This is a genomic window from Spongiactinospora rosea (assembly GCF_003315795.1).
Classification (GTDB): Bacteria; Actinomycetota; Actinomycetes; order Streptosporangiales; family Streptosporangiaceae; genus Spongiactinospora; species Spongiactinospora rosea.
Map to the genome: position 1 here is coordinate 1 of NZ_QMEY01000003.1, position 113,165 is coordinate 113,165.

Sequence of the window (113,165 nt, forward strand, 5' to 3'; positions counted from 1 at the left end):
ACCGGCCGGCACCGGCAAGTCCCACAGCCTGATCGCGCTGGGGGTCGCCGCCGTCCAGGCCGGACACAAGGTCCGCTACTTCACCGCCGCCGACCTGGTCGAAACCCTCTATCGGGGCTTGGCGGACAACTCGGTCGGCCGGGTGATCGAGAACCTGCTGCGCGCCGATCTGGTCATCATCGACGAAGTGGGGTTGGCCCCGCTGGATGACACCGGCGCCCAGTTGCTGTTCCGGTTCGTCGCCGCCGCTTATGAGCGGCGCGCGTTGGGAATCGGCTCGCACTGGCCCTTTGACCAGTGGGGACGCTTCCTGCCCGAGCACACCACCGCGGTCAGTCTGCTGGACCGGCTGCTGCACCACGGCATCGTGGTGGTCACCGAAGGTGAGTCCTTCCGGATGAAACAGGCACGAACCAGGACACCAGCACGCTTGATCAAGAAGTAGTCAACTACGAAGAGGTGGGGACTTCTACATGGCCACCAGCGGCGACACGCACTTGGCCGTTGACAGAATGGAGGCGGGAGCTGACAGCGCACGCCCCAAGCCGCCCCTCCTTGTCGCTGAGTTTTGGCAGCAGTCCGCGCGGGGCCGGGAACTGGACGGACGGCGGCCGGTTGCTCCCGGCGCTGTCGGTTCTCGCCAACGTTCCGCCGAGTCGAAGATCGCCGAGTGCTGCCAGAACTCGCGAACATCCGCTGCTACTCCGCACTGACATAGCCACCCATCGCTCGCGCGGGGTCCTGCCGTGCCTGCCTTGCATACAGGGGTGGCCGTGCCCGCCCTGTGTACGGCGTCCTGATCGTGCCCACGTTGGCGCGCGCGATTTCCCCGTCCGCGCTGTCCTCGGCATTTGAGCGTCCCCATCGCTGGCGCGGGGTCCTGCCGTGCCTGCCTTGCCTCCAGGTCCGGAGGTGCCCGCCCCATGTATGAGCTCTGGCCGTGCCCGTCTTGTGTACGGCATCTTGATCGTGCCCACCTTGGCGCGCGAGATCTCCCTGCCGCGCTGTCCTCAAGATCTGAGTGCGCCCATCGCTCGCGCGGGGGCTGACCGTGTCGTCTACGCGCGTGAAGACGGGCTTGCCTGCCCTGCGTATGGAATCTGACCTGTGCTTCACCTGGCATGCAAGATCTTCCCGCCCAGACCGCGCACAACGCCTGAGTCTGACCCGCGGCCATGCAAGGTCTGGCCCGTGCCCGCCCGCGCAAGAGATCTGATCGTGTCCATCCCTGCTCACAACGTCTGACCTGGGCTGTCCCGTGCGCGAGGTCTGATTCGCCCTCGCCGGACACGGACCGGCCTCTGCCGCGAACCTACGTGCGGGCGGCGTGTGCTTCCCGCCCATGCCTTCCTTCCGCGCCAGCGATTGACAAACTTGGTTTTTACATAAAGACTCTCTTTATCAATCGAGACGAGGAAGGACGGCCATGACCGAGCCGCTGACGATGACCGCCCGGGTGGAAGCGCCGATCGCGGAGGTGCGCCGGGCGCTGACCGACCCCGCCGCCCTGCGGGTGTGGCTCGCTGAGCACGCGGAGGTCGATCTGCCGCACCGTTACGCGTTCTGGGGTCGGCACACGCCGGAGGGCGACGCGCCGCACCAGAGTCTGTCCTACGCCGACGAGCGGGGGCTGCGGTTCACGTGGCTGCTCGACGGCGAGGAGACCACCGTAGAGATCGACCTGGTCCCGGAGAGCGAGAAGGTCACCCTGATCACGCTCTCTCAGACCCACTTCGACTACCAGGACGTGATCACCGGTAAGAGCATCCGTGGCGTGCTCCAGACCTTCTGGGCATTGGCCATCGCCAATCTGGTCGATCACCTGGAGGGGCGCGAGCCCACTCCGAAGCCCGACTTCACCTCCACTACGCCGGAGCTGCGGGCGAGTGTGGAGATCGACTCCCCGATGGAGGAGGTGTTCGACTCGCTGATCGATTCGGAGAAGGCGTCCGCGTGGTTCGGCATGCCGATCGGCATCGAGCCGCGCGTGGGCGGCCGCTTCGCGATGGGCGGACTGGACGTCGATCCCCAGCCGGCCAAGATCCTTGACCTGGTGCCCGGCGAGCGACTGTCCGTCGACTGGGGGACTGGGACGGGGGTCGGTACCTGGGAGCTGGCGGGATCCGGCGGGAAGACCAGCCTCACCATCGTGCAGAGTGGCTTCGACACGGCCCGCCCTCCCTACCCGGCCTGGACCGGCATCCTCAGCGGCATGGCCGAGCTGCGCCGCTTCCACGAGCTTTCCGACTGGCGCCCCATCTGGGTCCAAGAGGAGGCCGCCTGATCACTTACTCCTCTCGCGTCGACCGAGGCGGTGGGTCATCTGCGAGGGTGTGCCGGGCGGCTAATGGAGGCTCCGGACGGGGGCTGCCCGGTTGCCCGGTGCTCTCCCGGATACGTGCTCTGCGCCCCGTCCATCTGCTGGATGGCGTCCCACCTAGTGGTGTAAAAGTCCAGTGATCACGGTCATACCTCGTGGACCGGCAAGAACGGCCGTGGTCCGCCGGATCATGACCGCCCGGCCGCACCACCAAGGGCGCCGCAACGGCGAGACGCACTACAGCGGTGCCCGGCGCCCGCCAACGGCGGTGCGCCGGAACCCGGTGCCAGGCGGCATTTCCACCACTCGTAGGGACGCCATCATCTGCTGCTTCAGGGTGCCCGTCTGGGGCCGAGGGAGGCTGCCTGAGCACTTGCTCATCTGCCGTCGCGGGGGGTGGTGGGTCATCTGCGAGGGTGTGCGGGCGGTCGATGGAGGTTCCGGGGGGAGGCTGCCCGGTTGTTCGGTCATCTCCCGGATACGTGCTCTGTGACCCGTCCATAAGCTGCTTTTTGTGGCACGTCTGGGGCTGTGGGAGGTCGCCTGAGCACCTGCTTCTCTGCTGTCGGCCCGGGTGGGGGCATCTGCGAGGGCGCGCGGGGTTCCGGAGGGAGGCTGCCTGGTTCCCCGGTCCTCTCCGGCATATGCACTCTGCGCCCCGTCCATCAATTGCTTCAGGACCGCCCGTTTGGGGCCGAAGGAGGTTGCTTGATCGCTTGAGGCTTTTCCTGCGTGCTGATCATCCGGCTCGCTGGGGCGCTGGCCTGTCGGGGGGGGGGGGGGGGGGGGGGGGGGGGCAGGCGGCCGATCTGTGCTCAGGAGAGATTGCCGGATCGCGTAGTTCCGATGGCCGCCTCCGGGGCGGTAGTGGGTCACCGGGGTGCGGATGGCTTCGACGTGGGCGGACCTGGCGTCCCATAGCGCCCGATAGCCCGCCCGCACCTGCTCCTGGCCGTTGTACCTCGCGGGTGGGCCTGAGGAGGCGAAGGGGGACTCAGGTACGGCGTCCTCGGGTGTAGAGGTCGGGGGAGGCGTGCCGCATGGCGTCGTGGTAGCGGGCGATGAGATCGGAGATATGCGTGGTCATATGCCTTTTCAAGGGTTTGCTTCAACAGGCGTTGCATCCCATCTTGTGATGGATGAACGGTCAACGCCTGTAGAGTGAGCGGCGTGAGCACGACCCGAGCCGAGCGGCGGCGCCGTACCGAGGAGCGCATCCTGGATGCGGCACGTGCGCTGTTCGCCGAACGCGGCTTCGAGCGCACCACGATCCGCGCGGTCGCCACTGCGGCAAGTGTCGATCCGGCGCTGGTCATGCAGTACTTCGGGAGCAAAAGGGAACTGTTCGGCCAGGCCGCGCTGGCCCTTCCGGCGCGGTCCGGCGGCGATGAGGCGGGCGGCCCGGCCCGGGGTGACGAGGGCGTGATCGAGGGGGTGCTCGACACGCTCGGCGTCAGGTTGGGCGGGCTACCGGCGGTCTCGCTCGCGATGATGCGCTCGATGCTCACCCACCCGGAGGCGGCCGAGTCGGCCCGCGCGATGCTACGCGCGCAGATCGACCAGATCAGCGCCGCGCTCCCCGGTCAGGGCGGTGGTGGGGACTCCCGGCTGCGTGCTGCCCTGCTGACCTCGATCATGGTGGGTGTCACCGTGGGCCATCAGCTTCTCGGCATTGACGACCTGCGTGACACACCGGCCGAGGAGATCGCTCGCGTACTGCGTCCGGCCCTCAGCGCGCTGATCGAGTCACCACGCTCCTGATCAAAACGCTGCTGAGGGCCCTCGGTGGCGGCGATGGGTCAGCTGGAATCTGCGCGCTCGGTGTGATCGCCGGGTTCTTCGGCGGCGGCTCGGGATTTGTGCGCTGCGATGTGTGGGGCTGCTGCCCTGCTCTTGGGGGCCAGGTCAGCCGAGGAGGAGGGTGGTGAGGGCGGCGACGGCCTGGCCGAGGGTGGTGATGGCGGTGACCCGGCGGGACATTCGTTCCAGGGTGTCGGACAGTACGTCGGCGTCGGGGTCGGCCTCGGCGAGTTCGTCTTCGATGCGGTCGGCCTCGCGGAGTACCGGCCGGGCCTGGTCGCCGAGTTCGTCGCGGTGCCGTTCGACCAGGTCACGGATTTCGGCCAGCAGTCGTTCCGCGGCAGCGGGCGGGGCGGCCGGGCCGCCGATGTGCTGTACGGCTCGCGCCCCCGTACCGACCGCCATCGGCCCCTGGACGTTACCGCCGCTGATCTGGATGCCCTTGTTGACCTCGCTCAATTGACGCTCCCCGGCTGCCCCTGCTGCGGTTGATGTTGCTGCTGCCTGGCCTGGGCGTGTGCTCCCGCCGCGACCGGGCCTGTCACCGTGCCGCCGGTGATGATGGCGCCGTTGTTGATCACGGTCGCCGCCTGCTGCCGGTAGGCGGTGGTGTCGATGTCGCGGACCTCCAGATAGTCGAGCACCGCCTCGGTCAGCCGCTGCTCGATCAGTTTGGTGTACTTGTCCGCGTCGAGCACATGGGTGAACCGGTCCACGTCGATCGCCGCGCCCAACTCGCGCACGCTCTCCCGCGCCCCGAACGGATAGACCAGGTAGCGGGCGGGATTGCGCTGCCGGATGCCGCGGCGGATGTTCTGGACGGCCGTGCGTACCAGCCGCCCCGGCGCGAACACCACGTCGGCCACCAGGTCGTTCCGCCCGGACAGCGCCGCCCGCCAGACCACGATCGGCTTGGGCAGGGCCGGTAGCTTGTCGATCTCGTGGAACTGCGCCGCGACCGGCGGCAGCACCGTCACCACGAGCTGGGTGTAGAGCATGCGGCCCTCCACCGCGAGGTGGATGAACGCCGAGACGACGATCCCTCGGTCCTCCGCCGGGGCGAGCAGCAGCCCGTCGGTGTTCCTGATCTCCTGGCCGTCCACGTTGACGGTGACCCGCTGGTAGTGGCGTACGCCGCCTTGCGGATGCCGGCTCACCGCGTCGATGGTGTCCTTGCGGGCCGCGTAGTGCGGCATCCCGGAGGCGGGGTCGATCAGCGGGTGGCTGTTGTGGGGGCCGTGCCAGGTGCGGGCGCGGGCGTCCGGCCAGTCGCGGCGGGTGAACGTGCCGCGTACGGCGAGGTGGTCGGTGATGTGCAGGCCCGCGATCACCTGCGCGGGGTCGCGTACGGCGTCGCGCATCTGGAGCAGCCGGGAGCGTACGAAGTCGTGCAGATCGACGACGTCGATCTCGACCTGCCGCTCTCTGACCGGATCGTCGCGGCCCGGGGAACGGCCGGGCGGCCGGCGGAGGCGGTCAAGTTCGACGGCGATCGACCAGGACCGGTGGATGTCTCCGGCGCCGACGAACGGATTTTCCGCACCGTACAGGGTGATGTTGCCCCACTGGGCCCGCGCGATGTAATCCAGCCGCTCGCGGTGGGCCGCGGTCCCGTCGTCGGAGAGCACGTCGTGGAAGCCGGGCTTGAGGCGTTCGGACAGGGTCAGGTACCACATCACGCGGTAGCCGATCGCGAGGGCGAAGGGCAGCGCGGCGATGAGGAGCGGGCCGAGCAGACCGGCGCGCGAGAGTGCCCCGGTCACCGGGTCGAACTCCTGGCCGAGGCCGCCCATGATGATCAGATAGCCCAGCGCGGCGAGCAACAGGCCGGTCCACGCCAGCAGTGCGGCCTTGGACGTGATCGGCCCGCGGCGTACGGCGGGCACCGACAACAGCACGAGCGGCAGCAAGGGCAGGATGAACAGCACGGCGGGCCAGACCAGCAGGGACACGATGAGGAGCACCGTGATGAAGGCGTCGCGCAGCACGGTGAGGCGTTCGGCGCGCAGGCAATGGGCCAGCACCGGGATCAGGTCGACGCCGCCGAAGGAGGGCGCGACGGCGCGGTACCGGTCGTCGAGCAGTTCGCGTAGCACCCGGTCGCGGAACCGGCCGCTCAGGTAGGCCCCGGCGCACAGGTAGCGGGTGGCGTTCTGGAGAGGGGCAAGTGGCGCGGCCTGTTGCGGCTGTGGCGCGGGCTCGGCCGGTCCTGCGGCTTGGGGAATCGGCGGCCCGGGGGGCAGGCCTTGCGTTTGTGCGGCCCCTGCGTATGTCTCAGCGGGCCCCGGTGGCGCGGAGGGCGCTCCCTGGGCGGGCGGGAGCCCGGAGTACGGGCCGGATGGGGGCGCCTGTGCGGGAGGCGCTGACGGCTCGGGGGGCGGCTCCTGTGCCGTCGTAGGCGTCGGTGGCGGCGTCGTGAAGGGTGGCGCCCCGTGCGCGGGTGCGTCCCCGGGCGGCGGTGCCCCCGGCGCGCCCGATGCCCCCGAGGGGGTTGCTGATTCCGGAGGTGGCGCGTGCGGGTCGGGAGGTGGGCCGTCCGCACTGTGGATGTCGTCCATCGGCGCTCCGTAAGGGGGTCTTCACAGCATATCCCGGGACAAGGAACACCGAGAGTAGCGATCCGGTAACCCCGCTTACCGCATCTCCGGACGCTGGAGCCCCAGACTCTTGATGGCCGGTGCATGCTCCCGGCGGCGGCAGACTGAAGGGGTGCCTGCCATCCTTCCCGACGGTGAAGCCGTCCCGGCGTCGGGCGAGCTGCCCGCGAGCGCGTTCGACGGCTTCGGCGCGCGGCCGTTCGGTTTCTATGTGCATGTGCCGTTCTGCGTGACCCGCTGCGGCTACTGCGACTTCAACACCTACACCAGCAGCGAGCTCGGCCCGGGAGCCTCCCCCCGCGACTACGCCGACACCGCCATCGAGGAGGTACGCCTGGCCCGGCGGGTGCTGGAGCGGGACACCGGGGCGGTGCCGCGCGTCGAGACCGTGTTCGTCGGCGGCGGGACGCCCACCCTGCTGCCCCCGGCCGACCTGGTGCGCGTCCTGCGGGCGATCGACGAGGAGTTCGGGCTGGCCCCCGGGGCCGAGGTCACCACCGAGGCCAATCCCGAGTCGGTGGACGCCGCCGCGCTGGCCGTACTGCGCGAGGGCGGGTTCACCCGGATGAGCTTCGGCATGCAGAGCGCCAGCGAGCACGTCCTGCGGGTGCTGGACCGGCGGCACACCCCGGGCCGCGCCGCCGAGGCCGTACGGCAGGCCAAGGCGGCCGGCTTCGAGCACGTCAACCTGGACCTCATCTACGGCACGCCGGGCGAGTCCGACGCCGACTGGCGCGCCTCGCTCACCGCCGCGCTCGCCGCGGGCCCCGACCACGTGTCGGCCTACTCGCTCATCGTCGAGGACGGCACCCGGCTGGCCGCCAGGATCGGCCGCGGCGAGCTGTCGATGCCCGACGACGACGTGGCCGCCGACCGCTACCTGATCGCCGACGAACTGCTCACCGCGGCCGGTTTCTCCTGGTACGAGGTGTCCAACTGGGCCACCTCCGAGGCCGCCCGCTGCCGGCACAACCTGCTGTACTGGACCGGCGGCGACTGGTGGGGCGTCGGCCCGGGCGCGCACAGCCACGTCGGCGGCACCCGCTGGTGGAACGTCAAGCACCCCGCCGCCTACTCCGCCCGCCTGGCGCAGGGCGTCTCGCCCGCGCACGCACGGGAGGTGCTGGACACCTCGGACCAGGCCGTGGAGCGCCTGATGCTCCAGCTCAGGCTCTCCTCGGGGCACCCGCTGTCGGAGGTGGCCCCGGCCGCCCGCCCGGTGGTGGACCGGGCCAGGGCCGAGGGGCTGCTGGACGAGGACGCGCTGGCGAAGGGCGACCGGATCGTCCTGACCCTGCCCGGACGGCTGCTCGCCGACGCCCTGATCCGCGACCTGATCGTGTGAGCCGCCCGGCCGCGCCCGAGAGGGACTCGGATCAGTCGTCGCCCGGAGCCGCCGTCACGAAGTCGATCAGCTCCTCCACCCGGCCGAGCAGTTCGGGCTCCAGGTCGGCGTAGCTGCCGACCGACCCCAGGATGCGCCGCCACGCCTCGGAGGGGTCCAGCCGCCACCCCAGGGCCGCGATGACCCCTTCCTTCCACGGCGTGCCCCGGGGCACCGCGGGCCAGGCCGGGATGCCCACGGCCGCGGGCTTGACGGCCTGCCAGACGTCCACGTACGGGTGACCCACCACGAGCACGTCCGGCGACTCGATCGCGGCGGCGATCCGGCTCTCCTTGGAGCCGGCCACCAGGTGGTCGACCAGGACCCCGAGGCGCCTGCCCGGCTCCGGGCCGAACTCCGCGACGATCGCGGGCAGGTCGTCCACCCCCTCCAGGTACTCCACGACCACGCCCTCCACCCGCAGGTCGTGCCCCCAGATCTTCTCCACCAGGGCCGCGTCGTGCACGCCCTCGACGTATATCCGGCTCTCCCTGGCGACGCGGGCGCGCAGCCCCTGGACCGCGATGGACCCCGACGCGCTGCGCGCCGGTCCGCCGCCCGTGGGCGACGCCGCGGGCCGTACGAGGGTCACCGGCCTGCCGTCCAGCAGGAACCCCGCAGGGGTCAGCGGGAACACCCGCCGCCGCCCGAAGCGGTCCTCCAGGGTGACCGCCTCCTTGTCGCAGGCCACCACCGCGCCGCAGAACCCGCTGTCGGGATCTTCCACCACCAGGTCCCGCTCGGCGGGCACCTGAGGGATCTGTCCCTTTTTCGGCCGTCGCCAGTTTCCGGCGAGCACGTCACGCCCGTACATGTCCGCCGACGCTAGCAAAGACGATCGCAAAAGCGGCGTCCGACGGCTCGGCGACCGCGTCCCAGGCCCTCGCCCCGGCCTTTTCCGGCCGGGGCGGGGGATCTTACCGGCCCGTGTTATCGCACCCCGCGCACGGTGGCCGTACACTTGGCACTCGGGAACACAGAGTGCCAGCGCCGGCGTTCCCGAGTGGGACCGACGCGGATGGCAGGGAGGTGAGCACGTTGGTCGACGACCGAAAGCTCGCGGTCCTCCGCGCCATCGTCGAAGACTACGTCTCGACCAACGAACCGGTCGGATCGAAGTCCTTGACCGAGCGGCACAACCTCGGAGTCTCCCCGGCCACCGTGCGCAACGACATGGCGGCCCTGGAGGAGCTGGGTTACATCACCCAGCCGCACACGAGTGCGGGCCGGGTGCCGACCGACAAGGGCTACCGGCTGTTCGTCGATCGTCTGTCGCAGGTCAAGCCGCTGTCCGCGGCCGAGCGCCGGGCGATCGAGACCTTCCTGGCAGGCGCGGTCGACCTCGACGACGTGGTCACCCGCACCGTCCGGCTGCTGGCGCAGCTCACCCGGCAGGTCGCGGTGGTCCAGTACCCGGCGCTGAGCCAGTCCACGGTCCGGCACATCGAGCTGGTGCCGCTGACCGAGCGCCGGGTGATGATGGTCCTGATCACCAACACCGGGCGGGTCGAGCAGCGGGTCATCGAGCTGCCCGACATGGTCGACGATTCGCGGATCGCGCACATGCGGGCCCTGCTCAACGCCTGCCTCGACGGGTGCGGCCTGGCCCAGGTGCCCGACACCGTGGCCGACCTGCCCGACCGGGTGCCCGGCGAAGACCGTTCGAGCATGGTGACCATCCTTTCGGTGCTGCTGGAGACGCTGGTGGAGCGGCACGACGAGAGGCTGGTCATCGCCGGTGCCGCCAACCTCGCGGCGGCCGACTTCACCATCGGCCTGCGCGAGGTCCTGGAGGCGCTGGAAGAGCAGGTGGTGCTGATCCGCCTGCTCGGTGAGACCACCGACACCTCCGCGATCACCGTGCGGATCGGTTCGGAAAACCCCTACACCGGCCTGCGCGGCACGTCGATCGTGGCGGCCGGGTACGGCTCGGGAGACAAGCAGCTCGCCCGGCTCGGCGTGCTCGGGCCGACCCGTATGGACTACCCGGTGACCATGGGCGCGGTTCGCGCGGTGGCACGCTATGTCAGCCAGATCCTGACTGCATCATAAGAGGCCGAAGAGGTTCGATAAGTGGCTAAGAGCGACTACTACGGCACCCTAGGGGTTCGCCGTGACGCCAGTGCGGAGGAGATCAAGAAGGCCTACCGCAGGCTGGCCCGCGAGCTGCACCCGGACGTGAACCCCGACCCGGCCACCCAGGAGCGGTTCAAAGAGGTCACCCAGGCCTACGAGGTCCTGTCCGATCCGAGCAAGCGGCAGATGTACGACCTGGGCGCCGACCCCTACGCCGCCGCGGGCGCGGGAGCCGGCGCCGGTTTCGGCGCGGGGTTCCCGTTCAGCGACATCATGGACGCCTTCTTCGGCTCCGCGGGCGGCGCCCGGGCGCCGCGGTCGCGGGCCAGGCGCGGGCGCAACGCGACCATCCGCGTCGAGCTGGACCTCCGCGAGGCGTGTTTCGGCACGACCCGCGAGCTGATGGTCGACACGGCCGTGCTCTGCGAGGTGTGCCAGGGGGCGGGCGCGTCCGCGGGCACCCACCCCGACACCTGCGACATGTGCCAGGGCCGCGGTGAGGTCTCCCAGGTCACCAGGTCCTTCCTGGGCCAGGTCATGACCTCGCGGCCGTGCCCGCAGTGCGGCGGCTACGGCACGATCATCCGGCACCCCTGCCAGGAGTGCTCGGGCGACGGGCGCGTCCGCACCCGCCGTACGATCAAGGTCCGCATCCCCGCGGGCGTCGAGGACGGCACGCACATCCAGCTCGCGGGCGAGGGCGAGGTCGGGCCCGGCGGCGGCCCGCCCGGCGACCTGTTCCTGGAGATCGTCGAGAAGCCGCACGAGATCTTCGAGCGGCGCGGCGACGACCTGCACTGCACCGTGCAGATCCCGATGACCGCGGCCTCTCTCGGCACGGTGCTCACCGTCGAGACCCTCGACGGCAAAGAGGACATCGACGTCCGCCCCGGCACGCAGTCCGGGCAGGTCATCCCCCTGTACGGCAAGGGCGTCCAGCGCCTCAACGAGACCGGCCGCGGCGATCTGCTGATCCACTTCAACGTCGAGACGCCCAGCCGCCTCGACCCCGAGCAGGAAGACCTGATGCGCGAGCTGGCCAGGCTGCGTGGTGAGGAGCGTCCGCCGGGCAAGTTCGCCCCCGGGCAGCAGAGCTTCTTCTCCCGGCTGCGCGACGCCTTCAACGGCCGCTGAGCCGGGCGCGGCCATGACGGTTCCGGTCTTCCTGGCCGAGACGCAGGGGCTCGCCTCGGACACCATCGACCTCGGCGGCCAGGAGGGCCGCCACGCGGCCACCGTGCGCCGGCTGCGCGCCGGCGAGCGGGTCGATCTCACCGACGGCCTCGGCCTGGTCGCCGAGTGCGTGGTGACCGACGTCCACAAGGACGCCCTGCGCCTGGCCGTACAGCGGCGCTACGAAGTGCCGGCGGCCGAGCCGCGCCTGGTGGTCGTCCAGGGCCTGCCCAAGGGCGACCGGGGCGAGCTGGCCGTGGAGATGATGACCGAGGCGGGCGTCGACGTCATCGTGCCGTGGGCGGCGGCCCGGTCGGTCACCCGCTGGAAGGGCGAGCGCGCGGCCAAGGGCACGGCCCGCTGGCGGGCCACCGCCAGGGAGGCGGGCAAGCAGGCCCGCCGGTTCCGCCTTCCCGAGGTGACCGAGCAGGCCGAGACGCCCGAGGTGGTGGCCCTGCTGGCCGGGGCCGCGCTGGGCGTGGTGCTGCACGAGGAGGCGGCGGTGCCGCTTTCCGGCATGAGCCCGCCCGCCAAGGGCGACATCGTCGTCGTGGTCGGGCCGGAGGGCGGGATCACCGACGAGGAGATCGCCGGCTTCCGCGCCGCCGGGGCGGTGCCCGCCCTGCTCGGGCCCACCGTGCTGCGCACCTCGACGGCCGGGGTCGTGGCCGCGGCGCTGCTCTCGGCCCGCACCGGACGCTGGTGACCCGGCTGGTGACCAGGCCCGGCCAGTAGTCGATCGGGTCAGTAGTCGACCGCGGTGTTGGTGCCGAATCCGCTGGACAGCGGGCTGGCCACCTCGGTGGGGCTCGGCTCGGGATCGGACGGCGGGCACTCCTCCGGCGGGCACGGGCCGCTCGGCGAGGGCTCGCTCTCGGTCGGCGTCGGCGCGGAAGTGGGGGCGGTCGTCGGCGTCGGGCTCACCTTGGAGGGGCAGTTGGCGCCCTTGCCGGACGTCTTGGGCCGCGGCGGCTCGGGCCGGACGGCCGTCGGGTCGCCGTTGGGCGTCGGGCAGGTCTCCTTGTCCGACGGGGTCGGCGTCGGCGACTTGGAGCGATCCGGGGTCTTGGTGGTCGCCGGGGCCGCACTGATCCGCGTCGGGCTCGGGGGCGCCGGCGGCACGCTCGTGGCCTGCGGCGGAGCCTTGGGACCGCGCGAGGTGGCGTTGATCGCCGGCGGGGTCTGGGTCGCCTCGGTCAGGCCGACCGACTCTTTCTGGGGGCCGCCGCCGCGCAACTGCGGCACGGCGATCACGACCGTGGCGGCCACCAGTACCGCGCCGGCCACCGAGGCGGCGGCGCGCCACCACATCAGACGCCCGTGCCCGCGCTTCTGCTCGATGCGGGCGCGGATGATCTCCAAGCCGTCGGGGGAGGGAACGACCTCGTCCGCCTCCGCGCGAAGCACACGACGAAAGAGATCGTCGTACTCGTCGGGGGACTCGGTCATGACAATTGCTCCAACACGGTACGTAAGGCGGCCATGCCGCGGGCCGTATGGCTCTTCACCGCGCCCTTGCTGATGCCCATCGCATTGGCGATCTCAGCTTCGGACAGGTCACCGTAATACCGTAGAACCAGGGCCTCTCGCTGGCGGGTGGGCAGACTTTTCAGCGCTTCGATGACCGCGCTCCGCTCCAGTTCGCCGATCGCGCCGTTCTCCGCGCTCGGCGCGTCGGGCAGCCCCTTGGGCGCGTACTTCTCCACGACCGCGCGGTGGCGCAGCACGGATCGCGATCTGTTGACGACCGATTGGCGCAGGTAGGCGAGGGCCTTGTCGGTGTCGCGGAGTCTGCGCCAGGCGCCGTGCAAAGCCACGAAGGCGTCCTGAACCACTTCTTCCGCGGTGGCGTTGTCGCGGACCAGCAACACGGCGAGACGCACCAGCGACCGATAATGCGCGCTGTACAGCGCGGTCACGGCCATGTCGGCGTCCCACCCGACGGGCACTGCCCCGAGCGACCTGTCGGCCACGAGGGTCTCGGTGGTCACATCATTAGGACGCGTGGCCTTCGCGGAGGGTTTACTACGCTCATCCGGTTCGTTTGGGGGCATGACCCAGTCGTGTCCTCGCCGGTGGCCTCGCCCGATGTGTTTCTTACGCAGAAGTGTTGCACAGACACAATATCCGGCAGGATCTTTGCTTGCAGCCCGCCACGGGTTACCGATTGGCAACGGCGGCTGCCGCTAGGGTATGGGCCGTGGAGACCGACTGCCTGTTCTGCAAGATCGTGGCCAAGGAGATCCCAGCGGAGATCGTCCATGAGACCGGCCGCACGCTGGCGTTCCGCGACATCAACCCCCAGGCCCCGACACACGTGCTGGTGATCACCAAGGACCACCACGCCGACGCCGGGGCGGTGGCCGACGCCGACGAGGGGCTGGCCGACGAGATGCTCAAGGCCGCCCGCGCGATCGCGCGCGAGGAGGGCGTGGCCGAGGCGGGCTACCGGCTGGTGTTCAACACCGGGGCCGGCGCCGGACAGACGGTCTTCCACGCGCACCTGCACGTGCTGGGCGGGCGCGATCTCCGCTGGCCGCCGGGCTGAGCCCGGCGCTCACCCCTGGAGCGGGCGGGCGAAAAACGGCTGAGCGCGAGCAGGGTCTTCCGGGCTACCATTACGGATGAGAACGCTGTCCGAACCGGGAGGCGATCAGGCCGCGAGCCTGCCCATGTCCGAGCTTAACGAATCACGATCAAAGAGCCCCGCACCGGCCTTGGCCAAGACCCAGGCCAAGGTGGTCATCCCCGACGACTATGCGATGGTCGGCCTTCTGGGGTCGCGGGACGAGTTGCTCAAGGTCATCGAGGGCGCCTTCCGCGCCGACATTCATGTCCGCGGCAACGAGATAACCATCACCGGCAGCCCCGAGGAGAGCGGCGCCGTGGTGCGCCTGTTCGAGGAGCTGATCGAGCTGCTGCGCGGCGGCACCCCGCTCACCGTCGATGCGGTGGAGCGGAGCATCGCCATGCTGCGAATGAGTTCCGACCGCCCCGCCGAGGTGCTGTCCCTGGACATCCTGTCCTCCCGCGGGCGCACCATCCGGCCCAAGACCGTCAACCAGAAGCGCTACGTCGACGCGATCGACAAGCACACGATCGTGTTCGGCATCGGCCCCGCCGGGACCGGCAAGACCTATCTGGCGATGGCCAAGGCCGTGAAGGCGCTCCAGAACAAGGACGTCAACCGGATCATCCTCACCCGCCCCGCGGTGGAGGCCGGTGAACGGCTCGGCTTCCTGCCGGGCACCCTCTACGAGAAGATCGACCCCTACCTGCGCCCCCTGTACGACGCGCTGCACGACATGCTCGACCCCGATTCGATCCCCCGGCTGATGGCGGCGGGCACGATCGAGGTCGCCCCGCTCGCGTACATGCGCGGCCGCACTCTGAACGACGCCTTCATCATCCTGGACGAGGCCCAGAACACCTCGCCCGAGCAGATGAAGATGTTCCTCACCCGGCTGGGCTTCGCCTCCAAGATCGTGGTGACCGGTGACGTCACCCAGATCGACCTGCCGGGCGGCACGGAGAGCGGCCTGAAGGTGGTCAGGGAGATCCTCGACGGCATCACCGACATCCATTTCAGCACGCTGACCAGCGCCGACGTGGTCCGTCACCGGCTGGTGAGCGACATCGTGGACGCCTACGGCCGCTACGACGCCGCCGTGCGCCAGGGCGAGCCCACGGCGATCAAGGGCGCCAAGCGCCCACGGGGGCGATCATGAGCATCGAGGTGGCCAACGAGTCCGGCGTCGAGATCGACGAGTCCGCGCTCGTCGGCCTGGCCGGTCACGTCCTGACGCGGATGGGCATCCATCCGCTGGCCGAGCTGTCGCTGGTCGTCGTCGACGAGCCGGCGATGGCCCAGCTCCACGAGCAGTGGATGGGCGAGCCCGGCCCGACCGACGTGCTGGCGTTCCCGATGGACGAGCTGCGCCCCGGGTCCGGCGGCGGGCGTCGCGACGACGACGCCGCCACCGACCCGGCGCTGCTCGGAGACGTGGTGCTGTGCCCGCAGGTGGCCGCCAAGCAGGCGGCCGAGGCCGGGCACAGCGCGAAGGAGGAGCTCGAACTCCTGTGCACGCACGGCATCCTGCACCTGCTCGGCTACGATCATGCCGAGCCGGAGGAGCACGCGGAGATGTTCGGCTTACAGGATGAGCTGCTCAAGTCGTGGCGGGAGGTGCGGCCGGAACGGTGAGTGCCGCCAACGGGTGGTTGCTCTCGGCCGTCGTCCTGGTGGTGATCGGCGGCCTGATCGCAAGCGCAGAGACCGCGCTCGCGCGGATCTCCCGGGTGCGGGCGGACGAGTTCGTCCGTGACTCCCGGCGTGGTTCGGCGCGCCTGCGGGCCATCGTCGCCGACCCACCGCGCTACCTCAACCTGCTGCTCCTGCTCCGGCTGAGCTGCGAGCTGGGGTCCACCGTGATCGCCACACTGATCTTCATCGACCTGCTCGGCGACGAGGGCGGCGCCTACGCCGTCGCGGCGGCCACCATGATCCTGGTCAGCTACGTGATCGTCGGCGTCTCGCCGCGTACGCTGGGCCGCCAGCACGCCGAGCCCATCGCGCTGGCCTCCGCGCCCATCGTGTACGGCCTGACCCGGATCTTCGGCCCGTTGCCGCAGCTGCTCATCCTGCTCGGCAACGCGCTCACTCCGGGCAAGGGCTTCCGCGAGGGGCCGTTCACCTCCGAGGCCGAGTTGCGCGACCTGGTCGACCTGGCCGAGGAGCGCAGGGTCATCGAGCCCGACGAGCGCCAGATGATCCACTCGGTCTTCGAGCTGGGCGACACCCTCGTCCGCGAGGTCATGGTCCCGCGCACCGACATGGTCTTCATCGAGCGCGGCAAGACCCTCGACCAGGCCCTCTCCCTGGCCCTGCGGAGCGGCTTCTCGCGCATCCCGGTGGTCGGCGAGAACGAGGACGACGTGATCGGCATCGCCTACCTCAAGGACATCGTCCGCCGGGTCCACGAGGCGGGCGAGGCCGGGGGCAGGCAGCGGATCGACTCGCTGATGCGGTCGGCGACCTACGTCCCGGAGAGCAAGCCGATCGACGAGCTGATGCGCGAGATGCAGGCCAGGCAGATCCACCTGGCCATCGTCATCGACGAGTACGGCGGGACGGCCGGGCTCGTCACCATCGAGGACGTGCTGGAGGAGATCGTCGGGGAGATCACCGACGAGTACGACCAGGAGGCCCCGCGGGTCGAGCCGCTGCCCGACGGGTCGGTCCGCGTGACCGCGCGGCTGCCGGTCAGCGACCTCGGCGACCTGTTCGGCCGCGAGATCGACGTGGACGACGTCGAGACCGTGGGCGGGCTGCTGGCGCACGCGCTCGGCCGGGTGCCGATCGCGGGCTCGGAGGCGGAGGTCGCCGGGCTGCGCCTGACGGCCGAGAGCCTGGCCGGGCGGCGCAACCGGATCAGCACGGTGGTGGTGCGCAGGGTCAGCCCGTCGAACCAGGATCGGGTCGGCGCGGGGGCCGAGAAAGACTGAAATCTCTGCCTTTGGGGCGCGAAGTGCCTGCTTACGCGGCAGATGCCGTGATCGGCGACGAAGACGGCAAGTCTTTTTCAAGTGTTCTGCAAGCCGGGTGGGTCACTCTGATTGCACGACGCCCGCCACGGTGGGCGGCAAGGGGATCCGGATCGCCGGAAGGGGTTCGCGGCGTCAGGGTTCCGGGGGGTACAGGGACGCGTCGCGGCCGCCGGCGGCCGTGACGCGGCTCGATGTAAAGGGTGTTCTCGCCCGCGACGGCGCGGGTGAGAACACCCTTTAATGCTTTGTGGGGGCTTGGCGCGGTATCCGGGGAAGGTCGCGCTGCCCGGCGATTGCCGTCATTGTCGCGTGGGAAGGACAGCGGCGGGGGAGTCCGGGGGGTGCGCTGTGGGCGTCAAATGGGGCTTTGGGTGGATCGGCGCCCAGGGGCAGGCGGCCGCCGTGGCCATGATCGCGTGCGCGGCACTGGCCGGGTGCGGGGCCAGGACGGCGATCTACGCCGACGTGTCGGTGGCCAGGGAACAGGCCAGGATCCGCGAGCTGCTGCGCGACCTGCCCGGGCTGCCCGAGGGGTTCTCCGCGCGGCCGAGTGAGGGGTGGAGCCCGCCCTTCCGGCTCGGCGACACCGACTGCAAGGCCCTGCTGGACGCCGTCGCCGGACGTCCGCCCTCCGCCGGCGAACTGCGCACCCACGCCGAGGCCACCTACTACGGCGACCGCGTCGGCGAACTCGCAGGCGCGAGCGTGGCCAGCTACGCCGCGGGCGCGAGCGCGACCTTCGACGCGCTCGGCGACGCCCTGGACGGCTGCGCCCGGATGGTCCGCCGCAACCCGGCCGCCGGTACCACCCTGGCCCTCGCCGACCAGCCCTCCGCGGTCGACGAACTCGAACTCGGCGACGGCACCGCGGGCACCCGCCTGTCCGGCAGGCTGAACGGCTACCCCTACGACATGCACGTCGTCTTCGTCCAGTCCGGCCAGACGCTGATCTCGATTGTGCACGCCGCGATGGGAAGGGCCGACCCCGACCGCACGGAGGCTCTGGCCCGTGCGGTGACGGCCAGGATGACCGGCGAGGCTGAGTAACCTAGAGCACGTGACTGAGGCGACGCTCGACCCCGAAGACTCCAAGATCATCACGTTGGCCCGTGCCGCCCGTGCGCGCACGGGGGCAGCGCAGGGCGCCGCCGTACGCGACGAGACCGGCCGCACCTACTCCGCCACCAACGTGGCGCTGCCCTCGCTGACCCTGTCGGCCCTGCAGGTCGCGGTGGCGATGGCCGTCTCCAGCGGGGCCGCCGCCCTGGAGGCCGCCGCCCTGGTGACCGCGGACGGCGGGCCGAGCGAGGCCGACCGCGCCGCGGTCGCCGACCTCGGCGCGGCCACCCTGCTCACCGCCGGCCCGGACGGCACGCTTCGATGAGCGGGGCCGAGTCCGACTTCCGCTCCGGCTTCGCCTGCTTCGCCGGACGTCCCAACGTCGGCAAGTCCACCCTGATGAACGCCCTGGTCGGCACCAAGGTCGCGATCACCTCTGCCAAGCCGCAGACCACCCGCAGGGCCATCCGCGGCATCGTGCACCGCCCCGCCGCCCAGCTCGTCATCGTCGACACCCCGGGGCTGCACCGGCCCCGCACCCTGCTCGGCGAGCGGCTGGACAGTCTGGTGCTGTCCACGCTCACCGAGGTCGACGTGATCGGGTTCTGCATCCCGGCCACCGATCCGGTGGGCAAGGGCGACCGCTTCATCGCCGAGAAACTGGCCGCCGTCAAGAAGACCCCGGTGGTCGCGGTGGTCACCAAGTGCGACCTTGCCTCCCGCGAGCAGATCGCCAAGCAGTTGCTCGCCGTCTCGGAGCTGGCGGATTTCGCGGAGATCGTCCCGGTCTCAGCGGTGTCGGGCGAACAACTCGACACGGTCACCGACATCCTGGTGGGTCACCTCCCCGAGGGCCCGCCCCTGTACGCGGGCGGCGAGCTGACCGACGAGCCCGAGCAGGTCCTGGTCGCGGAGCTGATCCGTGAGGCCGCCCTTGAGGGCGTCCGCGACGAGCTCCCGCACTCGATCGCCGTCGTGGTCGAGGAGATGCGCCCCCGCGAGGGCCGCGACGACCTGCTCGACGTCTTCGCCGAAATGTACGTCGAACGCCCGTCCCAGAAGGCCATCGTGATCGGCCACCGCGGCGAACGCCTCAAGGACGTGGGCACTCGCGCCCGCAAACAGATCGAGGCCCTGCTGGGCACCCGCGTCTACCTCGACCTGCACATCAAGATCGCCAAAGACTGGCAACGCGACCCGAAACAACTCCGCCGCCTGGGCTTCTACGACTGACCCTCCACGAAGCCGCCCCCCGCCCCCATCACCTCCGACCCGGGGGCGGCGGGTCGCCTTCTCCACGGCAATCCGGCTCCATCGGCCCGCCGTCACGGGTCACGGTGTGATGCCCGGCGCCTCACGGGCGCCGCGGGCGCCCGCCGTCCCGGCACCGGCCGCCAGGCACCCTTCGCTCACCTGCTCTGTACGCGAGTGGGGAAAAAGGCGACACTCTACTCGGAACCGGGCAGCCATCTACACCCCGACCTCCGAGGACGATGACGAGATGGAAAGCCGAAGGCGCCAACGGGCGGACGCCCGCTCCTTGGCGGCCCGGGCACCTCCCCGAGGCTGAGCGAGGGGGCCGGGTCCGCGGCCCATGCCGATGCATGCGGCCTGCCGTATGTGCGAGTGCAGCCGAGCGCGGCGCAATCGCAATTCCGCGGACTATCAGTATAACTTCATCAACCTTGCAAATTTCATGAATGTGTCGATAGCGCCCATTCTGCGCCGAAGGTTGGTTATCTGGACAGATGGCCATCGGCTGGCCGGGTGCGGCTTCGGTATTTTCTGAATCGCGGCCATAAGGTGGGGAGTTCCTTGTGAAGTGATGCCCTGCCGCAGGTATGATCGAACTCTGCATGGTGTCGCGCATTATGCTGTGGCTGCTGCGATATATTGACCATTCCGGCGGGAGAGCGTAATATTCGCTCTTGATTGGATGTTCGCCGAGCCGGTGAAGATCCGAGGGCAACCGGTGTGGAATGAGGGCTCCTTATGGTGGGAAAATGGGAGGCCGATCCGGCGGTGGGCTTCAAGCGTCGCCTCGGAAAGTCGGCTCACGAACTGGGCACCACCGGAGGCAATGCGAGCTGCCCCGATATCTGGGAGCTGGACAACGGGGATGTCGCGGTGATCGGTACCGAGCTTTCCGCGGCATATCGCGACCGGCTCCCCAAAGGGGTTTCCGTGGACCCGGGGGAGAGTCTGGTGGTCATTCCGCGTAGTACGATTATGGCCGCAAAGGCGGACATCCCAGATGCATGACCTGCTGAACGGCGCCACCGGCCGGCGGATGGCCCTCGCGGAGTATTACTCCGACTTCGAGCACAACTTCGCGACGGCGAAGGAGTTCTGGAAGCTGGAGCGCGGCCAGGCGTTCGCCGAGCCCGGTGACGCAAGCTGGGAGGCGTTCGATCGAGGCGACTGGGCCGAATCGATACGCCTGCTAGAGGAGCGACGGACCGATCTGATCGCTTATCACCGCGAAGTCGCCGCGGCCGGGACGCGGACGTATCGCATCCGGATCGTCGAGCTGCCGCTCACCCCTTACCTGCAGTGGGAGCTCAACCTCCTTAACATCCGCGATCAGACGGGCGGTCCCATCCGTGTGCTCCGGGCGGACGACCTGGGATATCTAGAGGCGCAGGACCCGCTCCCCGAGATCTATACGATGGATGAAAAGGTGATGTATCAGGCGGTCTACGATGAACACGGTGTGCTGGAGAGTGCTCGCCGGTTCGACGAGGTCGAATTGATCCGCCGTTGCCGGTCCTTTATCGTGGATCTGTACAAGCATGGCGAGCCGATCGGCGACTTCTTTCGCCGCGAGGTCTCCCACCTTCCGCCGGCGCGCCCGGCGCGCCGGTCCATCGCCGATGATTATCTTCAGATCACGGGGCGGCCGGGCCCGATCCGTTCGTGAGGGACGACAGTGGCGGACGAACATGAGAATCGGGCCGACCTGAGCGACGTCAGCGGGGCCATCATCCAGGCCCGCAACGTCACCGGTGGAATCCGCATTTATCGCGACGGCCCTGGCGAGCAAGAGAACAACGTGCCCCGGCAGCTTCCCGGCGATGTCTCGCATTTCGTCAATCGCGCCGATGAGCTGGGCGCACTGACGGCCCTTCTGGACACGCAGGACGACACCGATCAAGGTGCGGCGAAGGTCATTGTGATCTCGGGCTCTCCCGGCGTGGGCAAGACCGCGTTGGCCCTCCGCCTCGCGCACTCGATCCGGGCACGGTTCACCGCGGGCGATCTGTACGTCAACCTGCGTGGCTACGATGACGGGCCGCCGCTTTCCCCCTCCTCGGTATTGGACCGGATGCTCCGCGCACTGGGCGTGCCCGGCGGGGAGATTCCCGCCGACGTCGAGGACCGATCCGCCGCACTCCGGAGCGTCACGGCGAATCGGAAGATCCTCATTCTGCTCGACAACGCTGTCTCAAGCACTCAGGTACGGCCGCTGTTGCCCGGTTCGGCGGGTCCGCTCGTCATCATCACGAGTCGCAGCGCGTTGCCCGCGTTGGCGGTCAGGGACGGTGCAAAGCGCATCCACCTGGACATCTTCCAAGAGCGTGACGCCTTGGCCCTCCTCAAGGCCATAAGTCACGGCTGGAGAGAGGACGGCGAGGCGGATCTCTTAGAACTCGTGAATCTGTGCGCGCGGTTGCCGCTCGCCCTGCGGATCGCCGCGGAGCGGGCCGTGTCCCGGCCGATGATGCTGCTCACCGAACTCATCGACGATCTCAAGGACGACTCACTCCTGTGGGAGACGCTGAGTCTGAGTGACGACTCGTCGTCCGAGGCCGTCCGCACGGTGTTCGCATGGTCCTACCGGGCACTCTCCGAGGACGCCGCCCGGACCTTCCGGCTGCTCGGTGTGAATCCCGGCGCGGACATCGGCCTCACCGCGGCGGCGGCGCTCGCCGGGGCGCCGGTCCGGGTGACGCGTCGCGCCCTCGACCTCCTGGTCGGCGCCTTCATGGTCGAAGTGCCGACGCCTGGCAGGTTCCGGTTGCACGACCTGTTGAAGGCCTACGCCGTCGCGGAGGCGCAGGCCACCGACCCGCAGGCCACGACGAGTGCGGCGATTCGCCGGTTGGCCGCATGGTACGCGCTGACGCTCGAACAGGCGGTGAAGTGGCTGGCACCGGGGGATGAGATCCGGCTTCACGTTCAGGAAGCCGAAGTCCCCGTGCCGCTGCAGTTCGCGAACTCCCTCACGGCCTACGAGTGGTTCGAGATCGAGCGGGGCAACATCGTCGCGACCGCCATGGCGGCACTGGAGCGGGAGGAGTTCGACAGCGCGTGGTGTCTCGCCATGGCGGCGAGTCCCATCCATATGTACTACTTCACCTTCGACGACTGGGCGCTCCTGAGCGAGGTGGCGGTCACCGCCGCGCGCGCCCTCGGCGATCCCGCCCGGCACGCGAACGCGCTGACCAACCGAGGCCGTTACCTGCTCAGGAGGCGATCACTCGCCGAGGCACATGAGGAGTTCCGCAACGCCCTTGTGATCAGAGAGGAACTGGGAGACGTCCGCGCGGTGTGCGAATCGCTGAACCTGCTCGGACTGGTGTGCCTGCGTACCAGAGAACTCGACGACGCGGCCTCGTACTTCGAGCGGGCCGCGGCGGGCTTTTCGGAACTGGCGGATCTACGGTGGGAGTCCCTGGCGCTCTCCAACCTCGCCGAAGCACACCTGGAGGCCGACGCCGCCGAACGCGCCCTGGGCATCCTCATCCCGCTTCCAGAGGTCTTCGCCCGGTTCAACGACTCCGCCATGCGGGGGAACTCGCTGTGGCTGATCGGCTGGGCCCAGCGGTTGAGCGGCGACCTCGCCGCGGCCGCGAGCGCCATAAACGATGCTCTCGTGATCGCCGAGGAGGACGGCAACCGCGTGCAGGAAGGCTTCTGGCAGATCGAGGCGGCCCGCATCCACCTGGCCTCCGGGGCATTTGAACAGGCGATGGAGTGCTGTGTGGTGGCGGCGTCGTTGCAGCGGCAGATCGGTGACACCAGCCGTGAGGCGATGGCCCTGGACTGTACCGGCGAAGTCCATCAGGCCCTGCGGAACTTCGAGGAGGCAGCGGCGTTCCACCTCCAGGCGCTTCGCATGCACGAGACGGTGGGCGACAAGTGGCTCGCCGCGCTGGCGTTGCGCAACCTCGTGGACTGCGAGATCGGCTTGGGCCGTTCCACGGAGGCCCGGTCCCTCGCGGTGCACGGGCTCGAACTCCTGGCCGCCTTCACCGGCCCCCGCGCCGCTGAGGCGCGAAGGCACTTCGAGTCGCTGGCGGCGACGTGAATTCAGGCGGGCGCGTGATCGCTGATCCAGAGGGGGCCGTCCGCGCACTGGACGACAGGTCCACGCCGCTCGCTCAGGCTGGTCCGGAGAATCTGGATCCGCCGTCCGTCCAGCTCTACCACCGGGCCGGCCGATCCGTGCAGGAAGCGGAAGACGCGGATCTGGTTGTGCGCGTCCCACCGGCTCTGATTCCAGGAGATCTCATTCCATTCGGCAGGTGGGAATGGCGCATCGCTCACCGCTTCTTCACTCTGCGGGATGCCCTCGTCTCCTTCCAGCGCCCGGGAGATCGCATCACCGAGAAGCGCTGGGAGACCGGATTGCATCATGCGCCAGGTATCGGCATGGGAAACGACCTCCGGGAGGTCGCCCACCGATGCCTGAGTGAGAATCGGGCCCCCGTCCATCGTTTCGGTCATGCGATGGATCGTCACCCCCAGCTCCTTGTCGCCATTGCGAATCGCCCAGGGAATGGGGGACGGGCCACGATAGCGGGGCAATAGGGAGGGGTGAATGTTCAGTGTGCCGTGTCGCGGTGCGAAGATCACGTCATCTGGGATGCGCCAGTTGAACCCGAAGACGACCAGCAGGTCGACGGCGAAGCCGCTCATCATCGGGTACAGGTCCGCGGGGCCGCTGGGCAGGAGTAGTCCTATTCCGGCGGGTATAGCGGAGATCGTCGCGGCTATTCCGTCGAAGACATCGGGTTCCGGCGGAGTGTTCGGCCGCATTGACCGACTCATGAGGTAGACGGTTGGTTCGTGACCGAATGCGGCGAGGGTGGTAGAAATCAGGGCGAACTGATTTGGGCCATACGATGCTATGGCCACGCGCAGTCTCGCACTCATGTCGCGATCCTAGCGCGGGCATGTTGTTTTGCAAGCCCCGCGTATCATCCTAAATAGGTCATGTCCCTTAGATATCCCGCCAGAGGCATGGCATCATTAATGAACGGCCAATATAGGTGGAATACTGGTGTGAGCCGGAAATTCCCGGTGGAGACCGGACGGTGGGCGTGGAGCCGTCCGGTCGTGGTGCCCGGGGCAGGTGGAGTTCACCGTACCGGGGCCGGCCACGCGGAGGGCGTGTCACCCTCGCCATCTGGTGGCGGCTGGTGCCGGTACGTCTGGCCGGGGCGGGGCGTGGGCGGCTTGCTGGGGGGCCAAAACCCGGCTGGCTTCGTATACATCCCAAACACCTCAGAAGGCCCATGTGATGTGGCGTGCCTGACAGGTCACGGTATTTCGAGTTAGATGGTGGAATTCATCTGTAACCAGTGAACGCTCACACGAGCGGCCGGTACGACGTAACCTGCCGGGAAACGACTCGGGGATCCGGGGGACCGGCGAATCCAGGGGAGCGCGCCGTGCGACGCTACACACCATGGGGGAAGGGGCGGGCCGGGGACGGGGGGTTACCGCCTGTCGTGCCGGCTGAAGGGCCGCCAGAGCCCGGGGCGGGGGCTGCTGAGGCGGCGGCGGAGGTGGAACGTGCCGCCGAGGAGGAGGCGCGGGTCAGGCGGCGGCGCAGGGCGCGGAGGTTCCGGCTGTACGGCTGGCTGGTGGCCCTCACCGCCGCGCTGGTGGCGGGCGGCTGGATCGTGTGGAACACCGGGCCGCCGACCGAGGCAGAGCTGCGCGAGCTGGCCAAGCTGACCAGCAAGCAGACGTTGCGGATCGGCGTGAAGGACGACACTCCGGGCATCGCGCTGCGCGATCCGGAGACCGGCACCTACTCGGGCTTCGACATCGACATCGCGCTGATGATCGCCGAAGACCTCGGGTTCGGGAAGAACCAGGTGGAGTTCCTGGCCATCGAGACCGAGGACCGGGCCAGGAAGCGGGCCAAGAACGAGCGGGGCGAGTTCGTCGATGTGGACCTGGTGGTGGCGAGCTTCAGCATCACGCCGACGCGGGAGAAGGACCCCACGGTCGGGTTCTCCTCCCCCTACCTGCTCACCGAGCAGTCCGTGGTGACCAGGGACGACTACGAGGGCGAGGTCACCTCGCTGTCGCAGCTCGCCGGCAAGAAGGTGTGCACGCTCGGCACCTCCACCTCCGAGGGCGCGTTACAGAGCGCGCTGGAGCGCACCGGCGCGAAGGTGACCGGCGTGAACCGGATCAAGCAGTGCATGGACGAGCTCCTCGCCGGAGAGTACGAGGCGGTGAGCACGGATGCGGCGATCATGGCGGGGTTCGTCACGCGGTCCGGCGGGCGGCTGCGCCACCATGACGTCGGCCTGGAGGCGAACGAGCGCTGGGCGATCAACAGCGGCACGAACACCGCCCTGCGCACGCTGGTGGACCTGGCGCTCTACCGTTCGCTCGCCGACCCCGGCAACCGCCGCTGGGAGGACGCCTACGACCGGCACATCCGGCCGATGATGCGGACCAACCCGGGCATCGACATCGCCGGTGACCGCCCGCCGTGCCCGAAGAGGCCGGAGGTACGCCGCTGGCCCTGGGAGCGCGACACCTCGGCCCAGGTGTGCTGACCGGGGGAGCGGCGGGGCGCAAGCCGGTCTACCGGCGCCCGCGGAACCAGGAGTGGCTGCTGGCGGTGCTGCCGGCGTTTCCGGTGGCGCTGCTCGTGCTGCGCCTGTGGTGGGCCGGTCGGCAGGACACGCAGACGTTGCTGCTCCTCGTCCAGCACGTCAGCCCGCTCGGGATGCTCAGCGTCGTGCTGCTGACCACCGTGTGGGTGGTCCCGGTCGTGGTCCTGGCCGGGCGGGTGCTCGGCCTGCTGTACCGGGTCAGCACCGGGCGCTCGTCCTGGCTGGTGCGGATCGCCGACCGGCTGCCGGACTGGGTGGTGGTGCTCGCCGCCCTGGTGGCCATGCTCGGCTGGCAGCTGCGGTTCCTGCCGGCGCTCGCCCTGCTGGCGCTCTCGGCGGCCGGGCTGACCGTCCGCGACCGCCACCCGGCGCGCGGCACGCTGGTCCACGCGGTGTGCGTGGTCGTTCCGATCATGGCGGCGGTGCTCGTGTACGTCGCCATGTCACCGGCCATCGCGATGGCCTGGGCGGAGCGCGACGTGCCGACGTTCATCCTGCTGGCGGTGCCGCCGGGGATCGCGCCGCTGCTGACCGGGCCGGTGCCGCGCCTGTCGGCCGGGCTGATCGCGCACGGGGCCGCCATCGCGCTGGCCGTACTGCTGCCGCTGGTCGCGGGCGTCGTGGTGCTCCGGGTGCCGATCCTGCCGCTGAGCGCGATGGAGTTCACCGTGCCGGCCGCGCCCGAGGCGGACCGGCCCGCGGGGCGCGAGGTCGTGGTCGGCTACGTGATCGTTAACGACGAGCAGATGACGAGCGTGCTGGAGCGTTCTGGGGCCGTTCGTTTCTTCGGCAACGACCTGCTGGTCTCCCGGGTCCTGTGCCCGGAGCCCGGAGACGTTCCCCGCAGCCGAGTCCATCTGCACCACTGGTACGTCGAGCAGAGCATGATCTCGTGGCTCGCGCCCGATCCGCTCAAGGTGGCGCCGGACCCGCGCTGCGAAGGCCGTCCGCCCGCCGCCCCGTGACCCCAGGCGGGTACGGCGGGCGGCGGAGGATCAGCGGAACCGGGTCACGCGCGCGCCCACAGAGCGGGCACGTTCGGCGGCTCCCAGCCCGGCAGCGCGGTGTGCGCCTGCAGGCAGCGGTACGACGAGCCGTTGTAGGTGACCGTGGCGCCCGCGGTGTAGGAGGTGCCGGCCGCCCACGTCGTGGGACCGCCGGTGGGACCACCGGTGGGGCTTCCCGTCGGGCTGCCGGTCGGGCTCCCCGTCGGGCTCTGGGTGGGCTGACCGGCGATGTTCAGCACGAAGTCGAACGTCGCGGTTCCCGGCTGCACGTTCATCAGCAGGCGCGGGTCGAAGATCGTGTCCGTGTTGTTGCGCGGCTCACCCGGGAAGTAGAGCTGGGTGGTCAGGACCGGGCGGTTGGGGGCCTGGACCTTGACGTGGATGTGCCGGGTACGGCCCGGGTACAGGCCAGGGATGATCGTGGTCAGGTTGTAGTAACCCTGGGCGTTCGTGAACTGGTGGCCACGGAAGGTGTACCCGACGTTGTCGTAGTTGCCGTTGTTGTCGGCCTGCCAGAAGTCCAGCAGCACGTTGGCCAGTGGCTGACAGGCCAGGTTGAAGACATAGCCGCTGACGACCAGGCGGGTGCCGCTGCCCGGCAGCGTGCTGCGCTGCGGGGAGTTGGGCTTGAAGTACGGGCCCTCGGTCTGCGCGGGGGTGCGGTCCTCGGGTTCCTGGCAGTACGGCGTGGGCTCCAGGCTCTGCCCGGGGGCCATGCTGCGGGCCAGTGCGGGAATCTGGGGAACCAGGAGGGGGATAGGCGCGGCCATGACGGCGGCCCTCAGCAGGGTCTTCCGCGAGATGACCCTGCCGTCCTTCCCGCTCGGCTCCCTCTCAGCGCCGGTGTGCTCGGCGTCCACTGTGATCTCCTTGGCTTTGGGGGGCGGCATGCCCGGAGCCGGCCCGATATCGAGGCCGGTGGACCGGGTCACTGTCCCAAAAACTGACATCGCGCCCCTGAAAGCGAGTACCCCACAGTTTTCCATAACGTCGCGATATAGACGGATGCACATAACGGTGTAATAGGTTCCAACTGATAGGGCCGCTCCTCGTGTCTTGACCGTTACGTTAACGGCGCACCCCCCGACACAAGGAGAGATACATGCTCCGCAGTAATGCCGTGACGGCGGGCATCACGCTCGCTCTCACGTTGGTGGCCGCTCCGGCCATCGCCTTCGCCGCGGCCGGCGGCGCGGGCGCACCGGAGCCCGCCCCCGCCCCGGCCGCTCCGGCGTCCGTTTATGCCCAGGTCAAGGCGGCCGCCGCGGCGGCCTCTGATCCATCCCCCCAATACATCGAACAGACCAAGAAGGACCTCGGCCTCACCACGCAGCAGGCTGAGCTGCGCATCGCCAACGAACTGGCGGCGGGGCAGCTCGAACCCCTGCTCCGCGGCCGACTCGGTGGCGCCTATGCCGGTACCTGGGTCACCGGCCCGCTCGCCTCCCTCGTGGTGGCGACCACCGACGCCGCCCAGGCCCCCGTCATCCGCGAGGCCGGCGCCGAGCCGAAGGTCGTCCAGCACTCCCTGGCGACGCTGGACGCCGCCAAGGTCTCCCTGGACCGGGCGCTGAGCAACAACGCCGAGGTCGCCACCTCGTGGGGCACCGACATCCAGACCAACAGGGTCGTCGTGCGCACCCCGAACCCGGCCAAGGCCAAGGCCAAGATCAAGGCCGCCGGCGTGGACGCGAGCCTCGTCGACGTGGTCAAGTCCAGCGAGCGGCCCGCCCTGTACGCCGACGTACGCGGCGGCGACGCCTACTACATCGGTTCCGGCAGCCGCTGCTCCGTCGGCTTCTCGGTCACCAAGGCGGGCTCGCAGGGCGGCTTCGTGACCGCGGGCCACTGCGGCAACACGGGCGCGACCACGACGGGCTCCAACCGTCAGGCGCAGGGCACCTTCCGCGGCTCCTCCTTCCCCGGCAACGACTACGCCTGGGTCGAGGTCAACAGCCAGTGGGTGCCGCGCGGCATCGTCAACGCCTACAACGCCGGCATCGTGACGATCAACGGCTCGACCGTCGCGCAGCCCGGTACGCGGATCTGCCGCTCCGGCTCGACCACCCAGAACCACTGCAACAGCGTCCAGCAGCTCAACACCAGCGTGACCTACTCGCAGGGCACCGTCTCCGGCGTCACCCGCACCAACGTGTGCGCCGAGCCCGGTGACTCCGGCGGTTCGTTCTACTCCGGTGACCAGGCGCAGGGCATGACCTCCGGTGGTTCGGGCAACTGCAGCAGCGGTGGCACCACCTACTTCCAGCCGGTCGGCGAGGCCCTGCAGGTCTACGGCCTTCAGCTCGCCGGCAGCGACGGCCCCGGCCCGACGGGCAGCCCGACCGGTGGCCCGACCGACCCGCCCGGCGGCACCTGGAAGACCTACACCTCCTACACCGCGGGCGCCACGGTCACCTACGGCGGCCAGAACTACCGCTGCCTCCAGGCGCACACGTCGCTCCCCGGCTGGGAGCCGCCGAACGTGCCGGCTCTGTGGGCCGCGTCCTGACGGTGAGAACCTGAGAGATCGAGAGTGGCCCAGGGCCGGAGGCCGCCCCTCCAGTGCCCCGGCCAGGGCCCCTTCAATGCCGGTTCCTGCCCGGCCACCGCCCGTGGCCCGTTGACCGGCACCCCTCGTGGGGCGGGACTACCACACCTCTCCCGCCCCACGAGGGCATATTCATGTCCCGGGCCGGTCGGCTCAGATCGCCTTCTGCCACTCGTGCCAGGTGTCGAGCGGGCGGAACCCCAGCAGATCGTTGATGGCCCGCATGTGCGTGTTCGAGGCGGCGTTCCAGGTGATCACCCGGTGCACCGCGGGCTCCTCGTCCAGCAGGGTCAGCGCGTTGGTCGTCTTCAGCAGCATGCCGAGCCGGTGGCCGCGGTGCGGGCGCAGCACCACGGTGTCGCTCTGCCGGCCCCATCCGTCCGCGCCGTCGTCGTCGAAGAAGACCCGGGTGAGGGCCGCGGGCGCGCCGGTGGCGGTGTGCCTGGCGATGATGGCCCTGCCATTGGCCCCCGCCTCGTGCAGCCGCAGCTCCCGCTCGCCCGTCCGGGCGGCGTCCCACACCTCGTCCTCGATGTCGAGGCCGCCGGTCGGCGCGTCGTTCATGCCGGCGTGCAGCAGGGCGAGGTCGGCGTGCAGGCGTTCGGGGGCCGTGCCTCGCCAGGCCTCCAGTTCGTAGCCGTCCGCCTGGCGGGCCGCGAGGTCGCGTGCGCCCTCGAAGGCGGCCCGGTCGGCCGTACGCAGGTCGAGGACCTGGCGGACCTCGGTGGTGGCGGCGGTGTACCCGTGGGCCTGCGCGAACGTGGCCCCCGGGCCGCCCACCGCCGCGGCCTCGGCGACCAGCGTCCGCCTGCCCGCGGCGCGGGCCCGTTCGACGGCGTGCGCGAGCAGCGCCGAACCGATGCCCTGGCGGCGGCTCTCCGGGGCGACGACCAACTTCGGGATCAGCGCCAGGTGCGCGTTGTCCCGTTCGGGCAGCTCCAGTGTGTATCCGCCGGTCACGACGCCATCGCGGACGTGGACGTACGCCTCGGCGTTGTCCTCCCAGCCGATCAGCGCCCATATGCGGAAAAACCGGGACGAGGACAGCGGACCGGGATCGTCGATCTCGTGCGCCGCCCGATACACCGAGTAGTAGCCGTCGGCGAGTGCGGCGCCCGCGCGATCGACATGCAGAATCGACATGGAGTACAGGCAATCCCACATGCCCGCGGCGGCGCCAACCGTTTTGTGGCCCCCCGAAGCCGACCGCGATCGCCGAGCCGCTACTGCTGGTAGGAGTCGACCTCGTCGATCGGCGGGGGCGCGGCGTCGTACGGGTCCTCACCGAACTCCCGCCGGGCGCGACGCCGGCGCAGCAGGTCCCAGCACTGGTCGAGCGCGCGCTCCAGCGACACGATCCGGTCGTTCTCCTCCTCGGAGGAGACCTCGCCCTGGGCCAGCCTGGCGCGCAGCTCGTGCTCCTCGGCGATCAGGCCGTTGATGCGGGTCAGGATGTCGTCGTCTTGCATGACCGCCCCCTGTTCCTCGTCTCTTCGGACTCTAGCCCGCCGACCGGCACGGCTTCACCGGCGCATCTGCTAACCTCCATAACGTGCTGCGTGGCCTGCTCCTTATGTGCCGCGGCGGGGGCCTTTCCTAGGCCGGCTCCCTCGCCGCGGAGCGTGTCATGCGCGTCGGCCGTTTCGACGAGGCCCCGACGAAGAGCACAAGGAGCACACGACCGTGAGCGATTATCCGCGGCAACAACCCAGTCGCATGCCGGTGGGCCGGTACGAGCCCTACCAGCCGGTACGCCTGACCGACCGCACCTGGCCCGACCAGGTCATCACCGAGGCCCCCCGCTGGTGCGCCGTCGATCTCCGCGACGGCAACCAGGCGCTGATCGACCCCATGGACGCCCACCGCAAGGTCAAGATGTTCGACCTGCTGGTCCGCATGGGGTTCAAGGAGATCGAGGTCGGCTTCCCGGCCGCCTCCCAGACCGACTTCGACTTCGTCCGGCAGATCATCGAAGAGGACATGATCCCCGATGACGTCGTGATCCAGGTCCTGACCCAGGCCAGGCCCGAGCTGATCGAGCGTACCTTCGAGTCGCTGCGCGGGGCCGGGCAGGCGATCGTCCACCTGTACAACTCGACCTCCACGCTGCAGCGCCGGGTGGTCTTCGGCCAGGACCGCGAGGGCATCACCGCCATCGCCGTCGAGGGCGCGAAGCTGTGCAAGAAGCTCGCCGAGGCGATGACCGACACGACGATCTTCTTCCAGTACTCTCCCGAGTCCTTCACCGGCACCGAGCTGGACTACGCCGTCGAGGTCTGCAACGCGGTCAACGAGGTGTGGCAGCCCACCCCCGACCACAAGGTCATCATCAACCTCCCCGCCACCGTCGAGATGGCCACCCCCAACGTCTACGCCGACCAGATCGAGTGGATGAACCGCCGTCTGGCTTTCCGTGACTCGGTGGTGCTGTCGCTGCACCCGCACAACGACCGGGGCACCGCCGTGGCCGCCGCCGAGCTGGGCTACCTGGCCGGGGCCGACCGCATCGAGGGCTGCCTGTTCGGCAACGGCGAGCGCACCGGCAACGTCTGCCTGGTCACCCTGGGAATGAACCTCTTCTCCCAGGGCATCGACCCCGAGCTGGACTTCTCCGACATCGACGAGATCCGCCGGGTGGTCGAGTACTGCAACCAGCTCCCCGTCCACCCGCGCCACCCGTGGGGCGGCGAGCTGGTCTACACCGCCTTCTCCGGCTCCCACCAGGACGCCATCAAGAAGGGCTTCGAGCACCTCGCGATCGACGCGGCGGCGGCCGGGGTGCCGGTGGACGACTTCCGCTGGGCGGTGCCCTACCTGCCGATCGACCCCAAGGACATCGGCCGCAGCTACGAGGCGGTCATCCGGGTGAACAGCCAGTCGGGCAAGGGCGGCGTGGCCTACATCATGAAGGCCGACCATCAGCTCGACCTGCCGCGCAAGCTGCAGATGGAGTTCTCCAAGGTGATCCAGGCCCGCACCGACGCGCAAGGCGGCGAGGTGACGCCCGCGCAGATGTGGGAGGCCTTCACCGACGAGTACCTCCCCAACCCGGCCGACCCGTGGGGCAGGCTGGGCCTGCTGGCCCACCGCACCGACTCCCAGGTCGAGGACAAGGACCGCATCGGCGCCGACCTGCGCATCGACGGTGAGATCCGCGAGGTCGAGGGCGTGGGCAACGGCCCGATCTCGGCCTTCTGCGACGCCCTGGCCGTTGTCGGGGTGCAGGTGCGGGTGCTCGACTACACCGAGCACGCGCTGAGCGCGGGCACCGACGCCAAGGCCGCGTCCTACGTGGAGTGCGACGTGGACGGCAAGGTGCTGTGGGGCGTCGGCATCGACGCCAACACCACCACCGCCGCGCTGAAGGCCCTGATCTCCGCGGTCAACCGCGCCGCTCGCTGACCCGCTCCGCGGCACGGCGGGCGGCCCGCGCCCGCCGTGCCGTCATTCCGGCAGGCCGATGAAGCGGGCCATGCAGGTCATGTTGTGGTAAAAGATCTCCGCCGGATCGAGGATCGCGTTGGCGAACTGGCCGAACACCTCCAGGCTGACCGCCCCGAACAGCGCCGTCCAGGCCGCGATGGCACGGGCGATCACCTCGTCGGAGAGGCCGGGCATGAAGTGGCGCAGGCGTTCGGCGTCGGCGGGCCAGGCGTCCCGGGGAGGGGCGGGAAAGCCCGGGGGCGGGCGCAGCCGGCCGGCCTCGTGCGCGGCGGCCAGGATGGCGCCGTAGACGGTGACGTCGCGGACGGCGGGCGCGATGGTGTCCTGGGGGGCCTGGTAGCCGGGCACCGGCGAGCCGTACAGCAGGGCGTACTCATGCGGGTGATCCAGCGCCCACCCGCGCACCGCGCGGCAGACCGCCAGCCACCGGCCGGTGTGGTCGCCCGCCGGGCAGGCCCGGTCCGCCGCCTCGACCGCGTCTCCGATCGCGTTGTAGCCGTCGATGATCAGGGCTGTGAGCAGGTCGTCCCGGCTCGGGAAATAGCGGTAGATGGCGGAGGAGACCATCCCCATCTCCCGCGCGACCGCGCGCAGCGACAGCCCGGCGGCCCCCTGGGTGGCCAGGTGCCTGCGGGCGATGTCGGTGATCTCCCTGGTCAGCTCGGCACGGACTCTCTCACGTGCGGTACGCCCGGCGTTCATGGGCCCACCTTAGCAGAGCACCCGAAGGATACGAGAGCACTGCTCTTGACAACGCCGCACCTTCTGGAGAGCATTGCTCTCGTAACGGTCCGCCGATCCAGGCAGATCCCGAGATGAAGGACAGGTCGCCATGGGCAAGCACGTCGTCGTAGGAGCGGGTCAGGTCGGCAGCGAGCTGGTCCGGCAACTGGCCGGGCTCGGGCACGAGGTCGTCGTGGTGAGCAGGTCGGGTTCGGGTCCGGAGCTGCCCGGCGTACGGCGGGCCGCCGTCGACGCCGCCGACCAGGCCGCGCTCACCGACCTCACCCGGGGCGCGACCACCCTCTACAACTGCGTCAACCCGCCCTACCACCGCTGGGCCACCGACTGGCCGCCGATCGCCGAGTCGCTGCTCGGCGCGGCCGAGGCCACCGGCGCGGACTACGTCATGCTCGGCAACCTGTACGTCTACGCCCCGCCGACCGGCCCGATGACCGAGGACCTGCCGCTGCGGCCGGAGAGCGTCAAGGCCCAGGTACGCGTCCGCATGTGGGAGCAGGCCCTCGCCGCACACCGGGCCGGCCGGATCCGCTGCACCGAGGTACGCGGCTCGGACTTCTTCGGTCCCGGCGCGCTCGACCAGTCCCACCTCGGCGAGCGATTCGTACCCAGGCTGCTGGCCGGCAAGGCGCTCAAGCACGTCGCCGACCCCGACCAGCCGCACAGCTGGACCTACATCCCCGACGCTGCCGCCGCCCTGGCCCTCGCGGGCACCGGCGAGCGGTCCTGGGGCCGCGCCTGGCACATCCCCACGGCCCCGCCGATGAGCTACCGCCAGGTGGCCGAGCGGACGAGCGCCCTGGCCGGGGTCGCCATGCCCAAGGTCGGCTCCTACCCGGCGTGGATGATCGACGCCCTCGGCCTCGCCAACCCGATGCTCGGCGAGATCAAGCACGTCCGCTACCAGTTCGCCCGGCCGTTCGTGGTGGACTCCTCGGCCTTCCAGAACACGTTCGGCGTCGCCCCCACCCCGATCGGCGAGGCGCTGTCGGCCACCGTCGCCTGGTGGCGCGAGCGCGCCGCGGCGGCGGCGTAGGCGGCCATGCCGCGCTCGGCCACGGCCAGCAGGCCCTGTGCCCGCCGCGGCGACAGCCGCGCGATCAGCGAGAAGCCGTCCGGATCATGGTAGGGCGAGGACGAGGTGGCCACTCCCACCACCGCCCTGCCCGAGATCGCCGGACCGCCGCTGTGCCCCCTGACGATCTGGCAGTTGCGCGTCATCAGCATCCCCGGCCACGGGGTCCGCGCCTCGGCGGCCCGCCCCGAGCAGCGGTACATCGCATCGCCCGGATAGCCCAGCTCGGACGGATAGCCCGGCAGGGTCACCGCCCTCACCCGGCCGTCGCCCCTGCGCGTGGACACCGGACGCAGCCCGGGTCCGGTGACATCCTCCAGCCGCCTGCCGGACGCGTCCGGCTCGACGCCCACCACCCCCACGTCGTGCGGGATCACCTCGGTGGAGTAGGAACGGGTGCGCCAGGGGCGCGTCACCCACGTACGGACGGCCCGCCATACCCCGAGCGGAGCGCCGCCCGCGCCGGAACCGCTGTAGGCGGGCACGAACGTCACCTGGTCGTACCAGCGCCGCGCCTGCCCGTCGTTGTCGAACAGGCAGTGCGCCGCGGTGAGCACCAGGCTGCGGCTCTCGGAGGCGACCACCGCCGCCCCGCAGCGGCGCTCGGCGCCGGTCAGCGGGTCGTGGCTGACCAGCAGCCCGGTGACCCGCTCCGGGAGGGCCCGGGTGTACGGCCGGGCCACCGGCGCGTAGCCGAAGCGGTCGCCGCCCGGCGTGCGGACGAGTCGTCGCGGGACCTCCTCCGGAGCGGCGGCGTACGCCACCGCCCCGGGGAGTGTGGAAACAAGGAGAACCAGCATCGAACCTAGCCGCTTGATCACACATCTCCGGTTACCCTACGTGACCAGCGGCAACCCGGGTGAGTGGTAAAGCCCCCCTCTATCAGGGATAAAGGCCCCTGAGCCGGTGCGCCTCGGCGACCCGGGAGACGCCGATCGCGTGCGCGGCCCGCCGCAGGGTGAGCCCTTCGGCCGCGGCCAGCGCGCCGACCTCCGCGTACGCCTGCTCCATCAGGTCGCGCAGCTTGACCTCGACCTCGCCCGCGCTCCAGGTGTAGGCCTGCATGTTCTGGACCCACTCCAGGTAGGACACGATCACGCCGCCCGCGTTGGCCAGGATGTCGGGGACCACGGTGACCCCCGCGTCGGCCAGGACGTCGTCGGCCGCCGGAGTGGTCGGCCCGTTGGCGCCCTCGACGACGAGCCGGGCCCTGACCTCGGGCGCCGTCTCGGCGGTCAGCACGCCTTCCAGGGCGGCCGGCACCAGCACGCTCACATCGAGCGCCAGCAGGTCGGCATGGCTCAGCGCGTCGGCGAGCGGGTATCCGGCGACGCCGCCCGCCTCGGCGACGTGCGCGCGCACCGCCGCCACGTCGAGCCCGGCGCGGTCGATGATCGCCCCGGTGGCGTCGGAGACGGCCACCACGCGGCATCCGGCGTCGGCCAGGTACTGGGCGGCGGGCGCGCCGACCTTGCCGAAGCCCTGCACGGCCACGGTGACCCCGGCGGGATCGCGGTCGCCGAGCGCGGCCATCGTGGCGATCTGCACGCCGCGGGCGGTGGCCCCCGCCCGGCCCAGCGAGCCGCCCAGGATGGTCGGCTTGCCGGTGACCACGCCGGGCACCGAGTAGCCCGCGTTCACCGAGTAGGTGTCCATGATCCAGGCCATGGTCTGCTCGTCGGTGCCCACGTCGGGGGCCGGGATGTCCTGGTCGGGGCCGATCAGCGGCAGGATCTCGTTGACGTAGCGGCGGGTGACCCGCTCCAGTTCGCGGGTGGTCAGCGTGGCCGGATCGACGCCGACGCCGCCCTTGGCGCCGCCGTACGGGATGCCGACCAGCGCGCACTTCCACGTCATCCACATGGCGAGCGCGGTGACCTCGGACAGGTCGGTGTCCGGGTGGAAGCGGATGCCGCCCTTGGCCGGGCCGCGGGAGACGTTGTGCTGGACGCGGTAGCCCTGGACGACGTCCATCCGGCCGTCCTCACGGCGGACCGGGACCGAGACGGTCAGCGAACGCCGCGGGGTCGCGAGCATCCGGTGCAGGCCGTCGTCGAGGCCGAGGTGCTCGGCGGCCTGGCCGAGCTGGAAGAGCGCGGTGTCGAGGGCCTGGCGGCCGGCGGATCCGGCCGCGGGATCCGCGCCGGTACTGGGAGTGGTGGTTGCCGACGCCGTTGGCGGCACCATGACGGTCATGAAGACCTCCGGTTGGGCGGGGCGCACGCGCCCCGTGAGTCGGGTCGTCCGGGCGGAGGCGGGGCGCCGTTGCCCCGCCGCCGATATCCCATCTTGATCCAACAACGTGATCGTGTTCATGGGAACGTGCCAGTATGACAGGCTTCGACGCGGGAAATGTGCCGTTGTGTCGCATCGGAAGGGCAGGTGACCCGTGACGGAACTCTTGGTCGGACCCATGCTCCGCTACGCCGACGCCACCAGCGCGAGCGTGTGGGTGGAGACCGCGCGGCCCGGGCGGGTCGCGGTGGAGGCGGGCGATGTACGTGTGGAGACCGCGACGTTCACCGTGCACGGTCACCACTACGCCATCGCCGACCTGATCTGGCCGCAGCCCCCGGCGGCGGAGGGCGGCGTGCCGTACACGGTGGAGGTGGACGGCGAGCGGGTCTGGCCGCCCGCCGATGGCCCGGCGGTCCCGCCCAGCCGGATCCGGCTGCCGTCGGCGGACCGGCCGCTGCGGGTGCTGTTCGGCTCCTGCCGTACCAGCGTGCCGCACGACGCTGTGCACCTGCTCTCGCACGGCGTGGACACGCTGCGCGAGTACGGCACGCGGCTGCGCGAGACCCCCGACGCCGAGTGGCCCGACCTGCTGCTGCTCCTCGGCGACCAGGTCTACGCCGACGCCCCCGGCGGCGAGGTGCTGGAGGCCGTCCGCGCCAGGGGCGGCGAGCCGGCCGGGGAGATCGCCGACTTCGGGGAGTACGCCGCGCTGTACCGGCAGGCGTGGGCCGAGCCGGAGATCCGCTGGCTGCTCGCCACCGTCCCCTCCGCGATGATCTTCGATGACCACGACCTGCGGGACGACTGGAACACCTCCGCGGCCTGGCGCGAGAAGATGGCCGCGCTGCCCTGGTGGCGGCGCAGGCTGGTCGCCGGGCTCGGCGCGTACTGGGTCTACCAGCACCTCGGCAACCTGTCGCCGGGGGAGCGGGCCGCCGACCCGCTGCTGGCCCGGCTGCGCGCGCACGAGGGCGACGGCGGCGACCTGCTCGACGCGTTCGCCGCCCAGGCCGACGAGGACCCCGCGCTCAACCGCTGGAGCTACGCCCGTGACCTCGGGGACACCCGCCTGATCATGCTGGACACCCGCTGCGCCAGGCGGCTCACCCCCGGCGACCGGCGGATGCTCGACGACGGCGAGTGGGAGTGGTTCACCCGGCAGATGGACGCGGGCGACCGCCGCGTGGTGATCGGCTCCTCCATCCCGGTGCTGCTGCCCAGCGGCATCCACCACGTGGAGAGCTGGAACGAGGCGGTGTGCGACGGGGCCTGGGGCCGCCGCGCGGCCCGCTGGGCGGAGGTCCTGCGGCAGGCGGTCGACCTGGAGCACTGGGCGGCCTTCCGGCGGTCGTTCACCGAGATGTGCCGGCTGCTGGCCGCCGCCGGCGGGACGGTGATCGTGCTGTCCGGCGACGTCCACTTCTCCTACCTCGCCAAGCTGGACGGGCTGCCGGTGTACCAGGCGGTGTGCTCGCCGATCCGCAACCCGCTGAGCCGGGTGCTGCGGGTGGCCAACGTGGTGGCGTCGATGGCGGTGGCGGGCCTGGCCGGTGGGCGGCTGGCCAGGCTCGCGGGCGTGCCGCGCCCGGTGCTGCGCTGGCGGATGCGCCGGGGGCCGTGGTTCGGCAACACGGTGGCCACCCTCACCCTCGGCGAGGTGCCCTCCGTGTACTGGCACGGCCCCGGGCGCGGGGAGCGGCTGACCGCTAACGGAGGTCGCTGAGCGCCTCCGCCAGCCGGTCCACCGCCCAGTGCAGGTCCTCCTCGGAGATCACCAGCGGCGGGCCGATCCTGATCGTGCTGCCGTGGGTGTCCTTCACCAGGACGCCCCGGGCCAGTAGCGCCTCGCTGATCTGCCTGCCGGTGGCCAGCGCCGGATCGATGTCCACCCCGGCCCAGAGGCCGCGCCCCCGGACCGCCGTGACGCCCTGCCCGGCCAGGCCGCGCAGCCGTTCGTGCAGCACCGCGCCCAGCTCCCTGGCGCGGCGCTGGAACTCCCCGGTGCTGAGCAGGTCCACCACGGCGATGCCGACCGCGCAGGCCAGCGGGTTGCCGCCGAAGGTGGAGCCGTGCTGGCCGGGCTTGAGCACGCCGAGCACGCCCGCGTCGGCCGCGATCGCCGAGACCGGTACCACGCCGCCGCCCAGCGCCTTGCCCAGGATGTACACGTCCGGTACGACGCCCTCGTGGTCGCAGGCGAAGGTGTCGCCGGTACGCCCGAGCCCCGACTGGATCTCATCGGCCATCATCAGCACACCGCGCTGCGAGCAGATCTCCCTGACCTGGGTCAGGTAGCCGTCCGGCGGCACCAGCACCCCGGCCTCGCCCTGGATGGGCTCGATCAGCACGGCCACCGTGGTGTCGTCGATCGCGTCCCTGATCGCGTCGGCCGAGCCGTACTTGACCACCCGGAACCCCGGCGCGAACGGGCCGAAGCCGCCCCGGGCGTCCGGGTCGGTGGAAAAGCCCACGATCGTGGTCGTCCGGCCGTGGAAGTTGTTCTCGGCCACCAGGATCGTGGCCATGTCGGCGGGCACGCCCTTGACCTCGTAGCCCCACTTGCGGGCCACCTTGATCGCGCTTTCGACGGCCTCGGCGCCGGTGTTCATCGGCAGGACCATGTCCTTGCCGGTGAGGTCGCCGAGCGCGGCGCAGAAATCGGCGAACCGGTCGTGCAGGAACGCGCGGCTGGTCAGCGTGAGCCGGTCGAGCTGCTCGCGGGCGGCGGCCAGGATCGCCGGGTTGCCGTGCCCGAAGTTCAGTGACGAGTAGCCCGCCAGGCAGTCGAGCAGACGCCGGCCGTCGACGTCGGTGACCCACGCCCCCTCGGCGCGCTCCACCACGACGGGCAGCGGGTGGTAGTTGTGCGCGCTCCTCCGCTCGCTCCGCTCGACGTACTCCGCGGTCTTCGGCAAAAAAGTCATTTCCGGATCTCCAGGGTGCAGCACTTGGGTCCGCCGCCCGCCTTGCGAAGCTCTGACGTGTGCACCGGGATCACCTCGTAACCCCGGCGCTTCAGTTCGAGCTGCAGGTCGGCGGCCTCATGGTTGATGATCACGTGCTTTCCGTCGCAGACCGAGTTGAGCCCGAAGGCCGCCGCGTCGGCCGGTGTGGCGATCAGCGCGTCCGGGAACAGCCGTTCGAGGACCGCGCGGCCGCCCGGGGTGAACGCCTGCGGCAGGTAGGCGATGTCCCGGCCGCCGAGCGGGCACAAGGCGGTGTCAAGGTGGTAGTACCGCGGGTCGGCGAGCCCTAACGTGATCACCGGGTGGCCGGTGAACTCCTGGACCTCCCGGTGCGCCGCCACGTCGGTGCGAAACCCGGTGCCCGCGAGCACGAGGTCGTCCACCACCAGCAGGTCGCCTTCGCCCTCGTTGGTGAACGACGGGGCCTTGACCTCGGTGAAGCCGTGCTCGGTGAACCACCGCAGGTAGGCCCCGGCCTCCTCGGCCCGCTCGGGGTGGGCGAACCGCGCGCCGTACACCCGGCTGTCCACGACCAGGGCGCCGTTGGCGGCGAAGACCATGTCCGGCAGGCCCGCCACCGGCTCGATGACCTCCACCGTGTGGCCCAGGTCCTCATAGACGGACTTCAGGTCCTCCCACTGCCGCAGCGCGAGGTCGCGGTCGGCGCCCCGGGAGGGGTCCATCCAGGGATTGATCCGGTATTCGACCGCGAAGTAGTCGGGCCGGCACATTAGGTAATGCCTGCGTGGCACGCTCATACCAGGCTCCATGGAAGCTGAGGGGCCGCCGTGCGGACACATCGCCGTGCGGAAGGGCCAGATCAGCATAAGAACGCGCGTTTGCGCAGGCCAAGTGCGGTGTGTTGCGCGTGTGCGCGGATCGGTTGCGTTGTTCAGCCGATCAGCGGCGATCCGTTGACGAGCCGGGTGAGCACGACCGCGCTCTTGGTGCGCACCACGAACGGCTCGGCCGCGATCCGCTCGATGACCTGCTCGACGTGCCGCATGTCGGAGGCCCTGATGTGCAGCAGCGCGTCGGCCTCGCCGGTCACCGTGCAGGCCGAGACGACCTCCGGGTGGCGGGCCACGGCCACCCCGATCTCGGCGGGCGAGGTCTTGCCCCGGCAGTACAGCTCGACGTACGCCTCGGTGGTCCAGCCCAGGGCGCGCGGCGCGACCCTCGCGGAGAACCCGGTTATCGCCCCGATCCCGCGCAGCCGATCGACCCTCCGCTTGACGGCGGAGGCGGACAATCCGACCTCGTGCCCGATCTCGGCATAGGTCGCCCTCGCGTCATCGACGAGGGCCTTGATGATGGCACGATCCAGCCCGTCCAACTCCACAGTGCATGTCATAGCCGAAAAGGGGGCCGCGTGGGAAACGCGGCCCCCTCGGGCGTACGGAACGGCGGTGGGGTCAGCCGCGCTCGGCGTCGCCGGTGGCCTGCTCCTGCACCTCTTCGGGCGACGCCTCAAGGTCGTCGGACTCCGCCGCCCGCGACGCCGACGCCTTGTCCAGGCGCACCCAGCTCGTCACGCTCTCCACGGCGAACAGCACGCCCAGATAGAGCGTCAGCACGGCGACCACCCAGGTCGCCACGCCGAGCGCGGCGCCCGCGCCGATCAGCAGGAGGCGCACCTCCCACCCCAGACCGGCCTGGAAGACCCACGCGGGCGGCCAGATGCTCTGCCGGGTGCGGTACACCGTGTCGTAGGTGTGGTAGCCCACGACGTAGACCAGCACGAACAGGAGCCACTTGGGGACGTCCGCGGTGATGCCGGTGAGCAGCACCGCCAGGAACTCCCCGCCCCTGATCAGCGGCGGCACCAGCCAGTCGAAGCGCCCCAGGTGGTCGCGGGTGGCCGTGGGGCCGACCAGGACCACCATGACGAGCGCGGGGACCAGCAGCATCGGCCCCGGCTCCAGCATCCCGGCCGCGCCGATCGCGGCCACCGCCACCAGCGACGCCAGGGCGGCGGGCACCGGCGGCAGACCGGCCTTGGTGACCCGGCGCAGCCCGGCGAGCAGCGGGCCGTCGTCGCGGTAGGCGAGCAGCCGCGCGGTCTGGATACGGCGGCGCTCCTCGTCGGGGTCGGGCTGGGCGACGGGGGTGTGCTGAGGGTGGGTGATCATGCGAGCGACCTAACGAGACGTCCGGTGAGCGTGTACGCGGCGGCGATGGAGCCCCAGATGACCAGGGTCAGGAAGGTGATCCTCGGCTCGAAGAAGGCGGCGGTGATCGCGATGGCGGCGAACCGCTCGCCGATCGGGAAGACGATCATCTTGCGGGCCCAGTGGACGGCGCGGACGCGCCCGGCCCGCGACCACATGCGCAGCAGCCCGCGCACGCCGGTCTGGCGGGACAGCTTGCGCTCGGCCAGCTTCTGGCGCAGCGCGGTGTCCGCGCTGACCGCCAGGTCGAGCGTGGGCAGCAGGGACGGCGGCTTGCGGCGGCTCGCCGCGCCGTAGGAGAAGTCGAGCAGGTGGCGCACCGACTGCACGGCCAGCGCCACGAGCGCCAGCGTCCACACGTCGCCCTGACCCGCCACCGCGGCCCCGATGGCCAGCCCGGCGAAGACGACGTACTCCTTGAACCGGTCGAAGGTGGCGTCCAGCCACGCGCCGAGCACCCCGAACTTGCGGGCGTACCGGGCGACCTGGCCGTCCACGCAGTCGAAGACGAACGCGAAGTAGATGAGCACCGCGCCCGCAACCGACCCCGCGCGCGTCCCGGTGGCGAAGCCGGCCGCCGCCGCGACCCCCAGGAAGATGGAGATCAGCGTCACCTGGTTGGGGGTCAGCCCGCGCCGGGCCGCCCAGCGGGCGATGAAGCGGGAGTAGGTGCTGACGAAGTAGGTCGTGAAGAAGCCGTCGGCGCCCTTGACCGCGTTGTTGAGCCGGGCGCGGTCCTCGTCGAAGCCGGCCATCTCGGCGACCGCCTCGTCGGCGGCCTCCTGGCCGGAGACCCGGCGGAAGAACAGGTCACGGCGCCCCCGGATGCCGACGGACACGCCCCGGCGTACCAGGCACAGCACCAGCAACTGGATGACGTCGTCTTCCGGGCCGAGCAGATGGGCCATCCCGGCCAGCTCGCGGGCCGCCTCGGCCAGCGTGACCGCGTGCTTGTGGTGCAGGTGCAGCGGGCCCAGCAGGACCGCGTTGGGGCGGGTCACCGCGTGGAAGGCGGAGCCGACCGAGATCACCCTGGACTTGCCCACCCGGGCGCGGACCGGCAGCCCCTCGTAGACGCGGTCGGAGATCTCCGGCTCGGCCTCGTCGATGGGCACCCGGTCGTCGTCGCCCTCGCCGTTGTCGTCGGCGTCGCCGTTCTCGCCCGCCAGACCCTCGCGCAGCTCGCGCGGCTCCTTGGCGACCAGCGCCAGCGCGCCGCGCTTGGACTTGGTGATCTGGTAGATCAGCTCGTCGTGGATCAGCGAGTCGGCGGGCAGGATGAGCAGGCTCTCCTGGGCGTCCTCGACCGCGTCGGCCAGCGCCCGCAGATCGCCGGCCAGATCGGAGGTCGTGACCAGGGTGCCGGGGTAGCCCTCATGATCGCGGGCGCGGTCGGCGCGGACGATCGTGACGGGGTGGGGATCGAGCGACGCGAGCTGGCCGTGCAGCCGGCCGGTGACCGTGGGGGAGCCCGGCAGCGCGGCGAGGAGCGGCCGGTGGGCGGGCGGATTCGGGCCGGGGGATGAACCCAGCAGGACCACGCGGGTCATGACACCCTTTCAGGCAGCGTGCAGTTGCGGGTAAAGATGGCGCGAGAGAGGTCGCCAGACGGCAAAGTCTAGTGACCTATCGGTCAAGAGGGTCCATCCGAGGTTTACCTGTGATTCATCCGCGACGCTCGATCCTAGACTGGGCGGGTGAGTCTTTACCGTGACGAAGGCGTCGTGCTGCGCACGCACAAGCTGGGCGAGGCCGACCGGATCGTCACGATCTTGACCAGGCGCACCGGCAAGGTGCGCGCCGTCGCCAAGGGCGTGCGCCGCACCACCTCCAGGTTCGGCGCGCGGCTGGAGCCGTTCACCCACGTTGACGTGCAGTTCCACACCGGGCGCACGCTCGACGTGGTCACCCAGGCCGAGACCCTGCGGCCGTACGGCGAGCGGCTGGCCGCCGACTACCCCCGCTACACCGCGGGCAGCGCGATGCTGGAGACGGCCGACAAGCTCACCGTCGCCGAGAAGGAACCGGCGCTGCGCCACTTCCTGCTGCTGGTCGGCGGCCTGCGCGCGCTGGCCGACGGCGAGCACGAGCCCCGCCTGGTGCTCGACGCCTACTTCCTGCGCTCCCTGGCCGTGGCCGGGTACGCCCCCGCCCTGGAGACCTGCGCGCGCTGCTCGGCGGAGTCGGTGCGCGCGTTCGCCATCGTGGCGGGCGGCGTGGTGTGCGCCGAGTGCCGCCCGGCGGGGGCGTCGGTCCCGGCCACCGAGACGGTCGCGCTCATGCTCGCCCTGCTGCGCGGCGACTGGGCGTCCGCGGACGCCTCCCAGGCCCGCCATCGCACCGAATGCAGCGGCCTGGTCGCCGCATATCTGCAATGGCACCTGGAGCACGGCATACGCTCTCTTCGGCATGTAGAGCGCGTATGACCGGCGCAGAAGGAGCAACAGGTGAACGTCCGTCCCCCGTCCCAGCATCCGTCGGGGGCGATCCCGCCCCCCATCCCGCGTGACCTGGTCCCCAGGCACGTGGCGATCGTGATGGACGGCAACGGCAGGTGGGCCAAGGCGCGGAACCTCCCTCGCACCGAGGGCCACAAGGCCGGCGAGGCATCACTGTTCGACGTGATCGAGGGCGCGCTCGAACTGGGGGTCCCCTACCTCTCGGCCTACGCCTTCTCGACCGAGAACTGGCGCAGGTCGCCGGACGAGGTGCGGTTCCTGATGGGCTTCAACCGCGACGTGATCCGCCGCCGCCGCGACGAGCTGCACGCGATGGGCGTGCGGGTCCGCTGGGCCGGGCGGCCGGGGCGGCTGTGGAAGAGCGTCATCAAGGAGCTGCAGGACGCCGAGGAGATGACCCGTGGCAACCGGGCTCTCACCCTGCAGTTCTGTGTCAACTACGGCGGCCGCGCGGAGATCCTGGACGCGGTCGTCAAACTGGCCCAGGACATCGCCGACGGGCGGGTCCGGCCAGGGAAGGTCACCGAACGCACCTTCCACCGCTATCTCGACGAACCGGACATCCCCGACGTCGATCTGTTCGTGCGCTCCTCCGGCGAGCAGCGCACGTCCAACTTCCTGCTGTGGCAGTCGGCCTATGCCGAAATGGTCTTCCTGAACCGGCTGTGGCCCGACTTCGACCGCCGCGACCTGTGGGAGGCGTGCGAGATGTACGCCAAGCGCGACCGCAGGTACGGCGGCGCGGTGCCCAACGACACCGCCTGACCCTCGGGGCGGGCGTGCCCGCCGGGGCACGCCCGCGGGGGCCTCAGGCCCTCCTGCGCGCCCGGTAGGCCGCCACGTGCATGCGGTTGCCGCAGGTGCGGCTGTCGCAGTAGACCCGCGACCGGTTGCGCGACTCGTCGAAGAACACCCGGTCGCAGTCAGGGGCGGCGCAGGTGCGCAGCCGCTCCCACTCGCCCTCCACCAGCAGGTGCGCCAGCGCGATGCCGCAGTCGGCGGCCAGGTGCTCGGCGACCGAGGCCCCCGGCGCGAAGTAGTGGACGTGCACCGGGTGACCGTCGTGCTCGGTCAGCCGGGGCGTCATGCGGGTCTCGCCCAGCAGGGTGTTCAGCCGGATCACGGCGGCGGCCTGGTCGGGCGCGGTGAACACCCGGTGAAAGGCGTCGCGCAGCGCGCGGACCTGGGCGAGGTCGCCAGGCCCCAGCTCGTCCACGCCGCTCACCTGCCAGCGTTCGACGAGCTCGCCGAGCTGGCCGAGGTCGGACAGGCACTCCTCGCCATCAGCCGCGGGGGAGGTGTTGATCAAATCCACCACGGTGCTGAGCGAGTGCACCATGTCGTGGCCGAATGGCATGGTCGCTCCTTCGGGGCCGGGTTCTCGCGTGTCGAGAAGCGTATAACCCCCGTGGCGCCATCAGCCTATCTCTTCGTGGCCGATGTCTGACGCAATCACGCCACGGGCCGGTTACGGACGCCCGTCAGCCCGCTTTCCGCCCCGCCGCACAGGAGGAACAGGTGCCGAAGACCTCGACGGTGTGGGTGATGTCGCTGAACCCGTGCTCCCTGCCGACGGTCTCGGCCCAGCGCTCGACCGCCGGTCCGGCCACCTCCACGGTACGCCCGCAGCGGCGGCACACCAGGTGGTGGTGGTGCGTGCCGCTGGCGCAGGCGCGGTAGACGGACTCACCGTCGTCGGTGCGCAGCACATCGACGTCGCCGTTGTCGGCGAGCGCCTGCAACGCCCGGTAGACAGTGGTGAGCCCGATCTTGGCGCCTTCCGCGCGCATCTCGGCGTAGACGTCCTGGGCGCTGCGAAAACCCTCGCTGTGGCGGAGGATGTCGAATACGGCATCGCGGCGGCTGGTCATCGTCTGGACTCCCCGGTTCGGTTCCGGCGTATGAATGTACCGACACCGAGAGCCAGGGCGAATCCCAAGAGGGCGAGCAGGACGATCCCCGCCCCCGGCGCGACGTTGATGTAGTACGTGTATCCGAGTCCGCCGACCGTCGCCACCACCCCGAAGGCCATCGCCAGCAGCAGGGTCGTCCGAAATCCCCGGGTGAGCTGCTGGCTCGCCGCCACCGGGACCACCATGAGCGCGCTGACCAGCAGCAGCCCGACAACGCGCATCGCGATCACCACGGTGAGCGCGGCGGTCACGGCCAGCAGCAGGCTGAGGAACCGCACCGGCAGGCCGCTGGCCTTGGCGACCTCCGGGTCCTGGCAGAGCAGGAACAGCTCGCGGCCGAAGACCAGCACCACGCCGAGCACCCCCGCGGCCAGCGCGCAGATCACCAGGACGTCGCCCTGGGTGACGGTGCTGACCGACCCGAACAGGTAGGACATCAGCGTGGCGTTGCTGCCCTCATCGGAGAGCCCGATGAGCAGCACGCCGCCCGCGATGCCGCCGTAGAACAGCAGCGCGAGCGCCACGTCGCCGCCGGTCCGGCCGCGCTCGCGTACCAGCTCGATGGCCACCGCGCCGAGCACCGCCACCAGCACGGCGGTCAGCGTCGGGGCGGTGCCGGTCAGGAAGCCGAGGGCCACGCCGGTCAGCGCGACGTGGCCGATGCCGTCGCCCAGCAGCGCCAGCCTGCGCTGCACGATGAAGGTGCCCACGGCGGGCGCGGACAGGCCGACCAGCAGCCCGGCGACGAGCGCGCGCTGCATGATCTGGGACTGGAACAGCTCAAGCACCGTGGGCCTCCCTGCCGGGCGCGTTCGGAAAGGTCACTCGCCGGTCGTCGCCGTGCCGGGCGACAGGGTGAGCGGCCCGCCCTCGGCGGGCTCGGCGTGCGGATGGAGGTGGTCGTGGCCGGGCAGCGCGTGCGCGCCGACCGCGCTCGGCGGCTCGCCGTCGTGCGCGACGCGGCCGTTCTTGATCACCACCGCGCGGCTGATCAGCGGCTCCAGCGGGCCCAGCTCGTGGGCCACCAGGACCACCGTACGGCCGCTCGCCACCAGCTTGGACAGCGTGTCGGCCAGGTTGGCCTGGCTCGCCGCGTCGACTCCGGCGGTGGGCTCGTCCATCACGAAGGTCTCGGGCTCACCGGCCAGCGCCCGGGCGATCAGCACCCGCTGCTGCTGGCCGCCGGACAGGGCGGCCACCGGGTCGCCGGCGCGGTCGGCCAGGCCGACCGCGGTGAGCGCGCGGGCGATGGCCGCGCGGTCGGCGGCGCTGGACGGGCGCAGCCGCCGCTGGCGGGCGATCCTGCCGGAGGCGACGACCTCGCGGATGGTCGAGGGCACGCCGCCGCCCGCCAGCAGGCGCTGTGGCACGTAACCGACCCGCTTCCAGTCGCGGAAGCGGGCGGGGGGCACGCCGTACAGCTCGGTACGTCCGGCGCTGAGGGGCACCAGGCCGAGCAGGGCGCGGATCAGGGTGGACTTGCCGGAGCCGTTCGCGCCGAGCACGGCCACCACCTCGCCGGCACGGATCTGCAGGTCCACGCCGCGCAGGACGGCGCGGCCGTCCAGGCTGACGTGGCCGCCGGTCATGGCGAACACCGTCTGTTGGCTCATCGGGTTGCGCGGGGCGAGTCCCGGGGCGTGCGCCGAGGGAGAGTGACCGCGTCTCCTTTCGGTTACTTCAGGTGAGTGTAGTGGGGACGGCCGTATCGATCATGATCAGGTGCAGGTGAGCGCGGTGCGCAGCGTCGCCAGGTTGGCGCGCATGGCGGTGAGGTAGTCGCCCGTGGCGGGCTTGCTCTCCAGTGGGTCGAGCACCGCGGTCTTGGCGCCGACCTGCTCGGCCAGCACCTCGGCGACCTTGGGGCTGACCAGCGCCTCGGTGAAGATCGTGGTGACCTTCTCCCGCTTGGCGACCTGTTCGACCTCGGCCAGGCGGGCGAGGGAGGGCTCGGCCTCGGGGTCGATGCCGCTGATGCCGACCTGCTCCAGTCCGTAGCGACCGGCCAGGTAGCCGAAGGCGGCGTGGCTGGTGACGAGCGCGTGCCCGGCGCAGGAGCCGAGGCCGCGCTTCATGTCGGCGTCGAGCTTGGTCAGCTCGGCGGCCACGGCGGCGGCGCGGTCCTTGTGGCCTTTGGCGTGCGCCGGGTCGGCGGCGGCGAGGCGGTCGCCCAGTTTGGCCGCCACGATGGCGAACCTGGACGGGTCGAGCCACAGGTGCGGGTCGTAGGAGACCTCCGCGTGCGCGGCCTCGCCCTGCTCGGCGGCGTGACCGGCCTGGCCGGCCTCCCCCTCGTGCTCGTGGTCGTGGGCGTCGCCGGTGGCGGGCAGCTTCGGTACGACTGCGGCCGCGTCGAAGCCCTTGTCCTTGGCGTTCTGCTCGACGGCCTCGTCCAGCGCGGGCTGCACGCCCTTGATGTAGACCGTCAGATCGGCTTCGGCCAGGCCGACGACCTGGCGCGGGGTGAGTTCGAGGTCGTGCGGCTCGACGCCGGGCTTGGTGAGCGGGACGACGCTCACGTCGCCGCCGCCGACCCGCTCGGCGAGCCACTGCAGTGGATAGAAGGCGGCCATCACCTGGGGCTTGGCGTCGCCGCCCGCCCCCTTGGCCTGTCCCGCGCCGCAGGCGGCGGTGGCGGCCAGCAGTACGGCCCCGGCGGTGAGACCGGCGGTGCGGCCCCATGGACCGGAGAAGTAGGACATCACATAACAAGTATGGCCCGGAATGAAAACCGTTGTCAAAACTGGCGACATCGGGGTGAAGTTCGCGAACCGCCTCTACCCGACAAATCCCGACATGTCGGCAGGTCAGAGTGGGTCAGAACAGTCCGAACCGGTCGGCGGCCAGCAGTGCCAGGAACGTCAGCAAGGCCACCCGCATCAGCCGCCCCCCCACTCGAAGCGATGGCCACGACATATAGGCCAGCCACCCCACGAACCCGGCCACCGGCAGCACGGCCACCGCGCCACGCCAGTCCGGCACCGCGAACCCGACCAGCAGCAGGACCACCATCACGACCGGGATCACCCAGCGGGGAAGCTGGAACAGGAAGACCAGCGGGGCGGCGCTGCGCTCCTCGACGGCCTTGCGAAAGCCGGTCGCGCCCGGGGTGAAGAACTGCTCGCCCTGGGGCAGCGGCCGGCGGGCCTTGCGCCCGCCCGGCGGGCCGCCCTTCCCCGCGCCGGGTCCCCCGGCGCGCCTGGCGAGCGGATGGGACGGCACGCGCCGACCCTCGGAGCTTGGATCACGCTGTTCGGCCACCCGCCGAGCCTATCCCCGCAGGGGCCTCCCGGTGCGTTCCACCTGCTCGGATCTGGCATGCTTGGCGGATGCTCGCGATCATCCGTTACTCGGTGCCCGACGCGCGGACCGGCGAGTTCGCCGAGCAGGCCCGCGAGATCCTCGACCTGCTGGCGAGCCAGCCCGGCTACGTGCGCGGCCGGCTCGGGCGTTCGGTCGACGAGCCCGGCCTGTGGGCGCTGGTCTGCGAGTGGGAGGGCGCGGGCTTCTACCGGCGCGCGCTGTCGGCGGCCAGGCTCGTGATGTATCCGCTGATGACGATGATGCTGAACGAACCCAGCGCCTTCGAGGACGTGGACCCTCCCGTGTCCCCTAAGCTGGGATCTCGTTGAATTCCTCGCCGACCTCCAGCCGGATGGAGACTTACCCAATGGCACGACGTACCGACGTGATGGACACCATCGTCAGCCTCGCCAAGCGCCGCGGGCTCGTATACCCGTCGAGCGAGATTTACGGCGGGCTGCGGGCGTCGTGGGACTACGGACCGCTCGGCGTGGAGCTGAAGAACAACGTCAAGCGCGAGTGGTGGAAGGCCGTCGTCCAGGGCCGCGACGACGTGGTCGGCCTCGACTCCTGCGTGATCCTGGCCCGTGAGGTCTGGGAGGCCAGCGGCCACGTCGACACCTTCAAGGACCCGCTGACCGAGTGTCAGTCCTGCCACAAGCGCTTCCGCGCCGACCACCTGGAGGAGGCGTTCGAGGCCAAGCACGGCCGCGCCCCCTCGGGCCTGTCCGAGGTCACCTGCCCCAACTGCGGCAACAAGGGCGCCTTCACCGACGTCAGGCAGTTCAGCGGCCTGCTGAAGACCTACCTCGGCCCGGTCGAGGACGAGTCCGGCCTGGCCTACCTGCGCCCGGAGACCGCCCAGGGCATCTTCATCAACTACCTCAACGTGCAGCAGTCCGCGCGCCGGAAGATCCCGTTCGGCATCGGCCAGATCGGCAAGTCCTTCCGCAACGAGATCACCCCGGGCAACTTCATCTTCCGCACCCGCGAGTTCGAGCAGATGGAGATGGAGTTCTTCGTCAAGCCGGGCAGCGACGAGGAGTGGCACCAGTACTGGATCGACGAGCGCTACCGCTGGTACACCGACCTCGGCATCAAGGAGGACAACCTCCGGCTCTTCGAGCACCCCGAGGAGAAGCTGGCCCACTACGCCAAGCGGACCGTCGACATCGAGTACCGCTTCGGCTTCAGCGGCGGCGAGTGGGGCGAGCTTGAGGGCATCGCCAACCGCACCGACTTCGACCTGACCTCGCACGGCAAGGCGTCGGGCACCGACCTGTCGTTCTTCGAACAGGACTCGGGCGAGCGCTACGTCCCCTACGTGATCGAGCCGGCCGCCGGCGTCGACCGCTGCGTGCTGACCTTCCTGCTCGACGCGTACGCCGAGGACGAGGCCCCCAACGCCAAGGGCGTGCTGGAGAAGCGCACGGTGCTGCGGATCGACCACCGGCTCGCCCCGGTCAAGGTCGCGGTGCTGCCGCTGTCCCGCAACACCGACCTGTCGCCCAAGGCCCGCGACCTCGCCGCCGCGCTGCGCCGCCGCTGGAACGTCGAGTTCGACGACGCGGGCGCGATCGGCCGCCGCTACCGCCGCCAGGACGAGATCGGCACGCCGTTCTGCGTCACGGTCGACTTCGACACCCTCCAGGACGACGCGGTCACCATCCGGGAGCGCGACACGATGGGGCAGCAGCGGATCGGCATCGACCAGGTCGACGCCTACCTGCGCCGGCACCTCAACGACTGAGCGAGTAGACCCGCCGGCAACGGCCCGGACGCGAACGCGTCCGGGCCGTTCTCATGCCCGCCTTACACCGGTTTTCGGCGTCCTCTGATGACATGGGCACTGTCGAGAAGTGACGAGGATGACGAAAGATACGGAGATTCGGTGATGGCACGCACGACACGCTTGAGGTCCGCCGTGTGGGTCCTGGCACTGAGCGGCGGCGCGTTCCTGGCGACCGGGAGCGCCGCCGTGCCCGACCCCACCGCGACCGCCCAGATGCACCTGCGGCTCGTCGTGGACGACTGCCCCTACCCGGTGGTGGCCGAGCCGTGACCGGCGAGGCGTCGGCCGCCGACCGGCTGGAGCGGGCGCTGTTCGAGGTCAAACGCGTCATCGTCGGCCAGGACCACATGGTCGAACGGCTCCTCGTGGCGGTACTGGCCAGGGGGCACTGCCTCCTGGAAGGCGTCCCCGGGATCGCCAAGACGCTCGCCGCCGAGACCCTGGCCACGGTCCTCGGCGGGACGTTCTCCCGGGTGCAGTTCACTCCCGACCTGGTGCCCGCCGACATCGTCGGCACCCGGATCTACCGGCCCTCGGCGGAGCGCTTCGACATCGAGCTGGGCCCGATCATGTCCAACGTGGTGCTGGCCGACGAGATCAACCGCGCCCCCGCCAAGGTGCAGTCGGCCCTGCTGGAGGTCATGGCCGAGCGGCAGGTCAGCATCGGCGGCCGGACCCACCCGGTGCCCGCGCCGTTCCTGGTGCTCGCCACCCAGAACCCGATCGAGTCCGAGGGCGTCTACCACCTGCCGGAGGCGCAGCGCGACCGGTTCCTGATGAAGATCGACGTCGGGTATCCGACGGAGTCGGAGGAACTCGCGATCCTGTACCGGATGAGCGCGGACGGGCCTCGGGCCGCGCGGATCCTGGACCCGGACCGGCTGGTGGACCTCCAGCGGGCCGCCGCCCAGGTGTTCGTCCACCACGCGGTGGCCGAGTACATCGTGCGCCTGGTCTACGCGACCAGGGAGCCGGAGCGGTTCGGGCTGGCGGGGCTGGGCGCGGTGCTGGCGTTCGGGGCCGGTCCGCGCGCCACGCTCGGGCTGGTGGCCGCCGCGCGGGCGCTGGCGCTCCTGCGCGGGCGGGAGTACGTGCTGCCGGAGGACGTACGCGACCTGGCCGCCGACGTGATGGCCCACCGGCTGGTGCTGTCCTTCGAGGGCCTGGCCGAGGGGGTGCGGCCCAGGGACATCGTGGACGGCATCGTCGCGGCGATCCCCGCGCCGGTCGTCGCGCCGCACCGCAGGGAGGCGGTGGCCTGATGCGGCACCTGCCCGCCGGGCTGCGCCGCCTGGAGCTGACCGTCACCCGCCGCCTGGACGGCCTGCTGCAGGGCGACCACCTCGGGCTGGTCCCCGGGCCGGGCTCGGAGGCGGCGGAGGCCCGGCCGTACCTGGTGGGCGACGACGTGCGGCGGATGGACTGGAACGTCACCGCCAGGGTCGCCGAGCCGCATGTGCGCGACCTCATCGCGGACCGTGAGCTGGAGACCTGGGTGCTGCTCGACGCGAGCGCCAGCATGGACTTCGGCACCGGTGACATGGAAAAACGGGACCTGGCGCTGGCCGCGGTGGCCGCCGTCGGCTTCCTCACCGAACGCGCGGGCAACCGCATCGGCGCCCACATCCTGCACGGCGGCGGTTCGGCGGGTGGGGCCCGGGTGGTCCCCGCCCGCGGAGGCAGGGCGCATCTGATGGCACTGCTGCACGCGATCTCCGCGCTGCCCAGGGCCGTGCCGGGGGAGCGCGGGCGGCCCCTCGGCGGGCACGCCGAACGGCTCGCCGCGATGCTGCGCAGGCGCGGCCTGGTCGTGGTGGTCTCCGACTTCCTCGACGACCCCGGCACCTGGGAACGCCCGCTGCGCCGGCTGGCCGCCCGCCACCAGCTCCTGGCCGTGGAGGTGATCGACCCGCGCGAGCTGACCCTGCCCGACGTGGGCGTGCTCACCCTCGTGGACCCCGAGACCGGCAGGCGCAGGGAGGTCTCCACGGCGAGCGCCCGGCTGCGCGAGCGATACGCCGCCGCAGCCGCCGCCCAGCGCGGGGCCGTCGAAGCGGCGCTGCGCCGTACCGGGGCGGCCCACCTGCGGCTGCGCACCGACCGGGACTGGGTCATGGACCTGATCCGGCACGTCGTCGCCCAGCGCCGGGCGGGTGGGCCCGGATGAGCTTCCTTTCGCCCGTCTGGCTCTTGCTTCTCCTGCCCGCGCTCGGCCTCGGGGGCGTCTATGTGGTCATGTATCTACGGCGCAGCCGTTACGCCGTCCGGTTCACCAACCTGGACCTGCTCGACAAGGTCGTCCCCCGGCGGGCCGGGTGGCGCAGGCACGTACCGGCCGCGCTGTTCGGGCTCATGCTGGTCGCGCTCGTCGCCGGCTTCGCCCGGCCCACGGCCGAGGTCCAGGTGCCCAGGGAGCGGGCCACCATCATGGTCGCCTTCGACGTGTCGGCCTCGATGCGGGCCACCGACGTCGCCCCCGACCGGTTCAGCGCCGCGCAGCAGGCCGCCCGCCGGTTCGTCGAGGGGCTGCCCCCTCGTTTCAACCTCGGTCTGGTGGCGTTCTCCGGCAGTGCGTCGATAGCCGTGCCGCCCACCACCGACCGGCAGGCCGTGCTGACCGCCATCGGGCGGCTCACCACCGGTTCGGGCACGGCCATCGGGGAGGCGGTCTTCTCCTCGCTGGACGCGATCCGCTCCCTGGACGCCGAGGCCGGTGACACGCCGCCGCCCGCGCACGTCGTGCTGCTCTCGGACGGTTCGAGCACCACCGGCCGGCCCGTGGACGCGGCGATCCAGGCGGCCACCTCGCGCGGCGTACCGGTCACCACCATCGCGTACGGCACGCCCGAGGGCGTGGTGGACCTCAACGGCGAGTCCGTGCCCGTCCCGGTGGACGGCCCCGCGCTGCGCGGCGTGGCGGAGGCGACGGGCGGGGGCTTCCACGAGGCGGCGTCGGGGGATGAGCTGCGGGCCGTCTACGACACGATCGGCACCTCCGTCGGGTATCGGCTGGAACGGCAGGAGATCTGGATGTGGTTCGTCGGGTTCGCGCTGATCTGCGCGGTACTGGCGGCGGGGACGTCCATGTTCTGGTTCTCCCGGATGATCTGACGGCACGGAAAGGATCCTGATGCGCGACCAGCCGGACCTCCTCGGCCTCGGCAGTCCCCGCGGCCCCGACTTCCTCCCGGAGCCGTTCCGGCCTGACGTGCCGAGCCGGCCGCCCACGCCGCTCGACGCCCCCTCTCCAGGTCCGGCTCCGGCGCGGGTCGTAGTCGTCGCCGCCCTGGTGGCGGCGCTGGTGGGCGGCGCGTCCGGGGTCGCCGCGGCGTTGCTCAACGGCGAGGCCGTAGCGCCGCCGCGCCCCGCGGCGGGCCCTGCGGCCTCCGGCTGGGCCGAGATCGCCGCGCGGGTGCTGCCCAGCGTGGTCTCGGTGGAGACCGGCCGGGGCAACGGCTCGGGCTTCGTGATCGACGCCGCCGGGCACATCCTCACCAACGCGCACGTGGTGTCCGGCAGGAGCAGGGTCACGGTGGTCTTCAACGACGGCGGCCGGGCCGCCGCCCGGGTGGTCGGCTCCGACGCCGCCGACGACCTGGCCGTGCTCGCCGTGGACGGCGGGCGTTCCCCGGCCCCCGCCACGCTCGGCCGTTCCGCCGGCGTCGCGGTGGGCGACGACGTACTCGCCGTGGGCTCGCCGCTCGGCCTGGCCGGCACGGTGACCTCGGGCATCGTCAGCGCGGTGGACCGTGAGGTACCGTTCGGCGAGGGCGGTGGCACGACCACGGCGCTGCAGACCGACGCCTCCATCAACCCCGGCAACTCCGGCGGCCCGCTGGCCGATGCCCGGGGCGCGGTGATCGGCGTCAACACGGCGATCCTGTCCGCGGGCGACGGCGGTTCCATCGGCATCGGGTTCGCCATCCCCATCGACCGCGCCGCGCGGGTCGCGGCGCGAATCATCCGGAATTAGGTTCGTGACATGCGCCTTCTTGTGGTCGAGGACGAAGAGGACCTGGTCGGGGCACTGCGGGTCGGCCTGGTCCGGGCCGGATACGCGGTGGACGTCGCCTACGACTTCGCCGAGGCCGAAGAGAAGATCCAGGTCAACGCGTACGACCTGGTCCTGCTCGACCTGAACCTGCCGAGCGGCGACGGGTTCGAGCTGTGCCGTGCCATCCGGGCCGGTGAGCACGGCCAGAGCGTGCGGATCATCATGGTGACCGCCCGCGACCGGCTGGACGACCGGGTCAGGGGGCTCGACGAGGGCGCGGACGACTACCTGGTCAAACCGTTCGCCTTCCCCGAACTGCTGGCGCGGGTGCGCGCCCTGCTGCGCAGGGACGGGTCGGCCGGCCGTACGGCGGTACTGGAGGTGGGCGGCCTGCGGCTGGACACCGCCCGCGTGGAGGCGTTCCACGGCGAACGCCGCCTGCCGCTCACGCCCAAGGAGTTCGGGGTGCTGCACTACCTGATGACCCGCCCCGGGCACGTCGTCTCCAGCGAGGAACTGCTGGAACACGTCTGGGACGAGCACACCGACCCGTTCACCAACACGGTCCGGGTCACCGTCGGCAATCTTCGCCGCAAGCTGGGCGCCGAGGGCGTCATCGAGACCGTGATCAGCCGCGGCTACCGGCTGAAGGAACTGGGGTGAGGCACCTGCCCGCCTTCATGCAGACGATCCGCTTCCGGCTGACCGTCCTGTACTCCGGGCTGCTCTTCCTCCTGGCCGCCACCGTGCTGGGCGCGCTCTACTACGGCGTGGCCTCCTCCACCGAGGAACGCCCGGTGTCGAAGGAGTACGCCGAGGTCGTCAGCCGGTCCGGGACGGTGCTGGGGCACGAGCCCGTCGTACGGGTACGGGAGTGGGAGAACCTGATCAACCTCAAGACCCTCGCCACGCTGCGCCGCTACGCGCTCGTGGCGCTCGGCGGGCTGCTGCTGGCCAGCCTGGGGATCGGGTGGATGCTGTCCGGGCGGGTACTCCGGCCGGTGCGGTCGATCACCCGCGCGGCGGCGGAGATCCAGGCCACCGACCTGTCCCGGCGGATCCGGCTGAGCGGGCCCAAGGACGAACTGCGCGACCTGGCCGACACGGTGGACACCATGCTGGACCGGCTGGAGGCGGGCTTTCGCGCGCAACGGCAGCTCATCGACGACGCCTCGCACGAGCTGCGCAGCCCGCTCGCCATCATCCGGGCCAACGTGGACACGGTACTGACCTCGCCGGACAGCACCGAGGACGAACGCGTCCGGGCCTCGGCGATCGTGGACCGGGCCACCACCCGGATGACCCGGCTCGTGGAGGACCTGCTGGCCACGGCCCGGCGTACGGCTCCCGCGCTCGCCGACACCGACGTGGACGTCGGCACGGTCGCCGCCGAGGCGTGCGACGACTTCGAGACCCTGGCGGCGGGGCGCGGCATGCGGCTCATCCGCGCCGCCCCGGCCGGGCTGGTCGCCATCGGCGACCACGACGCGCTGCGCCGCGCGGTGGGCAACCTGCTGTCCAACGCGGTACGCCTGGCCCCGCCCGGCAGCCACATCCGCGTGGCGGCGGGGCGGTCGTCCGGCTGGATCTGGGTGGCGGTCCGCGACGCCGGGCCGGGGCTGTCGGAGGACGACAGCGAGCGGGTGTTCGACCGGTTCTGGCGGGGTGGGGGCGAACGGCGCGAACGCGACCGGCACACGGGGCTCGGGCTGGCCATCGTCCGCCAGATCGTGGAGTCACACGGCGGCCACGTACGCCTGTTCACCCGGCTGGGCCAGGGCAGCACCTTCATCCTCTGGCTCCCAGCCCGAGGCACCGACGCCCGCGGCACCCCCGCCCCCACCCACAACCCCCTCTAACGCATTCCACCCCCCAACCGCCTTCCCTCTACTCAGTCGCGCGGTATGCCCCTCCGCCTCGGCCGGACCGCCCGCGCTCAAGCGCACAATCGCCTTCGCTTCGCTCAGCCGCGCTCTTCCATGTCGGGCTCCGCCCGACGCGCCGCTACCGGTCCTGCGCTTCTGAACAGCCAAAAGGCCCCATGGGCTTGCTCCGGTTTGACCGACACCTGTAATCAGGGGTTACCCCCGGAGGATGTCCATGATGGCGAACATGGCGAAGAAGAAGCCGCGCCCGCGGCGGTCGTTCACACCGGAGTTCAAGGCAGAGATCACTGAGTTGTGCCGCGCCGAGCATGGCAGAGTGCTCTATGGCGTCTGCCGGAGACTGGCCCGCGCGCCTACGTTCATCAGGGCACGTTGGTCGAACGCCTTCAGCGATGAGTCCCTCAGCGGAGTACCTCCATGCGCTGGGTGCCGATGACCGACAGCAGGCGCAGTGACTGCTCGGACGGCGAGCCGGGAGCGGCGGTGTAGATCACGGCCTGCTGGTCCCGGTCGGTGATGTCGAGCGTGTCGCAGTTGACGGTGACCGGGCCGACCTGCGGGTGGTGGAAGGTCTTGCACAGGGTGGGCTCGGCGGCCACGTCGTGGGAGGCCCACAGGCGCGCGAACTCCTCGCTGCCCGCGAGGAGTTCCCGCACCAGCGCGGCCACCTCGGGATCGTCGGGGTAGCGGGCGGCGGTGGCGCGCAGCCGGTGGGCCGAGAAGCGGGCGAAGTCATCGGCGTCGGACAGCCCGTACAGCACCTGCCCGTTCGCGTGGGGTCCGAGGAAGACGCGGCGCGCGAGGTTGCGGTCGCGCCGGGTCAGGGCGGAGAAGTCCTCCATGAGCGCGGCCGCCAGGTCGTTCCAGGCGATCACCTCGAACGTCGCGGACGTCACGATCGCGGCGGTCTGCGGCAGCCGCCGCAGCAGGTCGAGGATGCTCTGCCGGACCTCGCGGGATGGCCCGGGGGCGGGGCCGGGCGGCGCCCCGGCAAGGTGGTGGAGGTGGTCGCGCTCGACGTCCGACAGTCGCAGCGCGCGGGTGATCCCGGACAGCACCTCGCTCGACGGGCGCGGGCCGCGGGCCTGTTCCAGCCGGGTGTAGTACTCCGTCGAGATGTACGCCAGCCGGGCCACCTCCTCCCGGCGCAGCCCCGGGGTACGGCGGCGCGGCCCGGCGGGCAGGCCCACGTCGGCGGGGCTGATCCGCTCGCGCCTGCTGCGCAGGAATCCGGCCAGTTCTTGTCTGTCCACTCCTTCAGTGTGCAGAAATGTGCACCTCCCAGCCAGGTACTGCCGCTGCCTGGTTACGCCGGTCGGATGGGCGTCAGGCTCGGAGCATGACCCAGATCGATGACACCCTGCAGGCCATCGCCGACGGCTTCCGTACGTCACTGCGCTCGCCGATCATGCACCGGCCGGACGAGCAGGGCCTCGCGTACGAGGACGTCACCTTTCCCTCTGAGGACGGCGTGCCGCTGGAAGGCTGGTACATCCCGGCCCCCGGATCCGACAAGATCGTCATCGCCAACCACCCGCGCTGGTTCAGCCGGGCCGGGCTGCCCGCGCACCTTGAGCCGTGGAGGTCGCTCGGCGGCGCGACCGGCAACGACTTCGAGGTGAACTTCATCCCGGACTACAAGATCCTGCACGATGCCGGCTACCACGTGCTCGCCTACGACCTGCGGAACTTCGGCCACAGCGGCGCGGCCAACGGCGGCATCTTCACCGTCGGCCGATATGAGTCCCGCGACGTCATCGGCTCGCTGGACTACGTGCGCGGTCGCGCGGACACCCGGGACCTGACCATCGGCCTCTTCAGCCGCTGCCTCGGCGGCAACGCGACCATGTTCGCCATGACCAGGCGCCCGGAGGCCTTCGAGGGAGTCCGCTGCATGGTCTCGCCGCAGCCGCTGTCTCCCCGCGTCGCCTGCGAGCGGGGGCTGGAGCAGCTCGAAATCCCCGCCGGGCGCATCGACGACCTGGAGCAGCGCATCAGGCTGCACACCGGCTTCGGACTGGACGACTTCTCGCCCGTCCCCTGGGCGAAGAACGTCATGATCCCGACGATGCTGTACCAGGTCCGCGACGACCTGATGACCAGGCCGTCGGACATCCAGGCGATGTTCGACAACATCCCGGTCGCCGAGAAGGAACTGCTCTGGATCGAGGGGACGACCAGGCGCTGGGACGGCTACACGTACTTCCAGCAGAACCCGGCCCCGATGCTCGACTGGTTCGGCACCTACATGAAGAGCTAGCGGCGCGGACCTGCGGGGCACTGGTGTCACAGGTGCCCGGCGACCGGCTCCAAGAAGCCTCGACCTGACCTCACGGATGAGGAGCGCGGGCGGGCGGCGTTGTGGGGTACGCCGCCCGCCCGCGTGGCACGGGGGCTACCGGCTCCCGTGCGGCGCGGTCCGGCCAGGGAAGGTGGGCCGCCGCGCGGTGTGCGGCGCGGGCGGGGAGTACACCTCGTACCCGCCCGCGCTGGTCGGGCCATCAGCAGGCCCGTCGTACGGCGCGGCGGCGCTGAGCTCCCACGCCACGCCGCCGCGCCCGATCATGAGGTGTTCTCCCACGCGTCCCCGGCCCTGACCACGGTCGCGCCGTCCTTGCGGTGCGCGGTGAGCACGGCCGGGCCGTACACGTACCCGACGCCGATGAACGACAGGCGCGCGTACCGCACCCGGCCACGGCCTTCGGGGCGGGTGGCGAGGGCGTCGAGCATGGCCCGCTCGGCGGTTCCCGGGCTGTCGGTCACGCCGCAGGCGCGGGGCGAGTCGGCGACTTCGACGTCCCAGACCAAGAACACGGACCGTTCCGAGCAGCCAGGGAGGAAACCGTCAGGCAGGACCCACAGCACGAGGCTCCTCCACGGTCCCGGCCGCCGGGTTCAGCAGCGCGTGGTCACGTACCAGCGCTTCGACGGCACCGGGCACGGTGCTGCGATGGACGTACAGCGGGATGCCCGGCCTGAGCTGTCGCGGACTGTGCCACCAGATGCCGTCGGCTTTGACCACCGCGACCAGGCCGAAGCAGAGCGACACCAGCATTCCGTCGCGATCCCTGGCCATGAAGGCGTGGATGCCGTACGCGGCGAGCGCGTCCTTGAGCCGGTGGGCGGTCGCGTCCTCGGGCGCGGTCACGGCGGGCGGCCTGCGGTACGGGTAGGCGAGCATGAACGCGTCCATCAGCCGCGCCCCAGCGGCCCGTAGACCCTCCGGCCGGCCATTCCGCTGAGTCCTCGGGTGGCTTTCGGTCTGCTCGCCGCGAACTGTGACGTATAGGCAAAATCGCCGTGGTTCCCCTTTTTCCAGGGCGCCACATATCCTTCCATCGGTCGCACCCTCCATGCGGTAGCGCGATGCAATTTACCTGCGCACCAGGAGTTTTCCGGGCGCTGGGTTTATGCTGATCCCGTCCAGTGATCCGGGCAAGGCGTGATTGCCAATGGCATTCGCTGGCATTCGGCGGCATTCATGGGGCAGGTGCAGATGCCTAGACCACGCAAGCAGTTCGACCCATATGAGTCGATGGCGGCCTATTTCGGGTCTCGTATCCGTGCATTGCGTGACTCCTACGAAACCCGGGTCGGCGAGACCCTTGATTTGGGCGGTTTGTCCGCCAAAGCGGGATATGCCCGATCTATGCTGACGGCGATCGAGCGCGGAGAAGTACTTCCCGACAGGCATGCGGGGGTGCAGGCAATCGACGACGCGCTGGAAGCGAAGGGTGAACTGGTGGCCGTGTGGCCTTTGGTGCAGCGGCTCGGACGTATTCCCATAACCGATTTAGTGCTATCAACGGCAGCAGGTGAGGGCTACCGTAGAAGTACAACACAAGCCGCACATCAGGAAGAAGAAGACGTGGAACGCCGCCTTTTGCTCAAGCTGACGAGCCTCGGGCTGCTCTCTCAAGCTGTCGTAGACGAGCCCGCCCGGCAGATGCTCGAACGAGTCCTCAACCGCTCCACCAACGTCGCGGAGACCTACACCACGCAAGACTGGGAGATGGCGTGCGCGGATCATATGTACGCGCTGCAAACCCAGCCACCGGCCGTCGTGCGGGCGGGGATCACCAGTGATGTGATCGCGCTTCAGCAGGCGCTGGCGGCCCCGGCCGTCCGTGCGCCCACTGACCTACAGCGTGTGGCATCCCAGATGGCGATCATCCAGGCCAACGTGCTGACCCGGCTCGGCGAATACGACGCCGCTCGCCGCTGGTGGCTCACAGCACGGCACGCCGCCGAAGCATCCGGGGATCTCAACATGCGCGTCTGGGCCATGGGGTATGAGGCCGTGTTCGCGCTGTATACCCCTCGTTCACCGCATTCGGCGGTCGCGCTCGCCCGAAAGGCTCGCGCACTGGCCGGAAAATCCCAGAACGCCGGCATGCTGCATGCGGTGAGCGCCGAAGCCCAAGGGCTCGCCGTGCTCGGGCGAGAGAAGGAGGCTCTGGAGGTGCTGCATTACTTGCATGATCTATGCGAGCGGGTGTCGCCCAGCGAGGTGTTCACGTGGGGGCCGGATTCGGTGTGGTTCGTGACCTCATGGGTGCATTCGTTCGTGGGGTCTGATCGGACGGCGGACGAGGCGTGTGACAAGGCTCTTGCGGCTGAACGGAACTCACCCCGCTATCAAAACCGGGTCAATGTACAGCTTCATCGGTCGATCCGGGCCAGCCGAATAGGTGACTATGAGCGCGGGCTTCGGGAGGCGACGGAAATGCTCGACGGCCTGCCCGCCCAGTACCACAGCCTTATGATCTTGAACACGGCACACCGGGTGATCGACGCGGTGCCCATCGAAAAGCGCGCGCAGCTCAAGGGCTTCGGGGACTATCAGGTCGCTATCAAGCCCCCGGCATTCGGAGTGGCCTGAGCGGCCACAAGGTGACGTAAGGCTGCGGCACTAACGGAGCCATTGTGGCGCAGGGTTGATCACGCGCGCCTTGGGGAGAGCGGTGTCCGCTCCGACAGAGGCGTTGACGTCATTCGACCGCCTGCTGAGGGGTGTCCAGCCATACCCGCTGCCCGCCCGGGGTCACGGTCATCCCGAATCGGTGGCGGCCAGGCTCGCCCCAGTCCACCCAGCGGAAGTAGGCGTCGGTGACCTCGTCCCACAGCGGCCGATCGCCGACCTGGTAGACCTCAAAGTCGTCGGCGCCTGGCACGTGAGTGATCAGCGTCCATTGCGCCGGGACGGCCGGGTCCGACAGCCACGTCAAGAGTCGGCCGTCTTGCCGGCCGGTGCTGAGATAGAGCCCGGTGAGCGCCGACATCGCCAACGCCGCACCCGACGGTGCTTCCGTGATCGTTCGGGGGTCGATGCGCGTTCGGGCCTCACGGTCCGGGCCTCGTTCTGCGTTCGCGGCGATGCGCTGGGAACGCATCATCATGTACGCGGCGTACTCGGCGAATTTGCCCGAGGCGGTGCCATCCGGCTTGACGGTGAGGCGTAGTGCCGCATGACCGGTGGCGAAACCGGGGTCGTAGGGCAGGACGATCCGGCCGCCGGGCCGGGTCTGCTCCACCCAGGCGTACGGTACGGTGCGGATTCCGCAGGTGACGTGAACACGGTCGAATGGCGCCCGTTCAGGAGAGCCTTCCGCGCCGTCGCCGGTGATCAGGTGTGGGTGTGACCCGGCGTCGCTGAGGTTCTTCGCGGCCTGCTCCGCGAGTGCGGCGTCCACCTCGATCGATGTGACGTGCTGCGCGCCGACGAGGTGGGACAGCAGGGCGGCGGTCCAGCCGGTGCCTGTACCGATCTCCAGCACCCGGTGCCCGGGGGAAAGGTCCAGGAGGTCAAGGAAGTCGGTGACGGTGCCGGGTGCGGAATTGGAGGAGGTGTAGAGCCCACCGGCTTCGTCTCGCAGGTCGGTTGCGCCGTCGTCGAGCTGAGTGACGATGGGGAGCCGTGAGTAGACCGCGTCGAACCAGGCGGCGGGGTCGGCTTCGCGGTCGATGATCGCCGTGGTGTCATCGGCGACGAGGGCCACGGGGGGAATGAACTGGTGCCGGGGCACCGCTCGCAGCGCTCGCTTGACCGGTGCGCTGATGTCGCCGATGCCGTCGATCAACCGTTCGATTCGTGCGGCGATGCCCTTGTCCACTACTTCTTCCCGTCTTTCGGATCGCCCTCGTGCTTGCCGCTGGGGGCCGTAGTGTCGGGATTTCCGGCGGGAGGCGGGTTCGGAAGCGGCTTGTCTTCCTTTGGCTTGCCTTCGTGCTCGCCGCGCGTGGCGCTCATCTTGCCCTCCTCGCTTAGGATGGTCGCCCAACGTAACGGTAAGGCTACGCAACGAGTCTGGCAATAAGAAGGCCCAGGCGGCTTCTGCCGTCATCCGGGAACGGACGCCTATAGTCAGACTTCTGTGGACTCGCGGAGGTGTCAGCCGAGGATGCCGTGGTCGTAGGCGGTGGTGACGGCGGCGGCGCGGTCTTTGACGCGGAGTTTGCGTAGATGTGGGTGAGGTGGCTTTTGACCGTGGCCTCGCTGACGAACAGGATCGCGGCGATCTCGCGGTTGGAGGTGCCCTTGGCGAGTGGCCGCCACTCGGCGGGCGCGGCGGAGAGGGCGCTATAGAACATGAGGGCTTCGCGCACGGTGGGCTCGGTCTGCAACCGGCTCGCCTGGAGCTGCACGCCGAGGATCTCGGTGACCCGTCTGCGGTCGGCGGCCGGATCGAGCCCCGCCAGCCGTACGGTGCCCTCGTCGGGCACCCGCAGGCCCTCGACTCACTCCGCCGCGGTGGTCCTGCCCGCCCCGTTGGGACCCAGGATGCCGAAGATCTCGCCTTCCTCGACGGCGAAGGAGACGGCGTCGACCACGGGCCGCGCCCCGTAGCTCTTGCGGAGCCCGTTGACTTCGGTGATCGGCATGCCTCTGAGCATCGCGGCCCGGCCCCGCCCCGCACATCGCCCAACTCGCTCGAACACGCACAGCCGATCGGTTGATATGGCCCTACGACCCCGCCGCGAGCCGCGCCCGCTCAGGGGAAATTGGTTTACACCAATTGGTATAAACCAATTTACCGATCGATCTCGGACGAGGGTGTATTAGATCCACATGTCAATTGGATTAGACCTCATCGACCTCTCTGACCTGGGTAAATCTATTATTTCCTGATGGGTGACGTTTCGTCATCAAGTTCATCGGTACAGTCCCAGTAAGGCGGATCGATGCCTTCGTTGGCGGCGGAGAAGGAGCTGCGGTGCCGAAGTTTGTTTACGACTTCACCGAGGGGAACAAGGACCTCAAAGATCTCCTGGGCGGCAAGGGCGCCAACCTGGCCGAGATGACCAACCTGGGGCTGCCCGTTCCTCCGGGCTTCACGATCACCACCGAGGCGTGCCGTGGCTACCTCGCGGACGGGACCCTCCCCGCCGGTCTCGGCGACGAGATCGAGGCCCACCTGACCGAGCTGGAGCGGCGGATGGGCAAGCGGCTTGGCCAGGCCGACGATCCGCTGCTGGTCAGCGTACGGTCGGGGGCCAAGTTCTCGATGCCGGGCATGATGGAGACCGTCCTCAACATCGGGCTCAACGACGAGTCCGTACGCGGGCTGGCCAAGCAGGCCGGCGGCAACGACCGCTTCGCCTGGGACTCCTACCGCCGCCTCATCCAGATGTTCGGCAAGACCGTCCTCGGCATCGACGGCCGGTTCGAGCAGGCGCTGGAAGACCTCAAGGGCTCCCGCGACGACCTGGACCTGACCGCCGCCGACTTCCAGCGCCTGGTCGAGATCTACAAGGGCATCGTCCGTGACGCCACCGGCAGGGACTTCCCCGCGGACCCCCGCGAGCAGATGCGGATGGCCGTGGAGGCGGTCTTCGAGTCCTGGAACGCCCCCCGCGCGATCCTCTACCGCCGCCAGGAGCGCATCCCCGCCGACCTCGGCACGGCGGTCAACATCTGCACCATGGTCTTCGGCAACCGGGGCATGGACTCCGGCACCGGCGTCGCCTTCACCCGCGACCCGGGCAGCGGCCAGCAGGGCATCTACGGCGACTACCTGCAGAACGCCCAGGGCGAGGACGTCGTGGCGGGCATCCGCAACACCGTCCCGCTCCAGGATCTGGCCACGATCGACCCGGCCTCGTACGACGAGCTGCTGGCGATCATGGAGAAGCTGGAGAACCACTACCGCGACCTGTGCGACATCGAGTTCACCATCGAGCGCGGCAAGCTGTGGATGCTGCAGACCCGCGTCGGCAAGCGCACCGCCGCCGCCGCGTTCCGCATCGCCGTGCAGCTCGCCGACCAGGGCCTGATCGACCTCGACGAGGCCGTGACGCGGTGCAGCGGCGCGCAGCTCGCGCAGCTCATGTTCCCCCGCTTCGACAGCAACGTGAAGGCACGGAAGATCACCACGGGGATGAACGCCTCGCCGGGCGCGGCCGTCGGCAGGGCCGTGTTCTCCTCCGAGCGGGCCGTCGAGCTGGCCGCACGGGGCGAGGACGTCATCCTGGTGCGCCGGGAGACCAACCCCGAGGACCTGAGCGGGATGATCGCCGCCAATGGCATCCTGACCAGCAGGGGCGGCAAGACCTCGCACGCGGCGGTCGTCGCTCGCGGCATGGGCAAGACCTGCGTGTGCGGCGCCGAGGAGCTTGAGATCGACGTACGCGCCGGACGGCTGACCGCCCCCGGCGGCGTGGTGATCGAAGAGGGCGACGTGCTGTCCATCGACGGCACCACCGGCGCGGTCTACCTGGGCGAGGTGCCCGTCGTGGACTCCGTGGTGGTGGAGTACTTCGAGGGCTCGGCGGACGAGTCCGACGACCTGGTACGGGCCGTGGACCGGATCATGCGGCACGCCGACCAGGCCCGCGTGCTCGGCGTACGCGCCAACGCCGACACCGGCGAGGACGCCGCGCGGGCCCGGCGGTTCGGCGGCGGGGGCATCGGGCTGTGCCGCACCGAGCACATGTTCCTCGGTGAGCGGCGCAGGCTCGTGGAGAACCTGATCCTGGCCGAAGGGAAGGACGAGCGCCAGGCCGCGCTGGACGCCCTCGAACCGCTGCAGCGGGCCGACTTCGAGGAGATCTTCACGGCGATGGACGGCCTGCCGGTGACCATCCGCCTGATCGACCCGCCGCTGCACGAGTTCCTGCCCGACATCGTGGACCTGTCGGTGAAGGTCGCCACCGGCCGCGGATCCGACCGTGACGCCACGCTGCTGGAGGCGGTCAAGCGCCTGCACGAGCAGAACCCGATGCTCGGCCTGCGCGGCGTACGGCTCGGCCTGGTGATCCCCGGGCTGTTCGCGATGCAGGTGCGGGCCATCGCCGAGGCCGCGCGCGGCCGCCGGGAGCAGGGCGGCGACCCGCGTCCGGAAATCATGATCCCGCTGGTCGGGGCCGTGCAGGAGCTGGAGCAGATCCGTGAGGAGGCCGTCGGCATCCTGCGGGAGACCGGCGTCGAGGCGCTGGTCGGCACCATGATCGAGGTGCCGAGGGCGGCGCTCACCGCCGGGCAGATCGCCGAGGCGGCCGACTTCTTCTCCTTCGGCACCAACGACCTCACCCAGATGACCTGGGCCTTCTCCCGGGACGACGTGGAGTCGTCGTTCTTCGGGAAGTACCTGGACCAGGGGATCTTCGGCGTCTCGCCGTTCGAGACGATCGACCGCGACGGCGTCGGACGGCTCATGCGGATCGCCGTGGAGGAGGGCAGGCGCACCCGTCCGGACCTCAAGCTGGGCATCTGCGGCGAGCACGGGGGCGACCCCGAGTCCGTGCGCTTCTGCCACGAGGTGGGGCTGGACTACGTGTCCTGCTCGCCGTTCCGCATCCCGGTGGCCCGGCTGGAGGCGGGCAGGGCGGCCATCGCGGGCACGACGTCCGACACCCGCTGAACGTTTCCCCGGCGTTGGTGGCATAAGGCCGGTGGTGAGGGAATAGTCTCAAAACCACTGATGCGTTCGTACAGCGAGCATGACCAGGAACGATGGGTGCCGGAACCGCCCGGCAACCCGGAGCGCGGCGCGTTCGAGCGCGACCGCGCCCGGGTGCTCCACTCCTCGGCCTTGCGCAGGCTGGCGGCCAAGACACAGGTGGTCGGCCCGGGGGAGACCCTGGGCAACGGCCAGCAGGTGCCCCGGACCCGGCTCACCCACTCCCTGGAGTGCGCCCAGGTGGGCCGGGAGATGGGCAAGGCGCTGGGCTGTGACCCCGATCTGGTAGAGACCGCCTGCCTGGCCCATGACCTCGGGCATCCGCCGTTCGGGCACAACGGCGAGAGCGTGCTGGACGAACTGGCCGCCGGGTGCGGCGGCTTCGAGGGCAACGCGCAGAGCCTGCGGCTGCTGACCCGGCTGGAGGCCAAGGTCGTCACCGAGGACGGCCGCAGCGCCGGGCTCAACCTGACCAGGGCCGCCCTCGACGCCGCCACGAAGTACCCCTGGCCCGTGCGCGGCGCCGGCCCGTTCGGCGTCTACGCCGACGACCTGCCGGTCTTCGAGTGGATGCGGCAGGGCGTGCCCGAGGGCAGGGTCAGCTTCGAGGCGCAGATCATGGACTGGGCCGACGACGTGGCCTACTCCGTGCACGACCTTGAGGACGCGCTGCACGCCGGGCACGTCACTCTCGGCGCGCTGCGCTCGCCCGCCGAGCGCGCCGAGGTCTGCGACCGTACGGTCGGCTGGTACGCGCCCGGGGCCGACAGGGCCCGGCTTGAGGCGGCGCTCGCCCACCTGGTGGACCAGCCGTACTGGCCGCGCGAGTTCGACGGCAGCCTGGCGGGCCTGGCCGCGCTGAAGGGCCTGACCAGCGCCCTCATCGGCCGCCTGACCCGCGCGGCCCAGCTCGCCACCGTCGAGGCGTACGGCGAGCGTCCCGGGCGCCATGACGCCGACCTGGTGGTGCCCGCCGAGACCCGGGTGGAGTGCGCGCTGCTGAAGGGCATCACCGCGCACTACGTGATGTGCAGCGCGGAGCACAACGCCGTCCAGGCCCGGCAGCGCGAGCTGGTCACCGAGCTGGCCGCCGAGATCATGCTGGGCGCGCCCGGCACGCTGGAGCCCGCGCTGCGGCCCGCGTTCGCCAGGGCCGGGGACGACGCGGCGCGGGTGCGCGTGGTCATCGACCAGATCGCCTCGCTGACCGACACCTCGGCGGTCGCCTGGCATGCGCGGCTCACCGGACGCTGACCTCCGCGCAGGCGGATACTTGTGATCGCCCGGCATCTGATCACGAGGAAAGAGGAGAGCTAATGGCGGGACATGTCATCATCGGTGCTGGTCTGGCGGGGGCGAAGGCCGCCGAGACCTTGCGGGAGGAGGGCTACGAAGGGCCCGTCACGCTGATCGGTGAGGAGGAGTTGCGGCCCTATGAGCGGCCGCCGCTGTCCAAGGACTACCTGATGGGCAAGGCCGAGCGCGAGGCGGCGTTCGTCCATGAGCCTGACTGGTACCCGGCCAACTCCGTCGATCTGCGGCTGGGCGCCGCCGTCACGTCGATCGACCCGGATGGGCACACGGTGACGCTCGCCGGGGGTGAGACCCTGCCCTACGACAAGCTGCTGCTGGCGACCGGCTCGTCGGCCAAGGGGCTGGACGTACCCGGCGGGGAGCGCGCCAGGCGGCTGCGGACCTTCGGCGACAGCGACGCGCTGCGCGCGGCGTTCGCCGGAGGCGGGACGGTCGTGGTGGCCGGGGCGGGCTGGATCGGCCTGGAGGCCGCCGCGGCGGCCCGCGAGGCGGGCTGTGAGGTCGTGGTGGTCGAGCAGGCCCCCGGGCCGCTGCACCGGGTGCTCGGCCCCGAGCTGGGCGAGGTCTTCGCCGGGCTGCACCGCCGCCACGGGGTCGGGTTCCGCTTCGGCGCCTCCATCGCGGAGATCACCGCCACCGAGGTCCGTACCGCGGCGGGCGAGAGCCTGCCCGCCGCCCACGTGATCGCCGGGGTCGGCGCCGCGCCCAACGTCGGACTCGCCCGCGCCGCGGGCCTCGCGGTGAACGAGGGCGTGCTGACCGACGCGTCGCTGCGCAGCACGTCCCACCCCGACGTGTTCGCGGCCGGTGACATCGCCGAGGCGTTCCACCCCCTGTACGGCAGGCCCGTACGCGTCGAGCACTGGGCCAACGCCCTGAACGGCGGCCCGGACGCGGCACGCGCGATGCTCGGCCGGGAGGTCTCCTACGACCGGGTGCCCTACTTCTTCACCGACCAGTTCGAGCTGGGCATGGAGTTCAGCGGCGACATCGAGGGCCACGACGAGGTGGTCTTCCGCGGCTCGGCCGATGACCTGGAGTTCATCGCGTTCTGGCTGCGCGCGGGCAAGGTGGTCGCCGGGATGAACGTCAACGTGTGGGACGTCACCGACCAGATCCAGGACCTGATCCGCGCCGGCAGGGCCGTGGACCTGAAGGCCCTGGCCGACCCGGACGTGCCGCTCGGCTCCCTCTGACGACGACGGCCAGGGGCGGGCGCGACACGCCCGCCCCGCAGGCCCGGAGGGTCAGGAGGCCGAACCGGTCGTCGCGTGCGGGGGCGAGGGGTGGATCACGGTCGGGACCGGGTCGGGCCGCGGCTTTTTCTTCTTCTTCCCGCTGTCGGGGGTCTCCGGCGGGGGAGTGGCCGACCTGCTGGTGCAGAGGATGCGGCAAGCCGGTTCGGCCCCGCTCTTGCGCCGCGTCTCCAGCACCTCCTCGCGAGGGGAGAGGGTGCGGTTGCCGTCGCGCCAGGCGTCCAGGTAGTCCCACGGCTCGACCATGCCGCGCCGGACCCACCACGCGCCGGGGCGGGTCTTCCAGGAGATCGCGAAGTAGAGGTTGGTCGCGTTGCCCGCGGCGTTGCCCGAGTTGCCCACCCGGCCGAGGGTCTGCCCGGCGTTGACCTTCGTGCCGGGGGCGAGGCCCGGGGTCACCGAGTCGAGGTGGCCGCCCAGGTAGCGCACGCCGTCCACGCCGATGATCGACACGAACCGCCCCTCGCGGTCCTTGCCGAGGTCGCTGGACGCCCGCCACCCGTCGCCGCCGGAGACCTCGTCCACGGTGCCGTCGATGGGCGCGATGAACGCGCAGCCCCGCTGGGCCCAGATCGTGGTCTTGGGCAGCACCAGCAGCTTGCGCGCGTACTTGGCCTCGCAGCCCTTGACCGGGAACGCGTAGGTGTACTTGGAGACCTTCGGCGGCGGCACCTGCACCGGCGCGTCCGCGGGCGGGCGCTGTACGGCGACGCGCGCCTCCCCGGAGGGACCGGCCTCCTTGACGGAGGCGCCTCCCTGGGCGGGGATGGTGGCGATGACCTCGGACGCGGCCTGCGGCCCGGTGGCGACCGGCGACACGGTGACGACGCCCGCCACTCCGCCCGCCGAGGCGCAGGCGCCGGTCAGGAACACGGCGCCGGCGGCCGTGGCCACCGCGGCCAGACGCCCCGAACGTGCGTGATGTCCTGATCGCATCTTCTCCACCTGCGTACGGTATCCCGTTGTGACTCGCCGGGAGTCATTACCTTTGTAGCGGACTGCCGGTTTGGCCATGACCTGTTCGGGAAAGTCGGACGGCGGTCCCGGGCACCGGCGCGCGTTCTGTCGGCCCACGCCAATAGACTCGCGGCGTGGCAGGCCGGATCAGCGATGACGACATCGCGCACGTCAGGGAGCGCTCACCCATCGCCGACGTGGTGGGCGAGCACATCCAGCTCCGCAACGCGGGCGGCGGAAACCTGAAGGGTCTCTGCCCCTTCCACGACGAGAAGAGCCCGTCCTTCAACGTCACCCCCGCCCGCGGCTACTGGTACTGCTTCGGCTGCGGCGAGGGCGGCGACGTCATCACGTTCGTCCGCCGCCTTGAGCACCTGACCTTCTCCGAGGCGGTCGAGCGGCTGGCCCAGCGGGCGGGCATCCAGCTCCGTTACGAGCAGGGCGGATACGTGCCCGGCCGGGAGCAGGGCGAGCGCACCCGGCTGATCGAGGCGCACCGGGCCGCCGCCGAGTACTACGCGGAGCTGCTGGGCGGGCCGGAGGCTGGGCCCGGCCGCAGGTTCCTGTCCGAGCGCGGGTTCGAGCGGGTCGACGCCGAGCACTTCGGGGTGGGGTTCGCCCCGCCCGACTGGGACCGGCTGGCCAGGCACCTGATGGGCCGGGGCTTCACCGCCGCCGAGCTGATCAAGGCGGGCATCGCCAAGGAGGGCCGCCGGGGGCCGATCGACCGGTTCCGGGCGCGGCTGGTGTGGCCGATCCGCGACATCACCGGCGACGTGATCGGCTTCGGCGCGCGCAAGCTGCTCGACAACGACGAAGGCCCCAAATACCTCAACACCCCCGAGACCCCGCTCTACAAGAAGAGCGAGGTGCTGTACGGCATCGACCTGGCCAAGCGCGAGATCTCCAAGCGCTCGCAGGCCGTGGTGGTCGAGGGCTACACCGACGTGATGGCCTGCCACCTGGCCGGGGTGCCCACCGCGGTGGCGACCTGCGGCACGTCGTTCGGCGAGGGGCACATCAAGATCCTCCGCCGGCTGCTGCTCGACCAGGCCGAGTTCCGCGGCGAGGTCGTGTTCACCTTCGACGGCGACCCGGCGGGCCAGAAGGCCGCGCTGCGCGCCTTCGCGGAGGAGCAGAAGTTCGTCACGCAGACCTTCGTCGCGGTGCAGCCCGACGGGCTCGACCCGTGTGACCTGCGGATCAAGCACGGCGACGCGGCGGTCAGAGACCTCGTGGCCAGCCGTGAGCCGCTGTTCGCGTTCGCCATCCGCAGCACGATCTCCCGCTACGACCTCGCCACCAACGAGGGCAAGCTGGCTGCGCTCGACGCGGCGGCCCCCATCGTGGCCTCCATCAAGGACCGCGCGCTGCGCCAGATGTACGCCATCGACCTGGACCGCTGGCTCGGCTTCCTCAACGAGCAGCTCGTCATCGGGCGCATCACCGAGATGGCGGGGCAGGCCGCCCCCGCCCCCGCCGCCGGGCAGCAGGCCCGCCGCGCCGAGCGCCCGGCCCCGCCGCGCCGCGCCGCCGACCCGGCCGATCCCGGCGTGCGGGTCGAGGCGGAGGTGCTGAAGCTCGCCGTACAGCGGCCCGCGCTGCTCGGCCCCGGCTTCGACGCGCTCGGCCCGCAGGCGTTCACGCTGCCCGAGCACGTCGAGCTGTACGCCTGGATCCTCGGCGCGGGCGGCACCGCCCAGGCGGGCCCCGGCGGGCGCGAGTGGATCGACCGGCTGCTCGACGGCGTGCCCGACGTGACCCGCCCGATGATCACCCGGATGGCGGTGGAGGAGCTGCGCACCGAGGCGGGCGGCGAGGAGCGCTACGGGGCCGCGATGCTGGCCGCCCTGGAGGCCATCGCCGCCGACCGCGCCATCGCGCAGGTCAAGTCCCGGTTGCAGCGGCTCAACCCGGTCGATGAGCAGCAGGAGTACAACCGCCTGTTCGGCGAGCTGGTCGCCCTGGAGCAGCAGCGGCGGGTGCTGCGCGACCGGGCCGCCGGCAGCCCCTGACCCTGAGCCGATGGGGCGGCGCGGCCGTCCGGCGCCACTCAGGGTGACCGCGGGCGGGCCGCGCGAATATCCCCGGGCGGCGCGTCCGCCCGGGAAAAGATCGCGTAATGGGCTTTACTTTCCGGGAGCCGGATCTGCCAAACCTTAATCAGATATCATTTTGGTAATGACCCCCGCCTTACCATCTGTGACAAAAATAGGTCTGCCGTTTTACGGGCCCAATACAGCAGACTGTGTTCCGTGGGTGCATCGGTGCTGCCAAGTGGGCCGCCATCGGTAGACCAGGTGGCGGACCTCGTCGCGAAGGGAAGAGAGCGCGGAAGCGTCACTGTCGATGACGTGGCCGCCGCGCTCGACCGATCCGAGCTGCCGTCAGACGCGCTGGAGCGCGTCGTGCGGATGCTCGCCGAGCAAGGCGTGGAGGTCCTTGAGCCGCAGGGCGACGAGGAGACCGCTCGGGTCGATGACGAAGACGCCGGCAAGCGGGCGCCGACCAGCGACCTCGTGCGCATCTACCTGCGCGAGATCGGCAGAGTGCCCCTGCTGACGGCGGAGGAGGAGGTGGAGCTGGCCAAGTCCATCGAGGCCGGGCTGTTCGCCGAGGAGAAGCTGGCCGGTGGCGTGCTGCGGCTGGCCCATCCGGAGTTCCAGGAGCTGGTGTGGGACGGCAACCGGGCCAAGCAGCGGCTGATCGAGGCCAACCTGCGCCTGGTCGTCTCCATCGCCAAGCGCTACGTCGGGCGCGGCATGCTGTTCCTGGACCTCATCCAGGAGGGCAACCTGGGCCTGATCCGCGCGGTGGAGAAGTTCGACTACACCAAGGGCTACAAGTTCTCCACGTACGCCACCTGGTGGATCCGCCAGGCCATCACGCGCGCGATCGCCGACCAGGCCCGCACCATCCGCATCCCGGTGCACATGGTGGAGACGATCAACAAGCTGGTGCGCGTACAGCGCCAGCTCCACCAGGATCTCGGCCGCGAGCCCGCGCCCGAGGAGATAGCGCTGGAGATGGACCTCCCGGTCGATCGGGTCGTGGAGATCCAGCGGATCGCCCAGGAGCCGGTGTCCCTGCAGTCGCCGATCGGCGAGGAGGATTCCGATCTCGGCGACTTCATCGAGGACGCGGACGCGGTGGTGCCGATGGAGGCCGCCGCGTTCATCATGTTGCAGGACCAGCTCGACGACATCCTGGCGACGCTCTCGGAGCGCGAGCAGCGCATCATCCAGTTGCGGTTCGGCCTGTCCGACGGGCATCCGCGCACGCTGGAGGAGGTCGGCAGGGAGTTCGGCGTGACCAGGGAGCGGATCCGGCAGATCGAGTCCAAGACGCTCGCCAAGCTTCGCCACCCGACCAGGGCGCAGATGCTCCGCGACTATCTCGACTGACCGCCCGATCGGCGCTCAACGTCATACGAACGAACAACTGAACATACCGGCAGGAATGCCTCTACCCATGAGCCGGGCGAGCCCGGCGCGGGCCCCGCGGGAGCGTTTCTTGATCACCGCAATTCCGGCGGGATAACCCCCAGGGGTGTTCACCCGGGACATAACACCGCAAACTAAATGAATGGAGGCGCGGCCCTCGGTTGACGACGCCGCGCTCGGGCGCGAGGCACTCTCCGTGCTCGACGCGAACTGGACGGGAGTGGCCACCGTGCCCGCCCCCGGGCTCTATCCGCACCAGTGGAGCCTCGACTCCGCCTTCGTGGCGATAGGGCTGGCCAGGACCAATTCCGAGCGGGCCAAGGCCGAACTGGCCGGGCTGCTCGGTGGCCAGTGGCGGACCGGCATGGTCCCGCACATCCTCTTCCGCACGGCAGGCGGCTACTTCCCCGGGCCCTCGGTCTGGCGTTCCCACGAGCACGCCGCCGCGCCGCGCCACGTGGCCACCTCGGGGCTGACCCAGCCGCCGCTCCAGGCCCTGGCGGCCTGGTGGATCTGGCGGTACGCGACCGAGCGCGAGGCGGCGGACGCGTTCGTGCGGCGGGTCTACCCGTCGCTGGTGGCCCAGCACCGCTACCTGGAGACGGCCCGCGACCTCGGCGGGGCCGGGCTGGCGGCGATCGTCCACCCGTGGGAGTCGGGGATGGACGACAGCCCGCTGTGGGACGCGCCGCTCGCCGCGCTGCCCGCCGTCCGGTACGCCTACCACCGCGAACTCCTGCCGGGCAGGCACCCCGACAACCACCACGACCGGTACGTGTCGCTGGCCCTCGGCTACCGCGACTCCGGATACGACACCGCCTACCTGCACCAGGAGCACCCGTTCGCGATCGAGGACCCGATGTTCAACGGGATCTGGCTGGCCTCCTGCGAGGCGCTGGCCGAACTGGCGCCGGTGGCGGGCGCCGACCCGCGTCCGCAGCGGGAGGCGGCCGAACGCATCAGGACGGCCATGACGGCACGCCTGTGGGACCCCTGGGACGGCCTGTACTACGCCAGGGACCTCCGGGCGGGGGAGCCGATACCGATGGCCTCGGTGGGGTCCTTCACGCCGCTCGTGGACCCGTACCTGCCCACGGACCGCGTGCGGACCCTGGTGACCGCGCTGGAGTCGGGCAGGTTCATGGGCGCGGCCGGATACCCGGTGCCCAGCGTCGACATCCGGTCCGCGCAGTTCGACCGCTCCCGCTACTGGCGCGGCCCCTCGTGGGTGAACACCAACTGGCTGCTGCGGCACGCGGCGATCGGGCACGGCCTGGTCGACCTGGCCCAGGCATTGGCGGCCTGCACGCTGCGCCTGGTACGCCAGGCGGGCTTTCGCGAGTGCTTCGACCCCTTCGACGGCAGCGGCCGGGGCTGCCGCGACTTCTCCTGGTCGGCCGCCCTGACCTTGGACCTGCTGGCCGACGCCGAGCCGCCGGAGCCCGGCGCGCGGCCCGAGGCCGGGCCCCAGGCCGGATCGGGGTCGCGGGCACGGCCGGGTACTTTTGGGGCATGAGGTTCCCCATCGGCTCGCGCCGCCTGCCGCCCGGCGTCGAGGTCGATCCCCGCGACCGCGTACTCGCGCACGCCGAGACCGCAGGCGCCGACGGGCACGATGACGGGCACGTGGTGGCCACCGACCGCGCGCTCTACCTGCCCGGCGGCACCCGCCTGCCCTGGTATCTCATCGACCGGGGCGAGTGGGACGAGGAGGGGCTGCGCCTGCTCACCACCGACGGCGCCAGGCACGTGATCCGGGTGCCCGAGCCCGGCCGCCTGCCCGACGTCGTCAGGGAGCGGGTGACCTGGTCGATCCTGGTCAGCAGGCACGTGGAGCTGCCCGGCCGCGGCGGTGTCCGGCTGGTCGCCCGCCGGGTGCCCGACCAGGAGCAGCCGGCCTGGGAGTTCGTCTTCGACGAAGGGCTCGACCCCGACGACCCGGGCCTGCGGGCGCTCGCCGAGCAGGCGCTGGAGAGCCTGCGCCGCAGCTACGGCATCTGACCGCGGCGCGGGCCGCCGCGATTGACCGGGTGCGACTCCTGGTTCCAGACGTCGCTGGTGTCGTCCTCCTTGTGCAGGAACGGCACCCGGTCGCCGAGCACGTTCTCCGCCTTGCTCCTGGCCGCGCCCGCGGCCTGCGACACCCGCGCGCCGAACAGGCCCGCGGCCTCTTGGACCGCGGGGCTGTCCACCACCCGCTGCGCGGTCCGCTTGATCTGCTCATAACGCTCTCGCCCGGCCCGGCTGCCCAGGACGTATCCCACGGCCAGACCGATGGCGAACGTCGCCCGGTAACGCACCTTTCCCACCTCCGCCTGTCGTAGATCCCCCGCTACCCCGCTATCGCGCTCCTACCCCGCCGGACGGTTGGAGCACGCACCCGCGGATGTGCGCTAATCTAGACCCGCGCGCTGCGGACGGAGCCGAAAGGCCCGGCAGATCCGCAAGTGCGTGTGCGGTCCCGCGTAGCTCAATCGGCAGAGCGTCCGGCTGTTAACCGGCAGGTTACAGGTTCGAGTCCTGTCGCGGGAGCCACCAGGAAGGCCCCCGGGGTGCCATCCCCGGGGGCCTTTCGCATACGCGGATGGTTCAGGCCAGGCGGCGGGCCCCGGCCGAGGGCGTCGCGGGCAGGAACCGCGGGGCGGCCCAGCCGCGCTCGCCGTACGCGGCGGCCACGGCGTCCTGAACGGCCTGCAGCCGGGCGGTCGGCACCAGGGCGATGACCGAGCCGCCGAAGCCGCCTCCGGTCATTCTGGCCCCGCGCGCGCCACCGCGCACGGCCGCCTCCACCGCCACGTCCAGCTCGGCGCAGGAGACCTCGTACTGGTCGCGCAGCGACAGGTGCGAGGCGTTCAGCAGCGCGCCGACCTGCTCGACCGCCCCGGCCCGGAGCAGCCCTACGACGGCCTCCACCCGGTGGATCTCCGTCACGACGTGCTGGACCCTGGCCCGCTCGTCGCCGCCGAGCGTGCCCAGCGCCGCCGCGAGGTCGCTCACGTCGCGCAGCGCCTCGACGCCGAGCCGCTTGGCGGCGCTCTCGCAGTCGGCCCGCCGCCGCGCGTACTGGCCGTCGGCCAGCTCGTGGTGGACGCCGGTGTCGATGATCAGCAACGTCAGGTCGTGCGCGGCCACGTCCAGCGGGATCGTCCGGCCGCCCAGGCTCCGGCAGTCCAGGAACAGCGCGCGGCCCTCCTCGCCGAGCGCGGAGGCGGCCTGGTCCATGATCCCGCAGGGCATGCCGACGAAGTCGTTCTCCGCCCGCCGCGCGGCCACCGCCAGGTCCATCCGGCCCAGCCCGAGGGCGTAGAGGTCGTTCAGGGCGAAGGCCACCGCGACCTCCAGCGCGGCGCTGGAGGACAGCCCGGCCCCGGCCGGGACGTCGCCGTCGATCACGATGTCGGCCCCGCCCACGGCGTGCCCGGCGGCGCGCAGCGCCCAGAACACGCCCGCCGGATAGCGCGCCCACCCCGCGGCCTGCGAAAGGGCGTCCAGTGTGACCGGTTCGGCGCCGGCCTGGAGGGACAGCAGCCGCACTGCCGCGTCGTCGCGGCGGGAGGCGGCCACGTTCACCCCCCACGGCAGCGCGAAGGGCAGCACCAGGCCGTCGTTGTAGTCGGTGTGCTCGCCGATCAGGTTGACCCTGCCGGGCGCGTGCCAGACGCCCTCGGGGGCCGTGCCGTACGCATCGCGGAAGGCTTCGACAACGCGCATGGGCGCACACTCCTCCATGTCAGGGAAACCTGACGTAGGTTAGCGTGCCGTGGACATCACCCCGCTGACCAGCGTCGCCGACGAACGGCTTGGTGGCGTGCGGCTGTCGCTCAAGCGCGACGACCTGATCGACCCGGAGATCATCGGCAACAAGTGGCGCAAACTCCGGCACAACCTCGCCGGGCTGCGCCCCGGCCGCCCGCTGCTCACCTTCGGCGGGGCCTACTCCGGGCACCTCCGCGCGGTCGCCGCCGCGGGGCGGCGGCTCGGCGTGCCGACGATCGGCGTGGTCAGGGGCGAGGAACGGCTGCCGCTGAACCCCTCGCTGGGCCTGGCCGCGACCTACGGCATGCGGCTGCGGTACCTGGACCGCACGACCTACCGGGCCAAGCACACCCCCGAGGTGATCGCCGCGCTGCGCGCCGAACTCGGCGACTTCCACCTGATCCCCGAGGGCGGCAGCAACGCGGCCGGGGTCCGGGGCTGCGCCGAGCTGCCCGCCGAGATCACCACCGGCTACGACGTCATCTGCTGCCCGGTGGGCACCGGCGGCACGCTCGCCGGGATCGCGGCGGGCCTGCCGCCGGGCCGTCGCGCGCTCGGCTTCGCCGTGCTCAGGGGCGCGGCGTACCTGGCGGGCGAGGTGACCCGGTTGCAGCGCGAGGCGTACGGCGAGCCGACCGCCAACTGGGAGCTCGACCTGGGCCACCACTTCGGCGGCTACGCCAGGGTGCCGCCCGAGCTGGAGGCGTTCGCGGCCGGTTTCGAGGACCGCCACGGGCTGGAGGTCGAGCGGATCTACGTGGCCAAGATGCTGTACGGGATCTACGCGCGGGCCCGCGCCGGGCGTTTCCCGCCCGGCGCGCGGGTGGTCGCGGTGATCACCGGAAGGCGCTCGCTGCCTCAGCCCTCCACACCGGTCGCCCCGTGCGAGGCGCCCACCGGCTTGGACTCGGGCGATCCGCGCTGCCGCAGGTAGATCGACAGCGCCACCATCGAGGCGACCGCCAGCATCTCCGACTGCCAGTTCTGCAGCGTGCGGTTCCAGAACTCCGGCGCCAGGAGGTAGGAGCCCCAGTCCACCGGGTCGCTGAGCTGACTGAGCCGTTCCCGGTTGTAGGCGGCCATCCCCGCGACCGACTGGCCCAGCCAGGACAGCGCGAAGATCACGCCCATCACGAGGCCGAGGGAGTTGGCGTACAGCACGTGCGCGAGCCCGCGCGAGCGGGCGAACCACGGGGAGTGCTCGTCGGCGAACCCGCCGACCCCCTGCTCCTTGTCGGACTCCCTGCCCTCCTGGCCGGGCGGCTTGGACTCCGGCGACCCGCGCTGCACCAGCCACACGGTGACCAGGATGTACAAGAGGAACTGGAGGTATTCCGACTGCCAGTTCTCCGCCACGTCCACCGCGTATTCGGAGGAGGTCACGTACGCGATGAAGGAGATCGACTCGCCGCCGCCGGCGATCTGCCGCTCGTTGTAGTCGGCCGCGCCCGCGAACGCCTGGCCGACCAGCGAGGCGAGGAAGGCCAGCAGGAAGAACAGGGCGAGCGCGTTGTCCCGGAGGAAGTGGAAGAAACGGTTCATCCGCCGCCCCTTACCTGTGGAGGAGCCCGGCGGCGAAGAAGCACGCCAGGCCCACGACGATGATCGTCAAGGTCGCGTAGAAGACGAATCGCACGGCCTCACGCCTCCACTTCGCAGTCGTAGGGGCCGGGCGGGTCGGGCCGGCAGCCCGCGCCCCTGACCAGCCAGCCCTTGGCGAATCTGTGCAGGAAGAGCGTGTCGGTGCTGAGCCGTACCTGGGCCTCGTCGCCCCACACCGCGACCTGCTTCACCGTGCCCTGGCCGGGCAGCCCGAGCCGCAGTACGGCCCGCGCGCAGCCGCCCTCCTCCTCGGCCAGCGACTCCGCCGCCTCCGGGGCGAGCAGCGCGCACGCCGCCGCGCCCTGCCCGCCGCGCACCGCGTCCAGGAACCGGGCGGCGGCGGCCTGCGCGGGCCCCGCGCCCGCCGGAGCCGCGCACCCGCAGACGGACACCGCCAGCGCGGCGGCACACGCGATCAGCGCCACTCTCATGGCGTGGCCCTACCCAGCGCGGCAGGGCTTATGGGTCAGGGCGAAAAGGGTGGTTTTGCCATGTTTCCCGGGAATCCGAGATCATTGCCGGCATGACGCTGTTCGATATGCCCCTCGCCGACCTGCGGGGCTTCATGCCGCCGCGCGCCGAACCCGAGCGGTTCGACGAGTTCTGGCAGCAGACCCTTGAACAGGCCAGGGCGCATCCGCTGGACCCCGAACTGACCCCGCAATCGGGCCCCCTCGACCTGGTGGACGTCGCCGAAGTGCGCTTTTCCGGATACGACGGACACCGCATCGGCGGATGGTTCATCAAGCCGCGGCACTCGGCCGGACCGCTGCCCTGCGTGGTGCGCTACCTGGGGTACAGCATGGGCCGGGGACACGCCCACGAGTGGCTGGCGTACCCGGCGGCCGGGTTCGCCACGCTGGTGATGGACACCCGGGGCCAGGGCGGCGGGTCGGGCGCCCCCGGATACACGCCCGACCCGGAAGGGAGCCGTTCGACGGAGGTCCCCGGCTTCCTCACCAGGGGCCTGTCCGCGCCGGAGGACTACTACTACCGCCGCGTCTACGTGGACGCGGTGCGCGCCGTGGAGGCCGCGGCCGTCCTGCCCGGCGTGGACGCCACGCGGATCGTCATCGCCGGTGGGAGCCAGGGCGGCGGCATCGGCCTCGCGGTGGCCGGGCTGGCGCCGGAGATGGTGATCGGCGCGCTGCTCGACGTACCGTCCCTGGCGTACATCCGGCGGGGGACGGAGATCAGCAACGTGGGCTCGCGCATGGAGATCGTCGAGTACCTGCGCACGCACCGGCGCGACGTGGAGGAGGTCTTCGGCGTGCTCGGGTACTTCGACGGCATGCACTTCGCGGCCCGCGCCACCGCACCGGCCTGGTTCTCCGTCGCGCTGATGGACCAGATCTGCCCGCCCTCGACGGTGTTCGCGGCCTACAACCACTACGCGGGGCCGAAGGAGATCCGGGTCTGGCCCTACAACGGCCACGAGGGGGGCGGCGGCGAGCAGGAGGCGGAGAACCTGGCGGTGGCCCGCCGCCTCGCCTTCGGCGACCCGGCCGCACCCTGAGCGCCGGCCCCTGGGTTCACTGGGGCGGGAGACCGTGCGGGGTCCGCCCCCGGAGGTCCGGGCCTCCGGGTCACGCCGGCACGGGCCGCGGGCCGGCCGCTCCGGCCGGACCGCACACGATCTCCACCCCTTTTTGGAACTGCATCCCTTTCCGTTATGTAATACGGAGGGTGGGTCAGGTGGGGATTCACCCCGTTGTCATGGAGGTCGCGGCAGGGTAGGAGTTGACCTCATGGAGGTCAATCAAGCACGGTCCGTGACGGGGACAGGACGACGCCGCTGGGCCGCGCTCGGCGTCGGCTTGATCGCGTCCTTCATGACCCTGCTAGACGTCAGCATCGTCAACGTCGCGCTGCCGTCCATCCGCGAGGCGCTGCAGGCCCCGGAGAGCGCGCTGCAGTGGATCGTGTCCGGTTACGCGCTGGCGTTCGGGCTGACGCTCGTGCCCGGCGGGCGGCTGGGCGACGCGCGCTCGCGCAAGACGATGTTCATGACGGGGCTCGTGGTGTTCATCACGGCCAGCGCGGCGGCCGGGCTGGCCCGCGACGTGTGGTGGCTGGTGATCGCCCGCTTCCTGCAGGGGATGGCCAGCGGGCTGATCAACCCGCAGATCTCCGGGCTGATCCAGCAGCTCTTCCGCGGGGCCGAGCGGGGCAAGGCGTTCGGGTCGCTGGGCACCACGGTCGGCATCGCCACCGCGGCGGGGCCGGTGCTCGGCGGCCTGATCCTCGGCGTGGCCGGTTCGGAGGACGGCTGGCGCTGGGTCTTCTACGTGAACGTGCCGGTCGGCCTGCTGGCGCTCGCGCTGGCCAGGCACCTGTTCCCGGCCGGGGAGACCAAGCGCTGCGAGAGCCTGGACCCGATCGGCATCGTGCTGCTCGGGTGCGGGGTGGGCTCCCTGCTGCTGCCGTTCGCCCAGGCCAGGGAGTGGCAGAGCACGACCAAGTGGCTGCTGCTGCCGCTGGCCGCGGTGCTGCTCACCGCCTTCGTCCTCTGGGAGCGCCGCTACGCGCGGCGGGCCACCCCGCTGGTGAACCTCTCGCTGTTCCGCAAGCGCTCCTACGCGCTGGGCGCGGCGCTCATCCTGCTCTACTTCGCGGGCTTCACGGCGATCTTCTTCACCTTCACCCTCTACCTGCAGAGCGGGCTCGGCTTCAGCCCGCTGGCGGCAGGTCTGGCGATCACGCCGTTCGCGCTCGGGTCGGGCGTGGCCTCGACCGTGGGCGGGCGGATCGTCTCGCGCTACGGCCGCACCCTGGTCGCCGTCGGCCTGTGCCTGGTGCTGACCGGGCTGCTCGGCACGCTGCTGGCCGTACAGCTCGCGACCGGCCCCGGCGTGGCCTACGCGATGGCCGCGCCGCTGCTGGTCGGCGGTGTCGGCAGCGGGCTGGTCGTCTCGCCCAACGCCACGATCACGCTGTCGGAGGTGCCGGTGGCGGGCGGCGGGAGCGCGGCGGGCATGCTCCAGACCGGGCAGCGGATCGGCGCGGCGTTCGGCGTGGCGGCGGTGGGCTCGCTGTTCTTCGCCACGGTGGCCTCGACCGGGGGCGACTGGGCCTCGGCCTTCGAGCACGCGCTGCTCATGCTGTGCGTCTTCGTCCTGGCCGCGCTCTGCCTGGCGGTCGCCGACCTGCGCACGGGGCGGCACGGCGAACAGCCGCGGGAACACCACGGCGGGCACTCGGCGGAACGGCCCGGCGGCCACCCGCGGACCGGCGAATGAGCCGCGGTTACTGGCTCTGGCCGGACAGGCGGTCGAAGAGGTCGAGCGCGGCCTGGCGTACCGGCGCGGGCGTGAGCCCCTGTAGTACGTCTCTGGCCTGCGGGATCGTGCGCGTCGTGGCGCACGTGATGGCCACCGACGCCGCGGCGGCCTGGTCGAGCGAGCCGGCCGGCAGGTTGTCGGCCATCTCCCGGGCGCTGGAGGCGAGGTCGAGGTTGTCCCTCATCGGCGGGGTGGTCATGGGCCCTCCTTGACTTGCGGCGGCTCAGGGCCATTGTCGGCCACACGGGTCCTTCCAGGATGACGCACCCCCGCGTAGCGGGGCGTCACCGGTGCCTGTTCTGGCGCATCCGCGCCCCAACGGGCGAACCCGCACCCTGCCGGGTGCGGGTTCGCGCCAGGGCTCATCAACGTGTGGGGGTCATGGTAGCCCTGTGTTATACCTGTTGCCAGAGGGAGGGTGCGTTGGGCGGCTCCCAGCCGGTCAGCGCGGTGTGTCCCTGAACGCAGCGGTAGGTCGAGCCACCGTAGGTGACCGTGCTGCCGGGCTGGTAGTTGGTCCCGGCGGCCCAGGTGCCACCAGGGGTGGTCGGCTTGTCGGTGGGCGTCGGGGTCGGCTCGGGCGTCGGCTGGGGGCCGCCGGGGCCGACCTGCAGGTCCACGCAGGCGTAGAAGGCGTTGGAGGTGTCGTAGACGTTCCAGACCGCCAGCAGCTTGATCCGGCCGGTTCTGCCGCCCAGGTTCACATTGTGCGTGAACGTGGCCGGGGCCGTCTTGCCGTTGTCGTTGAACGAGGCGATGCGGGAGCCGCCGATGAAGTACTCCCATGTGCTCGTCCGGTGCTGGGCGGTGATCTTCCAGGTCAGCGAGACGTTGTTGCCGACGGAGGTCGCGGGCCAGGCCCTGCTCTCGTCGTCGAGCTGGCCGAACCGTCCTACGCCGCCACTGCAGCTGCGCTGCCCCTTGGGGCCTTCGACGCTCTGCGGCTCGTAGATGATGGGCCCGCAGTTCGAGACGCGGCCTTGCGCGCACATCGCCTGGCGGCTGGGCGGGTTGGAGATGTAACCGTGCGCCATGGCCGGCTGTGCGATGAAGACCGTCGAGCCGATGGCCATGATCGCCGCGGCCAGTAACGTGATCGCCCTTCGCATGTAGTGCTCCTTTATGGCTGGGGTAAGCTAAACATAAAGGAAAGTTTCCTAACAGTAAATCCCCCGGCAACCGAATTTCCGGGCTTCTGTCAAGATCTCCGCGCTTATCCGGCCGCGTCCGGCCGTTCCCCGCCCGCGTTCCACCTGTAGATGCGCACCGTGCGGTCACCGTGCCAGATCTCGGTGCGGTCCATCTGGAAGCCGAGCCCTTCCGCGATCCGCCACGACGCCGTGTTCCGCTCATTCACCAGGCACCACAGCTCGGTCAGCCCCAGCTCTTGCCTGGCATGCGCGAACACCGCCCGGGCCGCCTCCTTGCCCAGCCCCTGGCCCCAGTACGGCCGGGCGAACCGCCAGCCGATCTCGATCCCGTCCTCCCACGGCGCCAGCCCGCAGTCGCCGACCACCTGGCCGTCCGCCGCGCGCACCACCGTGTAGAGGGTGAACCCCCGCTCGGCCAGGCAGTTGATCTTCTTCTCCTGCTGCCCGCGGATGCGTTCCGCGCTCCAGGTCCCGCCGTCGGCGATGTAGCGCACGGCCTCGGGGTCGGCGAACAGGTCCACGAAGAAGCCCAGATCGCCGGGCTCCGGCGCGCGCAGGATCAGTCGTTCTGTGGACAGTGGCAACGGCATTTCGACATCCTCCTGGTCTCCCCGGCCCCCTGGTACGACACTTGGCCCGGGCGAGCGGGAGAATACGGCAATGCCCGATCAGCGACGAACGATTCGCCCGGATTTTGCCACCAAGCCCACGCTTGACGGCGACCTCGTGACGCTCCGCCCGATCAGCGCGGACGACCTGCCCGCGCTGCTGCCGATGCTCAAGGACCCCGAGGTGGCCCGGCTGACCGGCAGCCACGCGGCGGACTTCGACGACGAGCGGCTGCGGGCATGGTACGCCACGCGCGCCGACCAGGACGACCGGCTGGACCTCGCCGTGGTGGAGCGGGCGACCGGGCGCTGCGTCGGGGAGATCGTGCTCAACCAGTGGGACGAGGGCAACGAGAGCTGCAACTTCCGGGTCGCGTTCGTGCCCGACGCCGTCGGCAGGGGCCTCGGCACCGAGGCGGCACGGCTGATCGTCGGGTACGGCTTCGAGAAGCTGGGCCTGCACCGGATCTGGCTGGAGGTGTACGCGTTCAACCCGCGGGCCCGCCGCAGTTACGAGAAGGTCGGGTTCGTCGCCGAAGGCACGCTGCGCGACGCCCTGCTGTGGGAGGGCGAGCGGGTGGACGCCACGGTGATGTCGATCCTCGCGCCGGAGTGGGCCCGCATCGCGGCCGGGGAGCGGCGGTGACGGATCTCGTCGAACGGCACCGCGCGCTGCTCGGCCGGTTGCTGCCCGGCGACGACCTCGGCGGGCTCGACGTCCGCGAGGGGCAGTTCCATCATGTGGTGATCGGCTCGGCGCGGGTGGTGTGCCTGCCCCGCACCCCGGCCGCGGCGGCACGGCTGCCCGCCCGCGCCGCCGTGCTGCGCACGCTGGCCGGTTTCGGTCTCGGCTTTCGCGTCCCCGTCCCGGTCGCCTCGGACGGGGAACGGTACCTGGTGCTGGACCGGATCCCCGGAGCGCCGCTGCCGGACGGCGAGCCCGCCGGCCCCCGGACGTCCGAGGCGGTGGCCCGGCAGTACGCCGCGCTGCTCGCCGAGTTGGCCAGGGCCGGAGCCGACCAGACCGTGCGCGATGCGCTGCCGCACCAGGAACCGGACCGGTGGCGGAGGTTCGCGGACGATGTGCGCGCCGAGCTGTACCCGCTCATGTCCGCCGCAGGACGAGGCCGCGCGGAACGCGAACTCACGCCGCTCGCCGCCCTGCCCCACATCACCACGGCGGTCGTCCACGGCGACCTCGGCGCGGCGAACGTGCTGTGGGAGACCGCCGGGGGAGCGCCGCGCCTGGCCGGGGTGGTCGACTGGGACGAGGCGGGGCTGGGCGACCCCGCCGAGGACCTGGCCGCCATCGCCGCGAGCCACGGAACCCACCTGCTGGACCGGATCATCGCCCTGACCGGCGGCCCCGCCGCCGCGCTGCTGGCCAGGGCCGATGTCATCCGCGGCACCTTCGCCCTGCAACAGGCGCTTTCGGCGCACCGCGACGGGGACGCCGCCGAACTGGCCGACGGCCTGGCCCGCTACGTCTGAGCGCGCCCCCGCCGGATCGCCCGGACGAAGGCCGCCCACTCGCCCGGGGTGAACAGCAGGCTGGGCCCGCCGGGATCTTTGCTGTCACGGACCGCGACGGCGCCCGGCAGCAGGGCCACCTCCACGCAGTCGTCGCCGGTGCCGGAACTGCGGGTGCTCTTGCGCCAGTGTGCGGTGGTGAGGTCCATTCGTCAGCCCTCCAGGCGATCGACCAGGTTGGAGAGATACGCGATCGAGGCGTCGGCGCTCAGCGCCGAGTCGCTGAGGTGCCGGAACATCAGCCGGAAGCGGTCCAGCTCACCGGTCTCCTCAAGGTAGAGCCCGTCGGCGGGCGTCTCCAGGTAGACGATGCTGCGGTCGGTGGGATCGGGGAAGTCGAGGATCACGAACTGCCCGGCCAGCCCCGCGTGCGGGCCCGCCGACATCGGCAGGACCTGCAGCTTGACGTGGGACAGCGGGCTGGTATCGATCAGCCGCCGCAACTGCCGCTCGTGGACCTGGGGCTGGTGGACCGTGCGCAGCAGGGCGGCCTCGTCGATCACCGCCCACAGCCTGGTCGGGTCGTCCTTCTCCAGGATGCGCTGGCGCTCCATGCGGGCGGCCACCCGCCGCTCGACCTCCGCCGAATCGCGGACGCTGGCCGCCCGGGTGATCGCCCGCGCGTAGTCGGGGGTCTGCAACAGGCCGGGGATGAGGCCGAGCTGGTAGGAGCTGATCGACGCCGCCTCGGCCTCCAGCCCGACGTACGGGCCGCGGAAGACGTCCTTGTAGACCGTCCACCAGGCGGGATGACGCGCCTCGCGGGCGAGCGTGACCAGGCCGTGCACCAGCTCCTCGTCCTCGGCCCCGTAGGCCGCGCACAGGACCCGGATCACATGGACGTCCGGCCGCCTGGTCAGGCCGTTCTCCAGCCGGGAGATCTTCGACGTCGACCATTCGAGCTCGTCCGCGGCCTGCTGGATGGTCATGCCCGCGGCATCGCGCAGCCTGCGCATCTCACGGCCGAGCCGGCGCAGGCGCAGGGTCGGGCTACGATCTCCATCGCTCACGCGGTCTTCCTCTCTTGGGCTGCGCGCCGATGACCGGCGGCACCGGGGGCAAGTGGTGCGGGACCTCACCGATCAAGGGGATCGGCCGGGCTCCGTGAACGCATGATGACTCTGAGTATAGAACTTCGCGCTCTTCGTGACCGATGCGTTGCCCAGACGAGGGGCCCAGGGGAGGAGCGCAGGGAGGGGCGCCGGCCGTACGGCCCGGTGCGGTGGTGCCTGCTGGACCACCACTCGGGGCGGCTGCGAGGATGGCGAGGTGACCTCCTGCCTGTCCTCCACGCGCCTGGCCCGGGCCGCCGTCTTCGCGGTGGTCTGCGTCATGGTCTCGGTGGGCGGGCACGCCTTCGCCGGGGGCGGGCTCGTCGCCCCCGGGATGCTCGCGGCAGGCGCGGCCGGTGCGTTCGCGCTGGCGTGGGTGCTGAGCGGCCGTGAACGCGGGCTCGGCGTCGTGCTCGGCGCGACGACCGCGGCGCAGGTCGTGCTGCACGAGCTGTTCGACCGGACGCCGTACCCCGCCGATCCGCCGCCCGCCCCGCTCATCGTCCCCGGCGAATGGCATCACTACCCCGGCGCCGGGATGACCGCCGCCCATCTCGTGGTCGCCCTGCTCACCGGGTGGTGGCTGTATCGGGGCGAGAGCGCCCTCTGGCTGATGGCGCGGCTGTGGGGGATGCCCGTCCCGCCCGTGCCGGGCCGGTTCGCACTGGCCGTGCCCTGCCCGGAGGCCGGGCCGGTACGACGGGCGGTGCCGTCCGACACGCCCGCTCCGTTCGGCGCCCTGGACGTCGCGGCGCCGATCCACCGGCGCGGCCCTCCGGCGCGCCGCCACGCCGGGCGGACCGTCCCGCTGATCTTCGCGACGCGGGGCTGACGGCCGTCGGCGTGCCCGGATCGCGCCGGGCCGCGGAAGCGTGCGCTGGGCGCGATGTTCGTGCCGTACGTCCGAAAGTGCCCGGAATCCCGGGCCGTCGTCCTAGATGGAGAAAACGATGGCAATCGTGCCGCGTTTCGCGCGCAGCGGCCTCGCGGTGGTGCTCGGCTGCGCGATGTTCTTCGCCCTCACCACCGTCGCCGCCCCCGGCGCGCTGGCCCACGACCGGCTCAAGAGCAGTTCGCCCGCCAAGGACGCCAAGGTGTCGGAGCTGAAGGAGATCGAGCTGGACTTCACCTCCGGCGTCAAGTTCCCCGTGGTCGTCCTGCGCGGGCCGGGGGAGAAGGCGGTGAAGCTCGAAAAGCCGGAGACCGGTGACCAGAAGGTCACCGCCGCCGTGCCCGGGCCGCTGGAGTCCGGCGACTACGTGATCGCCTGGCGGGTGGTCTCGTCGGACGGCCACCCGATCGAGGGCGAGATCCCCTTCGAGCTGACCGCTCCGGCGGAGGATAGCGCCGAGCCCACCAGCGAGCCGACCGCCGAGCCCACCACTCAGCCCTCCGAGCCCACCGAGCCTTCAGGGCCCTCCGAGCCCGCCACCGACCCGGCCTCACCGGTCGCGGCGACCGGCGACGACGCGGGCGGCCAGGGCACGCCCGGCTGGATCTGGTTCGCGGTGGCCGCGGTCGTCGTGGTCGGCGGCGGCGTGTGGCTGGCGATCGGCCGCAAGCGCCCGGACGAGTCCGGGTGATCCGGTAACCCGCCACGCGTGATCGCACCCGATGCGCATCCGACTCCGGAACGTGATGCACGGCCACTTCCCAAGCCTTTGGATACGTGGTCCCATACGTTCCGGGGCGGACGCATTGGGGCGGGGAAATGTCAGATCAGGTGGGCTGGACCGTTTTCATCGGTGTCATTGGATTGATCATCGCCATCATGGCCTGGCTGTTACCTGACCCTTTTCACATTAACGACCGGCCCACCTCGCTCACCGTCACGATGGCGCCTCCAGCGCCCACCGAACCGATGGAGAGCCCGACCGGCGATTCCACGAACGAGCGCACGGACGAGCCCACCGAAGAACCGTCCGAAGAGCCCACGAAGGAACGCTCCGAAGAACCGGCGGAGCAGCCGTCGGAGGATCCCGAACCAGAACCAGAACCGGAGCCGGAACCTGAGCCCGAGCCGGTGACCTCGGCGCGCGCGGCCGGTTTCGCCGGCCAGGTCCAGGTGCTTCCCGGGGCCACTCTGACGGTCTACCGCCATCCCCGGCTCGCCGCGCCCGTCATGGGATACCTCCAGAACGGCTCGGTGATCCAGATTCTGTGCACCGCGCAGGGCGATACCGTGGTGGGCAACAACGGTCAGACCAGCAGCCTGTGGAATGGCATAAACGGCGGTTTCGTACCGGACGTCTTCATCTATACGGGAACGGACCAGGCGACGATGCCCAATTGCCCGCCCTGACGTCTCCCGCGCCCGGCAGGTTTGCCACCCGGTCCCCCGTGGAATCCGATGGGGTGGAGTGAACCTTTTTCAACCGGTCGCCTGGACCAGGTCGAGGGTGCCTCCGCCGAAATCGGACCGGGGCCGGTGTCCTGGCAGGACGCCTGGTCACGCGGACACGGCATCTCGCTTACCGCCTCTGGCCGGGGAATCTGAGGTTGAAAAAGGTTCAGTCTGTGGGGTCGATCATGAAAATCGCACTCATCGGGGCCGGGAGCCGCTGCTTCGGGCCGGCCACACTGCGCGACCTGTTCCTGTCCGAGCCGCTTTCCGCGCTGCCGCTCGAAGTCCGCCTGATGGACCTCGATCCCGCCGCCCTGGAAGGCGCCCTCGGCCACGCCCGCCACCTGAACGACCGGCTCGGCCGCGCCCACCAGGTCGCGGCCACCACCGACCTGGACACCGCGGTCCAGGGCGCGGATTTCGTGATCACCGCGTTCGAGCATCGCCGCGAGCACTACTGGGCGATGGACTTCCACGTGCCGCGGATGTACGGGTTCAAGCAGCCCTACGGCGAGAACGGCGGCGTCGGCGGCATCTTCCACACGCTGCGCAACCTCACGCCGATGATGGAGGTCGCGCGGGCGATCGAGCGGCTGGCCCCCGGCGCGTGGCTGCTCAACTACACCAACCCGGAGAACCGCCTGGTGGAGGCGGTCACCGCGCTGACCGGCGTGAAGGCGGCGGGGCTGTGCCACGGCATCGTCACCGGACGCCGCCAGGTCTGCCGGCTGCTCGGCCTCGCCGATGAGCACCTGGAGGCGTGGGCGGCGGGCATCAACCACTTCACCGTCTTCGAGTCGCTGCGTGACCGCCGTACCGGCGAGGACCTGTACCCGCGGCTGCGCGAGACCGAGGCGCGCGGCGACGAACTCGCCCGCTGGCAGGAACTCGCCCTCGGCCGGATCATCCTGCGCCGCTTCGGCCGCTGGCCCTCGCCCAGCTCCAACCACTACGGGGAGTACCTGGCGTGGGGGCACGACTTCGTGCTCTCCAGCGTCCAGTACTACTACGACCCCGCCCGCGGCCACCCCTGGGAGACGGGCGAGCCGCCGAAGTTCATCTACGAGCTGACCGACCGCCACACCGGCGGCCCCCGGCCCGGTCCCCCGGAAGAACGGCCCGGCGACCTCCGCGATGCCCCGCTCGAACCGTCGATCGAGTTCGGCATCCCCGTCATCGAGGGGCTGACCTGCGAGGAGCGGGTGATCGACGCGGTGAACGTGGTGAACGGCGGAGCCATCCCCAACCTGCCCGCCGACTCGGTGGTGGAGGTCCCGGCCGTGGTCGGCGCGGGCGGCATCCAGCCGCGCCGGATGAGCCCGCTGCCCGAGGCGCTGGCGGCCCTGCTGCGCACCCAGCTCTCCATCCACAAACTGATCATCGAGGCGTACCGGGAGCGGTCGAAGGACGCCCTGCTCCAGGCGGTGCTGCTCGATCCGGTGGTCGACTCCTACCCGCGCGCCGTGGCCATGACCGACCACCTTCTCGACCTGCAGAAGGACGCCCTCCCCCCACTCCGCTAGCCCCGCGCGCGGCCGGGCGGGGCCGTGGCGCGGCTAAGATGAGGATGCCTCCGTCTCGTCCATCGAGGAGCCCCGCGATGAGCCCGCCCGGTCCGCGCCGGATGCGCGCCGACGCCCGCCGCAACTACGAGTCGCTGCTGGCCACGGCGCACGTCATGTTCACCGAGCACGGCACGGACGCCTCCCTGGAGGAGATCGCCCGGCGTTCGGGGCTCGGCATCGGCACCCTCTACCGGCACTTCCCGACCCGCGAGGCGCTGCTCGAAGCGCTGCTGCACGACCGGCTGGAAGGGCTCGCGGCCGAGGCCGGCGAACTCCTCGGCGACCCGTCGCCGCGCGCGGCGATGTGGCGCTGGCTCACCGCCCTCACCGAGCGCGCGTTCATCTACCGCGGCCTGCCCGCATCCGTGATGGCCACCCTGCGCGACGAGACCTCGGAGCTGTACGCCTCCTGCCACCGCATGAACGACGCGGGCGCGGCGCTGATCCGCCGCGCCCAGGACGCGGGGGAGATCCGCGCCGACGTCGCCCCGGCCGACGTCCTGGCCATGGCCGGGGCGATCACCTGGGTCGGCGAGCAGTCCCCGGACGACCCCGAGCGGTGCGCACGGCTGCTCACCCTGCTCGCCGACGGGCTCGCCACCGGCGTCTGAGCCACCGCCGCCCTCCCACTAGCGCCTGCGCACCTCGATCAACATGGCCTGCTGCGGGTCGAGCGTGGGCATCGGCAGGCCCGCGTGCGCCAGCACCGGGCCGGGCACGTCGATCCAGCCGGTGAGCGCGGCGGACACCCACGCGGGCGGCTGCCGGTGCCGCCCGCCGGGCGCGCCGACGTCGGTGCGGATGCGCAGCCGGTAGTCGTGCCCGGGGGACAGACCGGGCAGCGGCACCCGGCCCGACTGGAGTTCGGGGGAGGTGGCGACGCGGGCCCAGCAGTACAGCGCGGCGGCCGACCCGGGGGCGAGCACGCCGTACAGGAACTCCTCGTCGTCGGCCAGGTCGGCGCGCACCACCTCGCCGCTGTGCAGCAGCGGCCGGAACTCCTTGTAGAGCGCCGCCCACGCGCTCACCCGGGTGATCTGGTCGGGTGTCAGCCTGGTGAGGTCGAGTTCGATGCCCGCGTGCCCGAACAGCGAGGTGATCAGCCGGAAGGTGTCGGTGGTGACCCGCCGGGTGCTCGGCGCACGCTCCGCGCCGAAGTGGGCGCCGATGAGTTCGAGGGGCAGGAGCTGGCCCGTCCAGCGCTGGATCATCTGCCGCTCCACCGGGTCGCTGGAGTCGGAGGCCCACACCCGGTCGGTGCGGCGCAGCACGCCGAGGTCGATCCGCCCGCCGCCGCTGGCGCACGACTCGATCTCCAGGCCGGGGTGCAGCGCCCGCAGCCTGTCCATCAGCCGGTACGCCGCCAGCGTCTGGGCCCGCACCCCGGGGCGGTCCCGCCCGCCGCGCTCGCGGCTCACCGCTTCGAGAAGCTCGCGGTTGTGGTCCCATTTGATGTAGTCGATCCGGTATTCGGAGATCAGCTCGTGCATCCGGTTCAGCAGGTACTCCCAGGCGTCCTCGTTCGCGACGTTGAGCACGTACTGCTGGCGCGAGGGCGGCCCGACCCCCGCCGACGGCGCGAGCAGCCATTCCGGGTGCGCGCGGGCGAGGTCGGAGTCGAGGTTGACCATCTCCGGCTCGAACCACAGGCCGAACTGCATGCCCAGCTCACGGACCCGCGCCACCAGCGGGGTCAGCCCCGCGGGCCATACGGTCTCGTCCACGTACCAGTCGCCCAGCCCGGCCGTGTCGTCGCGCCGCCCGCGGAACCAGCCGTCGTCCAGCACCACGCGTTCCACGCCCACCTTGGCGGCCGTCTCGGTCAGCGCGAGCAGGCGGTCGAGGTCGTGGTCGAAGTGGACGGCGTCCCAGGTGTTCAGCAGCAGCGGGCGGGGGGAGACCGGGTGGCGCGGGCGGGCGCGCAGCATCGAGTGGAAGCGCGCGGAAAGCCCGTCGAGCCCGTCCCCGGACCAGGCGAAGTAGCAGGTGGGCGCGTGGTACTCGGCACCAGGCGACAGCCGTACCTCACCCGGGCGCAGCAGTTCGCCGCCGCCGAGCACCGCGCTGTGCGCCCCGGCCCCCTCGGGCAGCCGCTCGGCCAGGTAACGCTGGTCGCCGCTCCAGCCGACGTGCACCGCCCACACCTCGCCGGACCGGAACCCGAACCCCGGCACCCCCGCCACCAGCAGGTACGGGGAGTCGGTGCCCGGCTTGCCGCGGCGGACCTCGCGGACGTGCGCCCCGTGGGTGAGCGCGCGGCGCTGCGGCGAGCGCTCGCGCAGCCACCTGCCGGTGAAGTCGAGCACCTCGGCGGCCCGGCGCGGGATCGGCAGCATCGCCGTCACCCCCGCGAGGTCGTAGTCGGGGCGGGCGGCCCGCGCCTTCAGCTTCGCGGTGACCGCGAGCACGCCGTGCGCGTCGAGCCGGTACACGAGCGTGATGTCGAGGTCGGAGACGTCGTCGTCGAGGACTAGGACCAGCTCACCGCCCCCCTCATCGAGGTCGCGCCGCTCGGCCCTGGCCAGCCGGGGCCGCGGCGTGGTCGCCGCGCCGCCCCGATGCCCCAGGTGGGCGGGGGTGCCCACCCAGCCCTCGGCCTCGGTGGGCCAGACCGAGAACAGCCGCGGCACGTCGAGCGAGTTGATCGGTACGGCGGGGCCGCCGGTCAGCGCGAGCGCGGCGAGCCCTTCCGGCGACAGCTCCCCGAGGTCTTCGCCCCAGTGCAGCACGGTGGGGACCGGTGTGGTCAGATCGACGGCGAATCCGACTCCGGCCGCACGGAGATAGGCGACTTCATCACTTGACATCGGGTCATGCCTCCTTTGACACGCCTGTTGCGGCCATCATCGCGTCCGGTCGTGAGGCCGCACTCGAACGCGGCTTGAGGGGAAGGATGAACGAAACGGGCCCGGCGTACGTGAAGGAGGGCATGGTGGTGTTACGACTGCTCGCGGTCGCGGGCATGGTGTCCGGTCTCGTCGTCGCCGGAGCGGGCACGGCCTGCGCCTGTACGTGCGCGGAGCTTCCCCCGGCGGAGTCGGTACGGCAGTCGGCGGCGGTGTTCACCGCGACCGTGGAGAGCGTCCGGCAGGACAAGCCGGTGATCGACGGCGGACGGGTGACGGCGACGCTGCGGGCCGATCACGTGTACAAGGGCGGGCGGCAGGCCCTGATCAGGGTGTCCACGCCCACGCAGAGCGCGGCGTGTGGATACTCCTTCGAGCGGGGGGCGCGCTACCTGGTGTTCGCCAAGAAGGAGCAGGGGCGGCTGACCACGATGCTGTGCTCGGGCAACCGCCGCGTCCCCGCGGGCACCCGCGCGCTGCGCGCCGGTGACGGCACGGGCATGGACAAGATCTCCAAGAAGCTGATCAAGGCGCTCGGCGACCCGGGGCCGCTGATCTCCGCCAAGAAGTCCAAGCCCCGCCCGGACCGGAAGGCCGAGGCCACGCCGGACCCCTCCACGGTGCCCTCGCCTGTGCCCTCGCCTGTGCCCTCGCCTGTGCCCTCGCCTGTGCCCTCGCCTGTGCCCTCGCCTGTGCCCTCGCCTGTGCCCTCGCCTGTGCCCTCGCCTGGGTCCGACGGCTCGCCGCCGGCTTCCGGCATGGAGCCCCGGGCGCACAGCGAACCCGCGCCCGCCGGGCCCGCTCCGGGTGTGATCGCCGCCGCGGCGGGTGGTTCGGCGCTGGCCCTCGGCGGGGCCGCCGCCTTCCTGACCTCCCGCAGGCGAAGGCACTGAGCCGCCCGGAGGCCGCCGTCCCCGAGGGGTACGGCGGCCGTTGGGCCGCTCTCACGGACAGGGGCTCACGCCGGATGCCCGCTCAGCAGTACTGCGACTGCTTGCCGATGATCCGGTACACGCAGTCGCCGTACTCCAGGAAGCGCAGCACCGCCTCCCGGTTGCGGGTGGTCTGCGGCACGATCGCCTCGTCCGGCGGGTAGAAGCCGGGGCTCGCCGAGCGCGGGTACATCTCGAACGTGTAGCTGAAGATCTTGTAGACGCCCCACATCCAGTCGTTGATCGTCCCGTCGGTGATGTACAGGTCGCTGGACTGCTCGGGGGTGTAGCCGTTGGTCGCGGCCATGTTGCGGCCCAGGGTGGCGTGCGCGTTCTGGTCGTCCACGGTCAGCCCGGGGGCGGTGTCGGCGTAGGTGTAGCCGTACGGCCACAGCACCAGCTCACTGTAGGTGTGCCAGTCGAGGTGCGCCTTGATCTGCTGCTTGCCGCCGATCACCCTGCTGCGGACCCAGTCGGCGGTGGCCTTGACCTCGCGGGCCGACTCGGGGCCGGTGCCGCGGTAGGTCTCGCTGGACGGCGTCGGCGAGGAGCCGCCGCAGCAGCCCCACCGGTAGTTCCAGTTGCGGTTCATGTCGGTGCCCACCGCACTGCCGGCCGGCTGCCGGTTCTTGCGCCAGGAGCGGTAGGTGCCGGAGGCGATGTCGTACTCGCCGCCGTCGGGGTTGAGGTCGGGCAGGATCCAGATCTCGCGGGAGTCGACCAGGCCCCTGATCCGGGCGTCCGTGGCGTAGTTGTCGGCGAGCAGGTGCATCTGGTACAGCGCCATCTCGACGGTCAGGTGCTCGCGGGCGTGCTGGTGGGCGGTGAACAGGATCTCCGGCTCGGCCTCGTCGGTGCCGACGTTGTCGCTGATCTTGACGCCGACGAGCTGCCTGCCCTGGTACGACGAGCCGTAGGTGAACTTGCTCACCAGGCCGGGGTGGGCCGCGACGATGGCGTTGATCTCGGTGTTCATCTCCGCGTAGTTGTGGTAGCCGGAGTCCGACGGCGGGAAGTCAGCGACCCCGGCGGCGGACGGGGATGGAGGGCGGGGCACCTCCACGACCCGGTAGCCGAGTCTCCTGATCGCCGATACCTCGGCCTCGGTCGCGGTGACCAGTACGGACTTGTCGGTGACCTCCTCGATCGCGGCTCCGGTGGCCGCGACCGCGCTGCGCTGTTGCGCGTCGGCGGGCCCCTGAACCCGGTACTGCTTGTTACGAGGTGGTTCGGCGGTGGCCCCGGCCACGGTGCCGCCGGTCAGGCAGAGCACTCCGAGGACGGCCAGTAGGAACATTAATCGGTGTTTCACCAGTTCCTCCACGAGCGTGAGGTTGGGGGGTGTTACTCACGCCTGCAACTGAGAGTGGAGAACGACTGTGAACCGCAACAGGCCCAATTTCCGCGCCTTGTGAATCGTGAATGCAGCGGTATAACGTTCTACTTCAGCGGAAAAACGTTATACCGAATTTTCCTCTATATGGAGGGCTGGTACGGGTGCGCAGGCCGCCGGGGCTGGCCGCCGTGGCCGAGCGGGCGGGGGTGTCGGTCTCGCTGGTGTCCAGGATTCTCACCGGCGATCCCGGGCTGCGGGTGCGGGAGACCACCCGGCAGCGGGTGCTCAGGGCCGCCGCCGACCTCGCGTACGTCCCGCACGTCTCCGGCCGTGCGCTGCGGCTGGCCGAAGCCGGGGCGATCGGGCTGGTCGTGCGGGATGTGGGGAACCCCGTCCACGCCGAGATCATCCACGGCGCGCGGCTCGCCACCGCCGCCCGCGGGCAGGCGCTGCTGCTTGCCGCCGCACCCGGCCCGGCCGCGATCGACCGGCTGATCGGGGAGGGGCGGGTCGACGGGCTGCTGTGGCTGGGCTGCGGCCTCGACGACGACCTTGCCGTACGGGCCGCCGCGCACCTGCCCACGCTGCTGGCCGGCGACCGGCCGCGGGCGGGGGTGCCCGGTGTCCGGCTCGCGGACGAGCGGGCCGTGGCGTCCGCCGTCGCGCACCTGGCCGCGCTCGGCCACCGCGACATCGGTTTCATAGGCGGTGACGCGGCCGCCGACGTCTCGGTACGCCGCCTGGCGGGCTTCGTCGCCGCGCTGCGCGAGCGCGGCCTGCCGGTACGCGAGGAGTGGATCGCCACCGGCGGATGGGACGCGGCGGACGGCCGCGCGGCGATGGACGCGCTGCTCGCGCGGCCCGCCCGCCCCACCGCGGTCGTGGTCGCCGACGTCGTCATGTGCCTGGGCGCGCTGGCCGCCGCGCGGGAGCGGGGGGTGGCGGTGCCCGCCGAGCTGTCCGTGGTCGCCGTCCACGACGCGTGGTTCGCCGCGCACGCCGCCCCGCCGCTGACGGTCGTACGCCTGCCGCTGCGCGACCTGGGCGGCAGAGCGGCGGAGTTGATCATGAGCGGTGACCTGGACGGCCCGCCCGGCGGTCACCTCATCGACGGCCCGCCCGAGCTGGTGCGGCGCGGCTCCACGGCCGCCCCCGCCCCGCCGGTCACAGGGTGATCCAGCCGGTGGAGACCGCGATGCCGGCCGAGGTACGGCAGTGCAGCCGGAACCGCTCGGCCGGTTTGGCGTCGATGGCGAAGAACCCCACCTCGTCGATGGTGGTCTCGCACACCGCGCCCGACTCGGCGCGCAGGTGGATCCGCCCCGGCTGGGGCGGGACGAGCTGCCCGATCAGGGTGTCCTCGTTCACCTCGATCTCGATCGTCAGCTCCCTGGACACGAACGTCAGCGCCCGCAGGGACGCCGAGTCGGCGGCCCTGGTCAGCGCAAGGGCGCTCTCGTCACCGAACTCCGAGTCGTAGGCCAGCTCGGCGAGCTCGGCCAGCTCGGCATCGATGTTGCGCCACGCGAAGGCCGTCCTGGCCGCCTCGACGAAGTCGCGCGGCACGCTGTCCACGGCCTTCAACGCCGCGCCGAGCCGGGCCAGTAGCTCTTCGTCGCTCCACTGCTCAGACATGGCGCTCACCTCTGGACGGCTCGGTCTCGGACTCCATCAAAGCGGCCAGTGCGGGGTCGCTGCGGAGTTTGGCCAGGCAACGCGCCCGGGTCGGGCCGACGCTGCCGATCGGGATGTTCAGGCGCGCGCTGATCTCCTGGTAGGGCAGGTCGTCCAGCAGGAGCGCGAGCATCCGGCGGCATCTCGGCGACAGCGTCATGAACGCCGCGTGGAGGACGGCGTTGCGCTCCGCCGCCTCCACCTCCTCCTCGATCAGTCCGGCCCGTTCGTCGGCGGTCATGTCGAAGCCCAGAGGATCTTCGGCGGTCTCGCCGTGGTGCCTGGACCGCAGCAGCCGGGAGCACTCGCGTTTGGCGGTGATCGCCAGCCAGGAGCCGAGCTTACCGGGGTCGCGTAGTTCGCCCAGGTGCTCGACCGCGGCCATCCACACCTGCTGGGCCACGTCGTCGGTGTCGCGCCGGTCCAGCCGGTACTGGCGGCAGATCGACCAGACCATCGACGCGTACCGTTCGACGAGATCGTTCCACGCGCCCTGGTCGCCCATGCTCGCCCGGGTGACCAGTGCGGAGACCGCCAGGTCCGTCGGCATCGCGCCTCCCTTGCCTCGATCCGCCGCCGTCTCCCTCGCGTTCAGCCGCGGGCCAGGTGGATGCGCGCGGCCTCCTTGGCGCTCACGCCCCGCTCCTGGGCGATGGCGGCGATGGCCCCGCCCACATGGGCCGTGGCGAAGGAGGTGCCGTCCCACTCGGCGTATCCGCGGCCGAAGTCGGTGATCTCCCCGGTCCGCTCGACGGTGCCCGAATCGTAATTCATCCTCACCATTTCCACATCACCTGGCAGGAACAGGCCACGCCGGTTGGTGCCCGGGGCCCAGGAGTCGGTCCAGGGGGCCTCTTCCTGACTCGGTGAGAAGAACGCCCGGCCGCCCTCCTCGTTGAGCGCGCCGACGCCGATCACGGTGGGGCTGGCCGCCGGCCACATCGGGACGGTCGGGTCCAGGGGGGAACGGGCGATCTCCTCGCCCATGAAGGCGCCGCTCCACCAGTCGTCGGGCCGCCCGTGGTTGCCGATCGCGGCGACCTTCACCACGCCGGGGGTGCGCTCGCAGGCGCGGGCCAGGACCAGCGGCTCCTCGCCGTCGGCGGTAGGGCCGCCGAGCGCCATCACCAGAACGTCCAGCTCGTCGGTCTGGGCCTGGACCATCTCCTTGGCCAGCGTCCAGGAGGTGGTGGTGAGGGTCTTGGGGTCGAGCACCGGCCTGATCACGATCTCCGCGTCCGGCGCCTGCTCGGCGGCAAGCGAGCACACCAGCAGGCAGTGCCCGCCGAAGGACACCCAGTCGGGCGCGCGCGGCAGCAGCCCGTCGTGCGCGGCCAGGTAGCGCCCGGCCAGCTCCTCGTGCGCGAACAGCGGCGTGTCGATCACGCCCACCCTGACCGGCGGCCGGTCCGCGTCCACCCGCGCGGGCAGCGCGAACGACTCCCCGCTCTTGAGCGGCCGGGGGTTGCCGGTGTTGCCGCCGCTGTACGGAGAGCCCTCGGGGTTTTCGTAGAAGCGCTCCTTGGCGACCGTTGGATGCCAGCCTGAGTGAGTGCCCGCGTATTTCCGGCGGATATAGAAGAGCAGCAGGTCAAGATGGGTCAGTGCTTCGTCGGACGCGTAGGTGCCCTCGCCCGCCTTCTTGGCCAGGCCGATCAGTTCGGTCCGGTCGGGGAGACTCTCCATGGCCGCTTCGAGGCCGTCGAGCTGGCGCAGCGCCAGCCCCAGCGGCTCGCTCTCGTCCCGATCGACGGTGTGCACATGGAGATCCGCCAATTCCTTGTCCAGCAGGCTCTCGTCCTTCAGATCCACCACTACGCGAGTCGCGTGGAACGCCTCGGTCTCGCGGCGGACTATGCCGTTGAGCTGCATGGCCATCCTCTCTGCCCCTCCTGATGGACCAACCGTCGTCATCCACAGAGGCGGGATGTCTCCCGATTGATACATCACAGGCAAAAGATCTTGCGAAAGACTTCGATGGTGGACACGAGCCCTTCCGACGCAGGCGCCGAGTTGCTGCGGCTGGCCGAAGCCGACCCGGCCCGTCTGACGATCATCGCAGGCGAGGCCGTCGAGCGGGCGCGCGCCCGGGGGGACTTCGTCCTTGCCTCGGTGGCGGCGCGCGCGCTCGGGGTGGCCGGGGTCCACCTGGACGACCTTGACGTGGCCGAACGGCGGCTGCGGGCGGCGATCAAGCTGGCCGTACGGGCGGGGTCGGCCGAGCTGGCGGCGGAGGCGCGAGTCAGGCTCGCGTTCGTCTGGTGCCTGCGCGGGCGCATCCCGTACGCGATGCGGGAGATCGACCGGGCGCTGCCCGCCCTCTCACGGGTCGGCAGGGCCCGCGCCGAGGCCCAGCGCGGGGTGATCTACAACCACCTCAAGCGGCCGGAGGAGGCCCTGGGCAGGTACCGCGTGGCGGTGCCGGTGCTGCGCAGGGCGGGCGACCGGCTGTGGCTGCAACGGGTGCTGTCCAACCGCGGCGTCGTGCACGGCTACCGGCAGGAGTTCGCCGCCGCCGAGGCCGACCTGCGCGAGGCCGAGGCGCTGTGCCAGGAACTCGACCTGGACCTGTCGGCGGCGATCGTGCAACTGAACATCGGCTGGGTCAACGCCATGCGCGGCGAGGTCCCCGCCGCGCTGCGCCACCTGGACTCGGCCGAACGGCGGTTCCGCGCGCTGGACACCCACCAGGTCTGCTGGATCCTGGTCGATCGCAGCGAGCTGCTGCTGTCGGCGGGGCTGATCGCCGAGGCCAGGGAGGCGGCCGACGAGGCGGTGGCGGAGTTCCAGCGCAGGCGGCGCGGGATCGGCCTGCCCGAGGCCCGGCTGCTGCTGGCCCGGGTCGCCTTCCTGGAGGACGACCACGCCAGCGCGGTACGCGAGGCCGGGCAGGCGGCCGTGGAGTTCGGCAGGCAGCGCAGGTCCCGGTGGGCGGCGCTGGCCCGGTTCGTGATGCTGCGCTCCCGGGTGGCGGGCGGCGTGGCCCCTGCGGTGACCGTCGGGCAGATGGAGCGCTGCGCTGCCGACCTCGCCGCGGCCGGCTGGGCGGGGTCGGTGACCGAGGCGCGGATGCTCGCCGGTCAGCTCGCCCTGCGTCACGGCTGGGCCGAGCGCGGCGGCCGGGAGCTGGCCGAGGCGGGCCGGGGCCGCAACCGCGGCCCGGCGATCCTGCGGGTCCGCGCCTGGCACGCCGAGGCGCTGTCGCGGCTGGCCCGCGGCGACCGCAGGGGCGCGGCGGTCGCCATCGGCACGGCGCTGCGCGTCCATGACGACCACCGGGCCACCCTGGGCGCCACCGACCTGCGCGCGCACGCCTCACGCTACCGGGTGGAGGTCGCCGACCTCGGGCTGCGGATGGCCCTGGAGAGCGGCGACGCGGCCCGCGTGCTCACCTGGGCCGAACGGGGCCGGGCCAGGCATCTGCTGCAGAAACCGCCGCGCCCGCCGGACGACCCCTACCTGGCCGACTCCCTGGCCCAGCTCCGCGCGCTGTCGGGGGAGATCCACGAGCGCCGGGCCCAGGACGCGCCCGTCGGGCGGCTGGTCCACCGGCAGGTGGCGCTGGAACGGGAGATCCGCGACTACTGCCGCAGGCAGGCGGGCGGCTCACCGGCGGCCACGGCCGTGGTGTCGGCCCGGGAGGTGGCCGGGGCGCTGGCCGGGCGCGCGCTCGTGGAGTTCATCCAGCTCGACGACGCGCTGCACGCGGTCACGGTGGTGGACGAGCGGGTACGCCTGCACCGGCTGGGCCCGTACCGGCCGATCAGGTCGCTGGCCGAGCGGGTGCCGTTCGCGCTGCGCCGCCTGGCCCGCCACCACCAGGTGCCGGGCAGCAGGCCCGCCGCGGCGGCGATGCTCCGCGACGCCGCGGCCCGGCTCGACACCGCGCTGCTGCGCCCGCTGGCCGCCGAGGTCGGCGACCGGCCGCTGGTGCTGATCCCCAGCGGGTCGCTGCAGGCGCTGCCCTGGTCGGTGCTGCCGTCGTGCGCGGGCCGTACGGTGAGCCTCGCGCCGTCGGCGACCCTGTGGCACGCGGCGGGCCGTGCCCCGGCCGGGGAGGGGCCCATCCTGGCGGCCTCCGGCCCCGGGCTGCCGGGGGCGCGCGCCGAGGCCGAGGGCGTGGCGTCGATCCACTCCGTGCCCGCCATGGTGGACGGCGCGGCCACCGCCGAGTCGGTGCTCACCGCCCTGGACGGCGCGCGGCTGGCCCACCTGGCCGCGCACGGGCGGCTGCACGGCACCAACCCGCTGTTCTCCTCGCTGCGCCTGGCCGACGGCCCGCTCACCATCTACGACCTGGAACGGCTGCGCCGCGCGCCGCAGATGGTGGTGCTGGCCGCGTGCGACAGCGGGCGGTTCGTGGTCCGCGCGGGCGACGAGCTGCTCGGGCTCAGCGCGACGTTCATGGCGCTCGGCGCCCGCGTGATCATCGCCCCGGTGCTGTCGATCCTGGACATCGAGACGACCACCCTGATGATCGCCATGCACAAGCTGCTCGCCGCCGGGCACTCGGCCGCCGCCGCGCTGGCCCAGGCGCAGGCGCAGATCGCCGGAGAGGACTTCGAGTCGTCCGCGGCGGCCGCCGGGTTCGTCTGCATGGGAGCGGATTTCGCGCTGACCGCCGCGGGTTGATCCGCGTCCGGAGGTATCAAATCGGTTGTCGGCGTCTCTGTTCAGGTGCATGGGAGCGGATTTCGCGCTGACCGCCGCGGGTTGATCCGCGTCCGGAGGTATCAAATCGGTTGTCGGCGTCTCTGTTCAGGTGTGGAGGCAGCGCTTCGCATCGGAAGGCACGACATGAACCCCAGGAATGCGCGGATCTCTCAGATCCACACCACCCAGAAGGGTGGCCGGATTCCCGACACGACGCCGAACGCTCCGGAGGTGGCCGGGGAGATGCCCGCGGCCAGCTTCGACCTCGTCGTGGAGATCGAGGCGGGCAGGCAGACGATGACCGGGGGACCGTACACGCTCACCGTGTCGGCGATCGACGACAGCACAGGCGGCGGCGCGCCCGCACTGGACCCGCAGATCCCGCCGCAGCGCTTCGGCGCCCCGCCCTTCCAGCGCGCCGGCGACGCGTTCTCGCTCGTGCAGATTTTCAACATCCCGGTGCCCGCCATGGGCGTGCGCGGCCATCTCTTCCACTACACCGCCGTGTTGCACAACGCGGACTTCCAGATCGTGTCGATGCAGACCACCGAGCGGTTCCTGCTCATCTGACACCAGCGGCCCGACCCACGCGTGGATACCGAAACAGGGGCCGGTATCCACGCCCTGAAGGACCGCCCGCGGCCGGAAGAAGGGGCCCGGGCGGTCACCGCTCCGGCGAATCGGCGTGCGTTCCGGCGCTCGTCGCGCTCCACGATCCCGCCTTCGCCAGCAGATGCGAATGCACGGCGGAGAGCACCACATTGGCCCGCGCCCCGGTGCGGGTCGCCAGATAGAGGGTGTTCAGCGGCCGGGCGTCCGGCTCGTGCAGCGGCCGGATCTCCCCCCGCGAAAGCTCGCCCGCGCACAGGTAGGACGGCACCACCGAGATCCCGCCGCCCGCCTTGACGGTGGCCAGTACGGCCCGCAGGTCGGGCACCACCACCTGCGCGCCGCACGACGGCTGCTCGGCGAAGACGTCCTGCCAGTAGCGGCGCACGATGGGCAGGGTGTCGGCGTAGGCGATGATCGGAATCCCCTTGAGCGCCGCCGGGCCATCGCTCGCCACCTGCTCGGGCGGCACCCGGTCCGCCTGCTCGGCCGACCCCACGAGCACGAACTCCTCCTCCATCAGCGGCGTCTCGACGATCCCGTGCCGCCGGGGTTGCGTCGTCGCGACCACGAGGTCGTGCTGACCGGCGGAAAGGTCGTCCAGCAGGTCGCCGGTCGGTCCGAAGCCCACCCGTAATCGCAGCCCGTCGTGGATCAGCCCGGCCAGCGCGGGCAGCACCAGCGTCGAGAGCAGGTCGGCGGGCCCGGCCAGCGAGAGGGTGCGTTCGGTGAGGTCCAGTGGGTCCTGCCGGCGTAGCACCGCCGCCTCCAGCGCGTCGATGTGCGCGCCGGTCTCCTCGGCCAGTTCTTCCGCCGCCTCGGTCGGGATCGCGCCGCGCGAGGTCCGCAAAAAGAGCAACTGGCCGATCTCCTTTTCCAGATTACGTATCTGACAGGTAACGGTCGGCTGTGAGATCGCCAGTAGTCCCGCCGCCTTGGTGAAGGACCCCGTCCGGTACACCGCGAGAAACGACCGGAGCAAAGTCAGTTCCACGGATTGTGCTCCTCCTGCTCGGTAAGGCCCCTCCGTTCACCGAACTATGACACGCATCATGGAACGAGTGAATATCAAACCGGTCCGCGTATTACGGGCGCATTCCGCGCCTTCCATGGAAAGGGGCCGGGCGGAGTGCGGCTCGCCCGGCCCCGGCCTTGTCCGCCCGAACTGCGGGAAGTTCACGTACCTGATTCGCGAACCACCAGGTCATCACGAACCTGACCGTCGTGCTCGCGCCCGGTCCGAGCGTGAAGGGCACCGACAGCCCGGCGTTCCAGGTACGCCCTGCGGAACTCGGCCCGCTCGCCTGGTGATCGGCGAGCCCGGGGACGTACCGGGCGCGCCCCGCGTCGCCATGCTGCGCCCAGGAGCGCAGGAAGGCGAAGAACTCGCCGGGCTCGGCCCACTGCGGCAGCGCCACGGCGGCGGGGGAGTCGGCCGGCAGCGTCATCTGCCCGGCCCCCGGATGGCCGGCGGGGCCGGATCGATGCGGTGGAGGCCGGGCCGTCCTGCGGTCGCGTGGAGAAATCGTTTTCTGGGAAAGCGCAGACGAAGGCGCCGCCGGTGCGGGCGTGCCCGCTCACCAGCGGAAGAGGCCGGCCTCCCGGGCGGCGCGCAGGTCGGCCGCCTCCGGGGCGTCGATCTCCTCGAAGAGCTTCAGGGCCCGCCGCCAGGCGTCGTCGCCGAACTCCGGCTCCTCCAGCCCGTGCCGGATGTGCCCGAGCTCGTAGAGCGTGCGGGCCTCGGCGTACGGGGCGCGCAGGTCGTGGCTGATCCGCAGCGCGGTCACGCAGTGCCCGAGCGCCGCACCGAGGTCGCCCCTGGCCCGCTCGGCCTTGGCCAGGTCCACCCTGACCAGCATCTCGACCCTGGCCAGCGACATCCGGCGGCAGATGTCCAGGCACCGCTCGTGGAACTCGACCGCGGCCCTGAGGTCGCCCTGCTCGTAGCGCAGGTTGCCGAGCGAGTTGAGGGTGTTGGCCTCGGTGTAGTGGTCGCGCTCCGCGCGGGTCATGCCGAGCGCGTCGCGCAGCGTCGCGTCGGCCTCCTCGAAGGCCCGCATCTTCACGTAGACCGTGCCGAGGTTGTTCAGCACCGCGCTGACGCCCAGCGGCTCGGGCAGCGCGAGCCGTACCGCCAGGCTCTCGCGCAGGTAGTCGACCGCCTCGCGGTAGCGGCGGCGCATCGTGCAGACCGCGCCCAGGTTGTTCAGGGCGCGGGCCAGCCCCGGCCGGTCGCCGAGGTCACGGCACAGCCGCCAGGCGCGTTGCAGGTGGCGGCTCGCGGTGGGCAGGTCGTGCCGCCGTTCGGCGGCCAGGATGCCGAGCGCGTTGCGGGCCAGGATCTCGGCGGGCTCGTCGCCGTCGCGCAGCGCCGCCTCCAGCACCGCGCCGGCCGCCTCCTCCCACTCGCCGAAGAAGCCGCGCCCGAGGAAGCCGCCCATGGAGTCCATCAGCCGGGCGATCGGCAGCACCCGGATCGAGGGGGAGCCGGTGGCCTGCAGGATCGTGCTGACCAGATTGGCGCGCTCCTGTTGCAGCCAGCGGGTGGCGGGCGCGGACCGGCTGAGCGGGTGCGGCCCGTGGTCGCCCTCGGTACGGCCGACCGGCGTCAGCCCCACCGCCCGGTCCACCGTGCGCGCGGTCGCCAGGTAGTGATCGACCAGCCGTTGCAGCGCCGCCGAGCGCTCGGCGGCGGTGTCCTCCTCGTTGCCGCGCTGCCTGGCATAGGCCCGCATCAGGTCGTGCATCTGGTAGCGGCCGGGCTCGCGGGTCTCGATCAGGTAGGCGTCCACCAGGCTTTCCAGTACGGCCTCGGCGGCGGGCTCGCGCATGGCGAACATGGCCGCCGCCGCGGAGAGGGTGATGTCGCTGCTGTTGGGGATGCCGAGCATCCGGAAGGCGGCGGCCTGGCCGGGCCGCAGCGCCCGGTAGCTCAGCTCGAAGCTGGCCCGCACCCCGAGGTCGCCGATCCGCAGCTCGTCCAGCCGCCTGCGCTGGTCGGCCAGCCGCGCGGCCAGGGTGGCCAGGCTCCAGCCGGGCCGCGCGGCGAGCCGCGCCCCGGCCACCCGGACCGCGAGCGGCAGGTTGCCACAGGCGGCGACCACCTCAAGGGCCGCCTCCGGCTCGGCCGCCACCCGGCGGGGACCGGCGATCTTGCCCAGCAGCTCCACCGCCTCCTCGGCGGGCAGCACGTCCAGGTCGATCAGGCGGACGCCCTCCAGGTCGGCCAGCCGCGCCCGGCTGGTCACCATCACGGCGCAGCTCGGGGTGCCCGGCAGCAGCGGGCGCACCTGCGCGGCGTCGCGCGCGTTGTCCAGCACTACCAGCACCCGCCGCCCGGCCAGCATCGAGCGGTACAGGGTGGCCCGCTTGTCCTCGGCCTCGGGGATGTGCGCGCCGCTGGCCCCGAGCGCGCGCAGGAAGTCGCCGAGCACCTCGGCGGCCGGGGTGTCCCTGCCGTCGGCCCCGTGCAGGTTGGCGTGCAACTGGCCGTCGGGGAACCGGTCGCGCAGCAGGTGCCCGACGTGGATGGCCAGCGTGGTCTTGCCCAGGCCCCCGCCGCCGCCGACCGCGGCGACCACCACGGGCGAGCCCTCGGACTCGCCGCGCAGCATCTCCGACAGCAGCCGCACCTGCTCGGCCCTGCCGGTGAAGTCGGGTACGTCGGCGGGCAACTGCGCGGGCGCCTGGAGGAGGGCCTGGGCCCTGCCGGTGGCGGCGGGGGTCACGTCGCCCGTCAGCACCTCCTGGTGCGTGCGCTGCAACGCCTGGCCCGGCTCCAGCCCCAGCTCCTCGACCAGGTGCCGCCGGGTCCGCTGGTAGGCGTCCAGCGCCTCGGCCTGCCGTCCGAAGCGGTGCAGGGCGACCATGAGCAGGCCGACCATCCGCTCGCGCAGCGGGTGGTCGGCCACCAGCTCGCGCAGCTCGGCGACCAGCGGCTCCTCCGGGCCCGACGTCAGGTCGGCCTCGATGCGGTCTTCCAGGGCGAGCAGGCGGGCCTCCTCCAGGCGGGCCGCGGGCACGTCGCGGACCCCGTCGGCCACGCCGACCAGCGCGGGACCGCGCCACAGCCGCAGCCCGTCGCGGAGCAGCCTGGCCGCCAGGCCGTGGTCACCGGCGCGCTGCGCGGTACGGCCCTGCTCGACCAGCCCCTCGAAGCGGTAGAGGTCCACCGTCGAGGGGTCGGCCCGTAACAGGTAGCCGCCCGAGTGCGTCTCCAGGGACGCCTTGGGGGCCTGGCCGTCGTCCGCCTCGATGACCCTGCGCAGCCGGGACACCAGGCGCTGGACGGTGTTCCTGGCGTCGGGCGCCCGCGCGCCCCACACCTGGTCGATCATGCGCTCGAACGTGACCACCCGGTTCAGGTTGAGCAGCAGCAACGCCAGCACGCTGCGCTGCTTGAACCCGCCGGTGGGGACCGGTCCGCCGGGCCGCCAGACCTCCACCGGTCCCAGTATGCGAAACTCCACGGCACCCTCTCAGGATAAGTAGCCCCCATAATAAAATTACGGCCACGGCCCCTCAAATGGATGCTTGGGGGGTGTTTTACTCATTAAATTCCATAGAATGTGGTAATGGCAAACGCCTCATGTCAATGGATATTTCACCTGAGGCGTGTCACGGTTCCGTGAAAACCGGTGACCCGGAAACGGTCATGTATCCCGCGAGTAATACCGCGGCAGGCCCTCACCGGCGGTTGTAGCGCCCGGCGCGCCCGGACAGGAAGGCGTCGACCGCCTCGCGGTGGTCGTCGGTGGCCACCATCGCATGGAACTTCTCCGCCTGCAGCGCCGTGGCCTGTTCCCTGGTCAGCCCGGGGGCGAGGGCGGCGCACGCCTTGGCGGCCTCCACCGACAGCGGGGGCCGGGAGGCGATGCGCCGGGCCTTGGCCAGGGCGGCGGGCAGCAGTTCGCCCGGTGGGTGGACCTCGGTGACCAGCCCCCAGCGCAGCGCCCGATCGGCGGGGTAGCGGTCGCCGGTCAGCAGGATCTCCTTGGCCGGGCCGAGGCCGACGACGCGGGCCAGCCGCGAGAAGCTCGCGATCAGCCCGACGTTGACGCCGGAGGCGACGAAGCAGGCGTCGTCGGCGGCGATCCTGATGTCGCAGGCCAGGGCCAGTTCCAGGCCGCCGCCCGCGGCGGCGCCGTTCACCGCGGCGATCACCGGGGCGCGGAAGTCCTCAAGGGCGCGCAGCACGCCGTCGAAGCCGGTCAGGAACTCGTCGATCCGGTCGCCGGTCAATCCCATGTCCTCGCGCAGGTCCGCGCCGGCGGTGAAGGCGCCGCCGGTGCCGGTGAGGACCAGGCAGCGGATCTCGGGGTCGCGCCCAAGGTCCGCGGTGATCTCGATGATCCGCTCCCGGACGGTCCTGTTCAGGGTGTTGGCCGGCGGGGAGTTCAGGGTGATCAGCGCGACGTGCGCGGCGGAGTGGGCGAGGGTGACGATCTGGGCCGGATCGGCGTTGTTCAATGGGTCTCCTTGGTGCAACGAGAATAGGGCGTTGCGGCCTTCCGAAATATGCGTTCTCGCATATCGCCCGGTCGCGACATGGCCTCCTTCGCAGTTCACTGCCGCCCGGCCGCCACTTGCGGCGGGTGTCCTTAATTCTGGCACGACGGATGATCCACGATCTCATTGTGCTCTGCGCCGTGCGGGCGGGCGACGCCGGGGCGGCGGAATGCGGGCCGCCTTCCGCGGTGGCCGTCCGTGACCGTGACGGCTCCGGGTGACGGTTTCCATCGGGAGGTGGCCGCGGCTGCTGCCCGGACTTATCTGGACATGGCGTTTTCCCTGGTCAGCGGTACATAACACGATGATAGAGGGAATATGCGTCTCCCTGGAGGGCCGCCGCGAGCTTACCTTGACACCATCCCTTACTCGGGATTCCACCGCCGGTTTCGCCGGCGCACCCCCCTACCCCCGAGGAGAGAGGTTCACGTGTCAAGGTTCCTCCGTACCATCGTCGCGCTGGTCCTGGGATCGGCCTTCTTCGCCGTAATGTCGCCTGTCCCCCAGGCCACCGCCACCGCGGCGAGGGTGCTCAGGTACGACGCCAGCCGCGCCGCAGAGTTCCGCGGCGTGGTGGATCAGGCGGCACAGATCTGGAATTCCAGTGTCACCAGCGTCCAGCTCGTGGCGGGCACGCCCGCCGACTTCATCGTCTACGCCGACAACGGCTGGCCCCGGGCGCAACCCACCAGCCTGGGCCGTGGCTACGTCTGGATCGGCAGGCAGGCCACCTCCCAGGGCCACAACTCGCTGCGGATCGCCACCCACGAGATCGGCCACATCCTCGGCCTGCCCGACCGGCGCACCGGCCGCTGCACCGACCTGATGTCGGGCGCGAGCGCGGGCACGAGCTGCACCAACCCCAACCCGAACACCGCCGAGCGCGCCGAGGTCCAGCGCAACTTCGGCGGCTGGCTCGTCACCCCGCAGGTGGAGTTCAACAAGATCTACGAGGACCGCGCCCTGGAGCCGGCCCACTGATCTGCTGGACCTGATCTCCTGGACCTAGGGCCCTGGGGGCCCTAGGTCCATGCGCGTGTATGCCCTAGGGCTTTTGTCCGATGTGTTGGTGTATGTGATGGTCATATCGTCACGGCCATGACGAAACGAGCATTGAGTGCGGGCCTGGTGGCGATGGTGTCACTCGTCGCCTTCGAGTACATGGCGGTGGCGATCGCGATGCCCGTCGTGGCGCGCGAACTCGGCGGTTTGGAACTCTACGGCCTCGCCTTCAGCGGGGCCATGGCCGCAGGCGTCATTGGCACGGTCCTGGGCGGGCGGTGGGCCGACCTGCGCGGCCCGGCCGCCCCGCTGTGGACCGGCGCCGTCGCCTTCAGCGGCGGACTCCTGCTCGCCGGGCTCGCCCCGGCCATGGAGGTGCTGATCGCGGGCCGGTTGGTGCAGGGCTTCGGCGGCGCGCTGGTCAACGTCGCGCTGTACGTGGTGGTGGCCCGGGTCTATCCCGAGGACCGGCATCCGAAGATCTTCTCCTTGTTCGCGACCGCGTGGGTGGTGCCGTCCATGATCGGCCCCGCGGTGGTCGGCGTCATCGTGGAGACCGTGGGCTGGCGGTGGGTGTTCCTCGCCGTTCCGGTCCTCACCGTCCTCGCCGGACTCATGCTGGTGCGCGGCCTGGCGGGCCAGCCGGTCACCGGCGGCCAGGCCCAGCCCGCGCCTGGCCTGCTGCGCAAGGTGAGCTGGGCCGCGCTGACCGCCGTCGGCGCGGGCCTCATGCAGTACGGCAGCGGCGGCAACCTCGCCCTGCTGCTCGCCGGGCTGGTCCTGCTCGGCCTGGCGCTGCCCCGGCTGCTGCCCCGCGGCACCATGCGCGCCGTGCGCGGCCTGCCCGCCGTGGTGGCCCTGCGCGGCGTCGCCGGCGGCGCGTTCTTCGCCACCGAGGTGATCGTCCCGCTGATGCTCATCAACGAGCGCGGCCTGTCGCCGGTCACCGCCGGAATCGCGCTCGCCGGGGGCTCGCTGACCTGGTCCTTCGCCTCCTGGTTGCAGGGGCGTGAGGTCTTCGGGCGTAAGACCAACCTGCTCGGCGGCTCGGCGGCCATCGCGCTGGGCATCCTGCTCATGGGCCTGGTGACCTTCGACGCGGTGCCGTTGGCGCTGGCCTACCCGTCGTGGATCGTGGCCGGGTTCGGCATGGGCCTGGTGTACCCGACTCTGTCGGTCCTGACGCTGGAACTGTCCGCGCCCGGCGAGCAGGGCGTCAACAGCTCGGCGCTGCAGGTGGGCGACATGGTGTTCTCGGTGGTGTCGGTCGCCGTCACCAGCGCCCTGTTCGTCGCCGCCGCCTCCGGCTACTGGACGGTGTTCGCGGCGGGGCTCGTCATCGCGCTGTCCGGCCTGTGGATCGCGCCGCGCGCGGCCGGGCGGGGCGCGGCGGCGGACGCCGCGGCCCCGGAGGCCGTGGGGGCGGGTGCGCGCTGAAAATCAGGGACTCCAACAGGTGCGGCCGATCGCGGGACCCCGGCGGGGTCCCCCGCTCACAATTGAGCGGAGATGTACCGCGGCAGTGGGAGGGGCCTTCCGATGCGACTCGGCACCGTGCGCCTGACCGGCGAACCGGACGGCGGCGCGGGGCGCGTCGCGCCGCCCGGCCTCCCCTGGACACGGCTGGACGACACGCTGGTCTACTGGACCGACGATGACGGCCTCTGGGCCTCGGCCGCCGAGCGGGCGCGTGCGAGCGGCCTGCGGTCCGAGGAGCGCCCGGCCCCGGCGCGTCCCGCCGAGCTGCGCCTGGTGACGCAGGTCGGGCGGGTCTTCCAGCACGAGCACCCCGACGTCCCCGTGCTGGTGGACAAGGGCCGCTACCTGGTCATCGCCGCCTCCGACGTCCTGCTCGCGCGGATCGCGCCACGAGCGGAGGTCTGCTACCGCGTCGAGCCGCTGCCCGCCGAGGGCGTCGTCTTCCGCACCCTGCCCCGCGCCGCCCGCGCCCCCGTCCCGGAGATCCAGGCGCTGACCGGCCAGGTGTCCGGCGAACGCTACCTCGCGGCGCTCGGCGAACTGGTCGCCTTCGGCACCCGCCACTCGCTCAGCACGGGCTTCGGCGCGGCCGCCGCCCTGGCCAGGGACCGGCTGGAAAAGCTCGGCTACACCGCGCGGCTTGCCCCGATCACGGTCGGGCCGGGCCGCTGCCACAACATCATCGCCGACCGCCAGGGGAGCGGCGCGCCCGCCGCACGCAAGGTGGTGCTGCTCACCGCCCACCTCGACTCGATCAACCTCGCCGGCGGCCCCAGCGCCCCCGCACCGAGGGCCGACGACAACGCGAGCGGTGCGGCCGGGCTCCTGGAGATCGCCCGCGTACTGGCCGGGCACCAGACCCACGACGACATCCGCCTCATCCTCTTCGGCGGCGAGGAGCAGGGGCTGCACGGCAGCACACAGTACGTCGCGAGCCTCGGCCCCGCCGAGACGGCCCGGATCGAGGCGGTCGTCAACATGGACATGATCGCCACCCTCAACACCGCCCGTCCCACCGTCCTGCTGGAGGGCGCGGCCCTGTCCCAGGGCCTCATCGACTCCCTCGCCACGGCGGCGGCCGACTACACGGGCCTGACGGTGCAGACCTCGCTCAACCCGTTCAACAGCGACCACGTCCCGTTCATCGACGCCTCGATCCCGGCCGTGCTCACCATCGAGGGCTCCGACGGAGCCAACACCCACATCCACACCGCGGGCGACACCCTCGACCACGTCAACACCGACCTGGCCCTCGACATCCTGCGCATGAACCTCGCCACCCTCGCCCGATCCGCCACCGCCCCCTGACCCGAGACCCCCGCCCGGTGAAGCGGCCGCATCCGTCAGAGCCGGGGGCCCTTGCAGGAGGCGTTCTCGGCCGGCAGGGTTCCGTTGCTCAGGAACGCGACGGTGGCCTTGTCGGCGCAGGCCGAGCCGGTGCCGTAGACGAAGTGGCCGCCGTGCTCGACACCGAGGAAACGGGCGCGCTCACCCAGGGCCCTGCGCATTCCCTGGCCCCCGGCCCACGGAGTGGCGTTGTCACGGCGGTTCTGCAGGATCAGGATGTTACGCGGACCGTGCGAGGTGATCTTGACCACCGGCTCGATCGGCTTCCGCGACCAGAACGCGCACGCCCGGATGTTGTTGGGCATGCCCGCGCTCAGCGGGTACTTCGCGCGGGCGGCCGCAGTGGCGTCGGCGTAGGGGGCCACCTTTCGCGACCAGGTGGTGTCCCCGCAGAGCATGGCCAGGACCATGGTGACCTGGTTGTCCGCCGGCACGCCCTTCGCAGGCGGGGTGTCGGCGAGAACCTGCCGGACCACGGCGACGTCCGCCTTCGCCGGGGTCTTGCCGGCGGACAGGTCGGCCGCCGCCTTCCAGAGCCGGGTGAGCGGGGCGAGCATCTCGTTGCGCTGCAACATCTGGTACGTGACGCTGCGCAGCAGCGCACCGCTGACGGCCACCGGTGTGCCCGGCACCGTGGCCGGCTTCCGGTCGAGGCGGGCGGTC

General features: G+C 71.2%; 110 protein-coding genes, 1 tRNA gene and 1 pseudogene (1 of these 112 running past the window's edge). 61 read left to right on the forward strand and 51 right to left on the reverse strand.

Going from position 1 to position 113,165, the window contains the following annotated elements; genetic code table 11:
- The 3 genes from DP939_RS08700 to DP939_RS08710 all read left to right on the forward strand — a co-directional run.
- On the forward strand, positions 1-445 hold a 445-nt coding region (locus DP939_RS08700), incomplete at its 5' end, for an ATP-binding protein (RefSeq protein ID WP_158578510.1).
- A 981-nt stretch (positions 446-1,426) separates the two neighbouring features.
- Positions 1,427-2,284 (forward strand): SRPBCC family protein, encoded by an 858-nt coding sequence (locus tag DP939_RS08705; RefSeq protein WP_113980125.1) that lies wholly within the window; start codon positions 1,427-1,429, stop codon positions 2,282-2,284.
- A gap of 1,206 nt (positions 2,285-3,490) precedes the next feature.
- Positions 3,491-4,081, forward strand: a complete 591-nt coding sequence (locus DP939_RS08710; protein WP_199565049.1) for a TetR/AcrR family transcriptional regulator — start codon at positions 3,491-3,493, stop codon at positions 4,079-4,081.
- A gap of 144 nt (positions 4,082-4,225) precedes the next feature.
- Here DP939_RS08710 and DP939_RS46070 read toward each other — a convergent pair whose 3' ends face one another.
- Positions 4,226-4,579, reverse strand: coding sequence for a hypothetical protein (locus DP939_RS46070; RefSeq protein ID WP_158578511.1), 354 nt, complete (start codon positions 4,577-4,579; stop codon positions 4,226-4,228).
- Positions 4,576-6,216 carry a hypothetical protein gene (locus DP939_RS08720; RefSeq protein ID WP_113980127.1) on the reverse strand — a complete coding sequence of 547 codons (1,641 nt, stop codon included), beginning with the start codon at positions 6,214-6,216 and terminating at the stop codon, positions 4,576-4,578. Before DP939_RS08720 ends, DP939_RS46070 begins: the two co-directional genes overlap by 4 nt.
- 613 nt (positions 6,217-6,829) lie before the next feature.
- Here DP939_RS08720 and hemW point away from each other — a divergent pair.
- A complete protein-coding gene (hemW, locus tag DP939_RS08725; protein WP_113980128.1) occupies positions 6,830-8,062 on the forward strand; it encodes a radical SAM family heme chaperone HemW in 1,233 nt (410 codons plus the stop codon).
- A 31-nt stretch (positions 8,063-8,093) separates the two neighbouring features.
- On the opposite strand, the gene DP939_RS08730 is transcribed toward hemW, so the two are convergent.
- A complete protein-coding gene (locus DP939_RS08730; protein WP_113980129.1) occupies positions 8,094-8,915 on the reverse strand; it encodes a DUF3097 domain-containing protein in 822 nt (273 codons plus the stop codon).
- A gap of 224 nt (positions 8,916-9,139) precedes the next feature.
- On the opposite strand from DP939_RS08730, the gene hrcA reads away from it, so the two are divergent.
- From hrcA to DP939_RS08745, 3 genes are read left to right on the forward strand one after another with little or no spacing between them, the layout of a single operon-like run.
- On the forward strand, positions 9,140-10,153 hold the full coding sequence (gene hrcA / locus DP939_RS08735) for a heat-inducible transcriptional repressor HrcA (protein WP_113980684.1): 1,014 nt from the start codon (positions 9,140-9,142) through the stop codon (positions 10,151-10,153).
- Between the two features lie 21 nt (positions 10,154-10,174).
- Complete coding sequence (gene dnaJ, locus DP939_RS08740) at positions 10,175-11,311, forward strand: molecular chaperone DnaJ (protein WP_113980130.1); 1,137 nt, start codon at positions 10,175-10,177, stop codon at positions 11,309-11,311.
- Between the two features lie 13 nt (positions 11,312-11,324).
- A complete protein-coding gene (locus DP939_RS08745) occupies positions 11,325-12,056 on the forward strand; it encodes a 16S rRNA (uracil(1498)-N(3))-methyltransferase (protein WP_113980131.1) in 732 nt (243 codons plus the stop codon).
- 38 nt (positions 12,057-12,094) lie between these two features.
- Here the strand turns inward: DP939_RS08745 and DP939_RS08750 are convergent, their stop codons facing one another.
- Positions 12,095-12,799 (reverse strand): hypothetical protein, encoded by a 705-nt coding sequence (locus tag DP939_RS08750; protein ID WP_113980132.1) that lies wholly within the window; start codon positions 12,797-12,799, stop codon positions 12,095-12,097.
- Positions 12,796-13,275, reverse strand: a complete 480-nt coding sequence (locus DP939_RS08755; RefSeq protein ID WP_113980685.1) for a SigE family RNA polymerase sigma factor — start codon at positions 13,273-13,275, stop codon at positions 12,796-12,798. The genes DP939_RS08750 and DP939_RS08755 overlap by 4 nt, the downstream gene beginning before the upstream one ends.
- A gap of 275 nt (positions 13,276-13,550) precedes the next feature.
- On the opposite strand from DP939_RS08755, the gene DP939_RS08760 reads away from it, so the two are divergent.
- The 10 genes from DP939_RS08760 to DP939_RS08805 all read left to right on the forward strand — a co-directional run bounded on the left by DP939_RS08760 (position 13,551) and on the right by DP939_RS08805 (position 23,267).
- A complete protein-coding gene (locus DP939_RS08760; protein ID WP_113980133.1) occupies positions 13,551-13,898 on the forward strand; it encodes a histidine triad nucleotide-binding protein in 348 nt (115 codons plus the stop codon).
- Positions 13,899-14,022: 124 nt separating this feature from the next.
- Positions 14,023-15,078 (forward strand): PhoH family protein, encoded by a 1,056-nt coding sequence (locus DP939_RS08765; RefSeq protein ID WP_113980134.1) that lies wholly within the window; start codon positions 14,023-14,025, stop codon positions 15,076-15,078.
- Positions 15,075-15,554 (forward strand): rRNA maturation RNase YbeY, encoded by a 480-nt coding sequence (gene ybeY / locus DP939_RS08770; protein WP_113980135.1) that lies wholly within the window; start codon positions 15,075-15,077, stop codon positions 15,552-15,554. Before DP939_RS08765 ends, ybeY begins: the two co-directional genes overlap by 4 nt.
- Positions 15,551-16,855, forward strand: a complete 1,305-nt coding sequence (locus DP939_RS08775; protein WP_113980686.1) for a hemolysin family protein — start codon at positions 15,551-15,553, stop codon at positions 16,853-16,855. Before ybeY ends, DP939_RS08775 begins: the two co-directional genes overlap by 4 nt.
- Before the next feature lie 390 nt (positions 16,856-17,245).
- A complete protein-coding gene (locus tag DP939_RS08780; RefSeq protein WP_113980136.1) occupies positions 17,246-17,944 on the forward strand; it encodes a hypothetical protein in 699 nt (232 codons plus the stop codon).
- Positions 17,945-17,954: 10 nt separating this feature from the next.
- Positions 17,955-18,281 carry a cytidine/deoxycytidylate deaminase family protein gene (locus DP939_RS08785; protein WP_111171198.1) on the forward strand — a complete coding sequence of 109 codons (327 nt, stop codon included), beginning with the start codon at positions 17,955-17,957 and terminating at the stop codon, positions 18,279-18,281.
- On the forward strand, positions 18,278-19,189 hold the full coding sequence (gene era, locus DP939_RS08790; RefSeq protein WP_113980137.1) for a GTPase Era: 912 nt from the start codon (positions 18,278-18,280) through the stop codon (positions 19,187-19,189). Before DP939_RS08785 ends, era begins: the two co-directional genes overlap by 4 nt.
- 759 nt (positions 19,190-19,948) lie before the next feature.
- A complete protein-coding gene (locus DP939_RS08795; protein WP_113980138.1) occupies positions 19,949-20,218 on the forward strand; it encodes a hypothetical protein in 270 nt (89 codons plus the stop codon).
- Positions 20,211-20,876 (forward strand): DUF6879 family protein, encoded by a 666-nt coding sequence (locus tag DP939_RS08800; RefSeq protein WP_199565050.1) that lies wholly within the window; start codon positions 20,211-20,213, stop codon positions 20,874-20,876. Before DP939_RS08795 ends, DP939_RS08800 begins: the two co-directional genes overlap by 8 nt.
- Before the next feature lie 9 nt (positions 20,877-20,885).
- Positions 20,886-23,267, forward strand: coding sequence for a tetratricopeptide repeat protein (locus tag DP939_RS08805; protein WP_113980139.1), 2,382 nt, complete (start codon positions 20,886-20,888; stop codon positions 23,265-23,267).
- 2 nt (positions 23,268-23,269) lie between these two features.
- On the opposite strand, the gene DP939_RS08810 is transcribed toward DP939_RS08805, so the two are convergent.
- The gene (locus tag DP939_RS08810) at positions 23,270-24,115 is read right to left on the reverse strand and encodes a methionyl-tRNA formyltransferase (protein ID WP_113980140.1); all 846 of its coding nucleotides are present in this window, start codon (positions 24,113-24,115) and stop codon (positions 23,270-23,272) included.
- 635 nt (positions 24,116-24,750) lie between these two features.
- Here DP939_RS08810 and DP939_RS08815 point away from each other — a divergent pair.
- Positions 24,751-25,761: a transporter substrate-binding domain-containing protein gene (locus DP939_RS08815; protein ID WP_158578512.1), complete on the forward strand. Its 1,011-nt coding sequence runs from the start codon at positions 24,751-24,753 to the stop codon at positions 25,759-25,761.
- Positions 25,755-26,786 carry a hypothetical protein gene (locus DP939_RS08820; RefSeq protein ID WP_113980142.1) on the forward strand — a complete coding sequence of 344 codons (1,032 nt, stop codon included), beginning with the start codon at positions 25,755-25,757 and terminating at the stop codon, positions 26,784-26,786. The genes DP939_RS08815 and DP939_RS08820 overlap by 7 nt, the downstream gene beginning before the upstream one ends.
- Positions 26,787-26,830: 44 nt before the next feature.
- Here DP939_RS08820 and DP939_RS08825 read toward each other — a convergent pair whose 3' ends face one another.
- Positions 26,831-27,718 (reverse strand): carbohydrate-binding protein, encoded by an 888-nt coding sequence (locus DP939_RS08825; RefSeq protein WP_113980143.1) that lies wholly within the window; start codon positions 27,716-27,718, stop codon positions 26,831-26,833.
- Between the two features lie 212 nt (positions 27,719-27,930).
- Between DP939_RS08825 and DP939_RS08830 the strand changes: the two genes are divergently transcribed.
- Entirely contained in the window at positions 27,931-29,337 is a 1,407-nt protein-coding gene (locus DP939_RS08830; protein WP_113980144.1) for a carbohydrate-binding protein, read from the forward strand.
- 192 nt (positions 29,338-29,529) lie between these two features.
- Here DP939_RS08830 and DP939_RS08835 read toward each other — a convergent pair whose 3' ends face one another.
- Both DP939_RS08835 and DP939_RS08840 read right to left on the reverse strand, forming a co-directional pair.
- Positions 29,530-30,519, reverse strand: a complete 990-nt coding sequence (locus tag DP939_RS08835) for a GNAT family N-acetyltransferase (protein WP_158578513.1) — start codon at positions 30,517-30,519, stop codon at positions 29,530-29,532.
- 80 nt (positions 30,520-30,599) lie between these two features.
- A complete protein-coding gene (locus DP939_RS08840) occupies positions 30,600-30,845 on the reverse strand; it encodes a DUF2630 family protein (RefSeq protein ID WP_113980146.1) in 246 nt (81 codons plus the stop codon).
- Positions 30,846-31,092: 247 nt separating this feature from the next.
- Between DP939_RS08840 and leuA the strand changes: the two genes are divergently transcribed.
- The gene (gene leuA, locus DP939_RS08845) at positions 31,093-32,778 is read left to right on the forward strand and encodes a 2-isopropylmalate synthase (RefSeq protein ID WP_113980147.1); all 1,686 of its coding nucleotides are present in this window, start codon (positions 31,093-31,095) and stop codon (positions 32,776-32,778) included.
- Positions 32,779-32,820: 42 nt separating this feature from the next.
- Here leuA and DP939_RS08850 read toward each other — a convergent pair whose 3' ends face one another.
- Positions 32,821-33,522, reverse strand: coding sequence for a TetR/AcrR family transcriptional regulator (locus DP939_RS08850; protein ID WP_113980148.1), 702 nt, complete (start codon positions 33,520-33,522; stop codon positions 32,821-32,823).
- A 130-nt stretch (positions 33,523-33,652) separates the two neighbouring features.
- Here DP939_RS08850 and DP939_RS08855 point away from each other — a divergent pair, with 130 nt between their 5' ends.
- Complete coding sequence (locus DP939_RS08855) at positions 33,653-34,597, forward strand: NAD-dependent epimerase/dehydratase family protein (RefSeq protein ID WP_113980149.1); 945 nt, start codon at positions 33,653-33,655, stop codon at positions 34,595-34,597.
- Positions 34,598-34,740: 143 nt separating this feature from the next.
- Here the strand turns inward: DP939_RS08855 and DP939_RS47715 are convergent.
- A pseudogene (locus DP939_RS47715) lies at positions 34,741-35,436 on the reverse strand (trypsin-like serine peptidase); the annotation flags it as partial.
- An 82-nt stretch (positions 35,437-35,518) separates the two neighbouring features.
- Complete coding sequence (locus DP939_RS08865; protein ID WP_113980151.1) at positions 35,519-36,832, reverse strand: Glu/Leu/Phe/Val family dehydrogenase; 1,314 nt, start codon at positions 36,830-36,832, stop codon at positions 35,519-35,521.
- Between the two features lie 193 nt (positions 36,833-37,025).
- Here DP939_RS08865 and DP939_RS08870 point away from each other — a divergent pair, with 193 nt between their 5' ends.
- Positions 37,026-38,597, forward strand: a complete 1,572-nt coding sequence (locus DP939_RS08870) for an alkaline phosphatase D family protein (RefSeq protein WP_113980152.1) — start codon at positions 37,026-37,028, stop codon at positions 38,595-38,597.
- Here DP939_RS08870 and rocD read toward each other — a convergent pair.
- The 5 genes from rocD to DP939_RS48650 all read right to left on the reverse strand — a co-directional run bounded on the left by rocD (position 38,581) and on the right by DP939_RS48650 (position 43,561).
- A complete protein-coding gene (gene rocD / locus DP939_RS08875; protein WP_113980153.1) occupies positions 38,581-39,798 on the reverse strand; it encodes an ornithine--oxo-acid transaminase in 1,218 nt (405 codons plus the stop codon). The two genes, DP939_RS08870 and rocD, sit on opposite strands and share 17 nt — an antisense overlap.
- Positions 39,795-40,598, reverse strand: a complete 804-nt coding sequence (gene ddaH, locus DP939_RS08880) for a dimethylargininase (protein ID WP_113980154.1) — start codon at positions 40,596-40,598, stop codon at positions 39,795-39,797. Before ddaH ends, rocD begins: the two co-directional genes overlap by 4 nt.
- 134 nt (positions 40,599-40,732) lie before the next feature.
- Positions 40,733-41,182, reverse strand: coding sequence for an Lrp/AsnC family transcriptional regulator (locus DP939_RS08885; RefSeq protein ID WP_199536880.1), 450 nt, complete (start codon positions 41,180-41,182; stop codon positions 40,733-40,735).
- A 73-nt stretch (positions 41,183-41,255) separates the two neighbouring features.
- On the reverse strand, positions 41,256-41,972 hold the full coding sequence (locus tag DP939_RS48645; protein WP_113980155.1) for a DUF5941 domain-containing protein: 717 nt from the start codon (positions 41,970-41,972) through the stop codon (positions 41,256-41,258).
- Positions 41,969-43,561: a CDP-alcohol phosphatidyltransferase family protein gene (locus tag DP939_RS48650; RefSeq protein ID WP_113980156.1), complete on the reverse strand. Its 1,593-nt coding sequence runs from the start codon at positions 43,559-43,561 to the stop codon at positions 41,969-41,971. The genes DP939_RS48645 and DP939_RS48650 overlap by 4 nt, the downstream gene beginning before the upstream one ends.
- A gap of 147 nt (positions 43,562-43,708) precedes the next feature.
- On the opposite strand from DP939_RS48650, the gene recO reads away from it, so the two are divergent.
- Positions 43,709-44,437 carry a DNA repair protein RecO gene (gene recO, locus DP939_RS08900; RefSeq protein ID WP_113980157.1) on the forward strand — a complete coding sequence of 243 codons (729 nt, stop codon included), beginning with the start codon at positions 43,709-43,711 and terminating at the stop codon, positions 44,435-44,437.
- A gap of 21 nt (positions 44,438-44,458) precedes the next feature.
- Positions 44,459-45,235 (forward strand): isoprenyl transferase, encoded by a 777-nt coding sequence (locus DP939_RS08905; RefSeq protein ID WP_113980158.1) that lies wholly within the window; start codon positions 44,459-44,461, stop codon positions 45,233-45,235.
- Positions 45,236-45,278: 43 nt separating this feature from the next.
- Here the strand turns inward: DP939_RS08905 and DP939_RS08910 are convergent, their stop codons facing one another.
- The 6 genes from DP939_RS08910 to DP939_RS08935 form a co-directional block, all read right to left on the reverse strand.
- Positions 45,279-45,827, reverse strand: a complete 549-nt coding sequence (locus DP939_RS08910) for a CGNR zinc finger domain-containing protein (protein ID WP_113980159.1) — start codon at positions 45,825-45,827, stop codon at positions 45,279-45,281.
- A 124-nt stretch (positions 45,828-45,951) separates the two neighbouring features.
- Positions 45,952-46,341, reverse strand: a complete 390-nt coding sequence (locus DP939_RS08915; RefSeq protein ID WP_113980160.1) for a Fur family transcriptional regulator — start codon at positions 46,339-46,341, stop codon at positions 45,952-45,954.
- A complete protein-coding gene (locus DP939_RS08920; protein ID WP_113980161.1) occupies positions 46,338-47,171 on the reverse strand; it encodes a metal ABC transporter permease in 834 nt (277 codons plus the stop codon). Before DP939_RS08920 ends, DP939_RS08915 begins: the two co-directional genes overlap by 4 nt.
- Positions 47,172-47,204: 33 nt before the next feature.
- Complete coding sequence (locus tag DP939_RS08925; RefSeq protein WP_225878119.1) at positions 47,205-47,996, reverse strand: metal ABC transporter ATP-binding protein; 792 nt, start codon at positions 47,994-47,996, stop codon at positions 47,205-47,207.
- A 105-nt stretch (positions 47,997-48,101) separates the two neighbouring features.
- Positions 48,102-49,085 (reverse strand): metal ABC transporter substrate-binding protein, encoded by a 984-nt coding sequence (locus tag DP939_RS08930; RefSeq protein WP_113980162.1) that lies wholly within the window; start codon positions 49,083-49,085, stop codon positions 48,102-48,104.
- A gap of 115 nt (positions 49,086-49,200) precedes the next feature.
- Positions 49,201-49,605, reverse strand: coding sequence for a DUF6703 family protein (locus tag DP939_RS08935; protein WP_113980163.1), 405 nt, complete (start codon positions 49,603-49,605; stop codon positions 49,201-49,203).
- Between the two features lie 107 nt (positions 49,606-49,712).
- Between DP939_RS08935 and DP939_RS08940 the strand changes: the two genes are divergently transcribed.
- The 9 genes from DP939_RS08940 (at position 49,713) to DP939_RS08975 (ending at position 57,331) form a co-directional block, all read left to right on the forward strand.
- On the forward strand, positions 49,713-50,015 hold the full coding sequence (locus tag DP939_RS08940) for an antibiotic biosynthesis monooxygenase family protein (RefSeq protein WP_113980164.1): 303 nt from the start codon (positions 49,713-49,715) through the stop codon (positions 50,013-50,015).
- 38 nt (positions 50,016-50,053) lie between these two features.
- A complete protein-coding gene (locus DP939_RS08945; protein ID WP_113980165.1) occupies positions 50,054-51,436 on the forward strand; it encodes a glycine--tRNA ligase in 1,383 nt (460 codons plus the stop codon).
- Positions 51,437-51,580: 144 nt separating this feature from the next.
- Positions 51,581-51,748 (forward strand): hypothetical protein, encoded by a 168-nt coding sequence (locus DP939_RS46075; RefSeq protein WP_158578514.1) that lies wholly within the window; start codon positions 51,581-51,583, stop codon positions 51,746-51,748.
- The gene (locus tag DP939_RS08950; protein ID WP_225878120.1) at positions 51,745-52,740 is read left to right on the forward strand and encodes an AAA family ATPase; all 996 of its coding nucleotides are present in this window, start codon (positions 51,745-51,747) and stop codon (positions 52,738-52,740) included. The genes DP939_RS46075 and DP939_RS08950 overlap by 4 nt, the downstream gene beginning before the upstream one ends.
- Entirely contained in the window at positions 52,740-53,645 is a 906-nt protein-coding gene (locus tag DP939_RS08955) for a DUF58 domain-containing protein (RefSeq protein WP_113980166.1), read from the forward strand. Before DP939_RS08950 ends, DP939_RS08955 begins: the two co-directional genes overlap by 1 nt.
- Positions 53,642-54,589: a VWA domain-containing protein gene (locus DP939_RS08960; protein ID WP_113980167.1), complete on the forward strand. Its 948-nt coding sequence runs from the start codon at positions 53,642-53,644 to the stop codon at positions 54,587-54,589. The genes DP939_RS08955 and DP939_RS08960 overlap by 4 nt, the downstream gene beginning before the upstream one ends.
- Positions 54,590-54,608: 19 nt before the next feature.
- Positions 54,609-55,451, forward strand: a complete 843-nt coding sequence (locus DP939_RS08965; protein ID WP_113980168.1) for a S1C family serine protease — start codon at positions 54,609-54,611, stop codon at positions 55,449-55,451.
- A 9-nt stretch (positions 55,452-55,460) separates the two neighbouring features.
- The gene (locus DP939_RS08970) at positions 55,461-56,135 is read left to right on the forward strand and encodes a response regulator transcription factor (RefSeq protein WP_199565051.1); all 675 of its coding nucleotides are present in this window, start codon (positions 55,461-55,463) and stop codon (positions 56,133-56,135) included.
- On the forward strand, positions 56,132-57,331 hold the full coding sequence (locus tag DP939_RS08975; RefSeq protein WP_199565052.1) for a sensor histidine kinase: 1,200 nt from the start codon (positions 56,132-56,134) through the stop codon (positions 57,329-57,331). Before DP939_RS08970 ends, DP939_RS08975 begins: the two co-directional genes overlap by 4 nt.
- Before the next feature lie 428 nt (positions 57,332-57,759).
- Here DP939_RS08975 and DP939_RS08980 read toward each other — a convergent pair whose 3' ends face one another.
- Positions 57,760-58,611 (reverse strand): helix-turn-helix transcriptional regulator, encoded by an 852-nt coding sequence (locus DP939_RS08980; protein ID WP_113980170.1) that lies wholly within the window; start codon positions 58,609-58,611, stop codon positions 57,760-57,762.
- Between the two features lie 86 nt (positions 58,612-58,697).
- Between DP939_RS08980 and DP939_RS08985 the strand changes: the two genes are divergently transcribed.
- Positions 58,698-59,618, forward strand: coding sequence for an alpha/beta hydrolase family protein (locus tag DP939_RS08985; protein ID WP_113980171.1), 921 nt, complete (start codon positions 58,698-58,700; stop codon positions 59,616-59,618).
- A gap of 135 nt (positions 59,619-59,753) precedes the next feature.
- Here DP939_RS08985 and DP939_RS46080 read toward each other — a convergent pair whose 3' ends face one another.
- Genes DP939_RS46080 through DP939_RS08995 form a run of 3 tightly spaced genes read right to left on the reverse strand, consistent with a single transcriptional unit; the run spans position 59,754 to position 60,551 of the window.
- Positions 59,754-59,924 carry a hypothetical protein gene (locus DP939_RS46080; protein WP_158578515.1) on the reverse strand — a complete coding sequence of 57 codons (171 nt, stop codon included), beginning with the start codon at positions 59,922-59,924 and terminating at the stop codon, positions 59,754-59,756.
- On the reverse strand, positions 59,921-60,172 hold the full coding sequence (locus tag DP939_RS08990; protein ID WP_147267927.1) for a hypothetical protein: 252 nt from the start codon (positions 60,170-60,172) through the stop codon (positions 59,921-59,923). Before DP939_RS08990 ends, DP939_RS46080 begins: the two co-directional genes overlap by 4 nt.
- A gap of 31 nt (positions 60,173-60,203) precedes the next feature.
- Positions 60,204-60,551 (reverse strand): hypothetical protein, encoded by a 348-nt coding sequence (locus DP939_RS08995; RefSeq protein WP_113980173.1) that lies wholly within the window; start codon positions 60,549-60,551, stop codon positions 60,204-60,206.
- A gap of 249 nt (positions 60,552-60,800) precedes the next feature.
- Between DP939_RS08995 and DP939_RS09000 the strand changes: the two genes are divergently transcribed.
- Complete coding sequence (locus DP939_RS09000; protein WP_147267928.1) at positions 60,801-62,240, forward strand: helix-turn-helix domain-containing protein; 1,440 nt, start codon at positions 60,801-60,803, stop codon at positions 62,238-62,240.
- Between the two features lie 109 nt (positions 62,241-62,349).
- Here DP939_RS09000 and DP939_RS09005 read toward each other — a convergent pair whose 3' ends face one another.
- The 4 genes from DP939_RS09005 to DP939_RS46890 are packed head-to-tail and all read right to left on the reverse strand — an operon-like array spanning position 62,350 to position 64,240.
- Positions 62,350-63,471: a methyltransferase domain-containing protein gene (locus DP939_RS09005; RefSeq protein ID WP_225878121.1), complete on the reverse strand. Its 1,122-nt coding sequence runs from the start codon at positions 63,469-63,471 to the stop codon at positions 62,350-62,352.
- The gene (locus tag DP939_RS47725) at positions 63,471-63,608 is read right to left on the reverse strand and encodes a hypothetical protein (RefSeq protein WP_225878122.1); all 138 of its coding nucleotides are present in this window, start codon (positions 63,606-63,608) and stop codon (positions 63,471-63,473) included. The genes DP939_RS09005 and DP939_RS47725 overlap by 1 nt, the downstream gene beginning before the upstream one ends.
- 44 nt (positions 63,609-63,652) lie before the next feature.
- A complete protein-coding gene (locus tag DP939_RS49085; RefSeq protein WP_318656272.1) occupies positions 63,653-64,081 on the reverse strand; it encodes a helix-turn-helix transcriptional regulator in 429 nt (142 codons plus the stop codon).
- Positions 64,082-64,096: 15 nt separating this feature from the next.
- Positions 64,097-64,240, reverse strand: coding sequence for an ATP-binding cassette domain-containing protein (locus DP939_RS46890; RefSeq protein WP_199565053.1), 144 nt, complete (start codon positions 64,238-64,240; stop codon positions 64,097-64,099).
- A gap of 332 nt (positions 64,241-64,572) precedes the next feature.
- On the opposite strand from DP939_RS46890, the gene ppdK reads away from it, so the two are divergent.
- The 3 genes from ppdK to DP939_RS09025 all read left to right on the forward strand — a co-directional run bounded on the left by ppdK (position 64,573) and on the right by DP939_RS09025 (position 69,767).
- A complete protein-coding gene (ppdK, locus tag DP939_RS09015) occupies positions 64,573-67,218 on the forward strand; it encodes a pyruvate, phosphate dikinase (protein ID WP_113980176.1) in 2,646 nt (881 codons plus the stop codon).
- Between the two features lie 60 nt (positions 67,219-67,278).
- Positions 67,279-68,511: a deoxyguanosinetriphosphate triphosphohydrolase gene (locus DP939_RS09020; RefSeq protein ID WP_113980177.1), complete on the forward strand. Its 1,233-nt coding sequence runs from the start codon at positions 67,279-67,281 to the stop codon at positions 68,509-68,511.
- 62 nt (positions 68,512-68,573) lie between these two features.
- Positions 68,574-69,767, forward strand: a complete 1,194-nt coding sequence (locus tag DP939_RS09025) for an NAD(P)/FAD-dependent oxidoreductase (protein ID WP_113980178.1) — start codon at positions 68,574-68,576, stop codon at positions 69,765-69,767.
- Between the two features lie 51 nt (positions 69,768-69,818).
- Here the strand turns inward: DP939_RS09025 and DP939_RS09030 are convergent, their stop codons facing one another.
- Positions 69,819-70,763, reverse strand: coding sequence for a M23 family metallopeptidase (locus DP939_RS09030; protein ID WP_113980690.1), 945 nt, complete (start codon positions 70,761-70,763; stop codon positions 69,819-69,821).
- Between the two features lie 155 nt (positions 70,764-70,918).
- On the opposite strand from DP939_RS09030, the gene dnaG reads away from it, so the two are divergent.
- The 4 genes from dnaG (at position 70,919) to DP939_RS09050 (ending at position 76,228) form a co-directional block, all read left to right on the forward strand.
- On the forward strand, positions 70,919-72,799 hold the full coding sequence (dnaG, locus tag DP939_RS09035; protein WP_113980179.1) for a DNA primase: 1,881 nt from the start codon (positions 70,919-70,921) through the stop codon (positions 72,797-72,799).
- A gap of 285 nt (positions 72,800-73,084) precedes the next feature.
- Positions 73,085-74,188, forward strand: a complete 1,104-nt coding sequence (rpoD, locus tag DP939_RS09040) for an RNA polymerase sigma factor RpoD (RefSeq protein ID WP_404828581.1) — start codon at positions 73,085-73,087, stop codon at positions 74,186-74,188.
- A gap of 181 nt (positions 74,189-74,369) precedes the next feature.
- Positions 74,370-75,743, forward strand: a complete 1,374-nt coding sequence (locus DP939_RS09045) for an amylo-alpha-1,6-glucosidase (protein WP_225878123.1) — start codon at positions 74,370-74,372, stop codon at positions 75,741-75,743.
- The gene (locus DP939_RS09050; RefSeq protein ID WP_113980181.1) at positions 75,740-76,228 is read left to right on the forward strand and encodes a hypothetical protein; all 489 of its coding nucleotides are present in this window, start codon (positions 75,740-75,742) and stop codon (positions 76,226-76,228) included. The genes DP939_RS09045 and DP939_RS09050 overlap by 4 nt, the downstream gene beginning before the upstream one ends.
- Here DP939_RS09050 and DP939_RS09055 read toward each other — a convergent pair.
- Positions 76,216-76,527 carry a YtxH domain-containing protein gene (locus tag DP939_RS09055; protein WP_113980182.1) on the reverse strand — a complete coding sequence of 104 codons (312 nt, stop codon included), beginning with the start codon at positions 76,525-76,527 and terminating at the stop codon, positions 76,216-76,218. The two genes, DP939_RS09050 and DP939_RS09055, sit on opposite strands and share 13 nt — an antisense overlap.
- A gap of 159 nt (positions 76,528-76,686) precedes the next feature.
- Between DP939_RS09055 and DP939_RS09060 the strand changes: the two genes are divergently transcribed.
- Positions 76,687-76,762: transfer RNA gene (locus DP939_RS09060), tRNA-Asn, on the forward strand.
- Positions 76,763-76,816: 54 nt separating this feature from the next.
- Here the strand turns inward: DP939_RS09060 and galK are convergent.
- Positions 76,817-77,938, reverse strand: a complete 1,122-nt coding sequence (gene galK, locus DP939_RS09065; RefSeq protein ID WP_113980183.1) for a galactokinase — start codon at positions 77,936-77,938, stop codon at positions 76,817-76,819.
- Between the two features lie 49 nt (positions 77,939-77,987).
- On the opposite strand from galK, the gene DP939_RS09070 reads away from it, so the two are divergent.
- Positions 77,988-78,917: a 1-aminocyclopropane-1-carboxylate deaminase/D-cysteine desulfhydrase gene (locus DP939_RS09070; protein WP_113980184.1), complete on the forward strand. Its 930-nt coding sequence runs from the start codon at positions 77,988-77,990 to the stop codon at positions 78,915-78,917.
- Here the strand turns inward: DP939_RS09070 and DP939_RS09075 are convergent.
- On the reverse strand, positions 78,842-79,525 hold the full coding sequence (locus tag DP939_RS09075) for a DUF6766 family protein (protein WP_113980185.1): 684 nt from the start codon (positions 79,523-79,525) through the stop codon (positions 78,842-78,844). The two genes, DP939_RS09070 and DP939_RS09075, sit on opposite strands and share 76 nt — an antisense overlap.
- A 98-nt stretch (positions 79,526-79,623) precedes the next feature.
- A complete protein-coding gene (locus tag DP939_RS09080) occupies positions 79,624-80,016 on the reverse strand; it encodes a hypothetical protein (protein WP_147267929.1) in 393 nt (130 codons plus the stop codon).
- A gap of 92 nt (positions 80,017-80,108) precedes the next feature.
- On the opposite strand from DP939_RS09080, the gene DP939_RS09085 reads away from it, so the two are divergent.
- Positions 80,109-81,101, forward strand: coding sequence for an acetylxylan esterase (locus tag DP939_RS09085; protein WP_113980187.1), 993 nt, complete (start codon positions 80,109-80,111; stop codon positions 81,099-81,101).
- Positions 81,102-81,333: 232 nt separating this feature from the next.
- Complete coding sequence (locus tag DP939_RS09090; RefSeq protein WP_113980188.1) at positions 81,334-82,824, forward strand: MFS transporter; 1,491 nt, start codon at positions 81,334-81,336, stop codon at positions 82,822-82,824.
- 7 nt (positions 82,825-82,831) lie between these two features.
- On the opposite strand, the gene DP939_RS09095 is transcribed toward DP939_RS09090, so the two are convergent.
- The 3 genes from DP939_RS09095 to DP939_RS09105 all read right to left on the reverse strand — a co-directional run bounded on the left by DP939_RS09095 (position 82,832) and on the right by DP939_RS09105 (position 84,607).
- Positions 82,832-83,065 (reverse strand): hypothetical protein, encoded by a 234-nt coding sequence (locus DP939_RS09095; protein ID WP_113980189.1) that lies wholly within the window; start codon positions 83,063-83,065, stop codon positions 82,832-82,834.
- A gap of 196 nt (positions 83,066-83,261) precedes the next feature.
- Positions 83,262-83,975 (reverse strand): lytic polysaccharide monooxygenase, encoded by a 714-nt coding sequence (locus DP939_RS09100; protein WP_113980190.1) that lies wholly within the window; start codon positions 83,973-83,975, stop codon positions 83,262-83,264.
- Between the two features lie 104 nt (positions 83,976-84,079).
- On the reverse strand, positions 84,080-84,607 hold the full coding sequence (locus DP939_RS09105) for a GNAT family N-acetyltransferase (RefSeq protein ID WP_113980191.1): 528 nt from the start codon (positions 84,605-84,607) through the stop codon (positions 84,080-84,082).
- A gap of 136 nt (positions 84,608-84,743) precedes the next feature.
- On the opposite strand from DP939_RS09105, the gene DP939_RS09110 reads away from it, so the two are divergent.
- Together DP939_RS09110 and DP939_RS09115 are read left to right on the forward strand one after the other, a co-directional pair.
- Positions 84,744-85,271: a GNAT family N-acetyltransferase gene (locus DP939_RS09110; RefSeq protein ID WP_199565054.1), complete on the forward strand. Its 528-nt coding sequence runs from the start codon at positions 84,744-84,746 to the stop codon at positions 85,269-85,271.
- Complete coding sequence (locus DP939_RS09115; protein ID WP_113980691.1) at positions 85,268-86,116, forward strand: phosphotransferase family protein; 849 nt, start codon at positions 85,268-85,270, stop codon at positions 86,114-86,116. Before DP939_RS09110 ends, DP939_RS09115 begins: the two co-directional genes overlap by 4 nt.
- Here the strand turns inward: DP939_RS09115 and DP939_RS09120 are convergent.
- Positions 86,107-86,304 (reverse strand): DUF397 domain-containing protein, encoded by a 198-nt coding sequence (locus DP939_RS09120; RefSeq protein WP_113980193.1) that lies wholly within the window; start codon positions 86,302-86,304, stop codon positions 86,107-86,109. The two genes, DP939_RS09115 and DP939_RS09120, sit on opposite strands and share 10 nt — an antisense overlap.
- Positions 86,305-86,307: 3 nt before the next feature.
- Positions 86,308-87,165: a helix-turn-helix domain-containing protein gene (locus DP939_RS09125; RefSeq protein WP_113980194.1), complete on the reverse strand. Its 858-nt coding sequence runs from the start codon at positions 87,163-87,165 to the stop codon at positions 86,308-86,310.
- A 259-nt stretch (positions 87,166-87,424) separates the two neighbouring features.
- Between DP939_RS09125 and DP939_RS09130 the strand changes: the two genes are divergently transcribed.
- The 5 genes from DP939_RS09130 (at position 87,425) to DP939_RS09155 (ending at position 91,727) form a co-directional block, all read left to right on the forward strand.
- Positions 87,425-88,039 (forward strand): MFS transporter, encoded by a 615-nt coding sequence (locus DP939_RS09130; protein ID WP_113980195.1) that lies wholly within the window; start codon positions 87,425-87,427, stop codon positions 88,037-88,039.
- A 118-nt stretch (positions 88,040-88,157) separates the two neighbouring features.
- Positions 88,158-88,790, forward strand: coding sequence for a copper resistance CopC family protein (locus DP939_RS09135; RefSeq protein ID WP_158578516.1), 633 nt, complete (start codon positions 88,158-88,160; stop codon positions 88,788-88,790).
- Between the two features lie 128 nt (positions 88,791-88,918).
- Positions 88,919-89,509, forward strand: a complete 591-nt coding sequence (locus tag DP939_RS46085; RefSeq protein WP_158578517.1) for a hypothetical protein — start codon at positions 88,919-88,921, stop codon at positions 89,507-89,509.
- Between the two features lie 227 nt (positions 89,510-89,736).
- Positions 89,737-91,074, forward strand: coding sequence for a family 4 glycosyl hydrolase (locus DP939_RS09150; RefSeq protein ID WP_147267930.1), 1,338 nt, complete (start codon positions 89,737-89,739; stop codon positions 91,072-91,074).
- 77 nt (positions 91,075-91,151) lie between these two features.
- Positions 91,152-91,727, forward strand: coding sequence for a TetR/AcrR family transcriptional regulator (locus tag DP939_RS09155; RefSeq protein WP_113980199.1), 576 nt, complete (start codon positions 91,152-91,154; stop codon positions 91,725-91,727).
- Between the two features lie 18 nt (positions 91,728-91,745).
- On the opposite strand, the gene DP939_RS09160 is transcribed toward DP939_RS09155, so the two are convergent.
- Positions 91,746-93,923 (reverse strand): alpha-galactosidase, encoded by a 2,178-nt coding sequence (locus DP939_RS09160; protein WP_113980200.1) that lies wholly within the window; start codon positions 93,921-93,923, stop codon positions 91,746-91,748.
- Positions 93,924-94,009: 86 nt separating this feature from the next.
- Between DP939_RS09160 and DP939_RS09165 the strand changes: the two genes are divergently transcribed.
- Entirely contained in the window at positions 94,010-94,855 is an 846-nt protein-coding gene (locus tag DP939_RS09165) for a hypothetical protein (protein WP_113980201.1), read from the forward strand.
- Positions 94,856-94,937: 82 nt separating this feature from the next.
- Here the strand turns inward: DP939_RS09165 and DP939_RS09170 are convergent, their stop codons facing one another.
- Positions 94,938-96,206: a M14 family metallopeptidase gene (locus tag DP939_RS09170; protein WP_199565055.1), complete on the reverse strand. Its 1,269-nt coding sequence runs from the start codon at positions 96,204-96,206 to the stop codon at positions 94,938-94,940.
- A 185-nt stretch (positions 96,207-96,391) separates the two neighbouring features.
- Here DP939_RS09170 and DP939_RS09175 point away from each other — a divergent pair, with 185 nt between their 5' ends.
- Positions 96,392-97,405 carry a LacI family DNA-binding transcriptional regulator gene (locus DP939_RS09175; protein WP_158578518.1) on the forward strand — a complete coding sequence of 338 codons (1,014 nt, stop codon included), beginning with the start codon at positions 96,392-96,394 and terminating at the stop codon, positions 97,403-97,405.
- Here the strand turns inward: DP939_RS09175 and DP939_RS09180 are convergent.
- From DP939_RS09180 to DP939_RS09190, 3 genes are read right to left on the reverse strand one after another with little or no spacing between them, the layout of a single operon-like run.
- The gene (locus tag DP939_RS09180) at positions 97,395-97,865 is read right to left on the reverse strand and encodes a hypothetical protein (RefSeq protein ID WP_113980204.1); all 471 of its coding nucleotides are present in this window, start codon (positions 97,863-97,865) and stop codon (positions 97,395-97,397) included. The genes DP939_RS09175 and DP939_RS09180 overlap by 11 nt on opposite strands.
- Positions 97,858-98,454 (reverse strand): RNA polymerase sigma factor, encoded by a 597-nt coding sequence (locus tag DP939_RS09185; RefSeq protein ID WP_113980205.1) that lies wholly within the window; start codon positions 98,452-98,454, stop codon positions 97,858-97,860. The genes DP939_RS09180 and DP939_RS09185 overlap by 8 nt, the downstream gene beginning before the upstream one ends.
- Before the next feature lie 41 nt (positions 98,455-98,495).
- Entirely contained in the window at positions 98,496-99,782 is a 1,287-nt protein-coding gene (locus DP939_RS09190; protein ID WP_113980206.1) for a S8 family peptidase, read from the reverse strand.
- A gap of 84 nt (positions 99,783-99,866) precedes the next feature.
- Between DP939_RS09190 and DP939_RS09195 the strand changes: the two genes are divergently transcribed.
- Both DP939_RS09195 and DP939_RS09200 read left to right on the forward strand, forming a co-directional pair.
- Positions 99,867-102,536, forward strand: a complete 2,670-nt coding sequence (locus DP939_RS09195) for a CHAT domain-containing protein (protein ID WP_147267931.1) — start codon at positions 99,867-99,869, stop codon at positions 102,534-102,536.
- A gap of 165 nt (positions 102,537-102,701) precedes the next feature.
- A complete protein-coding gene (locus DP939_RS09200; protein WP_113980208.1) occupies positions 102,702-103,127 on the forward strand; it encodes a hypothetical protein in 426 nt (141 codons plus the stop codon).
- Positions 103,128-103,221: 94 nt separating this feature from the next.
- Here the strand turns inward: DP939_RS09200 and DP939_RS09205 are convergent, their stop codons facing one another.
- The 4 genes from DP939_RS09205 to DP939_RS09220 all read right to left on the reverse strand — a co-directional run bounded on the left by DP939_RS09205 (position 103,222) and on the right by DP939_RS09220 (position 108,635).
- Complete coding sequence (locus DP939_RS09205; RefSeq protein WP_113980209.1) at positions 103,222-104,160, reverse strand: LysR family transcriptional regulator; 939 nt, start codon at positions 104,158-104,160, stop codon at positions 103,222-103,224.
- Between the two features lie 91 nt (positions 104,161-104,251).
- Complete coding sequence (locus DP939_RS09210; RefSeq protein WP_113980210.1) at positions 104,252-104,614, reverse strand: hypothetical protein; 363 nt, start codon at positions 104,612-104,614, stop codon at positions 104,252-104,254.
- 129 nt (positions 104,615-104,743) lie between these two features.
- The gene (locus DP939_RS09215) at positions 104,744-107,635 is read right to left on the reverse strand and encodes an AfsR/SARP family transcriptional regulator (protein WP_113980211.1); all 2,892 of its coding nucleotides are present in this window, start codon (positions 107,633-107,635) and stop codon (positions 104,744-104,746) included.
- A gap of 217 nt (positions 107,636-107,852) precedes the next feature.
- Positions 107,853-108,635: an enoyl-CoA hydratase/isomerase family protein gene (locus DP939_RS09220; protein ID WP_113980212.1), complete on the reverse strand. Its 783-nt coding sequence runs from the start codon at positions 108,633-108,635 to the stop codon at positions 107,853-107,855.
- A 468-nt stretch (positions 108,636-109,103) separates the two neighbouring features.
- Here DP939_RS09220 and DP939_RS09225 point away from each other — a divergent pair, with 468 nt between their 5' ends.
- The 3 genes from DP939_RS09225 to DP939_RS09235 all read left to right on the forward strand — a co-directional run bounded on the left by DP939_RS09225 (position 109,104) and on the right by DP939_RS09235 (position 112,463).
- Positions 109,104-109,655 (forward strand): snapalysin family zinc-dependent metalloprotease, encoded by a 552-nt coding sequence (locus DP939_RS09225; RefSeq protein WP_199565056.1) that lies wholly within the window; start codon positions 109,104-109,106, stop codon positions 109,653-109,655.
- Positions 109,656-109,772: 117 nt separating this feature from the next.
- Positions 109,773-111,113, forward strand: coding sequence for an MFS transporter (locus DP939_RS09230; RefSeq protein ID WP_225878124.1), 1,341 nt, complete (start codon positions 109,773-109,775; stop codon positions 111,111-111,113).
- Between the two features lie 102 nt (positions 111,114-111,215).
- Complete coding sequence (locus tag DP939_RS09235) at positions 111,216-112,463, forward strand: M28 family metallopeptidase (protein ID WP_199565057.1); 1,248 nt, start codon at positions 111,216-111,218, stop codon at positions 112,461-112,463.
- Between the two features lie 35 nt (positions 112,464-112,498).
- On the opposite strand, the gene DP939_RS09240 is transcribed toward DP939_RS09235, so the two are convergent.
- A protein-coding gene (locus DP939_RS09240; RefSeq protein WP_113980694.1) for an alpha/beta hydrolase crosses the window boundary here: on the reverse strand, positions 112,499-113,165 show its 3' portion. Its footprint extends 890 nt past the window's final position; the window shows 667 of its 1,557 coding nt (coding positions 891-1,557); the start codon falls outside the window, past its right edge; its stop codon occupies positions 112,499-112,501.

Excerpts from the sequence above, each read along its gene's own strand:
- DP939_RS08705 (WP_113980125.1), top strand. The coding sequence starts at position 1,427 with ATGACCGAGCCGCTGACGATGACCGCCCGGGTGGAAGCGCCGATCGCG.
- DP939_RS08730 (WP_113980129.1), bottom strand. The coding sequence starts at position 8,915 with ATGTACGGGCGTGACGTGCTCGCCGGAAACTGGCGACGGCCGAAAAAG.
- DP939_RS08745 (WP_113980131.1), top strand. The coding sequence starts at position 11,325 with ATGACGGTTCCGGTCTTCCTGGCCGAGACGCAGGGGCTCGCCTCGGAC.
- DP939_RS08750 (WP_113980132.1), bottom strand. The coding sequence starts at position 12,799 with ATGACCGAGTCCCCCGACGAGTACGACGATCTCTTTCGTCGTGTGCTT.
- DP939_RS08755 (WP_113980685.1), bottom strand. The coding sequence starts at position 13,275 with ATGGCCGTGACCGCGCTGTACAGCGCGCATTATCGGTCGCTGGTGCGT.
- DP939_RS08765 (WP_113980134.1), top strand. The coding sequence starts at position 14,023 with ATGTCCGAGCTTAACGAATCACGATCAAAGAGCCCCGCACCGGCCTTG.
- ybeY (WP_113980135.1), top strand. The coding sequence starts at position 15,075 with ATGAGCATCGAGGTGGCCAACGAGTCCGGCGTCGAGATCGACGAGTCC.
- era (WP_113980137.1), top strand. The coding sequence starts at position 18,278 with ATGAGCGGGGCCGAGTCCGACTTCCGCTCCGGCTTCGCCTGCTTCGCC.
- DP939_RS08795 (WP_113980138.1), top strand. The coding sequence starts at position 19,949 with ATGGTGGGAAAATGGGAGGCCGATCCGGCGGTGGGCTTCAAGCGTCGC.
- DP939_RS08800 (WP_199565050.1), top strand. The coding sequence starts at position 20,211 with ATGCATGACCTGCTGAACGGCGCCACCGGCCGGCGGATGGCCCTCGCG.
- DP939_RS08810 (WP_113980140.1), bottom strand. The coding sequence starts at position 24,115 with ATGAGTGCGAGACTGCGCGTGGCCATAGCATCGTATGGCCCAAATCAG.
- DP939_RS08825 (WP_113980143.1), bottom strand. The coding sequence starts at position 27,718 with ATGCCGCCCCCCAAAGCCAAGGAGATCACAGTGGACGCCGAGCACACC.
- DP939_RS08830 (WP_113980144.1), top strand. The coding sequence starts at position 27,931 with ATGCTCCGCAGTAATGCCGTGACGGCGGGCATCACGCTCGCTCTCACG.
- DP939_RS08835 (WP_158578513.1), bottom strand. The coding sequence starts at position 30,519 with ATGTCGATTCTGCATGTCGATCGCGCGGGCGCCGCACTCGCCGACGGC.
- DP939_RS08840 (WP_113980146.1), bottom strand. The coding sequence starts at position 30,845 with ATGCAAGACGACGACATCCTGACCCGCATCAACGGCCTGATCGCCGAG.
- leuA (WP_113980147.1), top strand. The coding sequence starts at position 31,093 with ATGCCGGTGGGCCGGTACGAGCCCTACCAGCCGGTACGCCTGACCGAC.
- DP939_RS08850 (WP_113980148.1), bottom strand. The coding sequence starts at position 33,522 with ATGAACGCCGGGCGTACCGCACGTGAGAGAGTCCGTGCCGAGCTGACC.
- DP939_RS08855 (WP_113980149.1), top strand. The coding sequence starts at position 33,653 with ATGGGCAAGCACGTCGTCGTAGGAGCGGGTCAGGTCGGCAGCGAGCTG.
- DP939_RS08865 (WP_113980151.1), bottom strand. The coding sequence starts at position 36,832 with ATGACCGTCATGGTGCCGCCAACGGCGTCGGCAACCACCACTCCCAGT.
- rocD (WP_113980153.1), bottom strand. The coding sequence starts at position 39,798 with ATGACTTTTTTGCCGAAGACCGCGGAGTACGTCGAGCGGAGCGAGCGG.
- ddaH (WP_113980154.1), bottom strand. The coding sequence starts at position 40,598 with ATGAGCGTGCCACGCAGGCATTACCTAATGTGCCGGCCCGACTACTTC.
- DP939_RS48645 (WP_113980155.1), bottom strand. The coding sequence starts at position 41,972 with ATGATCACCCACCCTCAGCACACCCCCGTCGCCCAGCCCGACCCCGAC.
- DP939_RS48650 (WP_113980156.1), bottom strand. The coding sequence starts at position 43,561 with ATGACCCGCGTGGTCCTGCTGGGTTCATCCCCCGGCCCGAATCCGCCC.
- DP939_RS08910 (WP_113980159.1), bottom strand. The coding sequence starts at position 45,827 with ATGCCATTCGGCCACGACATGGTGCACTCGCTCAGCACCGTGGTGGAT.
- DP939_RS08915 (WP_113980160.1), bottom strand. The coding sequence starts at position 46,341 with ATGACCAGCCGCCGCGATGCCGTATTCGACATCCTCCGCCACAGCGAG.
- DP939_RS08925 (WP_225878119.1), bottom strand. The coding sequence starts at position 47,996 with ATGAGCCAACAGACGGTGTTCGCCATGACCGGCGGCCACGTCAGCCTG.
- DP939_RS08930 (WP_113980162.1), bottom strand. The coding sequence starts at position 49,085 with ATGTCCTACTTCTCCGGTCCATGGGGCCGCACCGCCGGTCTCACCGCC.
- DP939_RS08940 (WP_113980164.1), top strand. The coding sequence starts at position 49,713 with ATGCTCGCGATCATCCGTTACTCGGTGCCCGACGCGCGGACCGGCGAG.
- DP939_RS08945 (WP_113980165.1), top strand. The coding sequence starts at position 50,054 with ATGGCACGACGTACCGACGTGATGGACACCATCGTCAGCCTCGCCAAG.
- DP939_RS46075 (WP_158578514.1), top strand. The coding sequence starts at position 51,581 with ATGGCACGCACGACACGCTTGAGGTCCGCCGTGTGGGTCCTGGCACTG.
- DP939_RS08955 (WP_113980166.1), top strand. The coding sequence starts at position 52,740 with ATGCGGCACCTGCCCGCCGGGCTGCGCCGCCTGGAGCTGACCGTCACC.
- DP939_RS08960 (WP_113980167.1), top strand. The coding sequence starts at position 53,642 with ATGAGCTTCCTTTCGCCCGTCTGGCTCTTGCTTCTCCTGCCCGCGCTC.
- DP939_RS08965 (WP_113980168.1), top strand. The coding sequence starts at position 54,609 with ATGCGCGACCAGCCGGACCTCCTCGGCCTCGGCAGTCCCCGCGGCCCC.
- DP939_RS08970 (WP_199565051.1), top strand. The coding sequence starts at position 55,461 with ATGCGCCTTCTTGTGGTCGAGGACGAAGAGGACCTGGTCGGGGCACTG.
- DP939_RS08985 (WP_113980171.1), top strand. The coding sequence starts at position 58,698 with ATGACCCAGATCGATGACACCCTGCAGGCCATCGCCGACGGCTTCCGT.
- DP939_RS46080 (WP_158578515.1), bottom strand. The coding sequence starts at position 59,924 with ATGATCGGGCGCGGCGGCGTGGCGTGGGAGCTCAGCGCCGCCGCGCCG.
- DP939_RS08995 (WP_113980173.1), bottom strand. The coding sequence starts at position 60,551 with ATGGACGCGTTCATGCTCGCCTACCCGTACCGCAGGCCGCCCGCCGTG.
- DP939_RS47725 (WP_225878122.1), bottom strand. The coding sequence starts at position 63,608 with ATGAGCGCCACGCGCGGCGAGCACGAAGGCAAGCCAAAGGAAGACAAG.
- DP939_RS46890 (WP_199565053.1), bottom strand. The coding sequence starts at position 64,240 with ATGCCGATCACCGAAGTCAACGGGCTCCGCAAGAGCTACGGGGCGCGG.
- DP939_RS09020 (WP_113980177.1), top strand. The coding sequence starts at position 67,279 with ATGCGTTCGTACAGCGAGCATGACCAGGAACGATGGGTGCCGGAACCG.
- DP939_RS09025 (WP_113980178.1), top strand. The coding sequence starts at position 68,574 with ATGGCGGGACATGTCATCATCGGTGCTGGTCTGGCGGGGGCGAAGGCC.
- DP939_RS09030 (WP_113980690.1), bottom strand. The coding sequence starts at position 70,763 with ATGCGATCAGGACATCACGCACGTTCGGGGCGTCTGGCCGCGGTGGCC.
- DP939_RS09045 (WP_225878123.1), top strand. The coding sequence starts at position 74,370 with ATGGAGGCGCGGCCCTCGGTTGACGACGCCGCGCTCGGGCGCGAGGCA.
- DP939_RS09050 (WP_113980181.1), top strand. The coding sequence starts at position 75,740 with ATGAGGTTCCCCATCGGCTCGCGCCGCCTGCCGCCCGGCGTCGAGGTC.
- galK (WP_113980183.1), bottom strand. The coding sequence starts at position 77,938 with ATGCGCGTTGTCGAAGCCTTCCGCGATGCGTACGGCACGGCCCCCGAG.
- DP939_RS09075 (WP_113980185.1), bottom strand. The coding sequence starts at position 79,525 with ATGAACCGTTTCTTCCACTTCCTCCGGGACAACGCGCTCGCCCTGTTC.
- DP939_RS09080 (WP_147267929.1), bottom strand. The coding sequence starts at position 80,016 with ATGAGAGTGGCGCTGATCGCGTGTGCCGCCGCGCTGGCGGTGTCCGTC.
- DP939_RS09085 (WP_113980187.1), top strand. The coding sequence starts at position 80,109 with ATGACGCTGTTCGATATGCCCCTCGCCGACCTGCGGGGCTTCATGCCG.
- DP939_RS09090 (WP_113980188.1), top strand. The coding sequence starts at position 81,334 with ATGGAGGTCAATCAAGCACGGTCCGTGACGGGGACAGGACGACGCCGC.
- DP939_RS09095 (WP_113980189.1), bottom strand. The coding sequence starts at position 83,065 with ATGACCACCCCGCCGATGAGGGACAACCTCGACCTCGCCTCCAGCGCC.
- DP939_RS09100 (WP_113980190.1), bottom strand. The coding sequence starts at position 83,975 with ATGCGAAGGGCGATCACGTTACTGGCCGCGGCGATCATGGCCATCGGC.
- DP939_RS09105 (WP_113980191.1), bottom strand. The coding sequence starts at position 84,607 with ATGCCGTTGCCACTGTCCACAGAACGACTGATCCTGCGCGCGCCGGAG.
- DP939_RS09120 (WP_113980193.1), bottom strand. The coding sequence starts at position 86,304 with ATGGACCTCACCACCGCACACTGGCGCAAGAGCACCCGCAGTTCCGGC.
- DP939_RS09135 (WP_158578516.1), top strand. The coding sequence starts at position 88,158 with ATGGCAATCGTGCCGCGTTTCGCGCGCAGCGGCCTCGCGGTGGTGCTC.
- DP939_RS46085 (WP_158578517.1), top strand. The coding sequence starts at position 88,919 with ATGTCAGATCAGGTGGGCTGGACCGTTTTCATCGGTGTCATTGGATTG.
- DP939_RS09150 (WP_147267930.1), top strand. The coding sequence starts at position 89,737 with ATGAAAATCGCACTCATCGGGGCCGGGAGCCGCTGCTTCGGGCCGGCC.
- DP939_RS09155 (WP_113980199.1), top strand. The coding sequence starts at position 91,152 with ATGAGCCCGCCCGGTCCGCGCCGGATGCGCGCCGACGCCCGCCGCAAC.
- DP939_RS09160 (WP_113980200.1), bottom strand. The coding sequence starts at position 93,923 with ATGTCAAGTGATGAAGTCGCCTATCTCCGTGCGGCCGGAGTCGGATTC.
- DP939_RS09165 (WP_113980201.1), top strand. The coding sequence starts at position 94,010 with ATGAACGAAACGGGCCCGGCGTACGTGAAGGAGGGCATGGTGGTGTTA.
- DP939_RS09180 (WP_113980204.1), bottom strand. The coding sequence starts at position 97,865 with ATGTCTGAGCAGTGGAGCGACGAAGAGCTACTGGCCCGGCTCGGCGCG.
- DP939_RS09185 (WP_113980205.1), bottom strand. The coding sequence starts at position 98,454 with ATGCCGACGGACCTGGCGGTCTCCGCACTGGTCACCCGGGCGAGCATG.
- DP939_RS09190 (WP_113980206.1), bottom strand. The coding sequence starts at position 99,782 with ATGGCCATGCAGCTCAACGGCATAGTCCGCCGCGAGACCGAGGCGTTC.
- DP939_RS09200 (WP_113980208.1), top strand. The coding sequence starts at position 102,702 with ATGAACCCCAGGAATGCGCGGATCTCTCAGATCCACACCACCCAGAAG.
- DP939_RS09210 (WP_113980210.1), bottom strand. The coding sequence starts at position 104,614 with ATGACGCTGCCGGCCGACTCCCCCGCCGCCGTGGCGCTGCCGCAGTGG.
- DP939_RS09230 (WP_225878124.1), top strand. The coding sequence starts at position 109,773 with ATGACGAAACGAGCATTGAGTGCGGGCCTGGTGGCGATGGTGTCACTC.
- DP939_RS09235 (WP_199565057.1), top strand. The coding sequence starts at position 111,216 with ATGCGACTCGGCACCGTGCGCCTGACCGGCGAACCGGACGGCGGCGCG.